Source organism: Pseudomonas sp. AL03, from assembly GCF_029960815.1.
GTDB lineage: Bacteria > Pseudomonadota > Gammaproteobacteria > Pseudomonadales > Pseudomonadaceae > Aquipseudomonas.
In genome coordinates, this window is record NZ_JASBRE010000001.1 from 230687 (window position 1) to 345298 (window position 114612).

At 59.0% G+C, this 114612-nt stretch carries 105 protein-coding genes and 6 pseudogenes (2 of these 111 only partly in view); 52 read left to right on the top strand and 59 right to left on the bottom strand.

Annotated features, from left to right (window positions below):
• The 9 genes from rapZ to QK293_RS01020 all read right to left on the bottom strand — a co-directional run.
• Nucleotides 1–2: a 2-nt sliver of an RNase adapter RapZ gene (gene rapZ, locus QK293_RS00980; protein ID WP_282375087.1), read on the bottom strand. Its footprint begins 856 nt before the window's first position; just 2 of its 858 coding nucleotides fall inside the window; only part of the start codon is in view: it crosses the left edge, with 2 bases visible at nt 1–2; the stop codon falls past the left edge of the window.
• A 2-nt stretch (nt 3–4) separates the two neighbouring features.
• On the bottom strand, nt 5–469 hold the full coding sequence (gene ptsN / locus QK293_RS00985; RefSeq protein ID WP_282375088.1) for a PTS IIA-like nitrogen regulatory protein PtsN: 465 nt from the start codon (nt 467–469) through the stop codon (nt 5–7).
• A gap of 12 nt (nt 470–481) precedes the next feature.
• Nucleotides 482–790: a ribosome-associated translation inhibitor RaiA gene (gene raiA, locus QK293_RS00990; RefSeq protein WP_007941242.1), complete on the bottom strand. Its 309-nt coding sequence runs from the start codon at nt 788–790 to the stop codon at nt 482–484.
• Between the two features lie 73 nt (nt 791–863).
• Nucleotides 864–2357 (bottom strand): RNA polymerase factor sigma-54, encoded by a 1494-nt coding sequence (locus QK293_RS00995; protein ID WP_282375089.1) that lies wholly within the window; start codon nt 2355–2357, stop codon nt 864–866.
• 183 nt (nt 2358–2540) lie between these two features.
• Entirely contained in the window at nt 2541–3266 is a 726-nt protein-coding gene (gene lptB / locus QK293_RS01000) for an LPS export ABC transporter ATP-binding protein (protein ID WP_282375090.1), read from the bottom strand.
• Nucleotides 3266–3814, bottom strand: a complete 549-nt coding sequence (gene lptA, locus QK293_RS01005) for a lipopolysaccharide transport periplasmic protein LptA (RefSeq protein ID WP_282375092.1) — start codon at nt 3812–3814, stop codon at nt 3266–3268. The genes lptB and lptA overlap by 1 nt, the downstream gene beginning before the upstream one ends.
• Nucleotides 3801–4373 (bottom strand): LPS export ABC transporter periplasmic protein LptC, encoded by a 573-nt coding sequence (gene lptC / locus QK293_RS01010; protein ID WP_282375093.1) that lies wholly within the window; start codon nt 4371–4373, stop codon nt 3801–3803. The genes lptA and lptC overlap by 14 nt, the downstream gene beginning before the upstream one ends.
• Before the next feature lie 7 nt (nt 4374–4380).
• Complete coding sequence (locus tag QK293_RS01015) at nt 4381–4905, bottom strand: HAD family hydrolase (protein ID WP_282375095.1); 525 nt, start codon at nt 4903–4905, stop codon at nt 4381–4383.
• Nucleotides 4905–5879: a KpsF/GutQ family sugar-phosphate isomerase gene (locus QK293_RS01020; RefSeq protein WP_282375097.1), complete on the bottom strand. Its 975-nt coding sequence runs from the start codon at nt 5877–5879 to the stop codon at nt 4905–4907. The genes QK293_RS01015 and QK293_RS01020 overlap by 1 nt, the downstream gene beginning before the upstream one ends.
• A 276-nt stretch (nt 5880–6155) precedes the next feature.
• On the opposite strand from QK293_RS01020, the gene QK293_RS01025 reads away from it, so the two are divergent.
• The 10 genes from QK293_RS01025 (at nt 6156) to hisC (ending at nt 14135) form a co-directional block, all read left to right on the top strand.
• Nucleotides 6156–6965, top strand: coding sequence for an ATP-binding cassette domain-containing protein (locus QK293_RS01025; RefSeq protein WP_059403257.1), 810 nt, complete (start codon nt 6156–6158; stop codon nt 6963–6965).
• Nucleotides 6965–7762 (top strand): lipid asymmetry maintenance ABC transporter permease subunit MlaE, encoded by a 798-nt coding sequence (mlaE, locus tag QK293_RS01030; RefSeq protein WP_008150745.1) that lies wholly within the window; start codon nt 6965–6967, stop codon nt 7760–7762. The genes QK293_RS01025 and mlaE overlap by 1 nt, the downstream gene beginning before the upstream one ends.
• Nucleotides 7762–8229 carry an outer membrane lipid asymmetry maintenance protein MlaD gene (gene mlaD, locus QK293_RS01035; RefSeq protein ID WP_282375100.1) on the top strand — a complete coding sequence of 156 codons (468 nt, stop codon included), beginning with the start codon at nt 7762–7764 and terminating at the stop codon, nt 8227–8229. Before mlaE ends, mlaD begins: the two co-directional genes overlap by 1 nt.
• Before the next feature lie 11 nt (nt 8230–8240).
• Nucleotides 8241–8897: an ABC transporter substrate-binding protein gene (locus QK293_RS01040; protein WP_282375102.1), complete on the top strand. Its 657-nt coding sequence runs from the start codon at nt 8241–8243 to the stop codon at nt 8895–8897.
• Nucleotides 8894–9199: an STAS domain-containing protein gene (locus QK293_RS01045; protein WP_282375104.1), complete on the top strand. Its 306-nt coding sequence runs from the start codon at nt 8894–8896 to the stop codon at nt 9197–9199. The genes QK293_RS01040 and QK293_RS01045 overlap by 4 nt, the downstream gene beginning before the upstream one ends.
• A gap of 113 nt (nt 9200–9312) precedes the next feature.
• Nucleotides 9313–9564 (top strand): BolA family protein, encoded by a 252-nt coding sequence (locus tag QK293_RS01050; RefSeq protein WP_038978976.1) that lies wholly within the window; start codon nt 9313–9315, stop codon nt 9562–9564.
• Between the two features lie 22 nt (nt 9565–9586).
• Nucleotides 9587–10852, top strand: a complete 1266-nt coding sequence (murA, locus tag QK293_RS01055; RefSeq protein WP_046045865.1) for a UDP-N-acetylglucosamine 1-carboxyvinyltransferase — start codon at nt 9587–9589, stop codon at nt 10850–10852.
• Between the two features lie 128 nt (nt 10853–10980).
• Nucleotides 10981–11616: an ATP phosphoribosyltransferase gene (gene hisG / locus QK293_RS01060; RefSeq protein WP_282375110.1), complete on the top strand. Its 636-nt coding sequence runs from the start codon at nt 10981–10983 to the stop codon at nt 11614–11616.
• Between the two features lie 126 nt (nt 11617–11742).
• Nucleotides 11743–13080, top strand: a complete 1338-nt coding sequence (gene hisD, locus QK293_RS01065) for a histidinol dehydrogenase (protein WP_282375112.1) — start codon at nt 11743–11745, stop codon at nt 13078–13080.
• A gap of 2 nt (nt 13081–13082) precedes the next feature.
• Entirely contained in the window at nt 13083–14135 is a 1053-nt protein-coding gene (hisC, locus tag QK293_RS01070; protein ID WP_282375114.1) for a histidinol-phosphate transaminase, read from the top strand.
• Between the two features lie 117 nt (nt 14136–14252).
• On the opposite strand, the gene QK293_RS01075 is transcribed toward hisC, so the two are convergent.
• The 3 genes from QK293_RS01075 to algW all read right to left on the bottom strand — a co-directional run bounded on the left by QK293_RS01075 (nt 14253) and on the right by algW (nt 18337).
• The gene (locus tag QK293_RS01075) at nt 14253–14972 is read right to left on the bottom strand and encodes a DUF4198 domain-containing protein (RefSeq protein WP_282375327.1); all 720 of its coding nucleotides are present in this window, start codon (nt 14970–14972) and stop codon (nt 14253–14255) included.
• 12 nt (nt 14973–14984) lie between these two features.
• Nucleotides 14985–17090: a TonB-dependent siderophore receptor gene (locus QK293_RS01080; protein WP_282375116.1), complete on the bottom strand. Its 2106-nt coding sequence runs from the start codon at nt 17088–17090 to the stop codon at nt 14985–14987.
• A gap of 86 nt (nt 17091–17176) precedes the next feature.
• The gene (gene algW, locus QK293_RS01085; protein ID WP_282375119.1) at nt 17177–18337 is read right to left on the bottom strand and encodes a Do family serine endopeptidase AlgW; all 1161 of its coding nucleotides are present in this window, start codon (nt 18335–18337) and stop codon (nt 17177–17179) included.
• Between the two features lie 101 nt (nt 18338–18438).
• Between algW and QK293_RS01090 the strand changes: the two genes are divergently transcribed.
• The 3 genes from QK293_RS01090 to cysN all read left to right on the top strand — a co-directional run bounded on the left by QK293_RS01090 (nt 18439) and on the right by cysN (nt 22170).
• Nucleotides 18439–19197, top strand: coding sequence for a Nif3-like dinuclear metal center hexameric protein (locus tag QK293_RS01090; RefSeq protein WP_282375121.1), 759 nt, complete (start codon nt 18439–18441; stop codon nt 19195–19197).
• Between the two features lie 147 nt (nt 19198–19344).
• Nucleotides 19345–20262, top strand: coding sequence for a sulfate adenylyltransferase subunit CysD (cysD, locus tag QK293_RS01095; protein ID WP_131061189.1), 918 nt, complete (start codon nt 19345–19347; stop codon nt 20260–20262).
• Nucleotides 20263–20271: 9 nt separating this feature from the next.
• The gene (gene cysN / locus QK293_RS01100; RefSeq protein WP_282375125.1) at nt 20272–22170 is read left to right on the top strand and encodes a sulfate adenylyltransferase subunit CysN; all 1899 of its coding nucleotides are present in this window, start codon (nt 20272–20274) and stop codon (nt 22168–22170) included.
• Nucleotides 22171–22330: 160 nt separating this feature from the next.
• Here the strand turns inward: cysN and QK293_RS01105 are convergent, their stop codons facing one another.
• The 3 genes and pseudogenes from QK293_RS01105 to QK293_RS01115 all read right to left on the bottom strand — a co-directional run bounded on the left by QK293_RS01105 (nt 22331) and on the right by QK293_RS01115 (nt 25738).
• The gene (locus QK293_RS01105) at nt 22331–23239 is read right to left on the bottom strand and encodes an acyltransferase (RefSeq protein WP_282375126.1); all 909 of its coding nucleotides are present in this window, start codon (nt 23237–23239) and stop codon (nt 22331–22333) included.
• Nucleotides 23240–25339 carry a phosphate acetyltransferase gene (gene pta, locus QK293_RS01110; protein WP_282375127.1) on the bottom strand — a complete coding sequence of 700 codons (2100 nt, stop codon included), beginning with the start codon at nt 25337–25339 and terminating at the stop codon, nt 23240–23242.
• A gap of 60 nt (nt 25340–25399) precedes the next feature.
• Nucleotides 25400–25738 (bottom strand): annotated as a pseudogene (locus QK293_RS01115) (DUF3565 domain-containing protein).
• On the opposite strand from QK293_RS01115, the gene QK293_RS01120 reads away from it, so the two are divergent.
• The 3 genes from QK293_RS01120 to QK293_RS01130 all read left to right on the top strand — a co-directional run bounded on the left by QK293_RS01120 (nt 25707) and on the right by QK293_RS01130 (nt 28057).
• Nucleotides 25707–26192, top strand: a complete 486-nt coding sequence (locus QK293_RS01120; RefSeq protein WP_045061434.1) for a peptidylprolyl isomerase — start codon at nt 25707–25709, stop codon at nt 26190–26192. The pseudogene QK293_RS01115 and the gene QK293_RS01120 overlap by 32 nt on opposite strands.
• A gap of 122 nt (nt 26193–26314) precedes the next feature.
• Entirely contained in the window at nt 26315–26797 is a 483-nt protein-coding gene (locus tag QK293_RS01125; protein ID WP_282375128.1) for a glutathione peroxidase, read from the top strand.
• Nucleotides 26798–26953: 156 nt separating this feature from the next.
• Nucleotides 26954–28057 (top strand): NADH:flavin oxidoreductase, encoded by a 1104-nt coding sequence (locus QK293_RS01130; protein WP_282375129.1) that lies wholly within the window; start codon nt 26954–26956, stop codon nt 28055–28057.
• Here the strand turns inward: QK293_RS01130 and QK293_RS01135 are convergent.
• Together QK293_RS01135 and cysZ are read right to left on the bottom strand one after the other, a co-directional pair.
• On the bottom strand, nt 28026–29249 hold the full coding sequence (locus QK293_RS01135) for a glycosyltransferase family 1 protein (RefSeq protein WP_282375130.1): 1224 nt from the start codon (nt 29247–29249) through the stop codon (nt 28026–28028). The two genes, QK293_RS01130 and QK293_RS01135, sit on opposite strands and share 32 nt — an antisense overlap.
• 40 nt (nt 29250–29289) lie before the next feature.
• Nucleotides 29290–30042 (bottom strand): sulfate transporter CysZ, encoded by a 753-nt coding sequence (gene cysZ / locus QK293_RS01140; RefSeq protein ID WP_282375131.1) that lies wholly within the window; start codon nt 30040–30042, stop codon nt 29290–29292.
• A gap of 315 nt (nt 30043–30357) precedes the next feature.
• Between cysZ and trxB the strand changes: the two genes are divergently transcribed.
• Together trxB and QK293_RS01150 are read left to right on the top strand one after the other, a co-directional pair.
• Complete coding sequence (gene trxB, locus QK293_RS01145; protein WP_131061180.1) at nt 30358–31320, top strand: thioredoxin-disulfide reductase; 963 nt, start codon at nt 30358–30360, stop codon at nt 31318–31320.
• Between the two features lie 561 nt (nt 31321–31881).
• The gene (locus QK293_RS01150; RefSeq protein ID WP_282375328.1) at nt 31882–32454 is read left to right on the top strand and encodes a hypothetical protein; all 573 of its coding nucleotides are present in this window, start codon (nt 31882–31884) and stop codon (nt 32452–32454) included.
• A 191-nt stretch (nt 32455–32645) separates the two neighbouring features.
• Here the strand turns inward: QK293_RS01150 and QK293_RS01155 are convergent, their stop codons facing one another.
• The 11 genes from QK293_RS01155 to QK293_RS01205 all read right to left on the bottom strand — a co-directional run bounded on the left by QK293_RS01155 (nt 32646) and on the right by QK293_RS01205 (nt 41184).
• The gene (locus tag QK293_RS01155; protein ID WP_282375133.1) at nt 32646–33932 is read right to left on the bottom strand and encodes an FAD-binding oxidoreductase; all 1287 of its coding nucleotides are present in this window, start codon (nt 33930–33932) and stop codon (nt 32646–32648) included.
• 79 nt (nt 33933–34011) lie between these two features.
• Entirely contained in the window at nt 34012–34839 is an 828-nt protein-coding gene (locus QK293_RS01160) for a transporter substrate-binding domain-containing protein (protein ID WP_282375134.1), read from the bottom strand.
• A 46-nt stretch (nt 34840–34885) separates the two neighbouring features.
• Nucleotides 34886–35677 carry an amino acid ABC transporter ATP-binding protein gene (locus tag QK293_RS01165; RefSeq protein WP_282375135.1) on the bottom strand — a complete coding sequence of 264 codons (792 nt, stop codon included), beginning with the start codon at nt 35675–35677 and terminating at the stop codon, nt 34886–34888.
• 6 nt (nt 35678–35683) lie between these two features.
• Entirely contained in the window at nt 35684–36658 is a 975-nt protein-coding gene (locus tag QK293_RS01170) for an amino acid ABC transporter permease (RefSeq protein ID WP_282375136.1), read from the bottom strand.
• A 131-nt stretch (nt 36659–36789) separates the two neighbouring features.
• A complete protein-coding gene (locus QK293_RS01175) occupies nt 36790–38040 on the bottom strand; it encodes an aspartate aminotransferase family protein (protein ID WP_282375138.1) in 1251 nt (416 codons plus the stop codon).
• Nucleotides 38041–38163: 123 nt separating this feature from the next.
• The gene (locus QK293_RS01180; protein WP_282375139.1) at nt 38164–38502 is read right to left on the bottom strand and encodes a HopJ type III effector protein; all 339 of its coding nucleotides are present in this window, start codon (nt 38500–38502) and stop codon (nt 38164–38166) included.
• The gene (locus tag QK293_RS01185) at nt 38495–38791 is read right to left on the bottom strand and encodes a DUF1244 domain-containing protein (RefSeq protein WP_282375140.1); all 297 of its coding nucleotides are present in this window, start codon (nt 38789–38791) and stop codon (nt 38495–38497) included. The genes QK293_RS01180 and QK293_RS01185 overlap by 8 nt, the downstream gene beginning before the upstream one ends.
• Nucleotides 38792–38860: 69 nt before the next feature.
• The gene (gene folX / locus QK293_RS01190) at nt 38861–39232 is read right to left on the bottom strand and encodes a dihydroneopterin triphosphate 2'-epimerase (protein ID WP_008026970.1); all 372 of its coding nucleotides are present in this window, start codon (nt 39230–39232) and stop codon (nt 38861–38863) included.
• 2 nt (nt 39233–39234) lie between these two features.
• Nucleotides 39235–39810 (bottom strand): GTP cyclohydrolase I FolE, encoded by a 576-nt coding sequence (gene folE / locus QK293_RS01195; RefSeq protein ID WP_282375142.1) that lies wholly within the window; start codon nt 39808–39810, stop codon nt 39235–39237.
• A gap of 21 nt (nt 39811–39831) precedes the next feature.
• Nucleotides 39832–40542, bottom strand: a complete 711-nt coding sequence (folM, locus tag QK293_RS01200) for a dihydromonapterin reductase (RefSeq protein ID WP_282375144.1) — start codon at nt 40540–40542, stop codon at nt 39832–39834.
• A gap of 72 nt (nt 40543–40614) precedes the next feature.
• The gene (locus QK293_RS01205; RefSeq protein ID WP_282375146.1) at nt 40615–41184 is read right to left on the bottom strand and encodes an antibiotic biosynthesis monooxygenase; all 570 of its coding nucleotides are present in this window, start codon (nt 41182–41184) and stop codon (nt 40615–40617) included.
• 211 nt (nt 41185–41395) lie between these two features.
• Between QK293_RS01205 and QK293_RS01210 the strand changes: the two genes are divergently transcribed.
• Complete coding sequence (locus QK293_RS01210) at nt 41396–42355, top strand: MerR family transcriptional regulator (protein ID WP_282375147.1); 960 nt, start codon at nt 41396–41398, stop codon at nt 42353–42355.
• Here QK293_RS01210 and QK293_RS01215 read toward each other — a convergent pair whose 3' ends face one another.
• Together QK293_RS01215 and QK293_RS01220 are read right to left on the bottom strand one after the other, a co-directional pair.
• Nucleotides 42356–42961: a hypothetical protein gene (locus QK293_RS01215; protein WP_282375149.1), complete on the bottom strand. Its 606-nt coding sequence runs from the start codon at nt 42959–42961 to the stop codon at nt 42356–42358.
• Between the two features lie 54 nt (nt 42962–43015).
• On the bottom strand, nt 43016–43492 hold the full coding sequence (locus QK293_RS01220; RefSeq protein ID WP_282375150.1) for a PAS domain-containing protein: 477 nt from the start codon (nt 43490–43492) through the stop codon (nt 43016–43018).
• 152 nt (nt 43493–43644) lie between these two features.
• Here QK293_RS01220 and QK293_RS01225 point away from each other — a divergent pair, with 152 nt between their 5' ends.
• On the top strand, nt 43645–44100 hold the full coding sequence (locus QK293_RS01225; RefSeq protein WP_282375151.1) for a flavodoxin: 456 nt from the start codon (nt 43645–43647) through the stop codon (nt 44098–44100).
• A gap of 5 nt (nt 44101–44105) precedes the next feature.
• Here the strand turns inward: QK293_RS01225 and QK293_RS01230 are convergent.
• Nucleotides 44106–44492: pseudogene (locus QK293_RS01230) on the bottom strand (LysR substrate-binding domain-containing protein); the annotation flags it as partial.
• On the opposite strand from QK293_RS01230, the pseudogene QK293_RS01235 reads away from it, so the two are divergent.
• The 4 genes and pseudogenes from QK293_RS01235 to QK293_RS01250 all read left to right on the top strand — a co-directional run.
• A pseudogene (locus QK293_RS01235) lies at nt 44490–44618 on the top strand (LrgB family protein); the annotation flags it as partial. The pseudogenes QK293_RS01230 and QK293_RS01235 sit on opposite strands and share 3 nt — an antisense overlap.
• Before the next feature lie 147 nt (nt 44619–44765).
• Complete coding sequence (locus tag QK293_RS01240) at nt 44766–45548, top strand: class II aldolase/adducin family protein (protein ID WP_282375152.1); 783 nt, start codon at nt 44766–44768, stop codon at nt 45546–45548.
• Nucleotides 45548–46450 (top strand): alpha/beta hydrolase, encoded by a 903-nt coding sequence (locus tag QK293_RS01245; RefSeq protein WP_282375154.1) that lies wholly within the window; start codon nt 45548–45550, stop codon nt 46448–46450. Before QK293_RS01240 ends, QK293_RS01245 begins: the two co-directional genes overlap by 1 nt.
• 111 nt (nt 46451–46561) lie before the next feature.
• Nucleotides 46562–47473 (top strand): SDR family oxidoreductase, encoded by a 912-nt coding sequence (locus QK293_RS01250; protein ID WP_282375155.1) that lies wholly within the window; start codon nt 46562–46564, stop codon nt 47471–47473.
• 77 nt (nt 47474–47550) lie between these two features.
• Here the strand turns inward: QK293_RS01250 and QK293_RS01255 are convergent, their stop codons facing one another.
• From QK293_RS01255 to QK293_RS01270, 4 genes are all read right to left on the bottom strand, one after another.
• Nucleotides 47551–48318 carry an N-acetylmuramoyl-L-alanine amidase gene (locus QK293_RS01255; protein ID WP_282375157.1) on the bottom strand — a complete coding sequence of 256 codons (768 nt, stop codon included), beginning with the start codon at nt 48316–48318 and terminating at the stop codon, nt 47551–47553.
• 228 nt (nt 48319–48546) lie between these two features.
• Complete coding sequence (locus tag QK293_RS01260) at nt 48547–48813, bottom strand: bacteriocin immunity protein (protein WP_282375159.1); 267 nt, start codon at nt 48811–48813, stop codon at nt 48547–48549.
• A 166-nt stretch (nt 48814–48979) separates the two neighbouring features.
• Entirely contained in the window at nt 48980–49240 is a 261-nt protein-coding gene (locus tag QK293_RS01265; RefSeq protein ID WP_282375160.1) for a bacteriocin immunity protein, read from the bottom strand.
• Nucleotide 49241: 1 nt separating this feature from the next.
• A complete protein-coding gene (locus QK293_RS01270) occupies nt 49242–51428 on the bottom strand; it encodes an S-type pyocin domain-containing protein (RefSeq protein ID WP_282375161.1) in 2187 nt (728 codons plus the stop codon).
• Between the two features lie 678 nt (nt 51429–52106).
• On the opposite strand from QK293_RS01270, the gene QK293_RS01275 reads away from it, so the two are divergent.
• From QK293_RS01275 to QK293_RS01285, 3 genes and pseudogenes are all read left to right on the top strand, one after another.
• On the top strand, nt 52107–53900 hold the full coding sequence (locus QK293_RS01275; protein ID WP_282375162.1) for a DUF1302 domain-containing protein: 1794 nt from the start codon (nt 52107–52109) through the stop codon (nt 53898–53900).
• Nucleotides 53901–53923: 23 nt separating this feature from the next.
• A complete protein-coding gene (locus tag QK293_RS01280; protein WP_282375163.1) occupies nt 53924–55291 on the top strand; it encodes a DUF1329 domain-containing protein in 1368 nt (455 codons plus the stop codon).
• Nucleotides 55292–55431: 140 nt separating this feature from the next.
• Nucleotides 55432–57987, top strand: a pseudogene (locus QK293_RS01285) (LuxR C-terminal-related transcriptional regulator).
• A 23-nt stretch (nt 57988–58010) separates the two neighbouring features.
• On the opposite strand, the gene QK293_RS01290 reads toward QK293_RS01285, so the two are convergent.
• Entirely contained in the window at nt 58011–58796 is a 786-nt protein-coding gene (locus QK293_RS01290; RefSeq protein ID WP_282375164.1) for an IclR family transcriptional regulator, read from the bottom strand.
• Nucleotides 58797–58961: 165 nt separating this feature from the next.
• Here QK293_RS01290 and hmgA point away from each other — a divergent pair, with 165 nt between their 5' ends.
• Genes hmgA through maiA form a run of 3 tightly spaced genes read left to right on the top strand, consistent with a single transcriptional unit; the run spans nt 58962 to nt 62222 of the window.
• Nucleotides 58962–60266 (top strand): homogentisate 1,2-dioxygenase, encoded by a 1305-nt coding sequence (gene hmgA, locus QK293_RS01295; protein WP_282375165.1) that lies wholly within the window; start codon nt 58962–58964, stop codon nt 60264–60266.
• Nucleotides 60267–60269: 3 nt separating this feature from the next.
• Nucleotides 60270–61574, top strand: a complete 1305-nt coding sequence (gene fahA / locus QK293_RS01300; RefSeq protein ID WP_282375166.1) for a fumarylacetoacetase — start codon at nt 60270–60272, stop codon at nt 61572–61574.
• Nucleotides 61575–61586: 12 nt separating this feature from the next.
• On the top strand, nt 61587–62222 hold the full coding sequence (gene maiA, locus QK293_RS01305) for a maleylacetoacetate isomerase (protein ID WP_282375167.1): 636 nt from the start codon (nt 61587–61589) through the stop codon (nt 62220–62222).
• A 22-nt stretch (nt 62223–62244) separates the two neighbouring features.
• On the opposite strand, the gene QK293_RS01310 is transcribed toward maiA, so the two are convergent.
• A complete protein-coding gene (locus QK293_RS01310) occupies nt 62245–63048 on the bottom strand; it encodes a transglutaminase family protein (RefSeq protein ID WP_282375168.1) in 804 nt (267 codons plus the stop codon).
• A gap of 183 nt (nt 63049–63231) precedes the next feature.
• Between QK293_RS01310 and QK293_RS01315 the strand changes: the two genes are divergently transcribed.
• The 6 genes from QK293_RS01315 (at nt 63232) to QK293_RS01340 (ending at nt 68863) form a co-directional block, all read left to right on the top strand.
• Nucleotides 63232–64251 (top strand): Glu/Leu/Phe/Val dehydrogenase dimerization domain-containing protein, encoded by a 1020-nt coding sequence (locus tag QK293_RS01315; protein ID WP_282375169.1) that lies wholly within the window; start codon nt 63232–63234, stop codon nt 64249–64251.
• Between the two features lie 112 nt (nt 64252–64363).
• The gene (gene pdhA / locus QK293_RS01320; protein ID WP_282375171.1) at nt 64364–65458 is read left to right on the top strand and encodes a pyruvate dehydrogenase (acetyl-transferring) E1 component subunit alpha; all 1095 of its coding nucleotides are present in this window, start codon (nt 64364–64366) and stop codon (nt 65456–65458) included.
• Entirely contained in the window at nt 65451–66440 is a 990-nt protein-coding gene (locus QK293_RS01325; RefSeq protein WP_282375173.1) for an alpha-ketoacid dehydrogenase subunit beta, read from the top strand. The genes pdhA and QK293_RS01325 overlap by 8 nt, the downstream gene beginning before the upstream one ends.
• Nucleotides 66441–66468: 28 nt before the next feature.
• Entirely contained in the window at nt 66469–67569 is a 1101-nt protein-coding gene (locus QK293_RS01330) for a dihydrolipoamide acetyltransferase family protein (RefSeq protein WP_282375174.1), read from the top strand.
• A 94-nt stretch (nt 67570–67663) separates the two neighbouring features.
• Nucleotides 67664–67951, top strand: coding sequence for a transposase (locus QK293_RS01335; protein ID WP_282375175.1), 288 nt, complete (start codon nt 67664–67666; stop codon nt 67949–67951).
• A 306-nt stretch (nt 67952–68257) separates the two neighbouring features.
• A complete protein-coding gene (locus tag QK293_RS01340) occupies nt 68258–68863 on the top strand; it encodes a hypothetical protein (protein WP_282375177.1) in 606 nt (201 codons plus the stop codon).
• A gap of 298 nt (nt 68864–69161) precedes the next feature.
• On the opposite strand, the pseudogene QK293_RS01345 reads toward QK293_RS01340, so the two are convergent.
• Nucleotides 69162–69401 (bottom strand): annotated as a pseudogene (locus QK293_RS01345) (YebG family protein); the annotation flags it as partial.
• A gap of 290 nt (nt 69402–69691) precedes the next feature.
• Between QK293_RS01345 and QK293_RS01350 the strand changes: the two are divergent.
• A complete protein-coding gene (locus QK293_RS01350; protein WP_282375178.1) occupies nt 69692–70192 on the top strand; it encodes a phosphate-starvation-inducible PsiE family protein in 501 nt (166 codons plus the stop codon).
• Here QK293_RS01350 and QK293_RS01355 read toward each other — a convergent pair.
• The 3 genes from QK293_RS01355 to QK293_RS01365 form a co-directional block, all read right to left on the bottom strand.
• Complete coding sequence (locus tag QK293_RS01355; protein ID WP_282375179.1) at nt 70189–70506, bottom strand: DUF3509 domain-containing protein; 318 nt, start codon at nt 70504–70506, stop codon at nt 70189–70191. The two genes, QK293_RS01350 and QK293_RS01355, sit on opposite strands and share 4 nt — an antisense overlap.
• 404 nt (nt 70507–70910) lie before the next feature.
• Nucleotides 70911–72212: an HAAAP family serine/threonine permease gene (locus QK293_RS01360; RefSeq protein WP_282375180.1), complete on the bottom strand. Its 1302-nt coding sequence runs from the start codon at nt 72210–72212 to the stop codon at nt 70911–70913.
• 59 nt (nt 72213–72271) lie between these two features.
• Nucleotides 72272–73648 (bottom strand): L-serine ammonia-lyase, encoded by a 1377-nt coding sequence (locus QK293_RS01365; RefSeq protein WP_282375181.1) that lies wholly within the window; start codon nt 73646–73648, stop codon nt 72272–72274.
• A 135-nt stretch (nt 73649–73783) separates the two neighbouring features.
• Between QK293_RS01365 and QK293_RS01370 the strand changes: the two genes are divergently transcribed.
• The 8 genes from QK293_RS01370 (at nt 73784) to QK293_RS01405 (ending at nt 81872) form a co-directional block, all read left to right on the top strand.
• Entirely contained in the window at nt 73784–74776 is a 993-nt protein-coding gene (locus QK293_RS01370) for a LysR substrate-binding domain-containing protein (protein WP_282375182.1), read from the top strand.
• A 169-nt stretch (nt 74777–74945) separates the two neighbouring features.
• The gene (locus QK293_RS01375; RefSeq protein ID WP_054049780.1) at nt 74946–75353 is read left to right on the top strand and encodes an HPF/RaiA family ribosome-associated protein; all 408 of its coding nucleotides are present in this window, start codon (nt 74946–74948) and stop codon (nt 75351–75353) included.
• A gap of 211 nt (nt 75354–75564) precedes the next feature.
• Entirely contained in the window at nt 75565–75870 is a 306-nt protein-coding gene (locus QK293_RS01380) for a DUF3649 domain-containing protein (RefSeq protein WP_282375184.1), read from the top strand.
• Nucleotides 75867–77447, top strand: coding sequence for a PepSY-associated TM helix domain-containing protein (locus QK293_RS01385; RefSeq protein ID WP_282375185.1), 1581 nt, complete (start codon nt 75867–75869; stop codon nt 77445–77447). Before QK293_RS01380 ends, QK293_RS01385 begins: the two co-directional genes overlap by 4 nt.
• On the top strand, nt 77448–77774 hold the full coding sequence (locus tag QK293_RS01390; RefSeq protein WP_282375186.1) for a DUF3325 domain-containing protein: 327 nt from the start codon (nt 77448–77450) through the stop codon (nt 77772–77774).
• Between the two features lie 4 nt (nt 77775–77778).
• Nucleotides 77779–78342: an RNA polymerase sigma factor gene (locus QK293_RS01395; RefSeq protein ID WP_008150603.1), complete on the top strand. Its 564-nt coding sequence runs from the start codon at nt 77779–77781 to the stop codon at nt 78340–78342.
• A complete protein-coding gene (locus QK293_RS01400) occupies nt 78339–79328 on the top strand; it encodes a FecR family protein (protein ID WP_282375187.1) in 990 nt (329 codons plus the stop codon). The genes QK293_RS01395 and QK293_RS01400 overlap by 4 nt, the downstream gene beginning before the upstream one ends.
• Before the next feature lie 114 nt (nt 79329–79442).
• The gene (locus tag QK293_RS01405) at nt 79443–81872 is read left to right on the top strand and encodes a TonB-dependent receptor (RefSeq protein WP_282375188.1); all 2430 of its coding nucleotides are present in this window, start codon (nt 79443–79445) and stop codon (nt 81870–81872) included.
• Between the two features lie 72 nt (nt 81873–81944).
• Here QK293_RS01405 and QK293_RS01410 read toward each other — a convergent pair whose 3' ends face one another.
• The gene (locus tag QK293_RS01410; RefSeq protein ID WP_282375189.1) at nt 81945–82820 is read right to left on the bottom strand and encodes an AraC family transcriptional regulator; all 876 of its coding nucleotides are present in this window, start codon (nt 82818–82820) and stop codon (nt 81945–81947) included.
• A gap of 138 nt (nt 82821–82958) precedes the next feature.
• Between QK293_RS01410 and QK293_RS01415 the strand changes: the two genes are divergently transcribed.
• A complete protein-coding gene (locus QK293_RS01415) occupies nt 82959–83876 on the top strand; it encodes a DMT family transporter (protein ID WP_282375190.1) in 918 nt (305 codons plus the stop codon).
• Here QK293_RS01415 and QK293_RS01420 read toward each other — a convergent pair whose 3' ends face one another.
• From QK293_RS01420 to QK293_RS01430, 3 genes are all read right to left on the bottom strand, one after another.
• Entirely contained in the window at nt 83877–84386 is a 510-nt protein-coding gene (locus QK293_RS01420; protein ID WP_282375329.1) for a DUF2165 domain-containing protein, read from the bottom strand.
• A 193-nt stretch (nt 84387–84579) separates the two neighbouring features.
• Nucleotides 84580–85554: a D-glycerate dehydrogenase gene (locus tag QK293_RS01425; RefSeq protein WP_282375191.1), complete on the bottom strand. Its 975-nt coding sequence runs from the start codon at nt 85552–85554 to the stop codon at nt 84580–84582.
• 76 nt (nt 85555–85630) lie between these two features.
• Nucleotides 85631–86599: a LysR family transcriptional regulator gene (locus QK293_RS01430; RefSeq protein ID WP_282375192.1), complete on the bottom strand. Its 969-nt coding sequence runs from the start codon at nt 86597–86599 to the stop codon at nt 85631–85633.
• Between the two features lie 191 nt (nt 86600–86790).
• Here QK293_RS01430 and QK293_RS01435 point away from each other — a divergent pair, with 191 nt between their 5' ends.
• From QK293_RS01435 to QK293_RS01450, 4 genes are read left to right on the top strand one after another with little or no spacing between them, the layout of a single operon-like run.
• Nucleotides 86791–88317, top strand: coding sequence for an efflux transporter outer membrane subunit (locus QK293_RS01435; protein ID WP_282375193.1), 1527 nt, complete (start codon nt 86791–86793; stop codon nt 88315–88317).
• 10 nt (nt 88318–88327) lie between these two features.
• On the top strand, nt 88328–90532 hold the full coding sequence (locus QK293_RS01440) for an FUSC family protein (protein WP_282375195.1): 2205 nt from the start codon (nt 88328–88330) through the stop codon (nt 90530–90532).
• Nucleotides 90522–90722: a DUF1656 domain-containing protein gene (locus QK293_RS01445; RefSeq protein ID WP_282375196.1), complete on the top strand. Its 201-nt coding sequence runs from the start codon at nt 90522–90524 to the stop codon at nt 90720–90722. Before QK293_RS01440 ends, QK293_RS01445 begins: the two co-directional genes overlap by 11 nt.
• A gap of 39 nt (nt 90723–90761) precedes the next feature.
• Entirely contained in the window at nt 90762–91631 is an 870-nt protein-coding gene (locus QK293_RS01450) for an HlyD family secretion protein (RefSeq protein WP_282375197.1), read from the top strand.
• A 23-nt stretch (nt 91632–91654) separates the two neighbouring features.
• Here the strand turns inward: QK293_RS01450 and QK293_RS01455 are convergent, their stop codons facing one another.
• The 3 genes from QK293_RS01455 to QK293_RS01465 all read right to left on the bottom strand — a co-directional run bounded on the left by QK293_RS01455 (nt 91655) and on the right by QK293_RS01465 (nt 94624).
• Entirely contained in the window at nt 91655–93019 is a 1365-nt protein-coding gene (locus QK293_RS01455; RefSeq protein ID WP_282375198.1) for a hypothetical protein, read from the bottom strand.
• Between the two features lie 286 nt (nt 93020–93305).
• Nucleotides 93306–94130, bottom strand: coding sequence for an SDR family oxidoreductase (locus tag QK293_RS01460; RefSeq protein ID WP_282375199.1), 825 nt, complete (start codon nt 94128–94130; stop codon nt 93306–93308).
• Nucleotides 94131–94159: 29 nt separating this feature from the next.
• Nucleotides 94160–94624 (bottom strand): multidrug transporter, encoded by a 465-nt coding sequence (locus QK293_RS01465; RefSeq protein ID WP_282375200.1) that lies wholly within the window; start codon nt 94622–94624, stop codon nt 94160–94162.
• 182 nt (nt 94625–94806) lie between these two features.
• Here QK293_RS01465 and QK293_RS01470 point away from each other — a divergent pair, with 182 nt between their 5' ends.
• Together QK293_RS01470 and QK293_RS01475 are read left to right on the top strand one after the other, a co-directional pair.
• Entirely contained in the window at nt 94807–97479 is a 2673-nt protein-coding gene (locus QK293_RS01470) for an RHS repeat-associated core domain-containing protein (RefSeq protein WP_282375330.1), read from the top strand.
• Nucleotides 97480–97696: 217 nt separating this feature from the next.
• Nucleotides 97697–100557: pseudogene (locus QK293_RS01475) on the top strand (RHS repeat-associated core domain-containing protein).
• An 83-nt stretch (nt 100558–100640) separates the two neighbouring features.
• Here the strand turns inward: QK293_RS01475 and QK293_RS01480 are convergent.
• From QK293_RS01480 to alg8, 11 genes are all read right to left on the bottom strand, one after another.
• The gene (locus tag QK293_RS01480) at nt 100641–102092 is read right to left on the bottom strand and encodes a mannose-1-phosphate guanylyltransferase/mannose-6-phosphate isomerase (protein ID WP_282375201.1); all 1452 of its coding nucleotides are present in this window, start codon (nt 102090–102092) and stop codon (nt 100641–100643) included.
• A gap of 259 nt (nt 102093–102351) precedes the next feature.
• Complete coding sequence (locus QK293_RS01485; protein ID WP_282375203.1) at nt 102352–103017, bottom strand: alginate O-acetyltransferase AlgF; 666 nt, start codon at nt 103015–103017, stop codon at nt 102352–102354.
• A 17-nt stretch (nt 103018–103034) separates the two neighbouring features.
• On the bottom strand, nt 103035–104210 hold the full coding sequence (locus QK293_RS01490) for an alginate O-acetyltransferase (protein WP_282375204.1): 1176 nt from the start codon (nt 104208–104210) through the stop codon (nt 103035–103037).
• A gap of 11 nt (nt 104211–104221) precedes the next feature.
• On the bottom strand, nt 104222–105787 hold the full coding sequence (locus QK293_RS01495; protein ID WP_282375205.1) for an MBOAT family protein: 1566 nt from the start codon (nt 105785–105787) through the stop codon (nt 104222–104224).
• A gap of 226 nt (nt 105788–106013) precedes the next feature.
• Nucleotides 106014–107138, bottom strand: a complete 1125-nt coding sequence (locus tag QK293_RS01500) for a mannuronate-specific alginate lyase (RefSeq protein ID WP_282375206.1) — start codon at nt 107136–107138, stop codon at nt 106014–106016.
• 7 nt (nt 107139–107145) lie between these two features.
• Nucleotides 107146–108606 carry an alginate O-acetyltransferase gene (locus QK293_RS01505; RefSeq protein WP_282375207.1) on the bottom strand — a complete coding sequence of 487 codons (1461 nt, stop codon included), beginning with the start codon at nt 108604–108606 and terminating at the stop codon, nt 107146–107148.
• Nucleotides 108607–108616: 10 nt separating this feature from the next.
• A complete protein-coding gene (gene algG / locus QK293_RS01510) occupies nt 108617–110206 on the bottom strand; it encodes a mannuronan 5-epimerase AlgG (protein WP_282375208.1) in 1590 nt (529 codons plus the stop codon).
• 26 nt (nt 110207–110232) lie between these two features.
• Nucleotides 110233–111720 carry an alginate export family protein gene (locus QK293_RS01515; protein ID WP_282375209.1) on the bottom strand — a complete coding sequence of 496 codons (1488 nt, stop codon included), beginning with the start codon at nt 111718–111720 and terminating at the stop codon, nt 110233–110235.
• Entirely contained in the window at nt 111717–113123 is a 1407-nt protein-coding gene (gene algK, locus QK293_RS01520) for an alginate biosynthesis TPR repeat lipoprotein AlgK (RefSeq protein WP_282375210.1), read from the bottom strand. Before algK ends, QK293_RS01515 begins: the two co-directional genes overlap by 4 nt.
• An 11-nt stretch (nt 113124–113134) precedes the next feature.
• Entirely contained in the window at nt 113135–114304 is a 1170-nt protein-coding gene (locus QK293_RS01525; RefSeq protein WP_282375211.1) for an alginate biosynthesis protein Alg44, read from the bottom strand.
• 35 nt (nt 114305–114339) lie between these two features.
• Nucleotides 114340–114612, bottom strand: the final stretch of a protein-coding gene (gene alg8, locus QK293_RS01530) for a mannuronan synthase (RefSeq protein WP_282375331.1). 1212 nt of this gene lie beyond the right edge of the window; only the last 273 of its 1485 coding nucleotides appear in the window; its start codon lies off the right edge, out of view — the gene reads right to left on this strand; it ends in the stop codon at nt 114340–114342.

A 114612-nucleotide genomic window follows, 5' to 3' on the forward strand; every position in this document is an offset into this window, starting at 1 on the left:
ATGATTACTGACCGTTTTGCTCGTCCAGGACAACCTGATACAAGGCTTCATTGCTCGGGGCGCTGCGCAGTTTTTCGCGCACTTCCTTGCGATCGAGCATGCTGGCGATCTGGCGCAGTAGCTCCAGGTGCGCATCGGTGGCAGCTTGCGGGACCAGCAGAACGAACAGCAGGTCAACCGGGGCACCGTCGATGGCGTCGAAATCGATGGGGGCGTCGAGGTGCATCAAGGCACTGATGGGCGAGTTGCAGCCCTTCAGGCGACAGTGAGGGATGGCGATGCCGTTGCCAAAACCGGTGGAACCGAGTTTTTCACGGGCGACCAGACTCTCGAAGACATCCTGCATCGCCAGATCCGGCACTTCGCGGTGGATAAGGTTGGCAATTTGCTCGAGGGCTTTCTTTTTACTGCCGCCCGGCACGTTCACGAGGGAACGGCCGGGGGTCAGGATGCTTTCAAGTCGGATCATGGGTTGGGAGTGTTAACGACCGGTCGCGCCCTGGAGGAGGCTTTGGGTCTTTTCCTTATGCTTTTTGAGTTGTTTATCCAGCTTGTCGGTCAGTGCGTCGATCGCCGCGTACATGTCGGTATGCTCCGCATTTGCGACCACTTCATTGCCGGGAATATGCAGCGTGGCTTCGATTTTCTGCTTGAGCTTTTCGACCGTCATCGTGACTTGCACGTTGGTGATCTTGTCGAAATGCCTCTCTAATCGTTCGAGTTTTTCGCCGATGTAGGTGCGAAGAGGTTCGGTCACTTCCAGTTGGTGTCCACTGATGTTGACTTGCATACAGCTCTCCTTCGTTGCCAGTGCATAAAGCGGCAGGCAGAAATGCCTGCCACTGGAACGCTGTGGCGTGGCTCTACATCAACCGCTTGCGTTCGCTCGAAGGCGCGATCCCGAGGGATTCGCGGTACTTGGCGACGGTGCGGCGAGCCACCTGAATGCCTTGTGCCTCCAGTAAACCAGCGATCTTGCTGTCACTCAACGGCTTTTTCTGATTTTCCGCGGCAACCAGTTTTTTGATGATCGCGCGGATCGCCGTAGACGAGCATTCACCGCCCTCAGAGGTGCTGACGTGACTGGAGAAAAAGTATTTCAGTTCATATATGCCCCGTGGGGTATGCATGAATTTCTGCGTGGTCACCCGAGAAATCGTCGATTCGTGCATGCCCACCGCTTCGGCGATGTCATGCAGGACCAGCGGTTTCATGGCTTCGTCACCGTATTCAAGAAAGCCGCGCTGATGCTCGACGATCTGAGTGGCTACTTTCATCAGGGTTTCGTTGCGGCTTTGCAGGCTCTTGATGAACCAGCGGGCCTCTTGCAACTGATTGCGCATGAAGGTGTTGTCGGCGCTGGTGTCGGCGCGGCGCACGAAACCGGCGTATTGAGCATTGACCCGCAGTCGTGGCACGGATTCCTGGTTCAGTTCCACCAGCCAGCGCTCGTTGTCCTTGCGTACGATCACGTCGGGAACGACGTATTCGGCTTCGCTGGACTCGATCTGCGAGCCTGGGCGCGGGTTGAGGCTCTGGACCAGTTCAATCACTTGGCGCAGTTCATCTTCCTTGAGCTTCATGCGACGCATCAGCTGGCTGTAATCGCGGCTGCCGAGCAGGTCGATGTAATCGGTGACCAGGCGTTTGGCCTCCACCAGCCAAGGGGTCTTGGCGGACAACTGACGCAATTGCAGCAGCAGGCATTCGCCCAGGTTGCGGGCGCCGATGCCAGCGGGTTCGAATTGCTGGATGCGGTGCAGGACGGCTTCGATTTCGTCCAGTTCGATGTCCAGTTCCGGATCGAAGGCTTCGAGAATCTCCTCGAGGGTTTCGTCCAGGTAGCCCTGATTGTTGATGCAGTCGATCAGGGTCACGGCAATCAGGCGATCAGTGTCGGACATCGGTGCCAGGTTCAGTTGCCACAGCAGGTGGCTTTGCAGGCTTTCGCCGGCCGATGTACGGGTGGTGAAATCCCACTCGTCGTCATCGTTACTCGGCAGGCTGCTGGCGCTGGTCTGGTAGACGTCTTCCCACGCGGTGTCGACAGGCAGCTCGTTGGGAATGCGCTCGTTCCAGTCACCTTCCTCGAGGTTGTCCACCGTCGGGGCGGTTTCCTGGTAGGAGGGTTCCGAAACATCGGCGTTGGGTGGCTGTTCCGCTTTGTCGGCCAAGGGGTCGGCGTTATCGAAGTCGTCGCCTTCTTCCTGGCGTTCGAGCATCGGATTGGACTCCAGGGCCTCCTGGATTTCCTGTTGCAGGTCCAGGGTCGACAATTGGAGCAGGCGGATGGCCTGTTGCAGCTGCGGTGTCATCGTCAGCTGCTGGCCCATTCTCAAGACTAGCGATGGTTTCATGGCAGGGGCTTAACACCTTATTCGCCGGCGCACATGCGCCATCCACTACAGGGCGCCGGAGCGCCAAACATAAGCAAATTATATGCCTGAAACTGCAACGTTTGCCTAGAGCGCTGTAACAATAAAAAAGTATTCATTTTTATCGAGACAAGCGTTCGGTCGACTAGCCAGGCACCTTAGTGCTTACAGGCGGAATTCATGGCCCAGGTACACTTCCTTGACCAGATCGTTGGCCAGGATGGTGGCAGAGTCACCTTCAGCTATCAGCTGGCCATCGTTGACGATGTAGGCGGTTTCGCAGATATCCAGGGTTTCACGAACGTTGTGGTCAGTGATCAGCACACCAATGCCCTTGGCCTTGAGGTGATAGATGATCTGCTTGATGTCGCCCACCGAAATCGGGTCCACGCCGGCGAATGGTTCGTCGAGGAGGATGAATTTCGGGTTGGTGGCCAGTGCCCTGGCGATTTCCACACGGCGGCGTTCACCCCCGGACAGACTCATGCCGAGGTTGTCGCGGATGTGGCTGATGTGGAATTCCTGCAGCAGGCTTTCCAGCTCTTTGCGACGACCGGTCTTGTCGAGCTCCTTGCGGGTCTCGAGGATTGCCATGATGTTGTCAGCTACCGAGAGTTTGCGGAAGATCGATGCTTCTTGCGGAAGATAGCCGATACCGGCCTTTGCACGACCGTGCATAGGCTGGTGGCTGACATCCAGATCGTCAATCAGTACGCGGCCCTGATCGGCTTGTACCAGACCGACAATCATGTAGAAGCAGGTGGTCTTGCCGGCGCCATTGGGGCCTAGCAGGCCGACGATCTGACCGCTGTCGATGGACAGGCTGACGTCGCGCACGACCTGACGGCTCTTGTAGCTCTTGGCCAGATGCTGAGCTTTCAGAGTTGCCATTACGGGGCCTTTTGCTCTTCGGTTTTCTTTTTCGGCTGGATCACCATGTCGATCCGCGGACGCGACTCGGTGACCTTGCTGCCCGTAGCGCGACCGGCGCTGGCGAGCTTTTTGTTGGTGTCATAGACGATTTTCTCGCCTTGGGTCACGTTGCCGTCCTTGTCGATGACCTTGGCGCGGTCGACCAGCACGACACGGTCTTGCGAGGCGTGGTACTGGATAGTGACGCCATAGCCTTGAACCGGCTTTGTATCGCCTGCTGTTTGCAGTTGCTCGAAGTAGGCGAGGTTGCCCACCGAAGTCACTACGTCGATATCGCCGGCTGGGGTGCGGGTCATGGTCACAGTATTGCCGGTGACCTTCATCGAGCCCTGGGTGATGATCACGTCACCTTTATAGGTGGCAATGCCGTTCTTGTCGTCCAGTTGGGCGTCGTCCGCCTGGATGCGGATAGGCTGCTGTTGATCGTCCGGCAGAGCCCAGGCGCTCACGCTTCCCAGTGCTGCGCTCAGGCCGAGCAAAATAGGGAGGGTTTTAACGAGCCTCATACTGTCCTCTTACGTTCGATAGCAGGTGTATCCTGCTTTCTTTCAAATACGCCTTCATTCCCTTGCCAGTCGAGACACCACCAGCGCCGTCGATTCTAACGGGTTGATCGGTCTGCGCATATTGCTGTTGCGGGAACACTGTCATGCGGGTGGTGGTAATCAGCGTCTTGCGGTTTTTCTCGTCGAAACGCGTGATGCGCACCGAGTCGATCAGTTCGACCTGAGTGCCATCCGGATTGACTTCGCCACGTTCGCTCTGGACGTGCCAGGGGAATTGGGTGCCGCGGAATAGGTTCAGATCCGGATTGGTCAACAGCGTCACTTCGGTCGCCTTCAGGTGTTCAACCTTGTCGGACGTCATTTCGTATTGCAGTTTACCGTCCGGCAGGTACTGCACGCTGTGGGCGTTGACCGCGTAATAGTCGATCGCGGTTTCATCGACCTTTGCCACGGGCTGGTCGAGGAAGCGTTCCGGGCTGATGTTCCAGTAGCCGACCGCCGCGAATATCGCTGCGATGCAACCGAATACCAGGATTTTGCGAATCTTTTTACTCAGCATAGTTGGCTCACAGGTACGCGGCGTTGGCCGCATCGAGGCGGCCTTGGGCGCGCAGGATCAATTCGCAGAATTCGCGAGCGGCACCCTCGCCACCACGAGCCTGGGTGATGCCGTGGGCGTGTTCACGGACGAAACTGGCGGCGTTGGCCACCGCCATGCCCAGGCCGACGCGGCGAATCACCGGCAGGTCCGGCAGGTCGTCGCCGAGATAGGCGACTTGCTCATAGCTTAGGTTGAGTTGGGCAAGAAGCTCGTCGAGCACCACCAGTTTGTCTTCGCGCCCCTGGTACAGGTGTGGAATGCCGAGGTTCTTCGCTCGTCGCTCGACCACCGGGGTCTTGCGGCCGCTGATGATAGCGGTCTGCACGCCGGCTGCCATCAACATCTTGATGCCTTGGCCGTCGAGGGTGTTGAAGGTCTTGAATTCGCTGCCGTCTTCAAGGAAGTACAGGCGTCCGTCGGTCAGTACGCCATCGACGTCGAAAATCGCCAGCTTGATGTTCTTGCCGCGTTGCAACAGGTCGGTGCTCATCACATTACTCCTGCGCGCAGCAGATCGGACAGGTTGAAGGCGCCGATCGGACGGTCCTCCTTGTCCACCACCACCAGCGCGTTGATTCGATGGTCTTCCATGATTTTCAGAGCCTCGGCCGCGAGCATCTCGGGACGGGCAGTCTTGCCGTGAACGGTCATGACCTCGTCGATGGTCGCGTGATGGATATCGATGGCACGGTCCAGGGTGCGGCGCAGGTCGCCGTCGGTGAAGATCCCGGCGAGTTTGCCATCGGCTTCGAGGATCGCCGTCATGCCCAGGCCCTTTCGGGTCATTTCCATCAATGCGTCCTTGAGCAGAGTGCCGCGTTGAACGTGTGGCAGCTCTTGCCCAGCGTGCATGACGTTTTCCACTTTCAGCAGCAGGCGTCGGCCAAGCGCGCCACCGGGGTGGGAAAAGGCGAAATCTTCAGCGGTAAAGCCGCGGGCTTCCAGCAGCGCAACGGCCAGGGCGTCGCCCATGACCAGCGCGGCAGTGGTCGACGAGGTCGGTGCCAGGTTAAGCGGGCAGGCTTCGTGCTCGACGCGCACGTTGAGGTTGACCTCGGCAGCCTTCGCCAGTGGTGATTCAGGGTTGCCGGTCATGCTGATCAATTGAATGCCCAGACGCTTGATCAGTGGCAGCAGGGTAACGATTTCATGGGTGGAGCCGGAGTTCGACAGCGCCAGGATGATGTCGTCGCGGGTGATCATGCCCATGTCGCCGTGGCTGGCTTCGGCCGGGTGCACGAAAAAGGCCGTGGTGCCGGTGCTGGCCAGGGTGGCGGCGATCTTGTTGCCGATGTGCCCGGATTTGCCCATGCCGACCACGACCACGCGGCCTTTGCTGGCCAGAATCATCTCGCAAGCGCGTACGAAATCTGCGTCGATACGGGGCAGCAAGCCTTGTACGGCTTCCAGTTCGAGGCGGATGGTGCGTTGAGCAGATTGAATCAGGTCGCTGGATTGGCTCATGTCAGAAATCGTATAGCCTGATGAAAAGGCGGCGATTATAACGGTAATGATCGAAACCCTCACGCAAGTTCGTCGCGCTTTGTCATTCCCTGTTACCGAATACCCCTCAATAGAAGCTTTTGCCCTGTCATGTTGCTGAACATGGCCCGGCTTGGGCCTTGGGCGCTTGGCCTTTGCAGTGATATAGTTCGCCGCCAGTTCGGCCTGCCCGGGAGGTATGTGCTTTCGTCAGAAAGTCAGGCGTCCGAGTGAGAGGCTGCATCGCAAGGAGTTTAGATGAGTGCCGATAAAGCCTACGCGGTCGAGCTGAAGGGACTGACCTTCAAGCGCGGTGCGCGCAGCATTTTCAATAACGTCGATATACGTATCCCGCGCGGCAAGGTCACCGGCATCATGGGGCCTTCCGGGTGTGGCAAGACTACGCTGTTGCGGCTGATGGGCGCACAGTTGCGGCCCACCAAAGGCGAAGTCTGGGTCAACGGGCAGAACCTGCCGAAGCTGTCGCGCAGTGATCTATTCGATGCGCGCAAGCACATGGGCGTGCTTTTTCAGAGTGGTGCACTGTTCACCGATCTCGACGTGTTCGAGAACGTCGCCTTTCCGCTACGCGTTCATACCGAACTGCCGGAAGAAATGATCCGGGACATTGTCCTGCTCAAATTGCAGGCCGTGGGCTTGCGTGGCGCCATCGACCTGATGCCTGACGAGTTGTCCGGCGGCATGAAGCGTCGTGTCGCTCTGGCCCGGGCGATTGCCCTCGATCCGCAAATCCTCATGTATGACGAGCCCTTTGTCGGCCAGGACCCCATCGCCATGGGTGTGCTGGTGCGCCTGATCCGCCTGCTCAACGATGCGTTGGGCATCACCAGTATCGTGGTCTCCCACGACCTGGCCGAGACTGCGAGCATCGCCGATTACATCTATGTCGTCGGTGAAGGCCAGGTGTTGGGGCAGGGCACTCCCGAGGAACTGATGAACTCGCAGGAACCACGCATCCGTCAATTCATGACAGGCGAGCCGGACGGTCCGGTCGCCTATCACTTTCCAGCGACGGATTACCGCGCAGATCTTCTGGGGAAGCGTTGATGCGCAAGATTTCACTAATAGAGCGGGTTCGCCGGTTCGGCCACTCTGGCATTGACGTGCTGGGGGTGTTCGGTCGTTCGGCGATATTCCTGTTTCATGCCTTGCTCGGCCGTGGTGGCATTGGTGGCGGTTTTGGCCTGCTGATCAAGCAACTGCATTCAGTGGGCGTGATGTCCCTGGTGATCATCGTGGTCTCCGGGGTATTCATCGGCATGGTGCTGGCGCTGCAAGGCTTCAATATTCTATCCAGCTACGGTTCGGAGCAGGCGGTCGGCCAGATGGTTGCGCTGACGCTGTTGCGCGAACTGGGCCCCGTGGTCACGGCATTGTTGTTCGCCGGGCGCGCCGGTTCGGCATTGACTGCCGAAATCGGCAACATGAAGTCCACCGAGCAGTTGTCCAGTCTGGAAATGATTGGTGTCGACCCGCTCAAGTACATCATTGCCCCGCGCCTGTGGGCCGGCTTCATTTCCCTGCCGGTGCTGGCGATGATCTTCAGCGTGGTGGGCATCTGGGGTGGTTCGTGGGTGGCCGTTGACTGGCTGGGTGTCTATGAAGGTTCCTACTGGTCCAACATGCAGAACAGCGTGACCTTTGCTGACGATGTGCTCAACGGCATCATCAAAAGCATCGTTTTCGCCTTTGTCGTGACCTGGATCGCCGTATTTCAAGGCTATGACTGCGAGCCCACTTCCGAGGGGATCAGTCGTGCCACTACCAAGACCGTGGTGTATGCCTCTTTGGCTGTACTCGGCCTGGACTTTATTCTGACCGCCTTGATGTTTGGAGATTTCTGATGCAAAACCGCACCCTGGAAATCGGTGTCGGCCTTTTCTTGCTGGCTGGCATCCTGGCTTTGCTGTTGCTGGCGTTGCGGGTGAGTGGTCTGTCCCCGAGCGCAACCACCGATACTTATAAAACGTATGCGTACTTCGACAATATCGCCGGTTTGACTGTCAGAGCTAAAGTGACCATGGCCGGTGTGACCATCGGCAAGGTTACGGCGATCGATCTGGACCGCGACAGTTTCACCGGTCGAGTGACCATGCAGCTGGAAAAGCGCGTAGATAACCTGCCGACTGACTCCACTGCATCTATCCTGACCGCTGGCCTGTTGGGCGAGAAGTACATCGGTCTCAGCGTGGGCGGGGAAGAAACCTTGCTCAAGGATGGTTCAACCATCCACGACACGCAGTCGTCGTTGGTACTTGAGGATCTGATCGGTAAATTTCTGCTCAATACCGTTAGTAAAGACGCCAAATGAGGAGCTTTTTAATGATCTCTACCTTGCGACGTGGCCTGTTGGTATTACTCGCGGCCCTGCCGTTGATGGCTAACGCTGTGGCAGCGCCCTCGGCGCACGATATCGTGCAGGACACCACCAGTCGGTTACTTGCCGATCTGTCGGCCAATAAAGAGAAGTACAAGCAAGACCCGCAAGACTTCTATACGGCGCTGAACACCATCGTCGGACCTGTGGTGGATGCCGAGGGCATCTCCAAAAGCATCATGACGGTCAAGTATTCACGCAAAGCCACGCCTGCGCAGATGAAGACTTTTGAAGAAAACTTCAAAAAGGGTCTGTTCCAGTTCTATGGCAACGCGTTGCTCGAGTACAACAATCAGGGGATCGTCGTCGACCCTGCCAAGGATGAGTCGGGAGACCGTACAAGCGTTGCCATGACGGTCAAAGGTACCAACGGCGCGATCTATCCTGTGTCTTACACACTCGAAAAGATCAATGGCGAGTGGAAACTGCGCAACGTGATCATCAACGGCATTAACATCGGCAAGCTGTTCCGTGATCAGTTCGCTGATGCGATGCAGCGCAATGGCAACGACCTGGACAAGACCATCAATGGTTGGGCCGGGGAAGTCGCCAAAGCCAAGGACGCCAGCCAGAAGCAAACCACTGAGACGCAAGCTCAATGAGTGTGTCGGCCATTCGCATGAGCGATTCCGGCGAGCTGACGCTTAGCGGCATGCTGGATTACCGCACCGGCCCGGGCTTGCGCAAGCAGGGGCAGGCGCTGATCAAGTCCAGCAAGGCCGCCGCACTGGTGATCGATTGCTCGGCGGTGTTGAAGTCCAGCAGTGTCGGCTTGTCGCTGCTGCTGTGTTTCATGCGTGATGCAGAGGAGGCCGGCAAGGCGCTGAGCATCCGTGGAATGCCAGAAGATATGCGCGAAATCGCTCAGGTCAGCGAATTGACCGAGCTCTTGGCGCATCCCTAACCGCATCTATGAGGAAGCCCCCCGTCAGAGTCCTGCTTCGCGGGGTTCGCAGGCGCGGGGCTTTTTTGTATGATGTCCGACCCGCGCGCACAGGGCGCCGATTGAGGTTGAGCATGCAGGCCAACGAAGTAAAGAGCTTCCTTGAAGGAAAGCTGTCTGATTCTCTTTCACAAGTGCAGGTAGAAGTTGAGGGTGAAGGCTGCAACTTTCAGCTAAACGTGATTAGCGATGAACTGGCGGCGTTGAGCCCGGTGAAGCGTCAGCAGCAGATCTATGCCCATTTGAACCCATGGATCACCGATGGCAGCATCCATGCGGTCACTATGAAATTTTTCAGCAGCGCGGCCTGGGCCGAGCGCACCTGAGCCCAAGGGCGTCGAGATTCTTATGGATAAATTGATTATTACCGGTGGCGTTCGTCTTGATGGCGAAATCCGCATCTCCGGGGCAAAGAACTCTGCCCTGCCGATCCTGGCTGCCACCTTGCTGTGCGATGGTCCGGTGACGGTCGCCAACCTGCCGCACCTGCACGACATCACCACCATGATCGAGCTGTTCGGTCGCATGGGCATCGAGCCGGTGATCGACGAGAAACTCAGCGTCGAAATCGACCCGCGCACCATCAAGACCCTGATCGCCCCGTACGAACTGGTTAAAACCATGCGTGCGTCGATTCTGGTGCTGGGCCCGATGGTTGCCCGTTTCGGTGAGGCCGAAGTCGCACTGCCTGGCGGTTGCGCCATCGGTTCGCGTCCGGTTGACCTGCACATCCGTGGCCTCGAAGCCATGGGCGCGGTCATCGACGTCGAGGGCGGCTACATCAAGGCCAAGGCGCCTGAAGGCGGCCTGCGCGGTGCGCACTTCTTCTTCGACACCGTCAGCGTGACCGGTACCGAGAACATCATGATGGCGGCCGCTCTGGCCAAGGGTCGCAGCGTTCTGGCAAACGCCGCTCGCGAACCTGAAGTCATCGACCTGGCGAACTTCCTGATCGCCATGGGCGCCAAGATCACTGGCGCGGGCACCGACACCATCACCATCGATGGCGTCGAGCGTCTGCACCCGACCACTTACAAAGTGATGCCTGACCGTATCGAAACCGGCACCTACCTGGTCGCTGCTGCCGTGACCGGCGGTCGTGTGAAGGTCAAGGACACTGATCCGACCATCCTCGAAGCCGTTCTTGAGAAACTCAAGGAATCGGGCGCGGAAATCACCTGCGGCGAAGACTGGATCGAGCTGAACATGCACGGCAAGCGGCCTAAAGCCGTCAACGTGCGGACCGCTCCTTACCCGGCGTTCCCGACTGACATGCAAGCGCAGTTCATCTCCCTCAACGCCATTGCCGAAGGCACCGGTGCCGTGATCGAGACGATCTTCGAGAACCGCTTCATGCACGTTTACGAACTGCACCGCATGGGCGCCAAGATCCAGGTCGAAGGCAACACTGCCATCGTCACCGGTACCGAGAAGCTGAAAGGCGCGCCAGTCATGGCCACCGATCTGCGTGCTTCGGCCAGCCTGGTGATCTCGGCGCTGATCGCTGAAGGTGACACCCTGATCGACCGCATCTACCACATCGACCGTGGTTACGAGTGCATCGAAGAGAAACTGCAGATGCTCGGCGCCAAGATCCGCCGCGTACCGGGCTAGTTTCTGCTTCATGGGCACAAGGACGTGCCCGTTGATTTCGCTTCAAGTCGAGGGTGCTTCACCCTAGATGTGTGTTCGGCGCCATTTGCGACCGGGCACGAGTACCTTGATAAGGACTGACGTTTCCCATGTTGACCATCGCACTGTCCAAGGGCCGCATCCTTGACGACACCCTGCCGCTTCTGGCTGAAGCGGGCATCGTGCCGACCGAGAATCCGGACAAGAGCCGCAAGCTGATTATCCCCACGACTCAGGCCGATGTGCGGCTGCTGATCGTGCGCGCCACCGATGTGCCGACGTACGTCGAGCATGGTGCCGCTGACCTGGGCGTCGCTGGTAAAGATGTGCTGATGGAATATGGCGGCCAAGGTTTGTACGAGCCTTTAGACCTGCGAATTGCCCTCTGCAAGCTGATGACCGCTGGCCGTATCGGCGATGTCGAGCCCAAGGGCCGTTTGCGGGTGGCGACCAAGTTCGTCAACGTTGCCAAGCGCTACTACGCCGAACAGGGCCGCCAGGTCGATATCATCAAGCTTTACGGCTCGATGGAACTGGCGCCGCTGATCGGTCTTGCGGACAAGATCATCGACGTGGTCGACACCGGCAACACCCTGCGCGCCAATGGCCTGGAACCCCAGGATTTCATTGCCGACATCAGCTCCCGGCTGATCGTCAACAAAGCTTCGATGAAAATGCAGCACACCCGTATCCAGGCGTTGATCGACACCCTGCGCAAGGCAGTGGAGTCTCGACACCGCGGCTGATTCACCTGCGCGACGTTAAGTCGCGCCCGTCTATCCGCCTCATAGCCAGAATTCTCAGGTGCCCAAGCGGAAACGACTGCTAAGTTAGGGCGCCTGAGTTTTTGCCAATTCTATGAGGCTCTCGCTATGACCGCACCGACTGCAATTCGCCGACTCAACGCTGCTGACCCGGATTTCGCACATCATCTGGATCATCTGCTGAGCTGGGAAAGTGTGTCTGACGACTCGGTCAATCAGCGGGTGTTGGACATCATCAAGGCTGTGCGCGAGCGTGGCGATGCCGCGTTGGTGGAGTTCACCCTAAAGTTCGACGGCCTGCAAGTCGCGTCCATGGCGGACTTGATCTTGCCTCGCGAACGTCTGGAACTGGCCCTGACCCGAATCACCGTGCCTCAGCGTGAAGCGCTGGAAAAAGCCGCGACTCGAGTACGCAGCTACCACGAGAAACAGAAACAGGATTCCTGGAGCTACACCGAAGCCGACGGCACCGTGCTGGGCCAGAAGGTCACGCCACTGGATCGCGCCGGCCTGTATGTACCGGGAGGCAAGGCGTCTTATCCTTCTTCGGTACTGATGAACGCGATTCCGGCGAAGGTGGCCGGCGTGACCGAAGTGGTCATGGTGGTGCCGACGCCTCGCGGTGAAATCAACGAGCTGGTGCTGGCTGCAGCCTGCATCGCCGGCGTCGACCGCGTGTTCACCATCGGCGGCGCTCAAGCGGTCGCCGCGCTGGCTTACGGCACCGAAAGCGTGCCGAAGGTCGACAAGGTGGTCGGTCCGGGCAACATCTATGTCGCCACGGCCAAGCGCCATGTGTTTGGCCAGGTCGGCATCGACATGATCGCCGGCCCCTCCGAAATCCTCGTGGTGTGCGACGGCAAGACCGATCCGGACTGGATTGCCATGGACCTGTTCTCCCAGGCCGAGCACGACGAAGACGCCCAGGCGATTCTGGTCAGCCCGGACGCCGAGTTCCTCGACATGGTTGCCGCCAGCATTGCCAAACTGCTGCCGACCATGGAGCGTGCCGAGATCATTGAAACCTCGATCAATGGCCGTGGCGCGCTGATCAAGGTTCGTGACATGGACCAAGCCATCGAAGTGGCCAACCGCATCGCGCCGGAACACCTTGAGTTGTCCGTTGCTGATCCGCAGGCCTGGTTGCCGAAGATTCGCCACGCTGGCGCGATCTTCATGGGGCGTCACACTTCCGAAGCCTTGGGCGATTACTGCGCCGGCCCGAACCACGTATTGCCGACGTCCGGCACCGCGCGGTTCTCTTCGCCGCTGGGCGTGTACGACTTCCAGAAACGTTCGTCGATCATTTTCTGCTCTGAGCAGGGTGCGTCCGAACTGGGCAAAACTGCTTCTGTGCTGGCCCGTGGCGAGTCGCTGACCGCGCACGCCCGTAGCGCCGAATACCGCATCGTTGACGAAGATTTTCCGCAAGGGCAGGGGAACTGAACATGAGTAAATTCTGGAGCCCGTTCGTCAAGAATCTGGTGCCTTACGTGCCGGGCGAGCAGCCCAAACTGGCGAAACTGGTGAAGCTCAACACCAACGAAAACCCGTACGGCCCATCGCCAAAAGCCTTGGCGGCGATGCAGACCGAACTGAATGACAACCTGCGTCTGTACCCGGACCCGAACAGCGACCTGCTCAAGCAAGCGGTCGCCAAGTACTACGGCGTACAGAGCAATCAGGTATTCCTCGGCAACGGTTCCGATGAAGTCCTGGCGCACATCTTTCACGGTTTGCTGCAACACGATCAGCCGCTGCTGTTTCCGGACATCAGCTACAGCTTCTATCCGGTTTATTGCGGCTTGTATGGCATCACCTTCGACGCCGTGCCGCTGGACGAGCAGTTCCAGATCAACCCGGCGGACTACGCCAAGCCGAACGGCGGGATCATCTTCCCGAATCCGAATGCACCGACGGGTTGCCTGTTGGCGCTGGATGCCGTGGAGCAAATCCTCAAGGCCAGCCCGGATTCGGTGGTCGTGGTCGATGAGGCTTACATCGACTTCGGGGGTGAGACGGCGATCAGCCTGGTGGACCGTTACCCGAACCTGCTGGTGACCCAGACCCTGTCCAAGTCCCGTTCACTGGCGGGCCTGCGGGTGGGGCTGGCGGTGGGGCATCCGGAACTCATTGAGGCGCTGGAGCGGATCAAGAACAGCTTCAACTCGTATCCGCTGGATCGTCTCGCGAATGTCGGTGCAGCCGCAGCGTTTGAAGATCGTGAGTACTTCGACAAGACCTGCCGGTTGGTCATCGAGCATCGTGAACAGGTCGTTGCGCAATTGGAAGCGAAGGGCTTTGAAGTCTTGCCGTCGGCGGCGAACTTCATTTTTGCGCGTCATCCGAAACACGATGCGGCGGGGCTGGCGGCGAAGTTGCGCGAGCAAGGCGTGATCGTTCGGCACTTCAAGCAGGAGCGGATTGCCCAGTTCCTGCGGATTTCGATTGGCACACCGGAGCAGAACCAGGCGTTGATTGACGGCCTCGGCGACCTCTAGATCGCCGCTAATCCTGTAGGAGCGAGGCTTGCCCGCGAAGAACGATAGCTCGGTCTAATAGGTAAACCGTGTCATCGTTCTTCGCGGGCAAGCCTCGCTCCTACAGGGTTTGGTGGGTTACTCGTGATGCGGTTCGCCGAGGAACGTCAACGAACTAAACACCCCGCGGGTCGCCACATCCGGATTGTCCTTCAGCGCAATCTCCATCTGCGCCGAAATGACATTCAGCCCTTCATTTCGCACCACCACCTGCGCCCGGCCGTCCGCATCCGTCTCGGTACTCAACGTATTCGGCGCACTGCGATAGTCGCCAGTCAACTTCACCCCCGCCGCCGGTTTCCCATCCAGTAGCACCCGCACTGGCAGCAACTTGCCCGGTCCGACGGTCAGCGGATCAACCTCCGGCAGAATCAGCAATTTCATCTGATCAAGCTTCGGCAACATCGCCCCCGGCTGATAAATCGCCAGGCTGTATTTGAAGGTCTGCGTCGACTCGATGGCCCCCGGCACTTTGCTGCGTCCTTCGTTGATCCATTTTTTATCCGCCGTCTGCGACCACATGCCGTTGTCCAACGCCACCGCCATCACGGCGGGCGGCTTCAGCGGTTGCAGACGTGCGTGATCAGCCAAGCGCTGCACGGTCACCGGGATCATTTTGCCGCTGACGTCATACGCCCAGGCGCCGCTGATTTTCTGCGCCTTGAAGGCGTTGTCTTCGGCACCGTGGCCGTAAATTACTTCGATATTGCCGCGACGTTGTTCAGTCCAGAGGCCATGGGCTGAGACCTGGGTGGCGAAAAGCAGGCCGAGCAGTGCCAGAGGTTTGAGGTGTTGTATGGGAACTTCCTTTTATAGATTGAGTGTGAGGCTGACGTTGAAATTGCGCGGCTCGCCGGGGTTGACCCAGTAATTGCTGTACGAACGCTCGAAGTATTTCTCGTCGAAAAGGTTGTTCAGGTTCAGGCCTACAGTGACGTTTTCGCTGGCCTCGTAATGGGCTAGCAGGTCGACGGTGTGGTAGGCCGGCAGCTCGAAATCGCTGCCGGATTCGCCCGAGCGATCGCCGACGTAAGTGAACGCCGCGCCGACGTCAGAGCCGCGCAAATGGCCATTCTGAAATTCATAGACGCCCAGCAGACTGCCGCTGCGTTTGGCGACGCCTAGGATTCGGCTGCCTGTGGGAATCACCTTGTCGCCCTCGGTGACCTCGGCGTCGATGTAGGCGAAGGCACCGATCACCCGCACGGCGTCAGTTACTTGCCCGGTGACTTGCAGGTCGAATCCCTGGCTGCGGGCCTTGCCCATGGCGCGGCTGGTGTCCGTGCCCGGGTCGAGTGCGAGGACGTTATCCTTTTCGATATGAAAGGCGGCGAGGGTGGTGCTCAAGCGGTCGTCGAACAGCTCGCTTTTGAGCCCGACTTCGTAACCGACGCCTTCTTCGGGGTCGAAGGATTTGCCGCCAGCGTCCAGGCCGTTGTTTGGTTTGAGCGAGGTGGAGGCGTTGGCGAACAGCCCGACTTGCGGTGTCAGCTGATAGAGCAGGCCGGCCCGCTGGGTCAACGCGTCGTGGTTCTGGCGGCTGGTGGCGCCGCGGCTGTGATCATCGATGCTTTGCTCAAAGTGTTCGAAACGTGCACCGAGCATGCCGCGCAGTTTGTCGGTGAAGACGATCTGATCCTGCAGGTTCAGCGCCTGGCTTTCGACGTGTTCAAAAAAATTCGTGCCGGAGCGCGTGCCGTTGGGTTTCGGCTGGCCGTAGACCGGCTGATAAATGTCGATGGCGTAGGGGCCGCCGGCAATGCTCGTCACCCGTTCGTTTTTGCGGAAGTTCTCGTACTCGCTGCCAATCAGCAGTTCGTGCTGCCAGCTACCGAGGTCGAACAGACCGCGCAATTCGAGTTGGGTGATGCTGTCGTGCCAATTGGTATCGCGCTCGCGATAACGTCGATTGACGGTGTGGCCGTCGGCATTCAGCGGGCGATTTTCCGAGGCGTAACCCCAGAGTTGGCCTTCCTTGTAATGGCTGGCCAGACGCAACTTCCAGCTGTCGTTGAGATGATGTTCGAGCGCAGCTTGCAGCCTGTTGTTGTGGTTATCAATGTCGCCATCGTTGGGTTCGCCTAGGAAAGTCGAGCGAGAAACGCCACTCCATTTATTGTTAGGCGCGACGATGCCGCGATCGAACGTGGAACTGTGACGCACGAATTCGCTCTCCACCAAGAGGTTGGTGTCCGGGTTCAGTTGCCAACTGAAGGAGGGCGCGACGAACACTCGCTGGCTGTTCACATGATCACGAAAGCTGTGGTTGTCCTCGACGGCCAGGTTGATTCGAGACAACACGTTGGCGTCGTCATCCAGCGGCGTGTTGACGTCCAGCGCGGTGCGATAGCGATCCCAACTGCCGGCGCTGGTTTGCAACGTGGTGAACGCTTCGGGCTGTGGTTTCTTGGTGACGATGTTAACCGTGCCGCCCGGATCGCCTCGGCCATAGAGGCTGGCCGCCGGGCCTTTGAGCACTTCGATGCGCTCGATGTTGGCCACGTCCGGCGTACTCGGGTAACCACGGTTGGCGCTGAAGCCATCCTTGTAGAACTCCGACGTGGTGAAGCCGCGCACGCTGTATTCATAAAGCGTCAGGCCGCCGAAGTTGTTCTGCTTCGACACGCCGCCAGCAAAATCGAGGGCACGCTCGACGCTGGTGCTGCCCAGATCGTTAAGCACACTGACGGGAATGACGCTGATGGATTGCGGTATATCGCGGATCGCGGTGTCGGTTTTGGTCGCGCTGGAAGAACGCGTAGCGCGGTAACCCTTGACCGGGCCGGTGGGCGATTCGTAGTCGGAGGTGACGCTGATGGCGTCCAGTTCGAGGGTGCCGGACTCTTCGGCGAAGACCGGATACCCCAGCAGGCCGAGGGCAAGACTTGCCACGGAAGCCATTGTTCGAGACGACATGTTATGTTGTTCCAATATAGGTATTGAAACAATATAACATGCCTAATGAGAATATCTGCTGTTAGCCCGAGAGTCTCGGGCCAGCGTTAGTCTTCTTCTTTCTCTTTAACCGGCGCAGGTGGTGGACGCAACCCGATCTCGGCGGTCAGCTTGAGCTCTTTGCCGTTGCGCATCACCTGGACCGTGACCTTGTCGGTCGGTTTGATCCGCGCGACCTGGTTCATCGAGCGGCGACCATCGCCAGCCGGCTCGCCGTCGATGGCGAGAATCACATCGCCCAATTGCAGACCGGCTTTCTGCGCTGGACCGTCGCGGAAAATTCCCGCGACCACAATGCCCGGACGCCCCGACAGACCAAACGATTCCGCCAGTTCCTGGGACAATGGCTGCACTTCGATGCCGAGCCAGCCGCGAATGACCTGGCCGTGTTCGATGATCGACTTCATCACTTCCATGGCCAGTTTCACCGGAATCGCGAAACCGATGCCCTGGGAGCCGCCGGATTTGGAGAAGATCGCCGTGTTGATGCCGGTCAGATTGCCGTTGGCATCCACCAGCGCACCGCCGGAGTTGCCTGGGTTGATCGCGGCGTCGGTCTGGATGAAATCTTCGTAGTTGTTCAGGCCCAGCTGATTACGCCCGGTGGCGCTGATGATGCCCATGGTCACGGTCTGGCCGACGCCGAATGGGTTGCCGATGGCCAGCGCTACGTCGCCGATGCGGATATTGTCGGAACGCCCGACCGTGATCGATGGCAAGTTCTTCAGATCAATTTTCAGTACCGCAAGGTCGGTTTCCGGGTCGCTGCCGATTACCCGGGCCAGGGTTTCACGACCGTCCTTGAGCGCCACCACGATTTGGTCGGCGCCGCTGGTCACATGGTTGTTGGTCAGCAGGTAACCTTCCGGGCTCATGATCACGCCGGAGCCGAGGCTCGATTCCATACGCTTCTGCTTGGGCGAGTTGTCGCCGAAGAAGCGGCGGAACTGCGGGTCCTCGAACAGTGGATGGTTCGGTTTGTTGATGACTTTGGTAGTGTACAGGTTGACCACCGACGGCGCGGCGGTGGTCACGGCGTCGGCATAGGACACGGGGCCCTGTTGCATGGTGGTGGTTTGCGGGGCTTGCTGCATGTTGACGTCGAGGCTCGGGAGCCCGACCCACTGCGGGTAACGCTGAATTATCAATAGAGCGATAAGCACGCCGGCCAACAGCGGCCAGCCGGAAAAACGCAGCGCTTTAAGCATTAAGCACGTCCTGAGAGTTGCAGGCGGTATGAGACTGCCCATAATGTCGCGCATTATACGAGGCGAAGCGTGCCTCTGAACGGGATATTTAGGAGTCTTTTATGGCCGTCGCCCTGAGCACTTTGGTCGAAGAAGCCGACCGTTACCTTAACAGTGCCAAGATTGCCGATTACTGCCCCAACGGGTTGCAGGTCGAAGGCAGGCCGCAAGTGATGCGCATCGTCAGTGGCGTCACCGCCAGCCAGGCTTTGCTCGACGCCGCGGTGGAAGCCAACGCCGACCTGGTGCTGGTGCACCACGGATACTTCTGGAAGGGCGAGAATCCGTGCATCACCGGCATGAAGCAGCGTCGGTTGAAAACCCTGCTCAAGCACGATATCAGCCTGTTGTCCTACCATCTGCCGCTGGATCTGCACCCGGAAGTCGGCAATAACGTCCAACTGGCCCGTCAGCTGGACATCACCGTTGAAGGCCCGCTGGACCCGGACAACCTCAAAGTGGTCGGCCTGGTCGGTTCATTGAACGAGCCAGTGACGCCCCGCGATTTTGCCCGTCGCGTGCAAGAAGTCATGGGACGCGAGCCGTTACTGATTGAAGGCAGCGAGATGATCCGCCGCGTTGGCTGGTGCACCGGTGGCGGTCAGGGTTACATCGATCAGGCCGTGCTGGCGGGCGTCGACTTGTACCTCAGCGGTGAGGCGTCCGAGCAGACCTTCCACAGCGCCCGGGAAAACAACATCAGCTTCATCGCCGCCGGCCACCACGCCACCGAGCGCTATGGCGTTCAGGCGCTGGGGGATTATCTGGCGCGGCGTTTTGCTCTTGAGCACATCTTCATCGATTGCCCGAACCCCATCTGACCTACGGGATCGCAGCCCAAACGCGGGGGTATATTCATATACCCTTTCGATCTAGTCGGTGTCCTGATTAGAAGAGGTTGCTGTGCTAGCATTCCCCGCTCGAACACGGCCCGCTGGCCGTCCATAAGATCGTTTTCGTGAGTAGCCATGGTCGACAAACTGACGCATCTGAAACAGCTGGAGGCCGAAAGCATCCACATCATCCGCGAGGTCGCCGCCGAGTTCGATAACCCGGTGATGCTGTACTCCGTCGGTAAAGACTCCGCCGTGATGCTGCACCTTGCGCGCAAGGCATTCTTCCCCGGCAAACTGCCGTTCCCGGTGATGCACGTCGACACCCGGTGGAAGTTCAAGGAAATGTACGCGTTCCGCGATCGTATGGTCGAAGAACTGGGCCTGGACTTGATCGTGCACGTGAACCCCGATGGCGTCGCGCAGGGCATCAACCCGCTGACCCACGGCAGCGCCAAACACACCGACATCATGAAAACCGAAGGCCTCAAGCAGGCCCTCGACAAGTACGGTTTTGATGCCGCTTTCGGTGGTGCCCGTCGCGACGAAGAGAAATCCCGTGCCAAAGAGCGCGTGTATTCCTTCCGCGACACCAAGCACCGCTGGGACCCGAAAAACCAGCGTCCCGAGTTGTGGAACGTCTACAACGGCAAGGTCAACAAGGGCGAGTCTATCCGCGTGTTCCCTTTGTCGAACTGGACCGAGCTGGACATCTGGCAGTACATCTACCTCGAAGGCATCCCGATTGTGCCGCTGTATTTCGCCGCCGAGCGCGACGTCATCGAGATGAATGGCACCTGGATCATGATCGACGACGAACGCCTGCTCAATCACCTGAGCGATGAAGACAAGGCGCGTATCGTCAAGAAGAAGGTCCGTTTCCGTACTCTCGGCGACTACCCGTTGACCGGTGCGGTCGAGTCCGAGGCCACCAGCCTGACCGACATCATTCAGGAAATGCTCCTGACGCGAACTTCCGAACGCCAGGGCCGGGTCATCGATCACGATGGCGCTGGCTCGATGGAAGAAAAGAAACGTCAGGGTTATTTCTAAGGGGTTGTCATGTCGCATCAATCTGAGTTGATCAGCGAGGATATCCTCGCCTATCTGGGCCAGCACGAACGCAAGGAAATGCTGCGCTTTCTTACCTGTGGCAACGTCGACGACGGCAAGAGCACTCTGATCGGGCGCCTGCTGCACGACTCCAAAATGATCTACGAAGATCACCTGGAAGCCATTACCCGCGACTCGAAAAAAGTCGGCACCACCGGCGATGACATCGACCTGGCATTGCTGGTCGACGGCCTGCAGGCCGAGCGTGAGCAGGGCATCACCATCGATGTCGCTTACCGTTATTTCTCCACTGCCAAACGCAAATTCATCATCGCCGACACCCCCGGCCATGAGCAGTACACCCGCAACATGGCCACCGGTGCGTCCACCTGTGACCTGGCGATCATCCTGGTCGATGCCCGTTACGGCGTGCAGACCCAGACCCGTCGCCACAGCTTCATTGCCTCGTTGCTCGGCATCAAACACATCGTTGTCGCCATTAACAAGATGGACCTCAACGGCTTCGACGAAACAGTCTTCGAGTCGATCAAGGCCGATTACCTGAAGTTCGCCGAAGGCATCGCGTTCAAGCCGACCACCATGGCTTTCGTGCCGATGTCGGCGTTGAAGGGCGACAACGTGGTGAACAAGTCCGAGCGCTCGCCGTGGTACACCGGCCAGTCGCTGATGGAAATTCTCGAGACCGTCGAGATCGCCAACGACCGCAACTACACCGACCTGCGTTTCCCGGTGCAGTACGTCAACCGTCCGAACCTGAACTTCCGTGGTTTCGCCGGTACGCTGGCCAGCGGCGTCGTGCACAAGGGCGACGAAGTCGTTGTGCTGCCGTCGGGCAAGAGCAGTCGCGTGAAATCCATCGTCACCTTCGAAGGTGAGTTGGAGCACGCCGGTCCAGGTCAGGCTGTCACGCTGACCATGGAAGACGAGATTGACATCTCCCGCGGTGACTTGCTGGTGCACGCCGATAACCAGCCGCAAGTGACTGATGCCTTCGACGCCATGCTGGTGTGGATGGCTGAAGAGCCGATGCTGCCGGGCAAGAAATACGACATCAAGCGCGCCACCACTTACGTGCCGGGTTCGATCACCAGCATCGTCAACCGCGTTGACGTGAACACCCTGGAAGAAGGTCCGGCCAGCTCGTTGCATCTGAACGAGATCGGTCGGGTCAAGATCAGCCTCGACGCAGCCATCGCTTTGGACGGCTACGCGAGCAACCGCACCACCGGTTCGTTCATCGTCATCGATCGTTTGACTAATGGCACCGTTGCGGCCGGCATGATCATCGCTCAGCCATTGAGCTACGGCACCAGCACGCATCACGGCAAACTGGCTCACGTCGCCACCGAAGAACGCGCCCAGCGTTTCGGCCAGCAACCGGCCACCGTGTTGTTCAGCGGTTTGTCGGGCGCGGGTAAAAGCACCCTGGCTTACGCGGTTGAACGCAAGCTGTTCGACATGGGCCGTGCGGTGTTTGTACTCGATGGTCAGAACCTGCGTCACGACCTGAACAAAGGTCTGCCACAGGACCGCGCCGGGCGTACCGAGAACTGGCGTCGTGCGGCTCACGTTGCGCGTCAGTTCAACGAAGCCGGTTTGTTGACCTTGGCAGCCTTCGTTGCGCCGAGTGCCGAAGGTCGTGAGCAGGCCAGGGACCTGATCGGCAAGGAGCGGCTGCTGACGGTCTATGTCCAGGCCTCTCCGGCGGTCTGTGCCGAGCGTGACCCACAAGGCCTGTACGCGGCGGCCGGGGATAACATCCCGGGCGATTCCTTCCCTTACGACGTGCCGCTGGACGCCGACCTTGTGGTCGACACCCAGTCGCTGTCGCTGGAAGAAAGCGTCAAGCAAGTGCTGGATTTGCTGCGTCAGCGTGGCGCGATATAAGCGTTAGCCATTAATAAAAAACCCGCCGATGAGTGATCATCGGCGGGTTTTTTTGTGTCCCTGAAATCGCCTTCGCGGGCAAGCCTCGCCCCTACAGGTTAACTGCTATCACCACCGACCTGGAGCGAGGCTTGCTCGCGAAGAGGCCGGTACAGCCACCTCAAGACTTGCCTGGATACTCCCGATGCATCTGCTCCAGCAGCGCATCCTTGTCTTCCCACAACTGATTGATCCACCCCTGAAACTGCAATCGATATTCCCCATCCTGGTCGTAGTTCTTGCCGATGAACTGCGGAGGAATCTTCAGTTCCTGAAAGTGCACCACCACATCCTTCACATTCCCACAGAGCAGATCCCAGTAACCGGGACGTCCGGCCGGATAGTGAATGGTCACGTTGACGATGGCTTCCAGCTGCTCACCCATGGCATCCAGCACAAACGCAATGCCGCCGGCCTTGGGCTTAAGCAGATACTTGAACGGTGATTTCTGTTGCGCATGCTTGCCTTCGGCGAAGCGTGTGCCTTCGACGAAGTTAAAAATTCCCACCGGGTTATTGCGGAACTTGTCGCACGTCTTGCGGGTGGTTTCCAGGTCTTTGCCTTTCTTCTCCGGGTGCTTCTCCAGATAGGCCTTTGAGTAGCGTTTCATGAACGGAAAGCCAAGCGCCCACCACGCCAGGCCAATCACCGGCACCCAGATCAGTTCCTGTTTGAGGAAGAACTTCAGCGGGCGGATGCGGCGGTTGAGCACGTACTGCAGCACCATGATGTCGACCCAGCTCTGGTGGTTGCTGGTGATCAAATATGAGTGCTGATAGTCCAGGCTTTCGAGGCCGCTGAGCTTCCAGCGCGTGTGCCCGAGCAAGTCCATCCACGCTTTGTTGTTGCTGATCCAGGCTTCATGGATGTGGCCCATTAGCCAATCGGTAAAGCGCTGGGCGGCGGGGAAGGGCAGCAGCAATTTAAAGATCGCCACGATGAACAGCGGGGTGCAACAGGCAATCGTGTTCAGAGCCAACAACATCGAGGCAATGACGCCTCGCAGCGGTGCAGGTAGGGAATCCAGCATTTAAAGATCCAAAGGTCGGTTGGCAGCTTGAATCGCGGTCAACGCGATGGTGTAGACGATGTCGTCGACTTGCGCGCCGCGCGGCAGGTCGTTCACCGGTTTGCGCAGGCCTTGCAGCATTGGGCCGAGGCTGACGCAATCGGCGCTGCGCTGCACGGCTTTGTGGGTGGTGTTGCCGGTGTTCAGGTCGGGGAATACGAACACTGTGGCGCGACCGGCGACCTGGCTGTTCGGCGCCAGTTGCCGGGCGACGGTTTCGTTGGCGGCGGCGTCGTATTGCAATGGGCCGTCGATCAACAGCGAGTTCTGTTGTTCGTGGGCGAGCAATGTCGCTTCGCGAACCTTCTCGACTTCTTCGCCGCTGGCCGATTCACCGCTGGAGTAGCTGATCATCGCCACGCGTGGGGTGATGCCGAATGCGGCGGCCGAGTCGGCGCTTTGCAGCGCGATCTCCGCCAGTTCGCTGGCGCTCGGGTGCGGGTTCATCACGCAGTCGCCGTAGACCAGCACTTCCTCGGGGAAGAGCATGAAGAACACCGACGACACCAACGTGCAGCCCGGCGCCGTTTTAATAAGCTGCAGGGCTGGGCGGATGGTGTTGGCGGTGGAGTGAATGACCCCGGACACGAGGCCGTCGACTTCATCCAGCGCCAGCATCATGGTGCCGATCACCACGGTGTCTTCCAGTTGCTGCTCGGCCATCGGCGCGTTGAGGCTTTTGCTTTTGCGCAGGGCGACCATTGGCTCGACGTAGCGCTCGCGGATCAGGTCCGGGTCGAGAATTTCCAGCCCCGGCGGCAACTCGATGCCTTGGGCACGGGCGACGGCTTCGACGTCCGCAGGTTTCGCCAGCAACACGCAGCGGGCGATACCGCGTGCCTGACAGATCGCTGCGGCTTGCACCGTCAGCGGCTCGCTGCCTTCGGGCAGAACGATGCGCTTGTTGGCGGCCTGGGCACGCTGAATCAATTGATAGCGGAACACCGCTGGCGACAGACGCATTTCCCGTGGTGTGCCGCAACGCTGGTGCAGCCAGTTGGCATCGAGGTGGCTGGCGACGAAGTCGGTGATGATCTCTGCGCGCTCACGGTCGTCGATCGGGATTTCCTTGTTCAAACCGTTCAACTGGTTGGCGGTGTCGTAGGAGCCAGTGCTCACCGACAACACCGGCAGGCCAGCCTGCAACGCGCCACGGCACAGGTCCATGATGCGCGGGTCGGGCAGGGTGTCGCTGGTCAGCAACAGGCCGGCCAGGGGCACGCCGTTCATGGCGGCGAGGCTGACGGCGAGGATGATGTCGTCGCGATCGCCGGGCGTCACCACCAGCACGCCGGGCTTGAGCAGCTCCACGGTGTTGCGCATGGTGCGGGCGCAAATGATGATTTTGGTCATGCGCCGGGTTTCGTAATCGCCGGCATTGAGAATCTGCGCGCCCATCAGATCGGCGACGTCACGGGTGCGCGGGGCGTTTAATTCCGGCTGGAACGGGATGCAGCCGAGCAGGCGGAAGTCGCCGCTGCGCAGCAACGGCGAATGCTCTTTCAAGCGCGAAGCGAAGGCCTCCATGCTCTCGTCGGTTTTGACTTTGTTGAGAATTACTCCGAGGACTTTCGGGTCTTTCGGGCCGCCGAACAATTGCGCCTGCAATTCCACGCGGCCAGACAGTTCGGTCAACACTTCGTTTTCCGGCGCCGAGACCAGGATCACTTCGGCGTCGAGGCTCTTGGCCAAATGCAGATTGACCCGCGCGGCATAACTGGCGCTGCGGGTCGGGACCATGCCTTCGACGATCAGCACATCTTTGCCGACGGCCGCCTGCTGATAGAGGGTGATGATTTCTTCGAGCAGCTCGTCCAGCTGGCCGTCTCCGAGCATGCGCTCGACGTGTGCCAGACCGAGCGGCTGAGGCGGTTTCAAACCGTGGGTGCGGGCCACCAGTTCGGTCGACCGTTCAGGCCCGGTGTCACCCGGATGGGGCTGGGCAATTGGTTTGAAAAAACCGACTTTGAGGCCGGCCCGCTCAAGGGTACGTACCAGCCCAAGGCTGATGGAGGTCAGACCCACACCAAAATCGGTGGGCGCGATAAAAAAAGTTTGCATGCGGATTCTCTGGAGGTGCATGGCAATGGTGACAACCTATGACTGGCCGTCTACCGAAATTCAGTCGCCAAGGTTATCGCTAACCGAGCCTTGTGCGCACCAACCGCAATCAAAGGGCTGGCCTATTTTTTCAATACGTTGCGCGGGGTCCAACACCCAGGCGCGCGATTGTCAGGGCGGCTGGTGGCGCAGGTGCTGGGTGTGACCGCAGGAAAGCTCGGCCACCCAGTGCCCGTCCTCATCCTGATGGAAACCTGTGACCGTCGAGTCTTGCGCCGCGGCCCGTCTGTCCGGGTTGTGTTCGCTTTCGGGCGACTGCTTCGCTAAACTTGGCCATTCTTCATTCTTATGCAAAAGGTCTCGCCCCATGCTGATCGCCGCCAATAAGGCTGTCTCCATCGACTATACCCTGACCAACGACGCCGGTGAGGTCATCGACAGCTCCGCCGGCGGCGCGCCGCTGGTCTACCTGCAAGGCGCAGGTAACATCATTCCGGGCCTGGAAAAGGCTCTGGAAGGCAAAGCAGTCGGTGACGAACTGACGGTTGCCGTAGAGCCTGAAGATGCCTACGGCGAATACGCTGCCGAACTGGTCAGCACCTTGAGCCGCAGCATGTTCGAAGGCGTCGACGAACTGGAAGTGGGCATGCAGTTCCACGCTTCCGCTCCGGACGGCCAGATGCAAATTGTCACCATCCGCGACCTGGACGGCGACGATGTCACCGTCGACGGCAACCACCCATTGGCCGGCCAGCGCCTGAATTTCCAGGTCAAGATCATCGACATCCGTGATGCCAGCCAGGAAGAAGTCGCTCATGGTCACGTCCATGGCGAAGGTGGCCATCACCACTGATTTTCTGCGCTAAGCTCAGAGAACTGGAGAGGCGCCTGAGGGCGCCTTTTTAGTCCGCGGCTGTCCCTGGTGACACCGCCAAGTGGCTGTTTCGAGAAGAACACGGGAATTTGGAGTTCGTCATGAGTGCTTTTCACGACCTTAAATTGACAGGCCTGGATGGTCAGGAGCTACCTCTGGCGCCCTTCAAGGGGCACGTCGTGCTGGTGGTCAACGTCGCCTCCAAATGTGGCTTGACCCCACAATATGCGGCGCTGGAAAACCTCTACCAGCAATACAAAGCCAAGGGTTTCAGCGTGCTGGGCTTGCCGTGCAACCAGTTTGCCGGGCAGGAACCGGGCACCGAGCAAGAGATCCAGGAGTTTTGCAGCCTTAACTATGGCGTGACCTTTCCGTTGTCCAGCAAGCTGGAAGTCAACGGTCACGAACGTCATCAGTTGTACCGCCTGCTGGCAGGCGAGGGTGCGGAGTTCCCGGGGGACATTACCTGGAACTTCGAGAAATTCCTGCTGGGCAAGGATGGTCGCGTGCTGGCGCGGTTCTCGCCACGCACGCCGCCGGATGATCCGACGATCGTTCATGCGATTGAAAGAGCGCTGAGCTGAACCCAAAAAATCGCAGCCACCGAGCTGCGATTTTTTATGCCTGCCTTTTGAACCTTAATCACCGCAATCAATAGTGCTGTGCAGCGCTTGTTGCTCCGCATATTATCGCCGTCATAAAATTTCCATCCCGTCGATATCGTTTTCGTGGAGTGCCCCATGCCAGTCAAAGCCCTGTTCAAACCGTTCCACCTCGGCACCCTCGAACTGCCGACTCGCGTCGTCATGGCGCCGATGACCCGCTCGTTTTCGCCGGGTGGCGTTCCCAATTCCAAAGTGATCGAGTACTACCGTCGTCGCGCCGCCGCAGGTGTCGGCCTGATCATCACCGAAGGCACCACCGTCGCCCACAAGGCTTCCAACGGCTACCCGAACGTGCCGCATTTTTACGGTGACGCAGCGCTGGCCGGCTGGAAGAAAGTGGTCGACGCGGTTCATGCTGAAGGCGGCAAGATCGTTCCGCAGCTGTGGCATGTCGGCAGCGTGCGCCGCATCGGCACCGAGCCGGATGCCAGCGTGCCGGGTTACGGTCCGTCGGAGAAATTGAAGGACGGTCAGGTCGTGGTTCACGGTATGACCCAGCAAGATATCCAGGACGTGATCGCCGCGTTCGCCCAGGCCGCCAAAGATGCCCAGAGCATTGGCATGGACGGCGTGGAAATTCACGGTGCCCACGGTTACCTCGTGGACCAGTTCTTCTGGGAAGGCAGCAACCAGCGCACCGACGAATACGGCGGCAGCCTGGCCAACCGTTCGCGCTTCGCCATTGAACTGATTCAGGCGGTGCGTGCGGCGGTCGGTGAAGGCTTTCCGATTATTTTCCGTTTCTCCCAATGGAAGCAGCAGGATTACACCGCGCGTCTGGTGCAAACACCCGAAGCGTTGGGCGAATTTCTCAAACCGTTGTCCGATGCCGGCGTGGATATTTTCCACTGCTCGACACGTCGTTTCTGGGAACCGGAATTCGACGGTTCCGAGCTGAACCTGGCAGGCTGGACCCGCAAGCTCACTGGCAAGCCGACCATCACGGTGGGGAGTGTCGGCCTGGACGGCGAGTTCCTGCAGTTCATGGTCAACACCGACAAGATCGCGCAGCCGGCCAGTCTGGAAAAACTGCTGGAGCGTTTGAACAATGATGAATTCGACCTGGTGGCGGTAGGTCGTGCGCTGCTGGTGGACCCGGACTGGGCGCAGAAAGTGCGTGATGGCCGTGAAGAAGACATCCTGCCGTTCAGCCGTGAGGCGTTGATGACCCTGGTTTAAGCCGAGGCTCAAGGCTTGAGGCAAGCGGGGTCTGACAAGCCCCGCGCAATTGCCCCTCAAACTGCTCGATAATCGCCGGCCAACCCTGCCGACTCGCATGCTGACGCGCATTAAGCCGCACACAGCGTAAGGTTTCGCGCTTCTCCAGCAGCCAACACGCTGCATCGCAGAACGCCTCTTCGTCCCCCGGCATCGCCAGTACACCGTTGTAGCCATGGCGGATGTGCTGAGCCGCCGCCGCTTGATCGTAAGCCACCACACCCAAACCCGAAGCCAGTGCCTCAAGTACCACGTTGCCAAAAGTCTCGGTCAGGCTCGGAAACAGAAACACATCCCCCGACGCGTAGTGACTGGCCAGGGCTTCGCCGCGTTGTGAGCCACAAAAAATCGCCTCGGGCAGTTCCTTCTCAAGTGCCGCTCGTTGCGGACCATCGCCGACTACGATCAACTTTATCGTTTGCTGTGGATAAGTCGCTTTCAGCGCGTCGAAACTGTGCTTGAGCAGGCCCAGATTTTTCTCCGGTGCCAGGCGTCCTACGTGGATGACAGCAATGTCGTCGTTACCCAGCCCCCAACTATCACGCAGGGCATTAATCCGTTTGGTCGGGTGAAACAACTGGCTGTCGACCCCTCGGGACAGCAACGCCAGGCGCTCGAAATGCCAGCGCTCCAGTTCCAACCGCTGGCTCACGCTGGGCACCAGGGTCAGGGTCGAGCGATTGTGAAACCAGCGCAGATAGTGAGTCAGCAAACGTGTCAGCAATCCGAGCCCATATTGGCTGGAGTACTGCTGGAAATTGGTGTGGAAGCCACTGACGACCGAAATCCCCAAGCGCCGTGCCGCGCGCAAGGCCGACAATCCCAGCGGTCCTTCCGTGGCGATGTACAGCACGTCCGGCCGATGACGCTTCCAGCGCCGCAGCAATTTGTGCATCGACGACTGGCCCCATTGCAAGCCGGGATAGCCCGGCAGCGGCCAGCCCCGACACAGCAACAGCGCATCGTCGCTGCCCAGTTGCTGGTCGCAAACCTGACGAGGTCGCACCAATTCCACCTGATGCCCGCGCGCGCGCAAGCCGTCGCACAAGCGGCCAAGGGTATTGGCTACGCCGTTGATTTCCGGTGGGAAGGTTTCGGTGATCAGGGTGATATGCAGAGCTGTCGTCATGACCTCAGTGTCGGCTGAGGCCATGTCGTCAGTGTGACGGTGGGATGATGGATTTGTGACGGGCTCAGCGTTGGGTCACCAGGTTTTCAGCCCCGCGCTCGCGCACCCAGAACAAGGTCGCACCCGCCACCGCCGCCGGCATCATCAGGATGTTGACCACCGGAATCAGCAGCACCAGATAAACACTCCCGCCGAAACTCATGCTCTGCCAGCGCTTCTCGCGCAACCAGGCAAGCATCTCGTTCCAGCCCAGTTTGTGGTTGTCCGCCGGGTAGTCGATGTATTGGATCGCCATCATCCACACCCCGAACAGCAACCACAGTGGCGCAGCGATGATGTTCACCACCGGAATGAACGAAAGGATGAACAACCCGATGGCGCGCGGCAGGAAGTAGCCGAGTTTGCGCATTTCCCGGGCCAGGGTGCGAGGGATCATGGCGATCAGTTCGCCCCAGCTGAAGGCCGGGAAGTCGTCGGTGCCGCGCACCACCACTTCGACTTTCTCCGCCAGGAAACCGTTGAATGGCGCGGCGATGACGTTGGCCAGCATGGTGAAGGTAAAGAACACCATCAACACCACCAGCACCACGAACAACGGCCAGAGGACATAATTGAGAAAACTCAACCAATCGGGCAGGGACGGCATCAATGTATCGACCCACAGGCTGAATTGATGGCTGGCCAGGTAGATCAATCCGACGAACAGCACCAGGTTGATCACCAGGGGCAACAATACGAACAAGCGCAGGCTTGGGCTCAGGACCAGCTTGAGGCCTTCGCGCAGGTATTGCGGGCCGGACAGAACGGGGGCGGGCATAACGTGCTCCGAGCAAAGGGGAAACGCGCCGACCTTACCGGCTTTGTCTGACGGGCGAAAGCGCGGTAGCAGCATCGACATTAACTGTAACAAAGGCGCCTATCTCTCCCTCGTGATGGGATAGAGACCGCCTATGAGCTGGATTGTTAAACCGTATTTCCTTAATCTTCGCCCCCTCGATACGCTGCACCCAATCTTTTTACAGGACTGTCGAGCTCAAGCCTTCCCCAAGTGCTTTCAACGGTCCTTTTTTATTCCCGCCGGCAACCCGGCGTTCCGGGCCAGAAGTTTCGGGCCGGTCAACAGGAGCAGGTCATGTCTGAAGTCCGTCATTCGCGAGTGATTATTCTCGGTTCCGGCCCTGCCGGTTACAGTGCTGCGGTGTATGCCGCCCGTGCCAACCTCAAGCCACTGCTGATCACCGGCATGCAGGCCGGTGGTCAACTGACCACCACCACCGAAGTCGACAACTGGCCGGGCGACGTCCACGGCCTGACCGGCCCGGCGCTGATGGAGCGCATGAAAGAGCACGCCGAGCGTTTTGAAACCGAAATCGTCTTCGATCACATCAATGCCGTCGACTTCGCTGCCAAGCCATACACCCTGACCGGCGACAGCGCGACCTACACCTGCGACGCCCTGATCATCGCCACCGGCGCCAGCGCTCGTTACCTGGGCCTGCCGTCGGAAGAAGCGTTCATGGGCAAAGGCGTTTCGGCCTGCGCAACCTGCGACGGTTTCTTCTATCGCAACAAGCCAGTGGCTGTGGTCGGTGGCGGTAACACCGCTGTTGAAGAAGCGCTGTACCTGGCCAACATCGCCAGCACCGTGACCCTGATCCACCGTCGCGAAACCTTCCGCGCCGAGAAGATCCTGATCGACAAGCTGAATGCCCGGGTTGCCGAAGGCAAGATCGTCTTGAAGCTGAACTCGACTCTGGACGAAGTCCTGGGCGACAACATGGGCGTAACCGGTGCCCGCCTGAAGAACAACGACGGCAGCTTCGACGAGCTGACAGTCGACGGCGTGTTCATCGCCATCGGCCACACCCCGAACACGTCGTTGTTCGAGGGTCAGTTGACCTTGAAAGACGGTTACCTGGTGGTGCAGGGCGGCCGTGACGGCAACGCCACTGCCACCAGTCTCGAAGGCATCTTTGCTGCCGGTGACGTGGCTGACCACGTTTACCGTCAGGCCATCACCTCGGCCGGCGCCGGCTGCATGGCCGCACTGGACGCCGAGCGTTACCTTGACGACCTGCAGAACGCTTCGTTCTGATTGCGTTGTAATGAAAAAACAGGCCTCGGTTATTCCCCCACCTAGGAATACATAGTTAGGGTCTTTCTAGACTGTAACTACCCAAATACCCCTCTATGAGGGGTATTTTTTTGACATCGCTAATCTGAAAGCCATACCGTGATTTAGCAGGGTATGTAGGTGAATTGAGTCCCATGTGCGAAATCGCATCGTACTTGGCCATTCATTTGCGCTCGATCAGGCAATCGAAAACAACTCTGAGAATCATCTGGCCGGCCTTCCCACCTCACGAGGTGGCGCAAAATTCAAAGTGCGAACTTAGTCTTTTACTGTGAGGAGGCCGTGATGAAATTTTGTGGCATAGACCTGCATTCGAACAACGGTGTTGTGGTGGTTGCCGACCGGCTACATTCATCCGCCAAGGAATGACCGCCTCTATGTGTGACGACAGTTGTATCGCGGTTGGTGCCAGCACCTATGAATGAAGGATCATCTTGAAAATGCAATTGCAAATTTGTATCATTCGCTTTCAATTCAGCGAAGCAGGGAATGCAGCGCCAAAACAATAATAAGGTCAAGGCAATGCTCAAAATGCTTCTCGTATACGGTCATCTGCTCGCTACGTGTATTGCCCTGGGGAGGGTGTTGCAGGCGGATCACAAGCTGTGGAGTTGGCGCAAGGAAATACTGGACCAGGCGAGGCTTGAGTACCTTGATGAAACTCAGAGGATCGTCACCCTCGCACTACTGGCTCTTTGGGCAAGCGGACTGTTGCTGGTGCTTCAGGGTTATCTCAATGAAGGCGACGCGTATCTGCTCAATCAGAAACTCTGGGCCAAGGTAACTGTCGTCGCGCTGCTTAGCCTCAACGGTGCATTATTGCATCGAGTCGGCTTCCCGTTGCTGCAAAAGGCTCCATTCGTCGCACTGCGCAGTGCAGGCCGCACGCGGCTCGCCTTGTTGGGTGCGCTTTCCATGAGCGGTTGGCTGTTCGCCGCTTTCCTGGGGGTGGCTCGAGCCTGGAATCACGTGTTGCCTTATCTACATGTGATGGGCGCATTCGCCGCATTCTCGTTACTGGCTTGTTGCGTGGCACTTGCAGTCGCCGGTAGGGCGGGCAGTGTCGGTGCGCAAAAATCCTCGGTACCGGGGTAGCTATCAATAACGTGCAGCCGGTAGCCTGGAGTTTGTCGAGCCATGGTGGTCATTGTCCGCTGCGGCCACCGCCAGCGCTTGAACCTGCACCTGTCCCGGCGCCGCTGCCACTCGAACCGCCCTTCAAGTCTAAACATACAAGCGAGCAAGCTCGCTCCCACAAGTTTTTTCGTCGCCGAAGTCGATTGCGATCAGCCGCGCAATCTCTCCTGGACAAAATCCATGAGCTTCAGCGATTGATAGATCGCATTGGCGGCAACGCGTCCGAACGGTCCACCATTCCAGTCCAGCAGGTACGATTTGAACAACTGATACCGTGCACTTTCTCCACACACCGCTTCAGCGATCACCCGGCCGCCAATCGAGCCGGTATTCAAACCATGGCCACCAAACGAGGTGCAGGCCCAGACGCCCGGTTCCAGCAATCCCAGGTTGGGCATCTTGTTGGTGGAGTAACCCATCAGGCCGGACCAGGCGAGTTCGATGTTAACCGGGGCCAGTTGCGGATAGACCGAGACCATATCCGCCTTGAGCATCGTCGCCAGGGCTTTCTCGTTCTGTTCGTTGCGGGTGGTGATGCGTCCGCCCCAGAGCAGGCGGTCACCTTCGACCACGCGGTAGTAGTCCGAGGCGCGGCGGTCGTCGGAGAACGCGGCGTCCGAGTCAAGGACGTTTTTGATCGAGTCGCCCAAGTGTTCGGTCAGCACCACATAGGTGGCGATGGGCAGGTAGGCGCGGCTGAGTTTTTGCAGTTCTGGCCCTCCGTAACCGCCGGCGCAGAACACCAGGTCCTGGCAGCGTACGGAGCCGTGAGCCGTCTGGACAATGTTGTCGGCGCCGTCGCGCCGCCAGGCCAGCATTTTTGATTGTTCGAAAATTCGGCCTCCCGCTGCTTCGATGGCGAGGGCCAGTCCCAGACAATAATTCAGTGGATGAAAGTGCAGGGCGTTCGGATCTTCGATGCCCTGGAAATAGCGCAGGGTGTGGGCCCGCTCACGGACCTGATGGGTGTCGAGGTAGTTGAGTTCATAACCGAAGTCACGGCGCATCGTGTCGATGTGGTTTTTCACGCCAGCACTGTCGTCGTAGCGCTTGACCTGAATCGTACCGGCGGATGGATCGCAGCCAGTCAGTGCCAGTTCGGCGATGTTGCGGCGGACAATCTCCACCCCCTCGACCGACATTTGAAAGAGTGCCTTGGCCTGTTCCAATCCAAGTTTCTTGCGTATCGCTCCCGACCCTTCAGCCCAGCCCGGCGAGACCACGCCGCCATTTCGACCGGAGGCGCCCCAGGCGACGTGCTGGGCTTCGAGGATGATCACGCGTTTGCCGCGTCGGGTCAGTTCCAGGGCGGCGGTAAGGCCGGCGATCCCGGCGCCGATGATGCAGGCGTCGCAGGTTTCGTTGGTGTGCAGTTCGGGCCTGGCTGCGCGGGGCAGCGAGGTTTGGGAATACCAGGTGGTGGGGATGTTGTGCATGGTGAATCCTTAAAAGATCGCAGCCTCGAGCAGCGCCTGCCAAAGTGCGCGTGCCAGGCATGCGATCTGGGGGATTGGCTTACTTGACGGTCGAATAGTCCACGCCGTACCACTTGGTCGACAGCTTGGTCAGCGTGCCATCCTTGTGCATCTCGCCGATGATTTCACCGAGCTTGGCCTTCAACTCCGCGTCCCCCTTGTCGGTGGCAATGGCCAGGGGTTCGTAGAACACCACGCCGTTGTCGACGGCACGCAGCGGGTAGTTTTTCTTGATGGCCGCTTCCAGCGTGCTGCGCTGAGTGAGGATGCCGTCTAGACGAACGCCGTCGCCCAGTCGCAAGTCATCCAACGGTCCAAGGGAGCCAGCGTAGGTTTTCATCTTTTTGGTCTGTACGTCGTAGGTGACTGGGGGCAGGTCCGTCGCTTCGATGGCCAGCGCCTGGTTCAGGTAATCCTCGGACGTGGTGCCGCCTTCGACACCGATCGTTTTGCCATTGAGCGCTTTGTGGTCGGTGAGTGTGGATTTGTTGTGTACCGCAAACACGTAGGGCACGTAGTAATAGGTCGCGGGGAAATCGAGGATTCGCGCGCGACTTTTGGTGGCGGTCATCGAACCCACCGACATATCCCAGCGCCCGTTCCATTTGCCGGCGGTAATCACGTCCCAATCGGGGGTGATGAACTTGACCTCGACGCCGAGACGCTTGGCGATCTCCTTGGAAACGTCGATATCAAACCCGTCGATTTCATTCTTGTCGTTGATAAACCCCTGGGGTGGCCAGGTCGCCGACGTGGCGACGGTCATTGTTTTGCTGCTCTGGATTTTGTCCAGAACGGCACCGGCGTTGGCGGCGCCGACGAACACCAGCGACATTGCGGCTGCGATTACGTGTTTTTTGCTGACCATGTCCATCTCCACTTATCGTTATTGTTATGAAGGGGCAAAGCGGTGCTCAGTGACCAATGATCTGTGACAGGAATTTCTGTGCGCGTTCGGTTTGCGGGTTGTTGAAAAACTCGGCCGGGGTGGCTTGTTCGATCACCTGGCCTTGGTCCATGAACAGCACGCGGTCGGCGACCTTGCTGGCAAAACCCATCTCGTGGGTCACGCAAATCATGGTCATGCCGTCGGTGGCCAACTCGCCCATCACGTCCAGCACCTCGTGGACCATTTCCGGGTCCAGCGCCGAGGTCGGCTCATCGAACAGCATCACTTTGGGGTTCATGCACAGCGCCCGGGCAATCGCGACGCGCTGTTGCTGGCCACCCGACAGTTGCGACGGGTACTTGTGCGCATGCTCGGCAATTCTCACCCGCTCCAGGTAGACCTGAGCGCGCTTTTTCGCTTCGCCGCTCGACACGCCTTGCACAAGTTGCGGGGCCAGGGTCAGGTTGTCCATCACGCTCAAATGCGGGAACAGGTTGAAGCTCTGGAACACCATGCCGATTTCCCGGCGCACGGCGCTGACACTTTCTGCCTCGCTGGTGAGGGTGATGCCGTTGACCTGGATGTGGCCTTTCTGGAAGTTTTCCAGGTGATTGATGCAGCGAATCATCGTCGATTTTCCCGAGCCTGACGGCCCGCACACCACCAGGATTTCGCCCGTAGCGACGTTCAGGTCGACATCGCGCAAGGCGTGAAAATTGCCGTACCACTTGTTCAGGCCAGTAATGGAAATCATCGAGGGACTGGTCTGCGCAGCAGGTGCCATGTCAATGAGTTCAGCGGTATTGGTTCGAGTCATCACGCATCAACCCCTTGCAATGGATCGGTTGACCCTTTTTTCGATCCGCGCCTGCACCCGTTCGAGGATGAACGACAGGGCCCAGTAAATCATCGCGGCGGTGATTAGCATTTCCAGGTGGCGGAAGTCTGCGCGGCCCTGGGTCTTGGCCAGGTACATCAGTTCCCAGACGCCGATCACCGACACCAGCGAACTGTCTTTGAGCATGGCGATGAACTGATTACCGGTGGGCGGGATGATCACCCGCAAGGCTTGCGGCATGATCACCCGGCTCAAGGTCTTGAACGGACTAATGCCCAGGGCTCGCGAGGCTTCCCACTGACCCACCGGAATGCTCTGGATGCCCGCGCGAAAAATCTCGGTCATGTAGGCGCCGTAACACAGCGACAACGCGAGGATGCCGGCCGGCACTGCGTCCACCACATAACCCAGTTGCGGCAGTCCCAGGTAAATCAGGTAGATCTGGATCAGCAGCGGAACACCGCGAAAGAACGAGGTGTAGAACGAGGCGATGGCATTGGCGAGGCCGTTGTTCGACAGCTTGGCCACTGCCCCGATCAACGCCAGCACGAAGGCAATCACAATCGCCACGGCGGAGATGTACAGCGTGGTTGCAGCGCCCTGGATGATCAGGAAGCCGATCTTGTCGAGGATGAAACTGTAGGAGAGGTCGAAGGTGTCGAAGAACGCCAGGAACAGAATCAGCAGTTCGATCCAGACCACGGTGGTCTGCACCTTGAATTTCAAGCGTCCGAGGACGTGAAAGTTCAGCGTCCCCAGTGCGGCAATGGCCAGGCCGATGGCGATATTACGAGCGGTCAGGCTGTCCGAGGTATTGCCCAACAGCGGATGCAGGAAATGACTGAGGGCGCTGTTACCCAGGTTCATCAGGTAGGAGCCGAGAAACAGCACGACGGCTACGCCAAGCAGGAATTGAGGATCATTGGACTTTTTTTTATAAATTATATTGTCGTGATACATGACTGCCTCAGGCTTGTAGGTGGTAGTGATCTCGCTTGGCAAAGGGGGTATCTGGCCAGTATTGCGACGCAAAAACGGGGACTACAAGCGAACATAATTCGCTATGTCAGTCCCTGATCGTAGTTTGCTTCTCAGGAAAGGTTCGCCAGGCATGCCTCAAGGATATCCAACCCTTCCTCCAGCACTGCCGCCTCGGTGGTCAACGGTGCCAGAAGCCGAATGATGTGCCGTGATTTGCCGCTGGGCATCAGCAGCAAACCGGCGTCTCGTGCCAACGCCAGCAGCTGCGTCAACTGCGCCGATGCCGGTGTGCCGTCGGCATTGATCAACTCGATGCCACGCATCGCGCCAACGCCGGTCAAGCGGCCCAGATATGGCGACAGCTTGCTGGTGCGCCAGGATTCGTAGCGGCTGACAATCGCTTCTTCCTGTTGTGCGCCCCAGGCTTGCAGGTGCGCGTCAGTCATTTCGTCCAGGGTCGCCAGCGCCGCGGCGCAGGCGATGGGATTGCCTGAATAGGTGCCGCCCAGCCCACCCTTTGGCAAGGTGTCGAGCAGCGGCTTGCGCCCGACAACCGCACCCAGCGGCACGCCGCCGGCAATGCTTTTGCCCAGCAGGATCAGGTCCGGCTCAATGCCCAGTCGCGAGAACGCAAAACGCTGGCCGGTGCGACCAAAGCCGGACTGGATTTCATCGGCAATCAGCAGAATGTTTTTTTCATCACAGAACCGCCGTAGCGCTTGAGCAAACTCCACGTCCATCGCCAGGAAGCCGGCCTCACCCTGCACTGGTTCGACGATAAAACAGGCGACGTCGTCGACGTCGATCTCGACGCTGAATAGACGGTCCATGGCTTTCAGGGCCTCGGCACAGGTCACGTCGTTGTCGTTGCTCGGGAAGGGCAGGTGAAACACCGGCCCCGGCAGCACACCGACTTTCTGTTTGTAAGGCGCGACTTTACCGTTGAGGTTGAGGGTGGCGAGCGTGCGGCCGTGGAAGGCCCCGTCGAAGGCGATGACGGCTGTGCGGCCGGTCGCGCCACGGACGATTTTCAGGGCGTTTTCCGCCGCTTCCGCACCGCTGTTGGTGAGCATGCCGCTGACTGGGTAATCCACCGGAATAAACGCGATCAGACGATCCATCAGCTCGAGGTAGGGCGCATGCGGGGCGGCGTTGAATGCGTAGTGGGTCAGGCGAGTCGCTTGTTCGCGAATGGCCTCGACGATGCGCGGATGGCAATGGCCGAGGTTCAGCACCCCGATACCACCGACGAAGTCGATGTAGCGTTTGCCATCGGTGTCCCAGACCTCGGCATTTTTGCCGTGGCTGAGCGTGACGGGATGAACGATGTTGATCGACCGGCTGATGGTTTCGCTGCTCATGGATACCTGACTCAGAAGAAGGGATGCTTCTTTTTATCTAAGCCGTGAGCAGCGGTGCCCGGCAAACGAAATAAAGTTGCCGGGTCAATCTTAAAAGTCGGGATGTGTTGGGTGGGCGTGGAATCAGCGGCGAGTCAGCGGCTGCCGAGTGAACTTCACTCCGGCCAAACCATGAGCAATCAACGCGCGGATATTGCCGTGGTCGCTGCCTTCAGGCGTGGCCAGCACCGAGCGGTAATGCTCGCCGAACGCCAACAGCGCTTCTTCATCACTCAAGCCTTCCAGCAGCGCCAGACCCAGGGTCTTGCACGAGCCTTCGTTCTGCCCGGCAGCGTTTTCCACGCCGCCGTTGTTGAAGGCCTGTGGCTGGTAGTCGTAACCAGTGGCGATGAACGCCAGGGTGTCGGCAAAAACGTGTTCGCCGCTCTTGAGGCCGGTGCGCAGGGTGTTCAAATCACTCATTGGGCTTTCCTTTGGCGAACGCCGCCTGTTGTTCGGCGTTGGCTTCTTGCTGGTAGTGGGCTTTCCACTCGGCGTACGGCATGCCGTAAACCACTTCGCGGGCGTCATCGAGGCTGACCTCGATCTGGCGTTCGTCGGCAGCGGCCTTGTACCACTTGGACAAGCAGTTGCGGCAGAAACCGGAGAGGTTCATCAGGTCGATGTTCTGCACATCCTTGCGGCTGTCCAGGTGGGCGACCAACCGGCGAAAGGCGGCGGCTTCGAGTTCCAGGCGTTGTTGATCGTTCATGGCGGGGCTCTGTGCATTCAAATCGTGGCGCGGATGATAAAAGTCTGACGAACAATGCGCCAGACGCGCTTAGCGGCTCGCCGCGAGGGTAATCGACACCGACTCGGCAAAACGCAGGGCGTGAGGCTTATCGACTTCGACCTCGGCGTACAGCACCGATTCGTTGGCCATGACCAGATCGAGAATTTCCTGAGTCAGGCGCTCAAGCAGAGCGAACCGATTGCCTTCCACGTGGGCGATGATCGCCTTGGTGATGGTGCGGTAATTCAGCGCGTGATCGATGTCGTTGTCACGCACCGCTTCCTGAGCGGCATACAGGATGGTCAGGTTGATCAGCACATCCTGCTTGTTGAGGATTTCATCCTCGTTGATGCCGATGAAGGTGCGCAGGCACAGGTCCTTGACCCGGATGCGCGCCATTCCTGGTTGAAGTTGTGGCATTGCTACTTGCTCCGTCCAATCAATTGCAGGAACTCCTGGCGGGTGTTGCTCGATTCGCGGAAGGCGCCGAGCATCACCGAGGTGTTCATGGTCGAATTCTGTTTCTCGACGCCGCGCATCATCATGCACATGTGCTTGGCTTCGATGACCACCGCGACGCCCGCCGCGCCGGTCACTTGCTGCACCGCGTCGGCGATTTGCCGAGTGAGGTTTTCCTGGATCTGCAGGCGACGGGCGAACATGTCCACCAGTCGCGCAATCTTCGACAGGCCCAGCACCTTGCCCGTTGGAATATAAGCCACATGCGCCTTGCCGATGAAGGGCAGTATGTGATGTTCGCAGAGCGAGTACAGCTCGATGTTGTCGACGATGATCATTTCATCGTTGTCGGAAGCGAACAGCGCGCCGTTGACGATCTCTTCGACGCTTTGCTCGTAACCATGGCAGAGGTACTGCATGGCTTTCGCCGCGCGAGCCGGGGTGTCGAGCAGGCCCTCGCGGTCGGGGTTTTCACCGAGGCCGATGAGGATCTCGCGATAGCTCTGGGACAGGGAGTTCTGGGGCAGGGATAACGTCATGGAACATCCTCGCGGGGCCGCTTATTTGATGTGCCGCCCGCCGTTGACGGTCAGGGTCGTGCCGGTGACATAAGGGTTGTCGAGCAAATAGCGCAAGCTCTGGTAGATCACTTCGCTGCCGGGTTCGATACCCAGCGCGGACTTGGCCAGTGCCTTGGCGCGGTACGCCGCATCGTCGTCAGGATTGAACAGTAGCAGGGCTGGCGCGATGCCGTTGACCTTGATCGTTGGCGCATATTTCGCGGCGAAGGACAGGGTCAGGCTGTCGAGCCCGGCTTTGCTGGCACAGTAGCCAATGTGCTTGCTGCTGCCCTTGCGGGTCACGTCGTCGCCGATGTGCACGATGTCGGCGGGGCTTGAGCGTTGCAGCAAGTCGGCACAGTGCAGGTTGATCAGGTAAGGCGCCAGCATGTGCACGCTGAACATGCGGGTGAAGGCCGCGGCGTCGGAGTCCGGGGTTTCGGCCAGCCATTCGGAGGCGTTATGGACGATCGCCCGCAGGCTGTCGGTGTGGTTTTTCAGTTCGCTGATGAACGCGAAGATCCCGGCTTCAGTGGAGAAGTCTGCAAACACCGCGGTCGCCCCCAAGTCGCGCAGGGTTTGCACGCCGGGCCGTTCACTGCGGTAGCTGAAGATCACCGGCTGGCCATCCTCGAGCAAACGCTGCGCGCAGTGCAGGCCAACACGTTGGCCGGCACCGGTGATAAGGATTGGGGCTGCGGAAGAGGTCATGAACGGCTCGCATCGCGGTAAGAGCAAAACTATACCAGCGACGGGAGGCGTACACCTATTGTGGTGGCAGGCTTAGCGATTCTGCGTTGAAGGCTCGGCGGGCGGTGGCCGTTGCGGCGTGGTGTTCAGCCAGCTGGCCAGCAGGCGGGTCGACAGCGGAATGAAGAAGTAGACCATCAGCGGAGTCAGGCACAAGGTGCTGATGAGCACCCGGCTCAGCAGTCCCATTTCGTTCAGCAACGGCCCCAGGACGAAGTTGAACAGCAGGGAAACCGGAAAGAACGCCAACCAGATCGCCACGGCCTGTTTCCAGCGTGGTGGGCGCTGGCCGGCCGCACCGAACCAGCCTTCGATGCCGCTGACCCGATGTTCCGTTGGATGGGCGAACAAGTCGCTGCCGCGTCCGAGCCAGGCGGTGCGCGACACAGAATGCTCCCAGGCGTGCAGAGTCTGCTCATCGGCGAAGCGGAAAATAATCTGGAATTCGTCATCGTCGGGCGGCGGAGCGAGCACGCCAGAGCCGAGATAGCCGTGGAAGTCGGTGGCCAGTTGTTCGCCTTCGCGCAACCAGGCGATCAGGTCCTGATAACGCCCATTGGCGACGCGGCGCGCAACCATCAGTGTGACGGGTGAGGTAGACATTGTGCATCTCCGTATAACGAACGCGTCGCTCCGGGTAGGAGTTTCGCCAGGCGCAGCGCCGGGGTGGTGGGCTGCGTCTTAGAACAAGCAAGGATTATTCCTGATTCTGCCGAGTACGTCAGTGATATTCATTGCCATTAACGTCTTGAATGGTGCGGGGGAAGGTGAGATAGAATGGGATCCAATTTATACATGGACGTTGAATTATAAAATGCCTGTCCTGACTGACGTTGTCCCGGGATCGCAGCCCGGTCTTCCTCTTGAGCAGGAAGAGCTGTTTCCGATTCGCGAAGTGGCGCGCCTGACCGGGGTCAACCCGGTCACGCTACGTGCATGGGAACGCCGCTATGGGCTGATACAGCCCGCGCGCACCGATAGTGGGCACAGACTGTATTCGATGACCGATATCGATCGTGTCCGCAGCATCCTTGGCTGGATCGAACGCGGCGTTGCTGTCAGTAAAGTCGGCAAGATCCTGGCCAGGATTGCACCGCTTCAGGCGCTGTCGCACATCATCCCGAATGAACTCGTGCAAGCTGACTACACGCAATGGCAGCAACAAGTTCAGGTGGTGGTGAATGTCTTTGACGAGGTTCAACTGGAGCAGGTCTATGGACAGATCTTTTCCAGTTACTCTCTGACTGTCGTGTTTCAGGACATTCTGCTTCCACTCTGGAAGCAATTGCTGCAGCGCCATGACGCGTTCGGTCAGACCAGTGAGTGGCTTTTCCTGGATGGTTTTCTGCGCTCTCGAGTGTTGCAGCGCCTACTGCTGGTGCGTGTCATGCAGCCGCGACGGGTGATTGTCTGCGCCCTGAACGATCAGTGTCGTGAACTCGAACTGCTGGTAACGGCGCTGTTGCTGAGCAGTGTCGATTCGGCCATTCAAGTGCTGGCTGTCGGTCAGCCATTGGCCGAACTGACCCTGGTCTGCGAGAAGGTCAAGCCCCAGGCGCTGGTGCTGGTTTCCAATCACGCGCCTGCGCTCGAGTTGCCACGGCGTTTGAATCGCCTGGCCTTGAGCCTGGATTGTCAGTTGATGCTGGCGGGGGATGCGTCCGATCTGGTGCAGGAGAACCTGGCTGGATCGTCGATTGGTTGTCTGGGTAACGAAGGAATGGTGATGCGTCAGCGTCTGAAACAGTTCCTGGCAGGCAACCTGGATACTTGATCAGAGATGCATGGCCGGATGCGTCAGCCGATGCTGCTGAAGAATGTATTGGCGTAGACGCTCGGTTTCGTCCTTATCATCCTGATTCAACTGATAGGCATAAAAGCCGTTCCCGGTTTCTTTTTCGAAGGAGCCGCGCAAAGCAATACGCTCATAGCCTGACGGGCTGAACCACAAGGCGAAATGTTTTGGCGGTTTGGTCTTGTTGCGAACTTCCACCAAAACCCCTTTGAACGACACTTCGTGCACCCACATCGTACCGGGTTGGCCACTGGCATTCTCCAGTGCGACCGGTTCTTCGAGTACCAGGCGCCATGGCCGGACCATCGGTCCGTCTTCATAAATGCTGGGGACGCCGAGGCGTAAATGCATCGCGTGAAACTCGTCTTCCACCAAGTGCAGCGGGAAGGTCATTTGCTGATTTTCGAAGTTGGCCTGGAGGGTGACTTGCTCATGAGCGGCAAGGCGCGTGAGCAAATCACGGATCTGTGAACCACCGTTGACGAGCAGGCTCGACGTCGCATCCCGCACATTGAGTTGCGGGTTGTGTTGCATGGTCTGGATAAAATCCAGCTCATCCTGGGTCAGGAGTGTGTCGCGTTGCATGATCTGCTCGACAGAATTAGTTACAAAGTCACCGGTGATTGTAGTTAATGACAATCAATTCTTTGTTTTGTTTTCGCCGTTCGTCGCTTTTAGTGCAGCAAGCTCGGCCTGGACCTCGGTCAATTGAGTTTCCAGCTGCGCGACTCTCTGCTGCGCCTTGACCTGAACGGTAACGTCTTTCTGCACACCGACAAAATAAGTCTGCCCGTCGCTCGGGTTCTTCACCGTCGAAAGGGACAGCTCGTTCCAGAACGGCGTACCGTCCTTACGGTAATTCCTGAGGATTTCCCGGCAGGAACCGCCACTGCTCAACGCCTTGCGAATCAACGGGAGAGCGTCCTGGTCACGGTCTCCGGACTGAAGAAAACGGCAATCCTGGTAGAGGATTTCTTCGCTGGCGTAACCCGTCAGGCGTTCGAATGCCGGGTTGACGTAAATCAGGATGTTGTCCTGCTCGCCTTCCTTTTCGGCGATCACGATGCCGTCGTTGGAAGCGTTGATCACCATTTGCAGCAGTTGGGCGTTAATCATCGGAGAATCCTTTCCAATTTGATTGTGGATGCATTTTAAAAGAACACTGAGCACCGTCTACTGGCCATCAGCGTTAGTTGAGAATCAATCGCAGCTTTTTTGCCACGGCTGTTAATATCCCCGTCTTTTTACTCAGCTTCAGGATCAGATTGATGAAAGTCGCCATCCTTTCCGGCTCGGTGTACGGCACGGCTGAAGAAGTCGCCCGCCATGCCGCTAACATTTTGAAAGCCGCGGGTTTCGACGCCTGGCACAACCCGCGTGCGAGCCTCGCCGATGTTCAGGCCTTTGGCCCAGAAGCCTTCCTGGCAGTGACCTCGACCACTGGCATGGGCGAGTTGCCGGACAACCTGCAGCCGTTGTATTCCGCCATTCGTGACCAGTTACCGGCTACCTGGCGTGGCTTGCCGGGCGCTGTGATTGGTCTGGGCGATGCGAGTTACGGCGACACGTTTTGCGGCGGCGGCGAGTTGATGCGCGAATTATTCGGCGAACTGGGCCTACGTGAAGTCCTGCCCATGCTGCGCTTGGACGCCAGTGAAAGCGTGACGCCGGAAACCGACGCCGAGCCTTGGCTAGCGGAGCTGGTCAGCGCTCTGCGGAGCTGACCGGACGGACGCTCGCGCAGCCAGGTGAGCCAGGCTTGGGCGGCTTTTGACAGGTACGCGCCCTGGCGCCAGATGAAGGCGATGTCCCAACGCAGATAGCTCGGCGCGTTCAAGGTCAGGCGCACCACGCCTGGCCGCACCAAGCCCGCGAGCCACCACGCGGGGCAACAACACCACACCTTGGCCGGCGGCCACCAGCGCCGCGAGAAACTCGGCCTGGCCGCTGCGGCCGCCTTCCTTGGGCGTAAACCCCAGCTGCTGGCAGGCTTGCAGCAAACGGAGCTCAAATCATCCAGCTCACTGAGCAGTTCGTTGCGCAGCCGCAACATGCCTTCGGCCCGTTGCAGAACCACGCTGCCAGCAGCGGTCAGGCGGAGCTGCGAACCCAGTCGCATGGCGCCGGGGTCAGTCGAGCGCATGAAGTGGGAGGTGAGGAGGGCTCGGTGGCGGGGTTAGTCATGGTTCTGACGGGGCTGCTGAACCTGTTCGCCGCACCGTTATTGGCGGCAGTACTTTGACGTGGATCCAGCGTCGTTGGCGTACTGACTCGCTAGGCCATCAAGCTGGCTGCCAATGCAACTACACGATTCCGGGGGCGTGACTAGACTGCTGTAACGTCGGTAAACAATAGAAACCCCAAGAATAAAAATTAGAGGTTCCTTGCCGTGAACGTAACCCCCGCCCAATCACCTCACAGTGTCAAAGACCAGGTCAGCGCCGCCGAATGGCTGACCCGCGTCGACCTCGCTGCCTGCTATCGTCTGGTCGCCTTGCATGGCTGGGATGATCTGATTTTCACCCACATATCGGCCAAGGTGCCCGGTACCGAAGACTTTCTGATCAACCCGTTCGGGTTAATGTTCCACGAGATCACCGCGTCGAGCCTGGTCAAGGTCGATCAGGCCGGCCACAAGCTGATGGACAGCCCGTTCGAGATCAACCCGGCGGGCTACACCATCCACAGCGCGGTGCACGAGGTTCGTCACGATGTCGTCTGCGTGCTGCACACTCATACCGCGGCGGGTGTCGCAGTTTCGGCGCAGAAACAAGGCATTTTGCCGATCAGTCAACAGTCGTTGTTTGTCCTGTCCAGCCTGGCTTATCACGCCTACGAAGGTGTTGCGCTAAACCATGAAGAGAAGGCGCGACTGCAAGCAGACCTCGGCGAAAACAATTTCCTGATGCTGCACAACCATGGTCTGTTGACCTGTGGCGCGACCATCGCCGACACGTTCCTGATGATGTTTACCTTCCAGCGTGCCTGCGATATCCAGGTGCTGGCGCAGAACGGTGGCGCCGAACTGATCGCCGTCGAACCGCAGATTCTGGCGGGCGCCAAGGCGATGATCGCCGGCGTCACCAAAAGCGCTCAAGGGATGGGCGGCGCCCTGGCCTGGCCAGCGCTGCTGCGCAAACTCGATAAACAAGACCCGGGTTATAAACGCTAATGCCTCTCGCCGAGATCCCCCTGAGTGTCTGGCGCAAACGCGGTCAGACCTTCGTATTCCGTGGCCAGACCATCCGTTACTGGACGGCGGGGCAGGGTGAGCCACTGTTGCTCATTCATGGCTTCCCCACCGCCAGTTGGGACTGGCATTTCCTGTGGCAGCCGCTGACCCAGCGCTATCGAGTGATTGCCTGCGACATGCTCGGCTTCGGTGATTCCGCCAAACCGGTGGACCACGAATACAGCCTGCTGGAGCAAGCCGATCTGCAACAGGCCTTGCTGGCACACGTGAACGTCGAGCAGCCGGTGCACCTGTTGGCCCACGATTATGGCGACAGCGTGGCCCAGGAACTGTTGGCTCGGCATTACGAAGCGCGCATTGATATAGCCAGTTGTGTGTTCCTCAATGGCGGCCTCTTTCCCGAAACCCATCGCCCGATACTGATGCAAAAACTCCTGCTCAGCCCCTTGGGCTGGATGATCGGGCGAGCCTTTTCCCGTGACGGTCTGGTGAGGAGTTTCCGACAGATCTTCGGTCCGCAGAGCCGTCCCACCGAGAGCGAAATGGATGATTTCTGGAGCCTGATCGAGAGCAATCACGGGCCACGGATCATGCACAAATTGATTGCCTACATCCCTGAGCGGCGTGCCCAGCGTGAGCGTTGGGTCGCAGCCATGCAGCGTGGTGAAGTGCAGTTGCGGGTGATCGATGGTGAAGTCGATCCGATCTCCGGCGCGCACATGGTCGAGCGCTACCGGGAACTGATCCCGAATCCGGACACGGTCTTGTTGCCCGGTATTGGCCACTACCCTCAGACCGAGGCGCCGGGACAGGTGCTCAAGCACTATCTGGTGTTTCGCGATCAGCTGGTTTCGCCGCCGCGCAGGGCCGCCTGCTCCTGATTATCCCCCTGCCTTATTGCGCACCATTCAGCCTCACCCCAGTTCATTGTGACCCGCATCGCCGTGCCTGACACTCGGACTCATTGTCCCCTGGCCTGCTGGAGTCCCCCAATGAATGAGTCTGTGCGCTTCGAAGATAAAGTGGTGATCATCACGGGTGCAGGCGGCGGCCTGGGCCGGGCGCACGCGCTGCTGTTCGCCAAACAGGGCGCCAAGGTGCTGGTCAACGATCTCGGCGGCTCGGCTCAAGGCGAAGGTGCAAACGCATCGTCGGCAGACCGAGTGGTGGCCGAAATTCGCGAGGCAGGCGGCATCGCCGAGGCCAACCATGACTCCGTCACCGACGGCGACAAAATCGTTCAGCACGCCCTCGACGCTTTTGGCCGTGTCGATGTGGTGGTCAACAACGCCGGGATTCTGCGGGACAAGACCTTCCACAAAATGGACGACGGCGACTGGGACCTGGTTTACCGCGTCCACGTCGAAGGCGCCTACAAAGTCACCCGCGCCGCCTGGCCGCACCTGCGCGAGCAAAACTACGGCCGCATCATCTTCACCGCTTCGACCTCGGGCATTTACGGCAACTTCGGCCAGTCCAACTACGGCATGGCCAAACTCGGCCTCTACGGCCTGACCCGCACTCTGGCCATCGAAGGCCGCAAGCACAACATCCTGGTCAACGCCATCGCCCCCACCGGCGGCACCCGCATGACCGAAGGCCTGATCCCGCCGCAAGTCTTTGAACAACTCAAACCTGAACTGGTCAGCCCGCTCGTGGTGTACCTCGCCAGCGAGAACTGCCAGGAAACCTCCGGGTTGTTTGAAGTCGGCGGCGGCTGGATGGGCAAGGTCCGCTGGGAACGAAGCCTGGGTGCCGGGTTCGATCCGCGGGTTGGTTTCTCTCCGGAAGAGGTGGCGGCGCATTGGCAGCAGATCTGCGATTTCGAAGGCGCAGTGCATCCAAAGGACAACATTGAAGCGCTGAAGGAAATGATGGCTAATTTGCAGAAGTATTCGATTTGATGGATGCCAGCAAGGTCATCGTTCTTGACCTTGCTGGTTCTTAATATTCGGTGCCGAAATCTGGTTTGCAGCGGCGATCAAGGAAAATACTTGTGAACCAATGCCGCCAGATTCGCGGCCGTTTGCGCATCCATGATCCCGTCGTACGTTTCCGGGCGAAAGTGCAGCTGAAAGGCCCGAACAAGGTGTGTGAAGCCTTGTTCGGTTGACGCGCCGGAAACGTCGTACCCGTAAGTCTTGAACAGTTTGAGTAAGTCGCTTCGGGCTGGAATGCCGGTCTCGCAATATTGCTGCAGATAGATATCTCGGGTGGCATCGTCGAACCAGGCACCGACGCCTTTCAAGTAAAGGGCATGCCAGGGAAATTTCGGCCCTGGGTCACTCTTTCGTCCGACCGCAATATCCGAGTGGCCCAGAACCTGGGTCGGGGTGATATCCGGGTAGCGTTCAAGGATGTTTTGTGCAAGTTCTTCAATGGCGGCGATTTGTTCCGGCTGATACGGCGGGAAGTCGAAAACCCCTTGGCTAAACGTCGCAAGGTTGACGATTTCAACGCCGATAGACGTGTCGTTCAGACTACTTCGGTTGCCCCAGTGGCTGACGCCCGCATGCCACGCGCGCTTGGTTTCGTCCACGAGATTAAAGACTTCCTGCCCGGTATAACCTGCTTTCAAGTAGCTCGGATCGGTTATGTCGGGTACCAGATAATGGGCGCTGACATTTGGGCCGGTCAGTGCATTGACCGAACTGGAGAAGTTACCGGCTGTGTAGTGGAAAATCAGAAAGCGTACGCGAGTGTTAAAACTTTTAGTGGCGCGGTACTTGTTGTAGTCAATGGGTTTCATGAAGAGAATGCTCGCAATGAATTAGGTTAGTGTCAGCGCGCAATTACAAATGAATGGCTGACTTGTCATTAACCTTAATCGTTGAGGTGGTTCGTGTTGTTACAGAACGATGTAGTCGATTTCCGAGAGGTGTGTAGGTGGTAGATAGTCTCTCACTGGTTCGCATGAATACTGGCTGCGAATGGGCAGTATAAGAAGCAAGCACGAATGCTTGCTTCTTTGTTTGGATTACTGTGCTTCAGGTTTGAAGCCAGGTTTGCCGTTGTCTGCTCGCCAGGTTTTAATGGCTTTTAATACCCCTTCTGGGCCGTCTTCAATACCTTCTTCTGGATAATACAAAACGCCTGTGCCGTTTGGGTGTTCTGAAGTGCTTACGATGTTGTCAACAAATGCATCGTGTTCTTTCTCTGATGAGAATCTCCCCAGGAACAAACGATTTATAACATTCAGGTATTCAGACTCTGTGTAATCTTCATATCTATCTTTAAGTGTCATTTTCACATTTCTCCTTTTTTGGAGTGGGCTTCGATGTGCTGCTTTGGTGTCGGTGCACGAAGTTTGTCTATGTCGTAGGTCGAGCCGCTTTCACTGATCTGCTTAACGTACCGTTTAACTTTCTATGCATCAGGGCAAGAACATGTTCTTGCCCTAACTCGTTTGATTATTCAGGCTTGAAGCCTGGCTTGCCGTTAGCGGCTCGCCACTGCTTGATGGTGCTCAGCACCCCGTCTGGACTGTCCTCAACCCCTTCCTCGGGAAAGTACAATATGTTTGATCCGTTGGGATGTTCAGATGTGTTTACGATGTTCTCAACGATCTCCTCTAGCTCTTCTTCTGATGAATAATCACCCTTGAATAAGCGAAGTATAAGAACCTTGAATTCAGATTCCGTGTAGTTTTCGAGCTTGTTTTTTAAGTTCATTTTAAAGCTCCTGTTTTCTGGAGTGAGTTTTAATATGCTGCTTCGGTGTCAGTACCCGAAGGTTATCGATGTCGTAGACTGCTCCTCCCTCACTAATCGGTATTACATGGTGAAGGTCGTATTTTCTCTTTTTTCCGACGTGATCCGCGATATCTGCTCTTGCAGCAAGCCCTTTTTTAGTTTCAATTTTGCTGAGCTGGAATAGTTGTGAGCTTAGTTCAGGGTCGGCAGATACCGCCTTCCAAAATGCCCTGCGAAACGCTTTAAAACTCGAAAACTCCCGTCCTCGAAATTTATCCGCAATCTGCATCGGAATAGGCGCTCCTTCTCCCGTCGAGGCTGCACCCAACCAGTTTCCGGAAACTGGTTGTCCGGCGCCACTGGCAACACCGGGATCCTGTCGCCGATCCCTGAACATCGTGAATGTCGGAGGGATGCCGGACTCGATTGGAAAGACGGTGATGAAGCCACCAAATCCGTAGAGATCCAGCTCTGGAAACGGATCGATTCGCCCCGTGTCGGGGGTGACGGTAGCGCCTTCATAGATCGGCAGGTCAGTGTCGATCAGCGGAAAGTCCGTTGACGGATCCTGCGGTTCTACCAGCGGCGTCCAGGTGATGACGGGACCGTTGGAGACGGTGCTGCCGGAAACGTAGACATTCTTGCGCGCGTCAAAGTAAGCAAGCCTTACCGGCACACTGGCGGGTACTGTCACTCCGTCAGTGGCAACAACGACGATCTCTACCCTGTTGCCTATCGTCCTCGAGCCGAGTCTCACTGGCAGGTCGATTTCCCCTCCGACGGCTGCCAGTTCATACAGGTCAGCAGTTGAATCAGGCGCGAGTTCTGACAGCGGAACACTGACAGAAAAAAGATCACCATTCCCCAGCCTGGAGGGAGCCAATAGGGCGGCGAACCCGACCAGGACCGGCGCTGCTGCAGTCGCTAGAGCTGCGATAGCCGCGGATATCGCTGCGCGTAGCGCGTTCCTGAGCGCCAAGGAGGTCGTTGGACTAACGCCGAACGTTCCGGTTGTGCCGGTAAACGCCGGGCCGAATGCCGCCATCGAACCGACATTGGCAAACGTGGGGCTTTGCCACCGAGCCTCTGTTTCCTCTCGCCATTGCGCCAGGAGGCGTGCCTGCTCGAGTTGTCGTTGGGCCTCAGCCTCTACTGCCAGACGAGCCTGTTGCCGCTCGCGCTCTTGCGCCTGCCTTTCCTTCCGTTGCTGTATCTTCAGATTCGCCAGTTGAGCTTGGCGTTGAGCCACAGCGGTAGCTGTATCAATGACTTTCCTGCGAGTCTCCAGACTCTGTCTTTCTGTTTGTAGTTGCTTTTGTATCTGCTCGATTCGCTGTTCCATTTCAGCTTGGAGGCGAGCCTGCTCGGCTGCGAAATGCTGCGCGGCTGCTTCTGCCTTGGCTTCAGCCTCGGCCAGAGCTGTATTCAATGCTGCAATTCGTGCCCTTTCTTGAGCCTCAAGCTGAACCAGCTTCTGAAGCTGAGCCTCAGCGTTAGCTTCCGCCTTTATGCGGGCCTGTTCAGCAGCGACACGTTGAGCTTCCTGTTCCGCTGCTAATCGCGCCTGTTCAGCTGCCTGCATGACGCTGAGGGCATGCTGCAGATTGGCGGTTCGCTGGTTGAGCGACTGGATAGTTTGAGACAGCAATCTGACTTCGATTGCGGCTCTGAGTGATTGATTCAAGGTCTGCATGGCAATGCCGGTCGGGCCCGGCCATTTTTCTATCGCCGAGCCTTTTTTCATGAACTCATTAATATGTCTATTAAATGGATCCCCTCCATAAAACGCATTGGCCGTTACGGTTTTACTGTGAAACTCTGTGGCCTTTCTTTGTGTAAGTTTGTTCAGGGCGTCCAGCTCCCGAACCATTGATTGTATTGGTGGAAGTGGATGAGTTTGACCTTCAAGTCTGGTCGCGGCCAGTTCGGCTTCGATGGATTGCGGTAGTTGACTGGACCTGGTCTGATATTCCTGTTCCAGCGCTTGGGTTGTGGCTTTTACTACGTTTTGATTTTGATAATAGGTCGGTATGCCGTGGCCGAACGGGCCCGGTATCGATGTGTTTGATGTTCGAGGTGCGGGCGTCATGTGATCGGGTGCTTCGCCGATCGTGTGGATAGGTGTTTCAATAATCAGGGGCCCCGGTCGAACGGGTGGCTTTTGCATATTCATATCCTTTTGAATGTGCATATCGTTTGAGAAATAACGTGTTGCCAGTCAGCCATTAAAAGTTACAACAGAAGTCGAAAGTCTGGGTCCGAGAGATGCGTCAGTCATTACATATAAGTCGGAGAGAAGTTTCGATGAGACAGGAATAAAGGCAGGATTTTCTTTCGCGTAAAGAGATATTTCTTATGCTGTTATAGGAAACATCTTGTAGGAATGTCACCCATAAAAAAGGCCGCTGCAAAAGCAGCGGCCAAAGTAAGACGATTGATCAAGGAGCAATAAATCAACGTCAGTGAACACGGGGCGATGAGTCGAAAATCTTCAATTCATCTGAAATCTGTCGCCAATGGTGTGGACGGGTCACTTGCCATTGCTTGTGCTTTCAGGCCGTTTGCCGTGAAAGCCCGGCAAGAATAAGCGCTTGAGCGCAAAGGAAAAATAGCCATTCATGACATGAACTGTTGCAGCTTGAGTAACAGTGGCGGCAGGCCCCGCCAACACGCCATGCGTTGCGTTGATAGCCCCCCATCCAGCCCGTCCATAAACCGCGCAAAACGCCGTCCCATGCGGGCATTCATCCTTAGGAGGTACATCGCGAATACCTCCTTGGTGCGCTTATCGCTCCCAGCGTGCGGCAGTAGGGTGTGGCCTTCTGTCACTCACCGGGGAAGACGCATGACAAAAACAACAATGCGCGCCATCTTCAAACCGCAGGCGCTGGCCGCCGCGGTGGCCTTGGGTTGCTGTGCCCAGGCGCAGGCTGTTTCATTCAACATTGGCGAAATCGAGGGGACATTCGACTCTTCGCTGTCCATCGGCGCGAGCTGGGGCATGCGCGATGCCGACAAATCCCTGGTGGGCACGGTCAATGGCGGGACCGGCCAGTCTTCGACCGGGGATGACGGGCGGCAGAACTTCAAGAAGGGCGAAACCTTCTCCAAGATCTTCAAGGGTATTCACGACCTCGAACTGAAGTACGGCGACACCGGGGTGTTCGTACGTGGCAAGTACTGGTACGACTTCGAACTCAAGGACGAGGACCGCGAGTTCAAACCGATCAGTGACGGCGGTCGTAAAGAAGGCGCCAAGTCCTCCGGTGCGCAGCTTCTCGACGCCTTCGTCTATCACAACTATTCCATCGCCGGTCTGCCAGGCACTGTGCGCGCCGGCAAGCAGGTGGTCAGCTGGGGTGAAAGTACCTTCATCGGCAACTCGATCAACAGCATCAACCCGATCGACGTGTCAGCGTTCCGCCGACCTGGTGCCGAAATCAAGGAAGGCCTGATTCCGGTGAACATGCTGTTCGCCTCTCAAAGCCTGACCGGCCAACTCTCGGTGGAAGGTTTCTATCAACTGGAGTGGGATCAGACCGTTCTCGATAACTGCGGCACCTTCTTCGGCGTCGATGTGGCGGCCGACGGCTGCAACAAGAATTACACCGTTGCCAGCCCGGCGATCGCACCGTTGCAACCGATCGCTGCAGCGTTTGGCCAAGGCTTCGAGGTCAGCAGGGAAGGCGTGATCGTCCCGCGCGGTGGTGACCGCGATGCCCGCGACTCCGGGCAGTGGGGGACGGCACTGCGCTGGCTCGGGGACGACACAGAGTACGGTCTGTACTTCATGAACTATCACAGCCGTACCCCGACGGTCGGCACCACCACTGCCGGCCTGACAACGCTGGCACGGATCCCGGCCATCGTCGGCACCGCCAACAGGATCGCGCCGGGCACCGGTTCGGCACTGGCCCAGAGCGTGATGCTCGGTCGCGGCCAGTATTACCTTGAGTACCCGGAAGACATTCGTCTCTACGGCGCGAGCTTTTCCACCACCTTGCCCACCGGCACGGCGTGGACCGGCGAGATCAGCTATCGCCCCAACGCTCCAGTGCAAGTCAGCACCAACGACCTGACCCTGGCGTTGCTCAACCCGATCGCAGGCGGCGCGGTATCGCCTATCGCTACCACGCCAGGTGCTGACAACAAAGGCTACCGCCGCAAGGAAGTGACCCAGATCCAGAGCACCCTGACGCACTTCGTCGACCAAGTGCTGGGTGCCCAACGGCTGACACTGGTCGGCGAGGCGGCGGTGGTGCGAGTCGGTGGTCTGGAGTCGCGAACCAAACTGCGTTACGGCCGAGACTCGGTCTATGGCCAATACGGTTTTGGCGGTGATACCGACGGTTTTGTCACCTCGACCTCCTGGGGCTACCGCGCCCGCGCGATCCTCGACTACAACAACGTCATCGCCGGGATCAACCTCAAGCCCAACCTGTCCTGGTCCCACGACGTCGCCGGCTACGGCCCCAACGGGCTGTTCAACGAAGGCGCCAAGGCGGTCAGCGTCGGCGTCGATGCCGACTACCGCAACACCTATACCGCGAGCCTCAGTTACACCGATTTCTTCGGCGGTGACTACAACACCCTGGAAGACCGCGACTTCCTGGCACTGAGCTTCGGTGCGAACTTCTGATCTGGCTGAGAAGGATGAATTTGATGCGCAAGATGATTCTGCAATGCGGTGCCCTGGCCCTGAGCCTGTTGGCTGCCAACGTGATGGCGACGGTGTCGCCGGAAGAAGCGAACAAACTCGGCACCAGCCTTACGCCGTTAGGCGGCGAGAAGGCCGGCAATGCCGATGGCTCGATCCCGGCCTGGACCGGAGGCATCCCGAAAAACGCCGGTGCCGTGGACAGTAAAGGTTTCCTGGCTGACCCGTTTGCCAATGAAAAGCCGCTGTTTACCATCACCGCGGCGACGGTCGACAAATATAAGGACAAGCTCTCCGATGGCCAGATAGCGATGTTCAAGCGCTACCCCGAGACCTACAAGATCCCCGTTTATCCAACCCACCGTACCGTGGCCGTACCACCGGAGATTTACGAATCGGCCAAGCGATCTGCGCTGAACGTGAACAGTATCAACGACGGTAACGGCCTGGCCAATTTCACCGGTAATCGCTACTACGCTTTTCCGATTCCGAAGAACGGCGTCGAAGTGATCTGGAACCACGTCACCCGTTATCACGGCGGCAATTTGCGTCGCACCATCACCCAGGCGACCCCGCAGTCCAATGGCGATTTTACCGTGATCCGCTTCAAGGATGAGGTCGCGGTGCCTTCGCTGCTGGGGGATTTGAAACCGGGCAGCGACGAAAACGTCCTCAGCTATTTCAAGCAGGAAGTGACGGCGCCTGCGCGCCTGGCGGGTAACGTGTTGCTGGTTCACGAGACCCTCGATCAGGTCAACGAACCGCGCAAGGCCTGGATTTACAACGCGGGCCAGCGACGTGTGCGCCGTGCGCCTCAAGTGGCCTATGACGGCGTGGGGACCTCGTCCGACGGGCTGCGCACCACCGACAACTTCGACATGTTTTCCGGCGCACCGGATCGCTACGACTGGAAGCTGGTCGGCAAGAAAGAAATGTACATCCCTTACAACAGCTACAAACTCGACTCGCCCAACCTCAAATACACCGATGTGATCAAGGCCGGGCATATCAATCAAGACCTGACGCGCTACGAGTTGCACCGGGTATGGGAGGTCGTCGCCACGGTCAAGCCCAACGAGCGGCACGTGTACGCCAAGCGTCACATGTACATCGACGAAGACAGTTGGCAGGTGGCACTGGCCGATCATTACGACGGTCGCGGTCAGCTATGGCGTGTGGCCGAAGGTCACGCTCAGTTCTATTACGACCACCAGGTGCCGGCCTATACGGTCGAGGCGCTGTATGACGTGATCGCCGGTCGTTACATCGCACTGGGGATGAAGAACGAGGAGAAACGCAGCTTCGAATTCAACATTGACGCGAAAGCGGGGGACTACACGCCGGCAGCCCTGCGGAGTACGGGAGTGAGGTAATCGTCCTACAGGCTCCTGCACACAAAGGTGACCCTGCGGTCACCTTTTTTATAGGCGCAAATCAGTGCGCTGAATACTTCTTCAACAAGCTGTGTGGAGAGGACTAGGGTGGCGCCACAACAATAAAAAGGCGCACCACTATGACCGCCATGGCCCCGTGTCTGGACCGTCCTGGACTCTTGCCCCGTTTGTCTTGCCACCACCTGTCTCGCAAACGGTTGATCGAGCCGCTACTGACCTCGACCGCGCGGGTGAAATTGCTTTGTGCTCCGGCCGGCAGTGGCAAGAGTGGGCTGCTCATCGAATGTCTGTTGCAGGCGCCCGATCAGTGTCAGGTCTGTTGGCTGCCGTTGGCAGGAACGTCGATGAATGCTGCCGAATTCCGGCAGCGGCTGGCACACGCGTTGGGATTGGCCTCGGCGGACGAATCCGCATTGCTGGCCTCTCTGGCTCAATTGCAAACGCCGACCTGGTTGTGCCTCGATGATTATTGCCGAACGCCCAACCCGGAGCTCGACCTTTTGCTCGACCGGTTGCTGGCCGTCAGTAGTCCGATGGTCACGTGGTGGCTGAGCGGTCGGCGCCGTCCGCAATGCAATTGGCCGCGCCTGTTACTTGCCGATGAACTTTACGACTGCGAGCGCGCCACGCTGGCCTTCACTGAAGCTGAAATCGCACAGCTGTTGCATCACCTGGCGTCGGAGCAGGCGGCGAAACGTGCCCGCAGGATCATCGAACTTACCGGTGGCTGGTGCGCGGGCGTGAGGATTGCGCTGCTGCAAAAATGCGACTGGTCGCGCAACGAGCAACTGTACGGCCGTCCTGACACGTTGCACGCTTACCTCGAACACGAACTGTTTGGCATTCTGACCCCGGAGCTGACGGAAGCCTGGCGGGTGCTGGCACATCTGCCGCGGTTCAATGCCCGGCTGTGCGATCACCTGTTCGGTGCCGGTGAGGGCGCCCAGTACCTGAGCACGTTGCAGGCGTTGGGCTGCTTCATAGAGCCCTGGCAGGACTCGACCGACTGGGTGCAGATTTTTGCACCCCTCACGCAGTTGATGCGCGAGGAACAATGGCCGGCAAGGCGATCCTGGCATCGTCGCGCCTGTCAGTGGTTCGCCGCCGAACAGGACTGGAAAGCCGCGTTTGAACAAGCCTTGCTGGCCGAAGAGTTTGAGGTCGCGATCAGCCTGCTTCAGCATTTCAGTTTCGAGCACCTGTTCGAGGAGCAGACGGTGGTGCTCTTGTTGCGCCTGCATGAACAGCAGGGCGAGGCGCTGATGTTGGGCTCGCCGCAACTGGTGGGGCTGATCACCGCGGCGTTGTTGTTTGCCGGACGCTTCGAGCAAGCAGGCGAATGCATTTAGCATTTATCGCGTTTCATCCCCCAGCCGTCGACGTTGCATCAACGGCAACTGATCGCGCGTTGGCAGGCACTGCAGGGCTGGCTGCTGCATTTGCAGGGGCGCATGGAACCGTCGCGAGCGCATTTTCTGGAGGCGCTCGACGAACTAGGTCCGGGACTCTGGACCGCCCGATTGATGTGTCTGTCCGGCCTGACTCAGCAATCTCTGCTGCGGGGCGAGCTTGACGTTGCGCAGGCCATCAACCGTGAGGCGTTGTGCCTGGCGCGCGCACAAGGCTCGCTGGTGTTTGAAGGGCTACTGGAGCTTGATCATGCGCAATTGCTCGAGCAACGGGGGGCGCCCGGCAGGGCTGAACTCGTGCTGGCCAACATGCACGGCTTGCTCGTCCAGCAGCAACCGCTGGCCCAACCCTTGTTGGGACGGATTGCTTTGCGTCGGGGGCGGTTGTGCCTGTGTCAGGGGCGGGATGCCCAGGCGGCTGAACATTTCGAGAGTGGCCTGCAAATCTGCCTGCGCAGCCAGGACAAACGGGTGCTTTACGGATTCCTCGGTCTGGCGCAGTTGGCCGCCAATCGTCTCGACTACGCTCAGGCATTCGTCCTGCTGCGTGACGCCGAACGGTTGATGCAACAGCGACGGATTCCAGACACGGTCTACCGCGGACTCCTGCTGCACATCAGCAGCCATTTCTGGCTGCAGCAGGGCCGCCCGCAATTGGCTCATGAAGCCCTGACCCGGGTGCTGCGCCACTATCACGGCCCTCATGCACGTCAGGCGCCGCCGGCCACGCTGGAATTGATACCCGGCCTTGAATACCTGCTGGTACTGACCGAGGTTTACCTGAAACAGGCGCAAACTCCTGTGCAACAGCTTGAGTCCCGACTGCAGTGGGCCAGGCAGCGAGGGATGTCGGGGCTGGAAGCGCAATTGCACCTGGCGTTGGCCGAAGTTGCCTGGCTGAGGGGGGATACGCCCATGGCTCGCCAGGCGTTGCAGCAAGGATTGGCCCTGATCGAGCGCTGCAACCTTCAACAAACCTTGCGCGATCTTCAGTTGCGCCAGCCTCGACTGCCGGACGCTATCGGGCGTGCCGAGTCTGGTCACTCTCTCCAGCCGATGGCATCACTGCAGAACAGGTTGAGTCAGCGTGAAATAGAAGTCCTTGAGTTAGTGGCTCTGGGCAATTCCAATCAACAAATAGCTGATCAGTTGTTCATATCGTTACATACCGTAAAAACCCATGCGCGGCGAATTAATGGGAAGTTGGGCGTGGAACGTCGAACTCAAGCGGTGGCCAAGGCGAAAGTGTTGGGATTAGTTGTTTAAGGTGGAGGCGATCGTTTCGACGATTACGGCGTCGGCTCATGGCCCATCCGCCAACTCACGGCCCGCGTCGCCGCCAGCAACCGCTGCGCCGCCGGGCCGTTTTCGTCTGCGTGAAACAATGAGGCCGGGCCCACAATGGTCATGACCGCCGCGACATTCCCGACCGCATTGAAAACGGGAGCCGATAACGCATCGACCCCCGGCATCAGCAAACCATGCACGTGATGCAGACCGCGTTCGCGGATCTGTTCGCACAACGCTGCATAGGCTTGATCGTCCGACAGCGCATGGGTCGAGCTGCTTTGCAATTCCTGCTCGCGCAAGTCCACGGTTTCGCGTTTGGGCAAGTACGCGCCGAACACCAGCCCTGTTGATGAACTGAGCAATGGCAACACCGAGCCCAATTGCGTCACCACCGTCACCGCGCGGACTGCCGGTTCGATATGCACCACGGTTGCACCCTGATTGCCCCACACCGCCAAAAAGCAGGTTTCGTTCAGTTCATCGCGCAGCTCGGCCAGGGGCAGTGCGCCGACTTTCAGCACGTCCATACTGTTGAGTGCGGCGAGACCGACGCGCAAGGCCTCGCGGCCCAGACCGTAATGGTTGGTGGCAGCATTCTGTTCAGCGAAACCACTGGCAATCAGTGCCTGCAAATAACGATGAACCTTACTGGCCGGCATCTGCACGTGTTCAGCCAGGCGCGACAGTGAAGTCGATGGCGACAACTCCGCCAAGGCCTTGAGGATGTCGGTGCCGACCTCGGCCGAGCGGACTTTCTGTTTATCGTTGCTGCGCGGCGTTTCCATGGAGGCGGTCTGATCCCGGGACGAATGGGCGTCTTTATAGCTTGACGGTCAATACCAATCAAATTACGTTATGCGTAATCGAATTACGATAAAAATAACCCAGGCGTGCCGAGACCTCTCAAGCGGAGCGACAGGCCATTGCCTACTCCCTGTTCAGGAGGCTCCATGAACCTCGATTCAACGGCGCCCGCGCTGGCTTATCAGTCCGGCTTCGGCAACGAATTCAGCAGCGAAGCGTTGCTCGGCGCACTGCCCGTCGGCCAGAACTCCCCACAAAAGTCCCCGTACGGTCTCTACACCGAGCTGTTCTCCGGCACGGCGTTCACTGTGCCTCGCAGCGAAGCGCGGCGCACCTGGATGTACCGCATTCAGCCATCGGCCAATCACCCTGCATTCGTCAAACTGGATCGGCAACTGGCTGGCGGCCCGTTGGGTGAAGTGACCCCCAATCGCCTGCGCTGGAACCCGCTGGATATTCCGAGCGAACCCACCGATTTCATCGACGGGCTGGTGAGCATGGCCGCCAACTCGGGGGCGGAAAAACCGGCCGGGATCAGCATCTATAGCTACCGCGCCAACCGCTCCATGGAGCGCGTGTTTTTCAACGCTGACGGCGAACTGTTGCTGGTGCCGGAACTGGGGCGTCTGCGCATCGCCACCGAATTGGGCGTGCTTGAATTGGAGCCGCTGGAAATCGCCGTGCTGCCACGCGGTCTGAAATTTCGCGTTGAACTGCTCGACCCGCAAGCCCGCGGCTACCTCGCCGAAAACCACGGTGCGCCATTGCGCCTGCCGGACCTGGGGCCGATCGGCAGCAACGGCCTGGCCAACGCACGGGACTTCCTGACGCCGGTCGCCCATTACGAAAACCTCAAACAACCGACCACGCTGGTGCAGAAATTCCTCGGTCAGTTGTGGGGCTGCGAACTCGATCATTCGCCGCTGAACGTGGTCGCCTGGCATGGCAATAACGTGCCGTACAAATATGACCTGCGTCGTTTCAATACCATCGGCACGGTCAGCTTCGATCACCCGGATCCGTCGATCTTCACCGTCCTGACCTCGCCAACCAGCGTCCACGGCCTGGCCAATCTGGACTTCGTGATCTTCCCGCCACGCTGGATGGTGGCCGAGAAAACCTTCCGACCACCGTGGTTCCACCGCAACCTGATGAACGAATTCATGGGCCTGATCAAGGGCGAATACGACGCCAAGGCCGAAGGCTTCGTGCCCGGCGGCGCGTCGTTGCACAGCTGCATGAGCGCCCACGGCCCGGACGGCGAAACCTGCACCAAAGCGATCAACGCCGAGCTTTCGCCAGCGAAAATCGACAACACCATGGCCTTTATGTTCGAGACCAGCCAGGTGCTGCGCCCGAGCCGTTTCGCGCTGGATTGCCCGCAACTGCAAAACAACTACGATGCCTGTTGGGCCACGCTGCCCGCCACTTTCGACCCGACCCGGAGATAACCCATGACTCAGACTTCCATCACTCGTAGCTGGGTTGCCTCCGCCAACGGCCATACCGATTTCCCGCTGCAAAACCTGCCGCTGGGTGTGTTCAGCGTGAAGGGCTCCGCACCCCGTAGCGGCGTGGCCCTCGGCGAACACATCTTTGACCTCGAAGCAGCACTGGACGCCGGTTTGTTCGACGGCGTCGCGAAAACTGCCGTCGAAGCCACCCGTGGCGGTCAGCTGAACGCGTTTTTCGAACTCGGCCGCGAGGCTCGCGTTGCCCTGCGCGAACGCTTGATCGAACTGTTCAAAGAAGGCAGCACCCTGCACGGCAAGATCGAAGCCCAAGGCGCAAAACTGCTGCCACTGGCGGCGAATTGCGAGATGCACTTGCCGGCGAAAATCAACGACTACACCGACTTCTACGTTGGCATCGAGCACGCGCAGAACGTCGGCAAACTGTTCCGTCCGGACAACCCGTTGCTGCCGAACTACAAATACGTGCCAATCGGTTATCACGGTCGTGCCTCGACCATTCGCCCGTCCGGCACTGACGTTCGTCGTCCGAAAGGCCAGACCCTGCCAGCCGGCCAAACCGAGCCAACCTTTGGCCCGTGCGCACGCCTGGATTACGAGCTGGAACTGGGGATCTGGATCGGTCAGGGCAACGACATGGGCGACTCAATCGCCATCGGTGATGCCGCCGATCACATCGCCGGTTTCTGCCTGCTCAACGACTGGTCCGCGCGCGACATCCAGGCCTGGGAATACCAGCCGCTGGGGCCGTTCCTGTCGAAAAGCTTTATCACCAGCATCTCGCCGTGGGTGGTGACTGCCGAAGCGCTGGAGCCGTTCCGTCGTGCTCAACCGGCACGTCCGGAAGGCGATCCGCAGCCGCTGCCGTACCTGCTCGACAAGCGCGATCAGGCCGCTGGCGCCTTCGACATCGAACTGGAAGTGCTGCTGCTCACCGAAACCATGCGCGAGCAGAACCTGCCGGCCCATCGCCTGACCCTGAGCAACACCCAACACATGTACTGGACCGTGGCGCAGATGGTCGCGCACCACAGCGTCAACGGCTGCCAGTTGCAGGCCGGCGACCTGTTCGGTTCGGGCACTTTGTCGGGCCCGCAAAACGGTCAGTTCGGCAGCCTGCTGGAAATCACCGAGGGCGGTAAAAAGCCGATCGAACTGGCGTCGGGCGAGGTGCGTAAGTTCCTTGAGGACGGCGACGAAATCATCCTGCGCGCTCGTTGCATTCGCGACGGTTTTGCCTCCATCGGTTTTGGTGAATGCCGCGGTAAAGTGCTGCCGGCGCGCTAAGAGGATCGGGTCATGGAACTCTATACTTACTACCGTTCGACGTCGTCCTATCGGGTGCGTATCGCGCTGGCGCTCAAGGGGCTGGATTACCAGGCGCTGCCGATCAACCTGATCGCGCCGCCAGGTGGCGAGCATCGACAGCCGCCGTATCTCGCCGTTAACCCGCAAGGTCGAGTGCCGGCCTTGCGCACTGACGACGGTGAGCTGTTGATCCAGTCACCGGCGATCATCGAGTACCTGGAGGAACGTTATCCACAGGTGCCGCTGCTGTCCAAAGACCTCGCCGCTCGCGCCCACGAGCGTGGCGTGGCGGCGGTGATTGGTTGCGATGTGCATCCGCTGCACAACGTCAGCGTGCTCAATAAGCTGCGGCAATTGGGGCACGATGAGTCGCACGTGGTGGAGTGGATCGGGCACTGGATCAGCCAAGGGTTGGCGACGGTGGAGCAGTTGATCGGCGATGACGGGTATTGCTTTGGTCCGACGCCAGGGCTGGCGGATACCTACCTCATCCCGCAGTTGTATGCGGCGGAGCGCTTCAGCCTTTCACTTGAGGCGTATCCGCGGATTCGTCGAGTGGCGGCGTTGGCGGCCACACATCCGGCGTTCATCAAGGCGCATCCGGCGAACCAGCCAGACACTCCTTAACACCTCCCACAAGGATGTGTGGTTAGTGGACGATGGAGTTTGGCGGCAGGTGCCCCAGCCGCTCAGTCAGGCGAATCCGCTGAATAGGGTCGTCACTGAGCAGCAACGCATGCTCCAGGTCAAAGCGCTCGGCGTTCGGGCAGTCCAGCCGTTGATAGAGACTGGCCCGGGCCAGGTAGTCGGCGGCGTTGGCGTTGCCCAGCTCCAGCACCCGTTCGGCGTCGATCAGGGCGTCGATGTAGTCATCGTGAGAAAGGTGTAACTGACGCAGATTGCGCGACAGCCGCTGCAGCATTTGCACCGGCTCGGCAGTGAGCAAATGCTCGGCGCTGAGCTTCATGTTCGGGCCGTACTGGCGTTGCAGCAGTTCCCGGCAATCGTTGGGGTACAAACGACGTCCACCGCAGGGATCAAGCAAGTGATCGGCGCCCGGAACTCGCAGCAGGAAATGCCCGGGGAAGTTGACTCCGACCAAGGGGATCTCCAGACCTCTGGCCAGTTCCAGGGCAATCAACCCCAGACTCAGCGGCTGCCCACGCCGGCGTTCCAGCACGTGATTGATCAGCGCGACGTGCGCACGCGATGGCGTGAAGTCGTCCTGGGCAAATCCCAGGTCATTCATACGACGTAACAACGGCTGGGCCAGTTCGCTCACCGGCAGCATCGGCAAGCCATAGCTGACGCGCTGTTGCAGGTCCTTGAAGTCTTTCAGCGCCGCCTCGGGATCTACCTCACTGTCGTGTTCGGCGGCAACCCACAGCGCCGCCTCGAATAGCGCGGGCGGTGTTCGTTGCAAGCAGTCGAAGAAGCGTTGGCGCGGCGTCATCAAAATCTCCGGGGAATGCCTCGTTTTAGCCCCGTCTTGGGCATTCGTCCAGTGCCGCACACAGGTGCATTCAGGTTATGTCCGAAAGTCTGCATGGCGACGACGCTTATTCCCGTGCGCTTCTGCAATTTTTGGGCGCAAGCCTATACTGGCGACTACAAGTCGTCATTCGGGAGCCCTGCGATGTTCGCTCTCATGCAAAGCACTCGCCTTGAATCGCTGCATCTGAGCGTCGACCCGGTCACCGGGTTGAAGGCGGTGATTGCCATTCATAACAGCCGTCTGGGGCCTGCCCTGGGTGGGTGTCGTTACCTTGCCTATCCCAGCGACGAGTCCGCCGTCGAAGATGCAGTGCGTCTCGCCCAAGGCATGAGTTACAAGGCCGCGCTGGCCGGCCTGGCTCAGGGTGGCGGCGTTGCGGTGATTGTCCGCCCGATCCATGTGGAAAACCGCGCCGCACTGTTCGAAGCGTTCGGGCGCTGCATCAATCAGCTCGACGGCCGCTACATCACCGCCATCGACAGTGGCACCTCCGTGGCGGACATGGATTGCATCGCCCAACAGACCCAATACGTCACCAGCACCACCTCGGCGGGCGACCCTGCGCCGCACGCGGCGATGGGGGTATTCACCGGCATTCGTGCCACCGCCATGGCCCGTTTGGGCAGCGATAATCTCGAAGGCCTGCGCGTGGCGATTCAAGGGCTCGGCAACGTTGGCTTTGCCCTCGCCGAACAGCTGCACGCCGCCGGAGCCGAACTGCTGGTCAGTGACATCGATCACGGCAAAGTGCAACTGGCGATGGAGCAACTCGGTGCTCACCCGATCGCCAACGACGCGCTGCTCAGCACGCCCTGCGACATCCTCGCGCCCTGCGGTTTGGGCGGCGTGCTCAACAGCCACAGCGTGACGCAACTGCGCTGTGCAGCGGTGGCCGGTTCGGCGAACAACCAATTGACCCATCTGGAAGTCGCCGATCAGTTGGAGCGGCGGGGCATTCTGTATGCGCCGGATTACGTGATCAATTCCGGCGGCCTGATCTACGTCTCGCTCAAGCATCGCGGCGAAGAGCTCACGACCATCACCGCACACCTGTCGAAAATCAGCTCACGGCTGACCGAAGTCTTCGCCCATGCTCAGGCGGAAAAACGCTCGCCGGCCCGAGTGGCAGACGAATTGGCGGAGAAAGTGTTGTATCAATGAAGTGAACCGATGAAGGAGTGAGGGCCTATCCGGCAGACTTGCTCCCAAGGCCTGGTGCCACAAGCGTCAGGCTTGACTGACGCACGCTGACGAGGTGTGCCGGGAGCCTGGGATGCTTCACAAGGTTGAGCTGCCTTACACCCGATTTTTATCCCCTGACGGCCAATTGCTCGGCGAACTTCCTGCCTGGGCCGACGATTTCAATGTGCTGACGCGCCTTTATCGGCAGATGGTCCTGACCCGTCTTTTTGATCAGAAAGCCGTCGCCCTGCAACGCACCGGGCGCATCGGCACTTATGCGCCGACGTTGGGCCAGGAAGCCATTGGTGTCGCCGTCGGCAGCGTGATGCACGCCGAAGACGTATTGGTGCCGTATTACCGTGACACCGCCGTGCAGTTGATGCGTGGGGTGCGCATGGAAGAAATCCTCCTGTACTGGGGCGGCGACGAACGCGGCAGCGACTTTGCCGACCCGGCGGCGGCCCAGGACTTCCCGATCTGTGTACCGATTGCCACCCAGGCCTTGCATGCCTGCGGTGTCGCCAGCGCCTTTAAAATCCGCGGTGAACATCGGGTCGCCGTCACCACCTGTGGCGACGGCGCCACCAGCAAAGGCGATTTCCTCGAAGCCCTCAACGTTGCCGGTGCCTGGCAGTTGCCGGTGGTGTTCGTGGTCAATAACAACCAATGGGCGATCTCGGTACCGCGACGGATTCAGTGCGGCGCCCCGACCCTGGCACAGAAAGCCATCGGCGCAGGGTTCCACGGCGAACAGGTCGACGGCAATGACATGCTCGCGGTTTACGACCGAGTACACGCAGCCCTCGAACGGGCACGCCACGGTAAAGGCCCGGTGTTGCTGGAATGCCTGAGCTATCGCCTCGGCGACCACACCACCGCCGACGATGCCACGCGCTACCGGCCGGCGGACGAGGTCAAGCAGGCCTGGCTGGAAGAACCGGTCAAACGCCTGCAACGTTTCATGGTCGGGCAGGGCGTCTGGGACGAAGGCCGCGAGCAGGCCCTGATCAGCGAATGCCAGGGCCTGGTGCAGCGTGCTGTGGATAACTTCGAAGCAGCGGGGACTCAGGCACCCGAATCGGTCATGGATCACGTCTACGCCCGATGGCCGGAGCCCCTCGCCGGGCAGCGTGAAGAGTTGCTCGACAGGGCGGCGCGTCGCGCGGGAGATTCGGGCCATGAGTAACGGCAAAGTCACGTTGCTGGAAGCGGTGAACCTGGCGCTGCATCGGGCCATGAGCGAAGACGAAAACGTCATCGTCCTCGGTGAAGACGTCGGGGTGAACGGCGGCGTGTTTCGCGCAACTCAAGGGCTGCGCGACCGCTTCGGCTTCAAGCGGGTTATTGACTCGCCGCTGGCCGAAACCATGCTCGGCGGACTGGTGATCGGCATGGCCGCGCAGGGCCTGAAACCGGTGGTGGAAATCCAGTTCATGGGCTTCATCTACGCGGCCATGGAGCACCTGGTGTCCCACGCCAGTCGCATGCGTAATCGCACTCGAGGGCGGATCACTTGCCCGATGGTCATGCGCACACCGATGGGTGCAGGGATTCGCGCACCGGAACACCACAGCGAAAGCACTGAAGCCCTGTTCGCGCACATTCCAGGTCTGCGGGTGGTAATTCCGTCATCGCCGGCCCGGGCCTATGGCTTGTTGCTGGCGGCCATCGATGACCCTGATCCGGTGGTGTTTCTCGAACCGACCCGGCTCTATCGCATGAACCCGCAACCGCTGTTGGATGATGGCAAGCGCCTGCCGCTGGACAGCTGTTTCACCCTGCGCGAAGGCAGTGACATCACGCTGATCAGCTGGGGCGCCTGTGTAATGGAAACCCTGCAAGCCGCCACCGAATTGGCCGAACGGGGCGTCTCGGCGGAAGTGATCGATGTCGCGACTATCAAGCCGCTGGACCTCGACACCCTGGAAGCCTCGGTGCGCAAGACCGGTCGCTGCGTGATCGTCCACGAGGCACCGCGCTCCTGTGGCGTCGGTGCAGAAATTGCCGCGAGTCTCTACGAACGGGTGTTGCTGGACTTGCAGGGACCGATTCAGCGAGTTACCGCGCCGGACATTCCGCCGCCGCTGTATCGACTGGAATCGCTCTATACGCCCAATGTCGAGGACATTTTGCTGGCCTGCGACAACGTACTGCTGCACTACCTCTAAAAAGACGCCTGAACCCAAGGAGGCCGCGATGAAATATTTCAAACTGCCGGATCTGGGCGAGGGTTTGCAGGAGGCGGAAATCGTTCGCTGGCACGTCAACGTTGGCGATACGGTCAAGGCCGATCAACTGCTGGTGTCGGTAGAAACCGCCAAGGCGCTGGTGGATATCCCCGCACCGTATGACGGTGTGGTGGCAAAACTTTATGGCGGCGAAGGCGACATTATTCACGTCGGTGAACCGCTGCTCGGTTACGAAGGCGAAGCAGACGCCGGCACCGTCGTGGGGCGACTCGAAGGTGGCGGCAGTAATCAGGAGGATTCGTTTTTCATCGGGGCTGCCCCCTCGACCCGAGAGCACCTGGCGACTTGCGCCACACCGGCCGTGCGGCAACTGGCTCGGCAACTCGGTGTGGAGTTGAGCGGTTTGACGGGCTCCGGTCACAAGGGGCTGATCACCCGCACGGATGTGGAAACCGCGGCTCAAACAGAACGCGAGCGCTTCGGCGGAGAACGGTTGCGCGGCGTGCGGCGCAGCATGGCGCTGAACATGGCCCGGTCCCATGCCGAAGTCGTGCCGGTGACGATTTTCGGTGACGCCGATCTGCATCGCTGGGGTCAGGCACGTGAACCGCTGATTCGTCTCGCCAAGGCGATGGCCGCAGCGTGCGCCGTGGAACCGGTACTCAACAGCGCCTTCGACGGCAAAAGCCTGTCGCTCAAACAGCACGAACGGCTCGATTTGGGCATCGCCGTGGACACCCCGGACGGCCTGTTTGTGCCAGTGCTGCGCGATGTCGGTCGTCGCAGCGCGGCTGACTTGAAGGAAGGCGTCATGCGATTAAGAGCCGATGTGCAGGCGCGATCGATTCCGCCCAAGGAAATGATGGGGGCAACCCTGACGTTGTCGAATTTCGGCACCTTGTTCGGCCGCTACGCCAACCCGGTGGTGGTGCCACCGCAAGTGGCGATCCTGGCCGCAGGCGCGATTCGTGACGAACCGGTGGCGGTCGACGGCGCGGTGGTGGTGCATCCGGTTCTGCCGCTGTCCCTGACTTTCGATCATCGCGTGGTGACGGGCGGCGAGGCGGCGCGTTTCTTCAAGGCCTTGGTCGAGGCGTTGGAACGTTAGCATCCGACCAAATCACCTTCCTAACTCCAGCTTTAAGGGCGAAGGTGTCCGCGTATTTTAAGCGGACGCGATCACCCTTATCGCCAGGATTTTCATGCGCCTACGAAGCTCTTATCCCAAACCGTTCATGGCCCAAGTTGTTCAGGATTGCCTGCAACCCGGAGCAACCATCTCCAGCGTTGCCATCAGCCACGGCATCAATGCCAACGTCATTCGCAAGTGGATGCCGCTCTACCGGGGGGCAGCCAGCAGCATCGCTGCCGGCTTTTGCGGCATTCGGCATGGCCCGGAAGTCGAAGTGGATAGCGAACAGCTTCAGGCCTTGGTGCTGGGGCTGCCCTGGCAGCGAGTCGATGCGGGCGGCTCGATCACAGTGCTTTGACACTTTCCGATAGCCCATCGGTTTATCGCCGCTGATCGCCTGCTCTGGCACAATCAGCGGCAGGACGTCCTCACCCAACCTCGACCAGATGACTCCGGAACAGCTTCGCGCCTTGGCCGAACAGGCCATGCTGCTGTCCCAGGTCGATGTCATGGGCAAGAAAATCCATCGTCTTGAAACCTGCACTCGATTGGCGGGTTGTACGAAGTTGAACGGCAAGCGCGGGACATTAGCGATGGGGGTCGCTGGCGAATATGGTGCTTTTGGACTTACAAGGATGGCGCAATTAACGGAGTAGTCATAACGATGATTTTGGTTGTTGAGGGTATCAGCGCCAGCGGGAAAACCACTTGGTGCGCTAAGCATGGAGGGCAGCATGTCATTCCTGAAAACGGCCGGTTTGAAAACGAGCCGGATCGGATAAAGGATCCAGTCGGAGCAGCAACTTTTTGGGCGGAGCGAAACGTGGATCGCTGGCAAAAAGCGTTGGCCATGGAAGACATTTCTTCGTGGGCTTTGTGTGACAGTGACCCTCTCAAGCTCCACTACATTTGGGGCCTTTGGCAGATCGGCGAGGCGAGCGAACACGACTGGCGAATAGAGTTGGACGCCACAAGAGAAACGATCGCACAAGGACGTATTGGCTTTGCTGACTGTTACGTTGTTGGCAGCATAGATCCTCAGCTCGCGCGCGAACGAGCCAAAGCAGACATCACCCGCCGACGGAGTAGATTCGAGCTACACCTGCGCCTCCAACAAGCTCTGCTGACCTGGTACTCAGCTATGGATGAAGTGCTTTCCGGCAGAGTGCGATTCGGGTTTCCTTTAAAAATGCCCACCGTGGAAAACCTTGATGGAAGATATTCGGTAACGGCCTTTGATCAAATGATCGCATCGCTCCCCAGAAAATAATCAGCCCTCTTGCCGACAGGGATTTGAGAGGCTGATGCAGAGAACGTGAATTGACGTGAAAGCAATGTATAGGCGTATTAGCCAGCCGCTTACGCTGGAACAACCCGAAGCCTGACTTTTTCGCAGGCATGAAAAAGGCCCTGAGTCATTTGACTCAGGGCCTATTCAATTCGGGTGTTGCTTACTTGGCAGCCTTGGGGGCTTTAGCTGGCTTGGTCGGCTCATCGCTCGCCACTTCAACAGGTGCAGGCGCCTCAACAGGGGCAGCATTTTCAACGACTTCAGCAGGCGCATTGAGCAATTCGGACAACGCGTCCGGCTGGCTCTTGAACGCCTTGGCGAACACATCGCGATTCTTCGCCATGTAGATCCCGGCTTCTTCCACTTGCTGCTCGGTCAGGGACGGAACGGCTTTTTGCAACACTTCAGCCAACAACTCGGCCAGTTCGAGCATTTTGTCATGACGGTCAGCTTCGGCTTTATCCATGAACAAGCGCTCCAGATCTCGGCTGCTGCGGTATACCACTTCGACGGCCATTCACCACCTCACATGCCTTCACATTAAGTTGTCTTATTCGACCACTGTATTTATATACAGCGAAAAGGATAAGCGAATCCCTGCGCTTTGGGTAGTGGCTTTTTAATGTAGACCGAATTCAGGGTTTGTCAGGCCGATCAGCCCCACCGGGTGCGACCAAACGCCACGGAGCGTGTTTTAGAGCATCTCGCCATCATGTGGCAGGCGCCCCTGGCCTTTTTTCTGCATGCAGAACAACCGTCACGTCAAACTCGCATCATCCGCTCGAACCGAGCTAAGGAAGAATCATCGTGAAAATCAACTGGGCCGAGAACCTGCGGCAGAACGTGCACCAACTGGCCGAGTCCCTGGGTAACCTGTTCGTCGAGACCTTCCACTACCTGGCGCTGTTCGCCATCGGTGCAGTCACCGCGTGGGCGGCGGTGATGGAGTTTTTGGGGATGATCGAAGCGGGGCACATCAAGATCGATGACATCTTGCTGCTGTTCATCTACCTGGAACTGGGGGCGATGGTCGGGATTTACTTCAAGACCAACCACATGCCGGTGCGTTTCCTGATCTACGTGGCGATCACGGCGCTGACGCGCTTACTGATCTCCAACGTCTCGCACCACAATCCGCCGGATATCGGCATCATCTACCTGTGCGGCGGGATTCTGCTGCTGGCGTTTGCGATTCTGGTGGTGCGTTACGCCTCGTCGCAATTTCCCTCAGTGAAGATCGAACACCCGCAACGCAAGATCGGAGCGGGGTCCGGTGAGCATTCCGACGTCGAGAAGGGCGAGATTTAAAGCCCCATGACTGGCCGACTGTGGCCCTTGACGTGCGGCGGTGGCGGGGTGTGATTGTCACCGTCAGTCATGGCTTCGAGGATGGCCACGGCGCTGTGGCCCTGTTCGATGGCGATGCCGAACTGAATGCTTTGCACCAGGCGTTTGAGGCGCTGGGGGTCGTTGCGTTGTTCGGCGCTGATCATCCGTTTGGCGACCACGCGGCCGCTGTTGGAGAGGGTCAGCATGATGCGGCCATCCAGACCCTGAATGCTCAGGTTGATCTGATAATCCGGTGCAAAGGCATCGGTAATGAGCTGAAAAGGGTTGTCCATGATGCGTCACCGCCTGATTGAACGTGCAGTTGTTGACCGGCCGTTATCGGGTTGGTTCGCAGTACCAGACCATCGGCAGGCCGTTCGCTGAGATTTGAAAAAGTCCTTTTAGCCTCAGCAGTGACGTAGCAAGAGGCATGCCGGAAAAAATGTCGGACAATAGACACGGCAAATGAAGGCGGCTATGCAGTCAAGAAAATCTCAGGGGGAAACCGTCCTTGTAGCAGCTGGCGCAGCCTGCGTTCGGCTGCGAAGCAGTCGTAAAACCTTTGCGCGCGGTCTGCCTGACGCACCGCGTTGGCTGATCTCACGACTGCTTCGCAGCCGAACGCAGGCTGCGCCAGCTGCTACATATTCGTGCTATGGCTTACCTATTCGGTATCAAGCCTTTTTTCCTGCCCGTTTCAGGGCATGAATGAGTAGATGATCGCAGACAGTGCAATCAAACCGATCAGCACCACGAACACGTTCGAGGCCTGACCCGAGTACTGGCGCAAAGCCGGCACGCGGCGGATGGCGTACATCGGCATCAGGAACAACAGGCACGCAATGATCGGCCCGCCGAGGGTTTCGATCATGCCGAGGATGCTCGGGTTGAACGTTGCCACGGCCCAGCAGCTGAGGATCATGAACAGCGCGGTCACGCGGTTCAGCCAGCTCGCCGACATCACCCGGCCACGGCCGCGCAGGCTTTTCACGATCAGGCCCTGAAAGCCTTCGCTGGCACCGATGTAATGGCCGAGGAAGGATTTGGTGATCGCCACCAGCGCAATCAACGGCGCAGCGTATGCGATGACCGGGGTCTGGAAGTGGTTGGCCAGGTACGACAGGATCGAGATGTTCTGCGCCTTCGCTGCCGCCAAATCAGCCGGGGACAGGGCCATCACGCAGCTGAAGCAGAAGAACATCACCGTCACCACCATCATCGCGTGGGCGATGGCGAGGATGCCGCTGCTCTTGGGTTCGGCCTGTTCGCCGTAACGCTCCTTCTGATCGACGGCGAACGCAGAGATGATCGGCGAATGGTTGAACGAGAACACCATCACCGGGATCGCCAGCCACAGCGTTTTGAAGAACAACGGCAGCGGCATGCCTTCACTGGCGGTGGCGAAGAACGCGCCGTTCCAGTTCGGGATCAGGCTGAAACCGAGCAGCAGCAACGCCGCGACGAAAGGATAAACCAGCACGCTCATGCATTTGACGATGACGCCCTGGCCGCAACGCACGATCGCCATCAGGCCGAGGATCAAGCCCAGCGACAAAACCGCCCGCGGAGGCGGTGCGATGTGCAATTGATGCTCCATGAAGCTGCTCAGGGTGTTGGTCAGCGCCACGCTGTACACCAGCAGAATCGGGAAGATCGCGAAGAAATACAGCAGCGTGATCAGCTTGCCGGCGCCGATGCCGAAGTGTTCTTCCACCACTTCGGTGATGTCCCCGGAACGCCCGGACAACACGAAGCGGGTCAGGCCGCGGTGGGCGAAGAACGTCATCGGAAACGCCAGCACCGCCAGAATCAGCAATGGCCAGAAACCACCGACCCCGGCGTTGATTGGCAGGAACAGCGTGCCGGCGCCAATCGCCGTGCCATAGAGGCCAAGCATCCAGGTGGTGTCGTGTTTGCTCCAGCCCTTGGTGGCTGTTGCGGTGTCGCGTTTGAGGTCTACAGCAGGATTATCGGCAGCAGGTGTACGTACATCGGTCATCGTTTTGGCCTCGTTATTGTTCTTGCTCGGGCTCACGCGAAACGGTCAGGGAATGCTCCTCAGCACTCCACCCAGCTCACCGCCAGGCCGCCCCGTGAAGTCTCTTTGTATTTGTCGTGCATGTCGGCGCCGGTATCGCGCATGGTGCGGATCACCCGGTCCAGGGAAATGAAGTGTTTGCCGTCGCCGCGCAGGGCCATTTGCGTGGCATTGATCGCCTTCACGGCGGCGATCGCGTTGCGTTCGATACACGGCACTTGCACCAGCCCGCCGACCGGGTCGCAGGTCAGGCCGAGGTTGTGTTCCAGGCCGATTTCGGCGGCGTTTTCCAGTTGTTCCGGTGTGGCGCCGAGGATGTCGGCCAGCCCGGCGGCGGCCATCGCGCAGGCCGAGCCGACTTCGCCCTGGCAACCGACTTCGGCACCGGAGATTGATGCGTTTTTCTTGCAGAGAATGCCTACCGCCGCAGCGCCCAAGAAGAACGCTACGACGTCATCGTCCGACGCGTCCGGGTTGAATTTCATGTAGTAATGCAGCACCGCCGGAATGATCCCCGCCGCGCCGTTGGTCGGCGCCGTGACCATTCGTCCGCCCGCCGCGTTTTCTTCGTTCACGGCGAGGGCGAACAGGTTCACCCACTCCATGGCCGACAGCGTGGAGGTGATGACATTCGGCTTGCCGATTTCCAACAGGCTGCGGTGCAATTTCGCGGCGCGGCGCGGAACATTCAGACCGCCGGGCAGGATGCCTTCGTGGCGCAACCCTTGTTCGACGCACTCGCGCATCACCGACCAGATGTGCAGCAGGCCCTGGCGGATTTCGGCTTCGCTGCGCCAGGCCAATTCATTCGCCATCATCAACTCGGAAACGCGCAGGCCGTGCTGGTTGCAGAGCTTGAGTAGTTCGGCGGCGCTGGAGAAATCGTACGGCAGCACCACATCGCTGGTTGGCGCGATGCCGGACTCGGCTTCTGCCGCTTCGATGATGAAACCGCCGCCGATCGAGTAGTACGTTTGCTCTGACAACTCACCGGTATCGCCAAAGGCTGTCAGGGACATCGCATTGGGGTGGTAGGGCAAGCTCTCGTCGATTAGCAGAAGATCGCTCTGCCAGTTGAAGGCAATGGTGGTTTTGCCTGCCAGAGACAGTTCGCCGGTTTCACGCAGGGTCTGGATTCGACTGTCGATGGACGTGGGATCGATGCTGTCCGGCCACTCGCCCATCAGGCCCATGACGCAGGCGCGGTCGGTGGCGTGGCCGACGCCGGTGGCGGAAAGGGAACCGTACAGGCGGATTTCCACCCGACGTACGGCGTCCAGCAATTCCTGGTCAATCAGTGCCTGGGCAAAGGTCGCCGCGGCGCGCATCGGGCCGACGGTGTGGGAACTGGACGGACCGATGCCGACTTTGAAGAGATCGAAAACACTGATAGCCATGCTAAAGCCTATACAAGCAATGGAAGAGGAATCGCTGCCATTTTTGTAGGACAAGCGCAATGTCGGCGATACTGCCTACCTCGGTCCTACGTGACCAACGAAACTTCCTAAGAAAGCCTTTAGCAGGACTAAACGATGAGTCGTCAATTGCATGCCCAGACTTATGTTTGGCTGCACGTGTTTTCCTGTGCCGCTCGGCACTTGTCGTTCACTCGATGTGCCGAAGAGCTGCACATCACGCCGGGTGCGGTCAGTCAGCAAATCCGCCAACTGGAAGAACGTCTGGGGTTTCGACTTTTCCACCGTCGCGCTCGGGGTGTGGAATTGAGTGCTGAAGGCCAGCGACTGGCCATCACGGTCAACGAGGCTTACGGCAGCATCGACGCGGAATTGCGACGACTGGATGCGGGGATGATCAGCGGAATTTTACGGCTACGCTCGATTCCGTCGTTCCTGAGCAAGTGGCTGACGCCGCGTCTACCGCGTTTGCAGCAGCGCTTTCCGGACATTCAATTGCGCCTGGTGGCCGAGGACAGCAGCGTGCCATTGCACGAAGGCGACTTCGATTTGGCCATCGATCTGAATGACGGCAGTTATCCCGGACTTTTATCCACCACCTTGCTCGACGAACAGATTTTCCCGGTGTGTGCCCCGAGCCTGTTGCGCGGCCGACCGCCGCTGCATGGCCCGGCGGATCTGATGCATTTCCCGTTGCTGCACGACATCACCGCCTGGCGCGGCAGTTACGAGTACGCGGAATGGGAGTTCTACCTCAATGCCATTGGCTTCGAAGGCGCCGACGTGCGGCGCGGGCATACCTTCAATCGCAATCATCTGACCATCGAAGCGGCGATTGCCGGGATGGGCGTGGCGATTGCGCGGCGAACGTTGTTGAACGATGAGCTGGAGCGGGGGACGTTGATCGTGCCGTTTGGCCTGGCGGTGCCCAATCACAAGCGTTACGTGCTGCTCTATGCGCCAGGTGCGCTGAGTCATCCGGGCGTGCGTGCGGTACATGACTGGCTGGTAGAGGAGGCGGGGGTTTTTCGTAGCCTGCACCCGCTGGGGGAGCGGCAGATGCAAGCTGCTTGGGACATCAGACAGGGGCGACCCAACTCCCGACATTAACAGCGCTTTTGCTCCTTGTCCGGCTTTTTTTGCGAATCGAAATTTATCTTTTTTTAGGGGTTGAATTGTTCTGCGAGCAGACCGATTGTGTAAGTAAGAGGTCACGGTGATGACGCCCAAGGGCCAGCCGAAGTACCTCTCGCTAGCTAGCTGAAATAAGGGATGAACTATGCAAATCCAAGTCAACAGCGATAACCATATTCAAAGCAGCATCCGACTGGAGGAGTGGGTACGTACTACCATTGAGAGCACGCTAGAACGTTATGAAGAAGACCTGACACGCGTCGAGGTTCATCTGCGGGACGAGAACGGCGACAAGCCCGGTCCCCATGACATGCGCTGTCAGCTGGAAGCGCGGCCAAAAGGCCACCAACCGATTTCTGTCACCCATAAAGCCGATACCCTGGAGCAAGCGATCGACGGTGCGGCCGAAAAACTTGAACATGCGCTTGAGCACCTGTTTGGCAAACTGCGGGGCAAACCACGTGCCGCGGTGGTGCCATTCGAGAGAGTCGCTGCCGATGCGTTGCTGGAAGACGAGTTTCTCGAGAACGAACAGGCTGCGCAAAACGGTTGAAGCCTGATAATTTTTTACCTTTCCACTGACAAACGGGTCTGCTTATGCAGGCCCGTTCTCGTTTGGGCTGATCGTTACTGATCGTTCCCACGCGGAGTGGTCGGCATCCCCCCATCTCAACTATTTTGCATATGAGAATATTTATCATTAGTATTGCGGCCTTGTTGGTCCCGTGACGTTCACGAGGCCTCACCCGTTTCAAGGTCGAAACATGAAAGGCAAAATCACCACGCTCCCCGTTTCCTACCGGCTTGCCGTCACTTCCCGAGTGCTGGCCGCCGTACTGGGCGGTTACCTCGTCGCGGCATTGGCGAGTGTCAGCCTGACGATGTGGCTGCCCATGGCCCGCGCCGAAGCGGTGGTCACTGGGATGATGAGCTCATTTCTGGTCTATCTGGTCGCCGTACTCTGGTGCTTTGCCTGTCGCAGTGCGTGGCAAGCCTGGTTCGGATTGATCGTGCCAAGCGTGGTGTTGGCGGCCGTGTCGGGGTTGGCGTACTGGATGGGTCACTCATGAAAGAGGGCTTTCGTCAGGCCATGGCCTGGCTGCACACCTGGGCCGGGTTGATCTTCGGCTGGCTGCTGTTCGCGATTTTCCTGACCGGCACACTCGCCTATTTCAAGGATGAGATCAGCCACTGGATGCAGCCGGAAATTCCCGCACGTGCAGTGTCCTCCGAAACGAGTCTGACCCTGGCCCAGCATTATCTTCAGCAGCACGCCGCCGGTGCCTCGCGATGGCTCATCGATTTGCCTGACGCTCGCGAACCCGCGCTGTCGGTGCGGTGGCAGCAAGCACCGGCCAAGCCCGGCACGCGGGGTCAATTCACCGAAAAACTCCTCGACCCGCAAACCGGCGCGCAAGTGCAGGGCCGGGACACACGCGGTGGCGAGTTCTTTTACCGCTTCCACTTTCAGTTGCAGATGCCCTATCCGTGGGGTCGCTGGCTGTCTACCCTCGCAGCGATGGTGATGTTCGTCGCGCTGATCAGCGGGATCATCACCCACAAGAAAATCTTCAAGGACTTCTTCACCTTCCGCCCGCGCAAGGGCCAACGCTCCTGGCTAGACGGGCACAACGCGGTGGGTGTGCTGGTGTTGCCGTTTCACCTGATGATCACTTACAGCAGCCTGGTGATTTTCATGTCGATGGTGATGCCCGCGAGCATCGTTGCCTCGTATGGCGGTGACAGCGATACCTTTTACGATGAAGTGTTTCCTGTTTCCAAAACCCCCGAACTTGCCGGTGAACCGGGCCAGTTGGCGCCGTTGGCACCGCTGCTGGAACGGGCCCGAGAGCAGTGGTCGGGCGGGCGAGCCGGGCGGCTGACGGTCAACAATCCGGGCGATGCGAATGCCTCGGTCGTCCTTGCGCGTGACGGCGCCGACCACGTAGTCCACGACTTTGGCAGCGCGGTGACGTTCAACGGGGTGACCGGGCAATTGCTTGGCGCCACGGCGGGACAATCCTTGCCGATGGCCATTGCCGGCAGTTTCTACGGCTTGCACATGGGCCATTTCGCCGGTCCTGTGTTGCGCTGGCTGTACTTCATTTGTGGTTTGGCGGGCACGGCGATGATCGGTACCGGGCTGGTGGTCTGGCTCGGCAAGCGTCAGCTCAAACATGCAAAGAGCGGTGTGATGCCGTTCGAGTTGCGGCTGGTGGAAGTGCTGAACATCGCCGGCATGTCGGGGTTGATGGTCGCGGTGGTGGCGTTCTTCTGGGCTAATCGATTGTTGCCGGTCGAGATGGCCGGGCGGGCAGATTGGGAAGTGCACAGCTTCTTCATCGTCTGGGGCTTGAGTGTGTTGCATGCCATGGTCCGCCGTGGTCGCGCCGCGTGGGTCGAACAGTTGGCGCTGGCGGCGTTGCTGTTCTGTGCGGTGCCGTTGCTGAACGCGCTGACCACGCCTTATCACTTGGGCGTCACACTGGCGCAGGGCGATTGGGCCATGGCCGGTTTCGATCTGGCATGCCTGGGCAGTGGTCTGTTTTTCGCTTGGGCGGCGTGGAAAATGCAGCGCTTGGGGCAGGCTGGAATCGTCATCCGACCGCGGGCGAAATCGATATCGCTTGAGCGAGAGGCGCACTGAATGTTCCTGGCCTTGTTGCTGTGCTACGGCGGTTTCGCCGCGCTCTGTTTATCCATGGATCGGCATCACGCCGAACTGCTGGGGCGCAAGCCCTCGGCCCGTCGCCGCCAAGGGATGAAACTCAGTGGCGGGCTGTTGCTGGCGTTGTCGTTGTGGGCTGCGGTGTCGTCGACGGGGTGGGGACTTGGATTGGTAGAGTGGTTTGCGGTGTTGATGTTCAGCGCTCTGGTGCTGGTGCTGTTGATACCGTATCGCCCGCGCCTGGCCCTGGTGTTGGCGGGTTTGAGCCTGCTTGCCAGCCCCGTTGCCGTGTTTGCAAAGGGCTGAGCTGATGATCACCAGCCCCCCTGAATCCCATGACGATGAACATCGCGGTGCGCGTGCGCATTTCCTGCAGGTGTTCCTTTCCCAGCGTTCGCAAATGGAAGCGCTGGTGAGTCGTCGTGTCGGGTGTCGGGCGACGGCGGCGGACCTGGTGCAGGACTTGTTTCTGCGCTTCTGGCGTCGGCCGCTGGTGCAGGTCGAAGAGCTCAGCACTTACCTGTTGCGCTGCGCCGGCAACATCGCCATCGACCATTTGCGCAGCGAAGGCACGCGGGTGCGGGTCAACGAGGGCTGGATGCCGGATCAACCGGACAGCCACGGCAGCGAACCGCAAGCGGCGTTGGAGGCGGGCAACGATTTGCGTCACGTCGAAGCGGCGTTGCGCGCGTTGCCTGAGCGCACGCGGCAGATCTTTTTGCTCAACCGTATCCATGGCCGCAAATACGCCGAGATCGCCAAGGCCATGGGTTTGTCCCAAAGCGCCGTGGAAAAACATATGATGCGCGCCCTCGAGGCTTGCAAGGCCAGCCTGCGGGAACCCGAACCGCGCACGCCAGGGAAAGCACTGTGAACAACACCGAACGCGTCACCCCGACGCCCGCGCAGGAGCAGGCGGCCTTCGCCTGGCTGAGCCTGTTGCATGACCAGCCCAGCAGCGGCGATCAAATCTCGTTCAGTCGCTGGTTGCAGGCCGACCCCGCCCATGCAGAGGCTTACGCCCAGGCGCAAGTGGTGTGGGAGTTGACCGAAGCCCCGGCCCGAACGCTGGCCGATGAAGAAGTGTTTGCCTTGCAGGGTTACCTCAACGCCATGAATCGCTCGCGCCGTACCAGCGTCCGGCGTTGGTCCGGTGCGCTGGCGATGGCCGCGTGTCTGGTGCTGATGATCGGTGTCGGTGCTGGCTGGCAACCGTCGCGCTGGGTCAATGATCTGGGGGCTGACTATGTGTCGGCGCCGGGGGAAATTCGCACGGTCACGCTGGTCGATCAGTCGCAAGTCACCCTGGATGCCGACAGCGCGATTGCGGTGGATTTCAGTCGTGGCAAACGGCACGTTGAGCTGCGTCGCGGTGCCGGATTTTTCAGCGTGACCCACAGCGGCGAGCCGTTTGTGGTGGACGCTGAAAAGGGCCAGGCGAAGGTGCTGGGGACTCAGTTCGAAGTACGCCTGCAACCTCACGGTGCGCAGGTCACGGTGTTGTCCGGGCGCGTCGGTGTGACGGCGGACAAGAACGCCGCGCAGCAAATTCTGACGGCTGGCCAGCAAGTGGCTTATGGCGATGGTTTGGCGGAAAAACTCCACAGCGTCGACAGTGAAGCGCAATTGGCGTGGCGTCAGGGTTGGCTCAATTACTACAAGGCGACACTCGCCGAGGTGGTGCAAGACCTGGGACGTTATTACCCGGGACGGATTGTACTGCTCAACGATGAACTGGCGGCGCGGCGAGTCAGTGGCAGTTTCCCGAGCAAGGATCCGCAGGCGGTGTTGAGTTCATTGCAAGGGGTGTTGGGGTTTGAGCAGCACCAGGTTCTGGGGCATCTGATTATTTTGCGGTGAGGCTTTTTTCAAGTATTTTCAAAATTTCTGGTGAGGTAAACCCCGGCGCCATCCGTGTAGTGACTGAAACTGCGAGTCATTCGCATCCCGTAGGTTCTACACAGGTCATGAGCAATGAAGTCCAGTGCAAAATCGGGTTCGGTCAAACAATGGTTGGGTACGTGTGCATTGAGCTTTTCGGCGTTGGCGTTGCTGCCGTTGAGTGTGGCGGTGGCAGCAGAGGCCGGCAGTGCTCGACAGAGTGCGCAGTTCAGCTTCGCGATGGCCGCCAAACCGCTGCCCCTGGCCTTGAGTGACTTCAGCCGGATCACTGGCATCAGTGTGGTCTACACCGATGAGGCACCGTACGGTCTAACCGCCCCGGCGATCAATGGTCAGTTCAACGCCGATCAAGCGATGCAGCGTTTGCTCAGCGGTTCGGGATTCACCTTCCGTCGTACCGACGGCCACACGTTGGTCCTGGCGCCGTTACCCACCGAAGGCACCTTGAACCTCGGCGCGACCACCATCACTTCCGTGGCCGATCAATCCATGAGCTATCAACCGCCGCCCACCAGTTCGGTGATGCGCTCCTCGGCCTTGCTCCAGGAAATCCCCCAGACCGTCAACGTCATCCCGGCTCAGGTCATTCGCGATCAGGCACCGCGCAATCTGGACGATGCACTGGCCAACGTCAGCGGCATTACCCAGGGCAACACGCTGGCGAGCACCCAGGATTCGGTGATGACGCGTGGTTTCGGCGACAACCGTAACGGCTCGATCATGCGCGATGGCATGCCGATCGTGCAGGGCCGTGGCCTCAATGCAACCGTGGATCGGGTCGAAGTCCTCAAGGGCCCGGCATCCTTGCTTTACGGCATCCAGGACCCGGGTGGCGTGGTCAACATGGTCAGCAAGAAGCCGGAGCTTGAGCAGTACAACGCCTTGACCTTGCGCGGCTCGACCTACGGCGACGGCAAAAACGGCAGCGGTGGCGGCCTCGACAGCACCGGCGCACTCGGTACTTCCGGCCTCGCTTACCGCATGGTCCTGGACCACGAAGACGAAGATTACTGGCGCAACTTCGGCACTCACCGCGAGACGCTGGTGGCGCCGTCACTGGCCTGGTTCGGCGAAAGCACCCAGTTGTTGTTCGCCTATGAACACCGGGAGTTCCTGACCCCGTTCGACCGTGGCACGGTGATCGACCCGCGTGACAATCACCCGCTGGACATCTCCCGTGAGCGCCGTCTCGACGAACCCTTCAATAACATGGAAGGGCGCTCGGATCTGTATCACTTCGAGGCCGATCACGAACTCAACGACAACTGGAACGCCCACTTCGGCTACAGCTGGAACCGTGAAACCTACGATGCCAGCCAAGTGCGCATCACGGCCATCGACACCAAGAAAGGCACGCTGACCCGCAGCATGGATGGGACGCAGAGCGCCATCAGCACCGACCGTTTCACCACTGCCAGCCTCGAAGGCAAAGTCAACGTTCTGGGCCTGCAACATGACCTGGTGTTCGGCATCGATGACGAGTACCGCAAGATCTACCGCGAAGACCTGATCCGCCAGAAAAGCCTGAGCACCTTCAGTTACCTCAACCCGGTCTACGGCCGCGAAGTCGCCGGCACCACCGTCAGCCCTGCGGACAGCGCGCAAACCGATGAACTGCGCAGCGGTTCGGTATTCCTCCAGGACTCGATCCACCTGACCGATCAATGGATTTTCGTCGCTGGCGGGCGTTTCCAGGAATACGACCAGTACGCCGGCAAAGGCGTGCCGTTCCAGGCCAACACCGACAGCAACGGCCAGAAATGGGTGCCTCGCGCCGGTCTGGTGTATCGCTACACCGATGAACTGTCGTTCTACGGCAGCTACACCGAGTCGTTCAAACCCAACTCGACCATCGCGCCGTTGAGCGGCAGCAGCACCGTGCTTGACGGCAGCATCGCGCCGGAAGAAGCCAAGTCTTGGGAAATCGGCGCCAAGCTCGACATGCCGGGCCGCGTCACGGGTAACGTCGCGCTGTTCGACATCAAAAAACGCAATGTGCTGGTGGCCAACTCCGAAGGCCCGGTGACGATCTACAACGCCGCCGGCGAAGTGCGTTCCCGTGGGCTGGAAGTGGACTTGACCGGTCAGCTGAGTGATCGCTGGAGCATGATCGGCAGCTATGCCTACACCGACGCCGAAGTCACTGAAGACCCGACCTACAAAGGCAAAAAACTGCAAAACGTAGCGAAGAACAGCGGCTCGCTGTCGGCGGTCTATGACTTCGGCACCCTCGTCGGTGGCGATCAGCTGCGGGTCGGTGCGGGGGCGCGGTATGTCGGTGAGCGATCGGGTAACGCCGTGAATGATTTCGACCTGCCGAGCTACACCGTGGCCGATGCATTCGCCACCTACGACACCAAAGTTGAAGGGCAGAGGGTCAAGTTCCAGCTCAACGTGAAGAACCTGTTTGATCGCACCTACTACACCTCGGCGGCGAGCCGGCTCTTTGTGTCGATGGGCGATTCGCGGCAGATTTCGTTGTCGAGCACGTTGGAGTTCTAACCGCAAACCGCGTCATCGTTCATCGCGAGTTTGCTCTCGATGGCGGCATCCCTAGCACCAACTACTTTCGGGTTACCGCAAAAACGCCTGGCGATACTCGCCGGGCGTTCCACCCAACGCCTGACGAAACCGATTAGTGAAATGACTCGCACTGGCAAACCCGCATGCCAAAGCGATCTCCCCCAACGGCTGCGACGTCGAGCGCAGTAACGCCCGTGCCCGGCTCAGTCGTCGCGACAGCACATACTGATGCGGCGGCAATCCAAAGCTCTCTCTGAACATGCGCGCAAAGTGGTACTCCGATAACGCACAAAGCCCAGCCAACTGCCCCAGGCTGATGGCCTCGGCCAACTGATTGTCGATGAACTCCACCAACTGCCGTCGTTGATGCGCAGCCAATCCACCCTTGAGCCGCAGCCCCTCGCGCATACCGACCTGGCCGAGCAAGACGTGGCTGAGCATTTCGTGGGCCAGGCTGCTGGTGAGCAGGCGTTCGCCGGGCTCGTCCCAGTTCAGCGTGATCAACTGTCGAAAGCGCTTGGTTTGCAGCGGGTCGTCGAGAAAGGTGGCTTCGCGCAATTGCAGTTCGCGAGGTTCGCGGTCCAGCAGCGTGACGCAGCCGAGGGCGAACTGTTCGGGGCTGAAATAAACATGTGCCAGGCGAATGTCGCCGTTGATCACCCAGCCCGATTGATGCTCGGCCGGCAGGATGCACAGCTTGTCGGGGCCGCCCTTGGTGCCGGGCTGGTCGCGGCGAAAGGTCCCGGTGCCGCCGGCGATGTAGCAGGACAGGGTGTGATGGCTCGGCGCTTCGTAGTCCTGAGCATCGTGATGATTGCTCCACAAGGCTGCAGCCATGCCGTCACCGAGCTCGGCGCTGTGCTCCAGACGAGCATTGGGCGAGCGGTTGAGGGCTTGAAAGACTTGCAGGTTTTCCAGTGTGGGCATAATCGCTTCTCTTCAACGCTTTGCATCCTACTCCGTAGACGTTGGCCTGCCAGCCCATCGGCTGACAAAAGCGCAAGTTTATGCAAGTGCGGCGAGGCTTGGCGCGGGACACTGAGCCCCTATTGAGGAGCCTTTGCCATGAACCTTTCGTTGTACTTGCTGACCGTGCTGATCTGGGGCACCACCTGGATTGCCTTGAAATGGCAACTGGGTGTGGTGGCGATTCCGGTGTCGATTGTCTATCGCTTCGGCCTTGCGGCGTTGGTGCTGTTCGTCATGTTGCTGCTGAGTCGCCGCCTGCAAGTGATGAACCTCCGGGGGCATCTGATCTGCCTGGCGCAGGGACTGTGCCTGTTCTGCATCAACTTCATGTGCTTCCTGACCGCCAGCCAGTGGATCCCCAGCGGTCTGGTTGCTGTGGTGTTTTCCACCGCCACCCTGTGGAACGCCCTCAATGCGCGGGTGTTCTTCGGCCAGAAAATTGCTCGTAATGTGCTGATGGGCGGCGCGTTGGGCTTGTTCGGACTAGGCCTGTTGTTCTGGCCTGAATTGGCGGGTCATACCGTCAGCCCGGAAACCTTGCTCGGGTTAGGTCTGGCATTGCTCGGAACCTTGTGCTTCTCGGCAGGCAACATGCTCTCGAGCCTGCAACAGAAGGCCGGTCTCAAACCCCTGACCACCAACGCCTGGGGCATGGCTTACGGCGCGGCGATGTTGTCGGTGTGGTGCCTGGTCAAAGGCATCCCGTTCGACATGGAATGGAGTGCACGCTACATCGGCTCGTTGTTGTATCTGGTCATTCCCGGCTCGGTGATTGGCTTCACCGCTTACCTGACGCTGGTCGGGCGCATGGGGCCGGAGCGGGCGGCATATTGCACAGTATTGTTCCCGGTGGTGGCGCTGAACGTTTCGGCGTTTGCCGAAGGCTATCAATGGACGGCGCCAGCACTGGTGGGATTGGTGCTGGTGATGTTGGGTAATGTGTTGGTGTTCCGTAAACCTGGGGTACTTCGATTACGCAGCAGCGTGAACGGGGCTGATAAGTACGGGATTTAATCATTCCTCGGTTCTGAGGCTTATATAAATGAGTGTGGGTGATGTAAAGCTTAGAATTTTTTGGGCCCATTCGTCATAGTTCCAGACATCCGATTGGTCCATGTTGAACCATTCGACACCCACAACCTGTATGCAGATGTAGTAGACGAATATGGCTACTAATAAACCCATCAATGCATATTTTTTAGCCTCGTGGAAATCGTCGGCGCTGGCACTGAGGTTTCTATAGAGCTGATAGGTGCCCATCAGGCAAAGCAGGGTGTAGATAACTTCAAGTGTAATGATGATCCAGTAAATCCGATGTTGAAGCATGGGCGATGTAATGGCCCGAAGGCCATATTTCGACTGGTCGCTGGTGGTGTCCATACTCAATATATGAGCGACATACTCATAATTGGTCGGGTAGTCGGCTAAGTTGCTGTACATCATCAGCAAGCCGAAAAAACTAATAAAAGACATCAGTGCGATTTTGCTGATTCTGATGGTTTGGTTTGTTGTCAGGTTGTTCACGGTTTTGGTTCTCCAGAATGTGTGTCTGTGATGGCAAGTGACTGAAGAAAGTTTATCGCGTAGGTCGTTACTTAAGTTGTTTACTGAATTGCAAGTTGTGTAAGAGGTTGGGGTTGGCTTTTGAGTTTGCTCGCCAAGTGTTTTATTCGTTGAACTGGGTGCGGGCAGGCGTTGAAACGTCTGCCTGGCTTTTTCAGTCATTCCACACTTGTGGATTCACCAGATCTTGCGGTCGCTCACCCAACAAGGCGCTGCGCAAGTTAGCCAACGCGCGGTTGGCCATGGCCTCGCGGGTTTCATGGGTAGCGGAGCCGATGTGCGGCAACGTCACCGCGTTTTTCAGTTGGAACAGGGGAGACTCGGCCAGCGGTTCTTTCTCGTAAACGTCCAGACCCGCGCCGCGAATCCGGTTGGTCTGCAGCGCTTCGATCAACGCCGGTTCATCCACCACCGGGCCACGGGCAATGTTCACCAGAATGGCGCTCGGTTTCATCAGCGCCAGTTCGCGGTGGCTGATCAGGTGTTTGGTTTTCTCGCTGAGCGGTACCACCAGGCAGACGAAATCGGCTTCAGCCAGCAGTTGATCCAGGCTGCGGAACTGCGCGCCGAGTTCTTGCTCCAGCTCGGTCTTGCGGCTGTTACCGCTGTAGATGACCGGCATGTTGAAGCCCAGCCGCCCGCGGCGGGCGATGGCCGCACCGATGTTGCCCATGCCGACGATGCCCAGGGTCTTGCCGTGCACATCGCAACCGAACAATGGCGCACCGACGGTGGCTTGCCACTGGCCGGCCTTGGTCCAGGCGTCCAGTTCGGCGACGCGCCGGGCGCTGCTCATCAGCAAGGCGAAGGCCAGGTCGGCGGTGCTTTCGGTGAGGACGTCGGGGGTGTTGGTGAGCATGATGCCGCGTTCGTTGAAGTAGGCGACGTCGTAGTTGTCGTAGCCGACGGAGACGCTGGAGACGACTTCAAGTTTGGCGGCGTTTTCAAGTTGAGCGCGACCGAGTTTGCGACCGACGCCGATGAGGCCGTGGGCGTGGGGGAGGGCTTCGTTGAATTGGGCGTTGATGTCGCCGTTTTTCGGGTTGGGCACGATGACGTCGAAGTCTTGCTTGAGGCGTTCGACCATTTCGGGGGTGACGCGGCTGAAGGCGAGGACGGTCTTTTTCATGGGAGGAGGGCTCGTCGGGGCTCGGAGAATGCCAAGCACGCTAACATTTCTCTCCGTCGTTATGCGAGTGTCTGGATCAGTTCGCCACCCGAACCCCACCCATACTCCCGCTCAATTCATACGCCACCAATTCCGCCTGATGCGCCGCCAATATCTCCGGCAACGACCCGCGCAAATACTCGACCCACGTTTTAATCTTTGCGTCCAAATACTGCCGCGACGGATAGATCGCATACAGATTCAGTTCCTGCGACCGGTAATTCGGCATCACCCGCACCAGCGTCCCGTTGCGCAACCCTTCAATCGCCGCATACACCGGCAACACGCCAACCCCCATGCCGCTGGTGATCGCCGTCTTCATCGCATCAGCAGAGTTCACCAGAAACGGCGAGCTATTAATCGTCACCATTTCCTGGCCTTCCGGGCCGTCGAAGGTCCATTTCTCCAGCGGAATCACCGGGCTTACCAAACGCAGGCACGCGTGGTTCAGCAAGTCGCTGGGCTTGTGCGCGCAGCCGTTGGCTTTTACATAGGCGGGCGAGGCACAAACGATGCTGTAGGTGATGCCCAAACGCTGGGAGACGAACCCCGAGTCCGGCAGTTCGCTGGCGAGCACGATGGACACGTCGTAGCCTTCGTCGAGCAAGTCCGGCACGCGGTTGGCCATGGTCAGGTCGAAGGTGACGTCGGGGTGAGTCTTGCGGTAGCGGGCGATGGCGTCGATCACGAAGTGCTGACCGATGCCGGTCATGGTGTGCACCTTGAGCTGCCCGGCCGGGCGCGCGTGAGCGTCGCTGGCTTCGGCTTCGGCTTCTTCGACGTAGGCCAGGATCTGCTCGCAGCGCAATAGATAACGCTTGCCGGCTTCGGTCAGGGCGATGCGTCGAGTGGTGCGGTTGAGCAGGCGGGTTTGCAGGTGGGCTTCCAGGTTGGAGACCGCGCGCGAGACGTTGGCCGTGGTGGTGTCGAGTTGCACGGCGGCGGCGGTGAAGCTGCCGGCCTCGGCCACGTAACTGAAGGCGCGCATGTTTTGCAAAGTGTCCATGGGGTGCTCTCTGGGCGAATGGCAAATTGTGACACGAAGTTGCTGATTTTCTACAGGCGACTAAAGATGGACTAACGGATTATCGCGTTAACCGTAACAAAGATTCACAGGATTCCCAGCTTATCGCCAACAAAGCCGACCCCTAGAATTGCGCACCTCAGGAACAACACCCACCTCAGGAAATCGCAGCAGTGCCGCGTTGCATCAGCAGAGCGCTTCAGACGCTCAGTGTTTTGGCTTTAACCCTGGCAATCAGCGGCTGCATCGGTACCGCAGGTTTGACCCCGCAGGGCAAGGCACTCGAGGCCAATTCATTGGCCACCGACGAAGCTATTCAGAGCGCAGCTAAGGACGCTCACTGGCCTACCGCCCAATGGTGGCAGGCGTATGGCGACCCGCAACTGAACCGCTGGATCGGCCTCGCCCTGCAAGGTAGCCCGACCATGGCCATGGCTGCAGCGCGAGTACGCCAGGCCAAGTCCATGGCCGGCATCGCCGAGTCCGCCGAGTCGTTGCAGATAAACGGTGAATCCACGCTCAAACGCCACAACTGGCCCACCGATCAGTTCTACGGGCCGGGCGAGCTGGCCAACACCAGCACCTGGGACAACAACGCCGCGCTGGGTTTCAGCTATGCCCTCGACCTCTGGGGCCGCGAAAGCAACGCCACCGAGCGCGCCGTTGACTTGGCCCACATGACGGCAGCCGAAGCACGGCTGGCGCAGCTCGAATTGCAGAGCAACATCGTGCGCGCCTACATCGAGCTTTCGTTGCATTACGCGCAACGGGACATCGTCGCCGCGACGCTGAAACAGCAACAGCAAATTCTCGACCTGGCGCAAAAGCGTCTCAACGGCGGCATCGGCACCCATTTTGAAGTCAGCCAGGCCGAAACGCCGTTGCCGGAAACCCATCGTCAGATCGATGCGCTGGACGAAGAAATCGCCCTGAGCCGCAATCAACTCGCAGCACTGGCAGGTTTTGGCCCAGGGGAGGGCGCGCAGTTGCAGCGGCCGACGCTGTCGTTGGGCGCGCCGCTGAAGTTGCCGTCGTCCTTGCCAGCGCAATTGCTCGGTCAACGCCCTGACGTGGTCGCCAGTCGCTGGCAAGTGGCGGCCCAGGCGCGGGGCATTGATGTGGCTCACGCCGGGTTTTATCCCAACGTCGATCTGGTCGGCAGCCTCGGCTACATGGCCACGGGCGGCGGCGCGTTGGAGTTCCTGACCGGCAAGAAGCTCAACTATAGCGTCGGCCCGGCCATTTCGTTGCCGATCTTCGATGGCGGCCGTTTGCGCTCGGAGCTGGGCGAAGCCTCGGCCGGTTACGACATCGCCGTGGCCAAGTACAACCAGACGCTGGTCAACGCGCTGAAAAATATTTCCGACCAGCTGATCCGCCGCGAATCCATGGACAAGCAGCAAACCTTCGCCGCTGAGTCGGTGTCCACCGCGCAGAAGACTTATGACATCGCGATGATCGCCTATCAGCGCGGCCTCACCGATTACCTCAACGTGCTTAACACCCAGACTTTGTTGTTCAAACAGCAGCAGGTTCAGCAGCAGGTTCAGGCCGCGCGTCTCAGCGCCCATGCTGAACTGGTGACCGCTTTGGGCGGTGGACTGGGCGCGGGCAATGATGCGCCAAAAGACAGCCAGACCGATGCTCCGAAAAAAATAGCACCGAACCTCCCCGCCATTCTCCAAGCCCTCAATCATTGAGCAGGACTTCATGACTCCCTTGCCCGCACCTCTGCGCTGGCTGTATTCCCTTGAGTGGCGCCGGGGTTTCTTCGACTGGGCGCGCAGCGATGGCGTGACCTGGGTCTACATGTTCAAGGTGTTGTTCGCCGCGTTCCTGACCCTGTGGCTGGCCATGCGTCTGGAGTTGCCGCAACCGGGCACGGCGATGATCACCGTGTTCATTGTCATGCAACCGCAAAGCGGGCACGTGTTGGCCAAGAGTTTCTATCGCTTCCTCGGCACGTTGGCCGGCTCGGCGGTGATGGTCGCGCTGATTGCCTTGTTCGCCCAAAACACCGAGCTGTTCCTCGGTTCGCTGGCGATTTGGGTGGGCATCTGCTCGGCCGGCGCGGCGCGGTATCGCAACTTCCGCGCCTACGGTTTCGTGCTCGCCGGATACACCGCGGCGATGGTCGGTTTGCCCGCATTGGCCCACCCGGACGGTGCGTTCATGGCCGCTGTGTGGCGGGTGCTGGAAATCTCCTTGGGGATTATTTGCTCCACGCTGGTCAGCGCCGCGATCCTGCCGCAAACCGCCAGTGCCGCGATGCGCAACGCCTTGTATCAGCGCTTCGGCGTGTTCGCATTGTTTGTCACCGATGGTTTGCGCGGTCGCAGCAAACGGGAGGCTTTTGAGGCGAGCAACGTGCGCTTCATCGCCGAGGCCGTGGGGCTGGAAGGGTTGCGCAGCGTCACTGTGTTCGAAGACCCGCACATGCGCCGGCGCAACGGTCGGCTCAGTCGACTGAACAGCGAGTTTATGGGCATCACTACGCGCTTCAACGCCCTGCACCAATTGCTTGAACGCTTGCGCAGCAGCGGCACCGATCACGTGGTCGCGGCGATCAAACCGGGTTTACAGGACCTCGCCGAACTGCTCGACGGCTTCAGCGGCCGTGCCCTGACCAACGCCGATGCGGGGCGTCTGGTCATCGCGCTGACCGCCTATAAAGAAGGTTTGCCGGCGCGCGTTCGTAGCTTGCGAGCGATCTTTCAGGAGAGCCATCCGAGCGACGCCGAGCAGCTGGATTTTCACACTGCCTACGAATTGCTCTATCGCTTCGTCGATGACTTGCACAGTTATGCACAGACCCACGCGTCGCTGGCTGATCACCGCCATGCGCGCGAGCGTTGGGATGAACCGTTCACCCCGCAAACCAACTGGATGGCGTCGGCCGCCTCGGGTATTCGCGCGGCATTCATTCTGGTTGTTCTGGGCAGCTATTGGGTCGCCACCGCGTGGCAGAGCGGCGCGACCATGACGCTGATCGCCGCTGCGACCGTGGGCCTTTCAGCGGCGACACCGAATCCAAAACGCATGGCATTTCAGATGGCTTGCGGGACGTTGCTCGGGGCACTGATCGGCTTCGTCGAGATGTTTTTCATCTTCCCCTGGATCGATGGTTTTCCGTTGCTCTGCGTGATGCTCGCGCCGGTGATTGTGCTCGGTTCGTTCCTGACTTCGCGGCCGCATTACGCCGGCGTGGGCCTCGGTTTGCTGATCTTCTTCAGCACCGGTTCGGTGCCGGACAACCTCACTGTTTACAACCCGTACGCCTTTATCAACGACTACATCGCCATGGTGCTCGGCATGCTGGTCTGTGCAGCCGCCGGGGCGATTATTCTGCCGCCCAACAGTCGCTGGTTGTGGCGTCGGCTGGAGCAGGATTTGCGCGGCCAAGTGGTGTACGCCATCAGCGGCAAACTCAAGGGTTTGGCGTCGAGTTTCGAAAGCAGCACCCGCGACCTGCTGCATCAGGCCTATGGTCTCGCGGCAGGGCAGCCGCAGGTACAACGGGACTTGCTGCGCTGGATGTTTGTGGTGCTGGAAGTCGGTCACGCGATCATTGAGTTACGCAAGGAACAGGCGATCCTGCCGGTGCATCCGGCCTATGCCGAATCTCAACCCTGGCGTCAGTCCATCAGGGTGATGGGCCGCTCGCTGGTGCGGCTGTTTCTGCAACCGAGCCAGAGCAATCTGGAGCGTGGATTGATCGCCGTCGATCACGCGCTCAGCCGTGTGCAAGCCACCGACGAACCTTTCGCGCCGCACTTCGACACCTCGGCCCTGCGTCGGGTGAAGAGCTACCTGCACTTCATCCGCACCTCGTTGCTGGACCCGCAATCACCGCTTGCCGGCTACATAAATGCCAACGCCACCGCCAAGCCCCAAGGACTTGAACATGCCTCGTGAAATCGCCTTCCACGGCGTGTACATGCCGACCATGACTTTGATGTTTTTCATCGCAGCGGCACTGGGCTGGGCGCTGGACCGGTTCCTGTCCAGGTTCGATCTGTACCGCTTCTTCTGGCACCCGGCGCTGCTGCGCCTGAGTTTGTTTACCTGTCTGTTCGGCGCCTTGGCGCTGACTGTTTACCGTTGACTCTCTACCACTGACTCTCTATCACTGAAGAAGGCCCTGATGAAAAAGCTTTTCAGCCTGCTCGCCACCCTGTTGGTGCTGGCCCTTGCGATATGGATCGGCCGGACCCTCTGGGTGCATTACATGGACACGCCGTGGACCCGCGACGGCCGGGTGCGCGCCGACATCATCAACGTGGCGGCGGACGTTACCGGCGAAGTGGTGGACGTGCCGGTGCGTGATAACCAACAGGTGAAGAAGGGCGATTTGCTGATGCGGATCGACCCCGAGCACTACCGCATCGCGGTCAAACAGGCGCAGTCGCTGGTGGCGTCTCGCAAATCGACGTGGGAGATGCGCAAGGTCAATGCCCACCGCCGCGCCGACATGGACAACCTGGTGATCTCCAGGGAAAACCGCGACGACGCCAGCAACATCGCCGACTCGGCGTTAGCCGATTACCAGCACGCTCAGGCGCAACTGGAAGCCGCCGAACTGAACCTCAAACGCACCGAGGTCCGCGCAGCGGTGGACGGGTACGTGACCAACCTCAATGTGCATCGCGGCGATTACGCGCGCATCGGTGACGCGAAAATGGCCGTGGTCGACATGAACTCGTTCTGGGTCTACGGCTTCTTCGAAGAAACCAAATTGCCCCACGTGCGGGTCGGCGATAAAGCCGACATGCAGTTGATGAGCGGCGAAGTGCTGAAGGGGCATGTGGAGAGTATTTCTCGCGGTATCTACGACCGCGATAACCCGGAAAGTCGTGAGCTGATTGCGGACGTGAACCCGACCTTTAACTGGGTGCGGTTGGCGCAACGGGTGCCGGTGCGGATTCACATTGATGAAGTGCCGGAGGGTGTGATATTGGCGGCGGGGATTACTTGTACGGTTGTGGTGAATGCGCAGCAAGAGCAAAGGCAGTAAGCATCTGCTCCACAGCCATAGCTTTAACCGTAAAAACACCGAGCGAGACCGACGCCTTCGGGGCTCAAACCAATAGTGTTGGCGCTGACGATGATCCGACCTTCCATACCTGATGTCAGCACCACAGGTTCGCTTCGAGATTCAGAGTCGAGGTTGGTAAAGCCCTTGCCGTTAAAACCGGTATCCGGTTGGCCATCCGGCTGGAAGCGTGCGACGTACACCCAGCTTCCCGTTGAGGCAACCACGAACCTGTTGTCGGTTTGTGCGAGGGCAGAAGCCCAGCCGTTGTCGTGTTGTTCATCAAACTGCGTGATCAGGGGTTTGCGGTTATTGAACAGTTGATGCGGTGTGCCATTGGGTGTCACCGCGACGAGTAACCCGGCGGTCTCCTTCTTGCCAGCAGTGCTGGCTGCGCCGGCGCCGAGCAAGCTGCCATCGGATCTTTCAATGAGCGTGTTGAACTGTGTGGTTCGGTCGGCAACCTCGACGACATGAAACCCCGGCCTCGCCTTATCGCCGAAACTGACGTCGATTTGTCCGCTGGCATCCAATCGAGCAAGCACAGCAGTATTTTGTTGTTCCTTGAACTGTGCATATCCGGCAATCACGATCTTCTCCCCTTGAGACACGCAGGCGGTGATTGCCGTCGAAGCATTTGGCAGGCCTGGCAGTTTGAATTCCCAGCGCCCGTTATTACTAAACTCGCTGTCTGGGGATCCATCCGGCAGCAGGCGTAGCAGAACGCCGGTTGCAGGTCTCGAAACGCTAAGCGATAAATAGCTAGGACTGATGAGCAATTTGTTGTCAGGCTGCACATGCACTGAAGACATGTCTGTCTGTAGTTCCAGATCTGGCGGGGTTTCGATGATAAGGCGACCGCTTTCGCCAAATGTCAGGTCAGGCTTGCCCTTTTTATCAAAGCACGCCACCACCAGATCGGCCCAGCCGTCGGTGCGCTCGGTCCAGCCCAGCATGTAGATTTTGCCGCTTTCGCTTTCTTGAACCGCGAGCTTTCCGCCTGCGGAACTTTGCGTGGCAACAAAATTGCCTGCAATAAAACCTCTGTCGGCGAATGTTGTGTCCAGTCGGCCATTGCCATCCAGACGTCCCAGTACATAGACGTAAAGATCGTTGCGATACATTTGGGCGCTGAAAATCGTTTTGCCTTGCGAGACACTCGACAGGCCCTTGAGCAGGCGCGGTAGGGCGAATTCTGGATCTTTGATCAGGTCGTGAAGTGTCAGCGTGCCCTGATCGCCAAAGGCCGGATCCGGTGTGCCGGGTTGCACGGATGGATTGCGATGGACTGTAGTCATGATGTACCTGCCGATATAGTTGGATAAAGGGATCGCCACGATGGATTTATCGTTGGCGAAGAGGCTATCCACGACATCTTCCGGTTCTCATACAAGACACACGGTCTGTGAGTTCTTCCTCTCTCCCGAGTCTGTGACTGACGGCAGTGAGCCGTCTACTGACAGAAATAACAGGTGGCAATGCGCAATCGCTTTATCCCTGACACAGTGTCTCGTGCAAAAAAGTATTCGGTGTAGTCGGTCATGCTGTTTCCTGAAAGTCTGCAAAGTCTGTTCTGACGCCTTCGCGGGCAAGACCGCTCTCATAAAAAGCACCACCGAACATGTGGGCTTGCTCGCGGTTCGTGTCGACGCGGTCTCAGAGCTGCCCGCGCAACCCGAACCGCTTCATCAACCCCGACTGCAGTAACCCTTTAGGCAGCAACCCCGCCAACAACGGCAACGCCCGGCTGCCATTGCCCAGACGAACCAGCCGCGGCGGTTTGCTCTGCAGCACAGCCTTGAGCAAACCGGCAGCAAACTCACTGGCTGGGGTCGGATTGTCCTGGGACGCTTTGGCCCGCGCGCGAATACCTTCACGCAGCGGAAACCACGGCGATTGCTCGGTGATCAACTGCTCAGCCTCATGGCCGGCATTCTTGGCAAAACTGGAGGCGATGGCGCCCGGCTGGACTTCCATGACCCGCACGCCAAATGGCGCCAGTTCCATACGCAGCGCATCGGTCAAGGCATGCACTGCCGCTTTCGAGGCGCAGTAGGCGCCGGCGAATGGCGTGACCAAAACCCCGGACACGCTGCCGATGTTCACCACCAGACCCTTGGCGCGGCGCAGCACCGGGAACAGGGCGCGGGTGACGCCGACGATCGCGAACACGTTGGTTTCGAATTGCCGCTGCATGGCCGGCACACCGCCGTCGAGCAACGGCCCCATGGCGCCGTAACCGGCGTTGTTGATCAGCACGTCGAGGCCGCCATGTTGCTGGTTGATCCGCTCGCTCAAGTGCTCGAGTGCCGCACCGTCGTTGACGTCCAGTTGCACGGCGGTGAAACCGGCAGCGGCCAGAGCCACCACGTCTTCAGCCTTGCGGGCGCTGGCCCAGACTTCGTAACCGGCACTTTTGAACACCTCGGCGAGGGCGCGGCCAATGCCGCTGGAACAACCGGTAATCAACGCAACGGGCATGGCGCGGTCCTTGTGCAAAAAAAAGGGAATTAGTCGGAGAAACTACCTTGCAAACGCTCGGCGCGAAACTCCAGCGTTTGCGGACGATAACCAGGACGCAGCGGCGGCAGCGGCAAACAGTCTTCCCAGTTCGCGCCGGCCTGCAGTTCACCGGGGCCGCGATAGCGCGGTGCGGCGTATTGATTGTCGGCCAGATTGACCGTGTCGCCCGGCGCATAGGCGGCGATGCGCCAGCGCAGTTCGGTCAGCGGCACGTCGTTGCCGTTGTTCATTTTCAGTTGCAGCGGGCGATCGGCCGGGCACTGTTCGGGCGCGTAAGTGATGCGCAGCTCCAGGCGCGCCAGTTGCTTGACCTCGCGGTTGTCCATCCAGATCACCCACGTTGCCACCACCGCCAATCCGATGGCCGCTGCCACGGAGACCGGCAACGCCTTGGCCGGGTAACGCAGCAACAAAATCAGCCAGGTGATGACCAGCAGGACGCCGATGAACATGTTTGAACGCTCCTTGAACTCATGACCACCATCCTACCGAAGGGCCGAAGGAATGGACATTCGTCGATCAAGGTCCTTTGCCGTTGGTCGGCACTGTAATTTCTGACAGTAGCCACGCTTGTCCACGAACGGTTAGATGACCGCTGGTAAACAGGGACGCCACCGGCATGCAGGCCTTGACGATGGGAATGCACCACAAAACACCCAGACTGTCCGTTGTCGACCCACGTGGTCTGCCAATCCGTTCGGTTGATTATTGGCGCGAGGTCGAAGGCGTTCCTACTCAGGCACGCATCAATCGCACTTTCCATGATGTCGCAGGACGTGCGGTTGAACAGTGGGATCCGCGGCTTTGGGCGCTGAAACAAGAAGAGCCGCTGGCGCCCGCCAACCTCATGACGGTGTTTTCGCTGTCGGGTAACGCGCTGTGCATTGACAGCGTCGATGCCGGCTGGCAGCTCAACCTGCCGGGTCTTGGCAGTGAGGTTTTGCTGAGCTGGGACAGTCGAGGTACGCACCGTGAGATTGAGTACGACGACTTGCTTCGTCCTGGGGCCGTTTTCGAACAAGGCGCCAACGAGCCTCGACGTTGTGTCGAACGCATGGAGTATGGCAGTCCTCATCAGGGCAGTCAGGAGCAGAACCAGTACGGACAGTTGATTCGTCACGACGACCCCGCAGGTAAATTGAACTTCACGGCGTTCAGCATCACTGGCAATTGTATTGAGCAAACCCGACTGTTCGAGGGCGATGAATCAAACGCTCACTTCACCACACGCTGGCGCTTCAGCCCGCAGGACGAGGTACTGGAGCAAGTCGATGCCAAGCAAAACCGCCAGGCCTTTGAGTTCACCCTCGACGGTCGGTTGCGCGAAAGCCGGTCGCAGTTAAAAGGCCAGAACGGTTGGCAAACGTTAGTGAGCGATATCCGCTACAACGCCGGGGGGCAAGTCGAACATGAAGTCGCGGGTAACGAGGTGCAAACGATCCTCATGTATTGCCCTGAAGACGGTCGCCTGATGGAGCGACGGGCGTACAGCGATCGTGCCGGATTGCTACAGCATCTGGTCCACAAGTATGACCGGATCGGCAATGTGCTGAACATCGAAGACAAGGCGCTACCGGTGCGTTACTTCAATAATCAGCGTATCGATCCGATCAGTTGTTTTGTCTACGACAGTCTGTCCCAACTGATCGAGGCGTTTGGCTGGGAGGCGGGAAGTGCGAATCAGGGCCCTGCATCTGTGGGGCGGGTCGATGCGGTAGCAGTCAGCAACTACCACCAGATCTACAGCTATGACGAGGGCGGCAATCTGCTGAAACTGACGCACGTCGGCGCACAAAGCCCGGGGCGTGAACTGAAAATCGCTCGGTACAGCAATCGCTGTCTGCCCTATCGCAACGGCGTACCGCCCACCGAGGTAGAAATCGCAGCCGCGTTCGATGATAGGGGTAATTTGCTGGAGCTGGATAAAGGGCGGTCTTTGATATGGGATCTGCGTAACCAATTGCAGTCGGTCAGCCCGGTGAAGCGCGCCTCAGGACTTAATGATCGAGAATCCTATGTCTACGATGGCGGTGGTCAGCGCGTGCGCAAGATTCGCTCGTTACAGACCAATGCCCGCACCGTGGTGGCTGAAGTGCGTTACTTGCCAGGACTGGAACTGCGTACCGACAGTGGCACCGGGAAGGTGCTACAGGTCATCACCGCGCAGGCCGGGCTCAATAGTGTCCGGGTGCTGCATTGGGAAATCGATCCGCCGTCCGGCGTGACCAACGATCAGTACCGCTACAGCCTGGTTGATCATCTGAACTCCTGCACGCTGGAACTCGCCGACGATGCGCGAATCATCAGTCGGGAAACGTATTATCCCTTTGGTGAAACCGCCTGGTTTGCCGGCCCGAACGACACCGATGGGGATTACAAAACCGTTCGGTATTCGGGGAAGGAGCGAGATGCGACGGGGCTTTATTACTATGGGTTTCGATACTACATACCGTGGTTGCAGCGGTGGCTGAATCCCGATCCTGCCGGGAATGTGGATGGTCTGAATTTTTATGCAATGGTTATTAATAATCCGGTGACTTTTTGGGATGCAAATGGGTTAGCTAAGACTGGAAACTATGAAGTGGACGTTGGGCTAAGTCAGAAGTTGATGCTGAAAGCGGCGATGTTGACGAGCAAGATCAGCGTTTTTGATAAAGCATCGGGAAAGTACAAAGCGTCAAATGACTTTAAAGTGGTAGAGGTTGGAATGGAGAGCAAGTATCTGGTGAGTGGCGATGAAGTAAAGAAAAATTTAAGGGACTATAAGGATATTTATAGTCGCCGCGTGAAAGCTTTGCCACAAAGAAAGGTGGGAGGGGAAGAGTCTAATAGTAGTCTGGGGGAAAGTGTCTCGGGTTACATGTTGCGAAGCGCAAATGACACGTTTGTGGAGGAGTCGAACACTCTGGATGCCCCGAATTATCACCCTGATGCTTTTGTCGAACGACGATTCTTTGCTGTCCTGAAAAGTGCGGATAAAAATAAGCTGCCCGAACAGCGAAAAATTTTTGGGCTAACCGAGTTGAGCACTTTTACAGAAAAGGGTAAGACAGAAGTAACTGTTGTTCAAACCGTCGTCCACCCTGACACTCAGGGTGCCGAGGAGCGACCGGGGGAGGAAGTGAGCAACGATGCTTCGATGGGACGATTACCCCAAATGCGAGGAGTAGGAACTTACTTGACGGTGCAGTCATTAGATTTAGTGTCGAAAGGTACGAAAGTTACAAAAGTTATAACCGAGGCGATAAATCCGCGCTCCGCCAAGATCGCCAGCAAGTTCGGAGCCAAATGGGTCAAAAAAAGATAAAACCCCCGCCCAACCCGCTGCGGGTAGGGAAACGGAGCGGCTTGGACGGGGGCTTCTTGTCTTACCGGTCAATCAATCGATAGTTTCACCGACGCGACATACTCCACCGTATTAACCGTTTGTCGACACTGTAATTTCTGACAGTAGCCACGCTTGTCCACGAACGGTTAGATGACCGCTCGTAAACAGGGACGCCACCGGCATGCAGGCCTTGACGATGGGAATGCACCACAAAACACCCGGATTGTCCGTTGTCGACCCGCGTGGACTGCCGATCCGTTCGGTTGATTATTGGCGCGAGGTCGAAGGCGTTGCTACTCAGGCACGCATCAACCGCACCTTTTACGATGCTGCAGGACGTGCGGTTGAACAGTGGGATCCACGGCTTTGGGCGCTGAAACAAGAAGAACCGCTGACGCCCGCCAACCTCACGACGGGGTTTTCGCTGTCAGGTAACGCGCTGTTCACTGACAGTGTTGATGCCGGCTGGCAACTCAACCTGCCAGGTCTGGGGAATGAGGTTTTGCTGGGATGGGACAGCCGAGGTGCGCACCGTAAAGTCGAGTACGACGATCTGCTTCGTCCCGTTTCGGTGTTCGAGCAGGGCGGGGCGGAGCCAAGCCGTTGTGTTGAACGCATGGCCTATGGAGGTCCCGATCATGGCGAGCGGAATCAATGTGGCCAGTTGATCCGCCATGACGACCCCGCAGGGACGGTGCTGTTCGAGGCCTTTTCAATCACCGGCCAATGCGTGAAGCAAGTCCGTCACTTCACCCTGGACCCTGTTACACCTGACTGGCCGGCGTTGGAAGCCGATCGTCAGCGCCTGCTTGAGCCGGGGGAGGGCGCCGCTTCGACGTGGCATTTCGGTCCGTTGAATGACGTACTGGAACAGATCGATGCCAAGGACAACCGCCAGGCCTTCAGCCTGACCCTTGACGGTCGCTTGCGTGAGACGCGTCTGCAACTTCAGGGACTGACCACGTGGCAAACGCTGGTCAGCGATATCCAGTACAACACCGAGGGGAAAGTGACGCACGAAACTGCCGGCAACGCTGTAGACACAACCCTGCTTTACCGCGCTGAAGACGGCGTGTTGATGGAGCGTCAGGCGCAGGCCGCGGGTGCTCGGATGTTGCAGCATCTGATCTACGACTATGACCGGACGGGCAATGTCCTGAGCATCGAGGACAAGGCGCTGCCGGTGCGTTACTTCGCCAATCAGCGTATCGATCCGTCAGTCGCTTTATCTACGACAGCCTTTACCAATTGATCGAGGCTTTTGGTTGGGAGGCGGGGACTGCGAATCAGGGACCTGCATCGGTGGGACGGGTCGACCCGGCAGCGGTCAGCAACTACCACCAGGTCTACAGCTATGACGAGGGCGGCAATCTGCTGAAACTGACGCACGTCGGCGCACAAAGCCCGGGGCGTGAACTGAAAGCCGCCCGATACAGCAATCGCTGTCTGCCCTGGCGCAACGGTGTGCCACCCACCGAAGAAGAAATCGCCACTGCGTTCGACGCCAAGGGCAATTTGCTGGAGCTGGATCAGGGACGACCTTTGACGTGGAATCTGCGTAACCAGTTGCAATCGGTCAGCCCGGTGGAGCGCGCCTCCGGTCTCAATGACCGGGAGTTCTATGTCTACGATGGCGGTGGTCAGCGCGTGCGCAAGATTCGCTCGTTACAGACCAATGCCCGAACCGTGGTGGCTGAAGCGCGTTACCTGCCGGGACTGGAAATTCGCACCGACAGTAGCACCGGGAAGGTGCTACAGGTCATCACCGCGCAGGCCGGGCTCAATAGTGTTCGGGTGCTGCATTGGGAAACCGATCCGCCGTCCGGCGTGACCAACGATCAGTACCGCTACAGCCTGGTTGATCATCTGAACTCCTGCACGCTGGAGCTTGCGGATGCCGCGCGAATCATCAGTCGGGAAATCTATTACCCGTTTGGCGCAACGGCCTGGTTTGCCGGGGATGATGTGATTGAGGTCAGTTATAAAGTCATTCGTTACTCGGGCAAGGAACGAGATGCCACAGGGCTTTATTACTACGGCCTGCGTTATTACGCGCCTTGGTTGCAGCGCTGGCTTAATCCCGATCCCAAGGGGTTCATCGATGGGCCGAATCTGTATCAGATGGTCGTTAACTCACCCATGACGTATGTCGATAGCGACGGTGGGGGGAGGACCGTGGCTTCGGAGCTGAGCGAGAGCCTGGACAAGCAACAAGCCTTGGTCTCATCGGTTGGAGGAGCCGTTTCTGATCTCAAAAATTCAATGCTTAACCACACCTATGCGCAGCATCGGTTCAAAGCGTTGGGCAGGCGAGTCGCTACCCAGCTTGTTAGCAGTGCTTTCAGTACTGCCAGTGAGGCAGCGGGAGCGGCGGGGGGCGGTGCCTTGGGTGGGTTGATAGGTCCGGGGGGCGCAACGCTAGGGGCAAAGGTCGGGGCGAAAGTCGGCTCCAAGGCAGCAGATGCTTTGATTTCCAAGGTGGTGGACACCTATCAACTGGATCGTCCGATCAACTTCAAGGGTAACGAAATGAACCCTAAAACATTCATTGAGCGTGTTGAACCCAAAAAGAAACTCAGTCTTGCGACGGCAAAACTTGAACTGTCAGCGATTGACCCACGGACACGTGAAGGGCGAAAGCAATTGGGGAAAAAAGTCATCACTGCGGTGGTAGATAAGGCTGTCAAAAAGGTCGCCAGCAAGCTGGGGCCGGAAGCGCCGGGTCTGATCAAGACAGGTCGGGAGTTTTACCAGGCATCGCAAGGACTGAACGCGACATCACTTAGCGAGGCTTACGACGAGACGCCAGCAGTGATCGATATGCTGGAGTTCAGGATGCAGGCAATCAAAACTGAATTCGCCGTTTCCGGTAGTGCAGATTCAGAAACCTTCGAGCGTATCGCCGAGCTCTCGACGCAGACGCAGCAGGTGGTTCAGACGTTGAATCGAAACCAGAATTTCATTGAACTTGTCGCACCCAAGCCTTACGCCGGACGACGACAATCACTGAATGGAATGTCCAGGTCAGCCCCTGCTCGGCAAATGTCGCACGGCTGACACGAAAAAAAGCCCCCACCCACCCCGCTGCGGATAGGGAAAACGCAGCGAGTTGGACGGGGGCTTCTTGTGTTACAGGTCAATCACTGCGCGATGGTTTTCACCGATACGCCGCGGTCGATTGGGGTAGAGCGACCGTAGATATCTTCAAACCGCTCGATATCGTCTTCGCCCAGGTAGCTGCCCGATTGCACTTCGATGATTTCGAGTGGAATCTTGCCCGGGTTGCGCAGACGGTGGACCGAGGCGATCGGGATGTAGGTCGACTGGTTTTCCGTCAGCAGGAACACGTTTTCGTCGCAGGTCACTTCAGCCGTGCCGCTGACCACGATCCAGTGTTCGGCGCGGTGGTGGTGCATCTGCAGTGACAGGCACGCGCCCGGTTTGACCGAGATGCGCTTGACCTGGAAGCGGCCGCCCATGTCCACCGAGTCGTAGGAGCCCCACGGACGGTAGACTTCGCAGTGGGTCTGGGTTTCGCTGCGGCCTTGTCCGTTGAGGGTGTTGACCATCTGTTTCACGCCTTGGACCTTGTCCTTGTGGGCGATCATCATGGCGTCCTTGGTTTCGACGACCACGATGTTTTCCAGGCCGATCACCGCCACCAGTTTGCCGTTGCCATGGATCATGCAGTTTTTGCTGTCCTGGATGACCACGTCGCCTTTGGTGACGTTGCCGTTGGCGTCTTTTTCATTCACTTCCCACAACGACGACCAGCAGCCGACATCGCTCCAGCCCGCAGTCAGCGGTACGACGCAGGCGCGCTGGGTTTTTTCCATCACCGAGTAGTCGATGGAATTGTCCGGGCAGCAAGCGAAGGTGGCGGCGTCGAAGTCGACGGTGTCGGCATCCTGTTTGCTGCGCTCAAGGGTCAGGAGGCAGGTGTCGTAGATGTCCGGATCATGCTTTTTCAACTCTTCGAGGAAACGGCTGGCGCGGAACAGGAACATTCCGCTGTTCCAGAAGTAACCGCCGGACTCGACGAATTCGGTGGCGCGCTTCACGTCCGGTTTTTCGACGAAATGCGAGACGCGGCTGACGCCTTCCGGCAGCAGCGAATCATTGGTCGACTTGATGTAGCCATAGCCGGTTTCCGGTTTGGTGGCCGGTACGCCAAACAGCACCATTTCGCCGTTTTCTGCGGCGACGGTGGCCAGGGCCAGCGCGCGTTGCAAGGCTTTCTGGTCATCCAACACGTGGTCGGCCGGCAGCACCAGCATCAACTCGTCGCGACCTTCGTTGACCAGCATCATCGCTGTCAGCGCCACTGCCGGTGCGGTGTTACGGCCGAAGGGTTCCATCAGGATGCGCTGGGTGTCCAGTTTACGGGCGGCCAGTTGTTCGTTGACGATGAAGCGGTGGTCCTTGTTGCAGACCACGATCGGGGTGTCCATGCCTTCGAACACCAGGCGTTCCAGGGTTTGCTGGAACAGCGTGTGTTCGCCGGTCAGGGCGAGAAATTGCTTGGGGAATTGCTTACGCGAAAGCGGCCAAAGACGTGAGCCACTACCACCTGACAAGATCACCGGAATCATGTTGTTACTCCTTGAAAATCGTATGGGTCAGAGCTACTGCGTTCTGTCGTTTCACTCTTGTTCTTATTCCGTTGCCAGGTCGTTTCACCGATCTCTGTAGCAGCTGCCGAGCCTGCGAGGCTGCGTTCGAGCGCGAAGCGGTCGTAAATCAGGCAACCGGGTCTTTCTGAAAGACCATATTTGCCGGTTTTACGACTGCTGCGCAGCCGGACGCAGGCTTCGCCAGCTGCTACAGGGGATCACCGTCCTGACGAATTCATTAGCGCGTCGAAACCGGGCGTTTTACCCAGACTGGTGCCAGGCTGCTGCCGGTGCCGGTGACGTACAGCACGGCGGCTTCACCGCGTTCCAGGGCAACCGGTTTCACGTCGCCGACTTTCTTGTCGCCATCGTAAAGCGCCAGGCTGACTTTCACCGGGTTGATTTCACGCTCGCCACGGCCCTTGGCGGCCACGGTCGGGACCACTTCGGTCTTGCCGTCAGCGGTTTTCAGGGTCAGGGCCTTGTCGCTGAGGTTTTGCACGCGAACCAGGGATTTCTGTTTGTTTTTGAACGGCGGCTCTTCGATTAGTTGAGGCGCGCCGCTGGCGTTGTTGACCAGGGTGTAATAGTGATCACCGGCCAGTTTCACCGGCAGGGTCTGGCTGCCGACCTTGGCGCTGTAATCGCCGCCCGGCATGAAGCTGAAGTCACTGCTGGACAGCGGCGCGACTTCGCTCAGGTTGGTAGTACCGACGGTGGCGCTGACTTCAGCGTTACCGGCGTTGTAGATACGCACGAAGCTTGAGCCTTTCGGTGCGGTCGGGCCGTAGAGTGCGGCGTCGCCAGCGAAGGCGGACATCGACAGAACGCTCATGCCAGCGACGAGTGCGACTGCTTTCAAGGAGCGAGCGGCGAGACGGCGAGGAGTAGTAGTGAAAGTCATGGAAGTACCTCTCTCTTTCAGTTTTGCGCCCGGTCGGGCGTCTCGGATTTAGTGTTTGCGGCTACGTTTTGTTGGCGAACGCCGGCTTCTTTGAGCGCTGCGACCCACTGCGGGTCGGCGTCACCGATTTCGTTGTTCACAGGCAGATAACGTTCAGGAAACTCCCAGATCAGCACCTGTGGCGGGCTGTTCTTGAAAGCATCACTTTTCAGGTAGGTGAGCATCGGCAGAATTGGGCCGTGGCCGTCTTCGGCGTAATTGACCACGTCGCTGTTCAGCGCTTGTTTCAGCGCACCGACGAAGTTCCAGTTGGGGTTGGCGCTGTAGCTGGTGCCGATCAGGGCCACCGGCACTTCAGTGTTGGCGAACAGGGCGTCATCACCGGCGGGCTGGTCTTGCGCCGCAACGGTATTGCGCTTCTGCAACGGCTCTGGCTTCGGCATCAGGTTTTCGAAAAGCGGGTCCAGCGGCAGGAACAAGCGCAGGTCGCCCTTGTGAGTCACCTTCTCCGCAGGTTCAGTGACGAAGTGTTGCGGCTCGCCGCTCAGCGGGTATTTGTCGGTAATGGATTTCGCCAGGGTCTCGGCGGCGATTTGCGCGCCTTCCGGGGTCCAGTGGGTGTCGGTGCGGAGGAACACTTGCTGACCGTCCAGTTTGCCCTTTAGCAGCGGACCGAACAGGTCGGGAGCGAGTACCTTGTTGGCCGCCACATGAGCGTGGAAGTCCTCATAAAGGTTGGCGTGGATGCTCGAAGGCTTCACTTCACCCAGGTGTTCCGGGTACAGACGAGTCTTGGCCGGCACAATCGCCATGACCAGTTTCACGCCTTTCGCTTTCAGTTCCTGGCGCACGCCTTCGACCAGCGCGTAGTTGCCTTGCAGGTTCAGCTCTTCGTTGACGATCGGGTGGAATTCCTCATCGCTGTACAACCACTGATCGCGACCGAGCACGACGCCCGGACGACCTTCGTTGAACAGTTTGAAATCCAGCGCAGCCCAAAGGTTGGTGCCCAGACGCTTGATCGGGAACTCCTCGTCGTAATGCGTCTCCACAGCTTTGCTCCAGCGGCCGTTGAGCACCGTCGTTTCGGCGCTGGTGTTAAAGCCGAAGAAACTGCGCGTGGACCACGCGCCCAGCACCAGCAGGGTCAGCAGGAACAATGCGATGTAGAGGATGCGTAATGAGCGGGTCATGGTCAGATCCCTCAGAACTGGAAGTAAAGGAACGGCGAGAAGCTTTGCGCCGAGAGTTTGAAAATCGAGGCGATGAACAACACCAGTACCAGCGTGCGCATCACGTAACGAGACCAGTCAGCGGTCCAGTAGGCCGGTTGCACGGTCGCTTCAACGCCAACGGTGTAGCCAGGTTCGTGGATGCTGGCCGGGTTGTCGCCCGGTACGGCTTTGATCATTCCAGGTGTCGCGGTGGCCGGGCCATCGGCCTCGACGTTCACCACAGGCTTGGTCTTTTCAGGCGGCAGATTGGTGTAGAAGTCACGGATGCCGAAGAACGCCAGGGTCATGTAAGCCACCACCAGGGTCGCCACTTGCAGACCGGTGAGGCTGGCCGCGTTGAGTTCCGACAGTGACCATTCGCCGAAGCTGAACATCGCACCGTACATACGACCGGCGACGTGCAGGTTTTCCGAGCGGAAGATCACCCAGCCCATGACCACGAGCAGGAAGGTCAGCGCCCAGCGGATCGGGTTGATGCTGCGCGGCGACGTGTTCAGGCCGAGGGCTTTTTCGATTGCCAGCCACATGCCGTGCCAGGCGCCCCAGATGATGTACGTGATGTTCGCGCCGTGCCACAGACCACCCAGCAACATGGTCAGGAACAGGTTGCGATAGGTCATCAGCGTACCTTTGCGGTTACCGCCCAGCGTGATGTACAGGTAGTCACGCAACCAGGTGGAAAGGCTGATGTGCCAGCGACGCCAGAACTCGGTGATCGACTGGCTGATGTACGGCTGTTTGAAGTTTTCCATGAAGCGGAAACCCATCATCAAGCCCAGACCGATCGCCATGTCGCTGTAACCGGAGAAGTCGAAATACAACTGCGCGGTGTAGGCCAGGGCGCCGAGCCAGGCGTCGCCCGTGGTCGGGTCCTGCAAGGCGAAACAATGGTCGGCCACCACCGCGAGGGTGTCGGCGATGAAGACCTTCTTGATGAAACCCTGCATGAACCGCGTGGCACCCTCGGAGAACTTGTCGAGGGTGTGAGTGCGGTTGTTGAACTGGTCGGCGAGGTCGCGGAAACGCAACACGGGACCCGCGATCAGGTGCGGGAAGATCGCCACAAACGCTGCGAAGTCGATCAGGTTGCGGGTCGCCGGCGTATCACCACGGTAGACGTCGATGATGTAGCTGATGGACTCGAAGATGTAGAACGAGATCCCGATCGGCAACAGCACGTGGGTCAGGATGAACGGCGACAAACCGACCGAGGTCATCATCGCGTTGATGCTGTCGACGCCGAAGTTGGCGTACTTGAAGTAGCCGAGAATGCACAGGTCGACGCCCACGCCCAGGAGCAACCAGCGCTGTGCCGGTTTGGTCCGAACGCCTGCGGCACCGACTTTGAGGCCGATCCAGTAGTTCCACAACGTGACGGCTGCGAACAGCGCAAGGAAGTCCACACGCCACCAGGCATAGAACACGTAGCTGGCGAGCAGCAGCAGCAGGTTGCGATAGCGTATTCCGCTTAAGTAGTACATGCCGAGAAAGATCGGCAAGAACAAAAACAGGAACACGTTGGATGAAAATACCATCCCGGTCTCTCCATGTTTAACCAACAGTCAAGGGCCAACGGCCCCCCCAAACCCCCCACCGAAATCGGGGGGCATACAACTCAACTCACGTCTTGCACCGACCCTGTGGGAGCGAGCTTGCTCGCGATGACTGAGTGTCAGTCGACATCGATGTTGGATGTCAGGCCACCATCGTCGGAGCGCCGCCCGGAGCAAGCTCGCTCCCACAGGGGTATTGCGTTTGGCTCTAGGAGCCTTTTTTGCCTTTTTCACTCGCCGGGTCGTAGACCTTGGTCAAATCCCCACCGAGGCGGAAGGTCTTGAACGGCTGCATTTCGCGCTTTTTCTCAAGCACATCCGGCGAGCAGGTGTAGAGCGTGCAGAACGGTTCGAGCCAGGCAAATTTCGAGTCGACCTTGAGGTCGGTCATGTCCTGCTCTTTACCGTTCTTCTTCTCGAATTCTTCCGGGTCTTCGACACCCGCGAGCACTCGATCACCCAGGCGCTTCAATGCGCCGTTGTTTTCCTGACGCAAGTCCACACCGTTCACCTGAGCGAAACTGGCGATCATCGCCAGGGGCGGCAGGGCGTAATTGTGATAGGAGAGGGCGCGTTGCTGGCGCTTGAGTTCGTTGGGCAGGAAACCCTCGGCGTCGATTTGATTGACGCCGACTTTGTATTCCTTCACCGACCAGTCGAACAGGTCGCGGCGGTTGGTGGCGATGGACGTTGCCATCACCGACCAGGCGGACCAGTACGAGTGGTTGTTGGTTTTTTCCAGCGGCAGGTTGTCCCAGTCGCTGACGACTTGATCAGCCATTTTGCTGAACCAGGCCTCAATCAGTTGCGCCTCTTGCTGATGGTTCGCCAACGGATGCGAGTCGGAGAATTTCAGGCGGATATAGGACGAGGCCATGCTGCCCAACGCCCATTTGCGCATGGACTTGCCGGTGTGGTTGAAGTCCTTGGACATCAACGCATCGGCCTTGGCCCAGGCGGTCAACCAATTCAGGGTGCATTCCAGCTGTTCCGGGCGACCATCACGCATGTACTGCATTACGCGCTTGCTGGTGCCGCGCTCAATCTTGGTGATGTCGGCAGTGGTATCGCGGAAGGCTTTTTCCGATGCCTCGTTCAGGGTCGAACGGGCCTTGTCGGAACCTTCGTACTTGCTGCGAAATTGCAGCGAGCCGGTGTACGGCGTCGGCATCGCATCACAGCCTTCGCGCTTGTCGCCGGTTTTGACTTTTTCAATCGGCGCGAAGTATCCCTGTGGCGGACGCAGTGGCGCGGCGGCCTGGGTGGCCCCGGCGAACATGGCCAGGCTCAACAGGGACGGTGCGATCAATCTTTTCAAAGTTCGGGTTTGCATAATTGCCTCATTGCCCGGCCTGAGCCGTACGCTGCTCAGCGCCTGGGAACACGTTGCGTTTGCAGATTTTCGCTTCGACTTTCTGTGGCGCGGCACCTGCTTCAGGGCCCTGGATTTCGACGGCCAGCAGATTCTGCGAGGCCCAGTCTTCGTCCGTGCGCAACTCAAAGGCGAAACGCCCGTCGGTATCGGAGGTTTCCGGTTTTTCGATCTTGATGTCCTCGTGGCGACCGTTCATGTACCAGAGGGTGGCTTGCAGATTTTTCACCGACGGATCGGCGAAGCGAATGTCAACCTGGTGGCTGCTGTTTTGCAGATTCAGGTTCTTGCTGTTGACCATCAATTCGTTCTTGCCCGGTTTCAACGTGGTGCTGCCGGTCAACTGTGCATCCTTTCCTTCGCAACCGTTGTCCAGCAGCGCCATCATCTGGCGGTAGGTGGTTTCCTGGTCGAGGCGATAGAGCGGCGAGAATTCCCAGATCAGAATCTTCGGTGGCTTGGTCTGGAACTCTTCGCTGCCCAGGTACTGCAGCATCGAACCTTCCAGGCCACCACCGGGGAACGCCACGTTGAGGATGTCGGCGCCGATGGCCTCTTCTAGGAAACCGGCGAAGTTGTAGTTCTTGCCACTGTGGCTGGTGCCGACCAAGGTGACTTCCGGATTACCGGAATCACTGAACAGATCGCCATCAGCGGCTTCGCCTTTGGGCTCGGTGGTGAACTGATCCATGTACTGGATCGCGTAACTGGTGCCACAGAGTTGACCGGCCATATTGTGTAACGTTCCGGTTTTGCCCATGCGACCCGACTTATGGCTCTCGAATTCGCGTTTCGGCACGTCGGCAAAGGCCGGCATTTTCTTGATTTGCTCACCGACGATTTTCGCCGTGCGCTGGGCGCCATACGGTGTCCAGTGTTGGTCGCCGCGGAAGTAGAAGTCGTGGGCCTGCAGGGTCTCAGGCAGCGATTCGTTGGTGAGCGGCGACAGGTCCGGCACGGTGTAGCCCATGGCGGCGAAACGCCCGAGCATGGTCTTGTAGTTCTTCAAGGCCTTGTCGAAATCGAACTTGGCTTTGTCTTCCGGGTTGAGCTTGTTACGGTTCACAAGACCACGGGTCGGCTGGTAAACAACGACCAGCTCCACGCCTTTGCTCTTGAACGCGTCGTGCAGTTCTTTCATGCGCTTGTAGCCGGCGGGCGTGGTGTCGAACTCGGTGCGCAAGTCTTCTTGCGTACGGAATAGCCAATCGCCCTGAGCCTGCACCAGCGTGGTGAAGTTCTGCTGGTAACGCGTGGTGTAGTTTTTCGCGTCGTGCGCTGCCGGGCACAGGTTGCAGCACGGTTCGGCGTCGAAGCTGGGTGGCTTTATGTTGCCGGCAGCTTCATCGGCACGAGCGCCAGCGCTGGCCGCGAGAATGCCGGCGGTCAGGGCCGACAGGCTGAGTAATTTGATCAAGTGTGAGTGCATAAAATTATCCTCAGTCCTGCATTTCGGTCTGGCGTTCGACAGGGTCGATCAGCACGGCTTTCTGCTGGCGTACCAGCAGGTCGAGAATTTCATCCTGGCGCTCGCCAAGAATTCCGTTGAAGCTGATGCCGCTGGATTTGGTCGGCGCGAGCATGGACACGCGATACAACTCGACGCTCAGCGGCGAGTCGATGGACAGTGGTCCGCTGCCGTTGCCGGCCAGTTCGCCACCGACGATGATCAGCGACACCTGGGCGTCGAACGGGTCGAGCTTGATGTCACGGTCGGTGTCGCTCAGGTCCTTGATGTGCCCGTAGACACCGGTCAGGCCGTTGGCCATGGACAGGTTTTCGTAGAGGCGGATGTTCACGCTGTTGCGAATCCGGATGCCGTGACGACGGTTGCTGATCACCTTGTTGCCCCACAGCAGGTTGTCGCCACTCTCGTAGAGGGTGATGCCGTCGGTGTGGTTCTTGTAAATCTCGTTGTAGGCGATCAGGTTGCTCACGCTGTTACGGTCGATCACCAGGCCCGACAACTTGTTGTCGTAGCTGCGGTTGTTGAAGATGAAGCTTTTGTTGACCTCACGGGAAATGATGATCCCGTGCTTCTTCTTGGTCCCGAACACCGTGTTGTCGGCGATGATCAGACCGTGGGAACGGTCATGCGGGTCAATGCCGTAGACGATGTTGTCTTTGTAGGTGTTGCCCTTGACCACAAAGTCGCGGGTTTCGTAGCAGTAGAAGCCGTACCACATGTCCGAGAACTCGGAGCCGACAATCCAACCGGTTGGTTCAGGGCGCTTGAGCACCTTGGCCATGTTCGGCGTGTACTGGGAAATACTCACGCCGTAAGACTTACTGTTGGCGTAGCCGAAACTGGCGATCTTGCTGTTGGCGATGTAGGTCTCGGTGCCACCCCAGGACAACATGAACGGACGGAATTCCTTGGGCGACTTGTAGGCCGCCGGGCCGTTTGCCTTCTCACTCCAACCGGTGATTTTGGTATCACGCACGAACAGCTGACCGTCGTTGACCAGGAACGAACCGGCCTCTTGAGACAGGCGCAGTTCCTGGGTCTGCTTGTCGATTTCCAGAATGCCCTTGTTACCCACCACGATCGGTAACTTCGCCAGGAACACGCCCGGTGAGGTTTCGCTGAAGTACTGCTCGGGCACCTTCTTGGCCAGATCCTTGAGGTTCATGTAGCCGTCGTCGACGAAGATGGCCTGCGGGATGCCGTGCTGACGCACCACCCATTCAGCCATCTTGTTGTCGCCGCCGATAAAGTCCTTCAGGGCGTTTTCCTGCATCATCCGGCGCACGCTGATTTTGCCGGGCTTGGTGCGCACGATTTTCGCGGCGATGGCTTCGGCGGTGTAGCCGGAGGTGTCCGGCAGTGTCGGTTTGGCCAGCTCCAGCGGCGCGGTCGGCGCGCTGCTGACGGTGTAGGTCTTGGCCTGTTGCAACCCTTTTGCAAGGGTCGCCGGTTGCCCTTTTTGAACGGGCGCGGTTGGCTCCACCGTGGCGAAGGCTGCCGTGCTGACCAGCAACATCGCGCCGGCCAGCAAGGTCATCGAGCCTCTCTTCGGACTGTTCATGTCAGGAACTCCCTTAGCGGTTCGCATCAGAAGCGCCAGATCACGTCGACAAACGCGCGGTGCATGTACGAGTCGACGCCTTTGCCATACGCATCGCCGGGCTTGAACACACCGCCACGCACACGCACCAGGGCCGAAGGCTCATCGATCGATTGGCTCAAGGCTGCGGGCAGCAGGCCTTGCTTGAAGTACTTGGTGACGACCACGTCCATTTCCTGGCCGAGGTCTTTGTTGCCATCTTCCAGCGGCAGGGACGTGCTGGAGAGCACCGCGCCGGTCACGTCGTCGGTGTCATTCTGGACGGCATTGATGCCGTTGCTGCCGACCGGCTTGTTGCCGTCGACGCGCCAGAATTTGTGGTAGATCACACTGGCGTCGTATTCGTCGTTGAGCATCCACGAACCGAATAAGGTGGCGGACTGCATGTTGTTCGTTTCACCACGGAACGCTTCGCCGAAACGGTGAACCCGCGAGCGAGTACCGGTGTAGTTCGAACGGTTGCTTTGCAGGCCGTTCTGTTCGTAATCAGCGCTGGCACGGGCATAAGCTGCACCGACTTGCCATTGTGGATCGAGGCGCAGGCGTACACCGAGGTCGGTGGCCCAGCCATCGACGTTGCCGCTGGATTTGGCTTGTGCCGGCGCGTTGCCCTCGGCAGTCAGCGGGTTGACCGTGTCGCGGTCGCCGCTCATACCGGTGATGCTGCCCCAGTAATTGACAGTGTTGGTGTTGCGCCAGTTGTAGGCATCGCTGTCGGCGGTGAGGCCGAGCCAGCTGATATCGCCATTCTCTTTCTTGTCCAGAGAATCGGCGGGAACACCCGGCTGCGCGGTATCGAGCTTGCCGTCATCGTGGGTGTGATGACCGCGAATGCCGACCCAGTTGCCCGGGTTCCACTGGTACGCCGCGTCGGCGTAAGCGTGCAGGCGATCCTTGTCCTTGGGCGCAAGTTCGGTGAGGTCGGTACGGTACTCGCTGAAGCGTTCGGCAACACCGGCGTTGGCGCGCAACAGGGTGGTGTCGAAGGTCCAGTTCAGGGCTTCGATGTTGGTGTCGCGCCATTGGCCGTCGTCATTGCGCAGGCGCTGGCGACCGAGTTTGAGTATCTCGCCGGGGTAGGGCGTAAGGCCGCTGTAACCGACCCAGAACTCGCGCATCGCCAGGTAGTTTTTCTTGGTCTTGCGATCACCGTTATCGGTGGCCTGGGTGCCGTCGCTGTCGGACTGCTGCAGGGTGTCAGTCTCGATGATGTCGGTGGACGTCACCGCCTGGCCCATGGCATAGGCGCTCCATGCGCCGCTCTCGCCATAGACCCACGGACGCAAGTCGAGGCCGACGCCATTGACGTCACCGCCCTCGGCAGTGCCAAGGTCGGCGTCGTCTTCGGACTGGGCGGTGACTTTCACATCAAGGCCGTAGTTCTTGCTTTCAGTCAGGGCCGCCAGGGTCGGGCACGACCACAAGAGGGCGAATGACAGGCCAATACCGGCCTTAACGAATGGATTCAACTTCATAGGGATTCCTCGCCGTCTTCTTCTTCCAGGGCATGCAGTTCCAGCGTGTTCTGGCTCAAGGCACCACGAACGGCCTGTTCTTGTTTCAACAGGCGTTGGGCCTCGGCGAGCTGGGCAGGCGGCAGTTGGGCTTCGAGTGTTTGCGCAAGCTCAGTGGCTTGCGGGGTGTTCTGAGCCTTGGCCAATTGGCTGAAGACGTAAGCGTTGAGCGGGTCGGGCTTGGTGCCCTTGCCTTGGGAGAACAGTTGGGCAATGGCGAAGTCGGCGCTGTTCTGGCCGTTACGCGCAGCCTTCAACAGGTGATCCAGCGCCTTCTGCGAATAGACCTTGCCCAGGTAACCACGGCGGTAGATCTGGCCGAGGTAGTAATCGGCGGCCACTTCCTTGTCGACAGCTTTCTGGAAATGCTCTTCAGCGACTTTGGCGTCGGCCGGCACCCATTTACCTTCGTAATAAAGCTTGCCCAGCAACAGTTCGGCACGCGGCTGGTCAGCGGCGCGGCCGTTGTCCAGGTACTTCATCATCGTGTCGACGTCGCCGAGTTCAGGGAAGTCGTAGAGCAATTGCGCCAGGCTGACCCAGGAAGCGGGGTAGGCGGGAGCGATGCCTTCGAGCAGCGACTGAGCCGTTTTCTCGTCGGTCTTGCCCAAGGAAGCATCGCCCAATACGCGGGCCACGCTGTCCACGCGCTGTGCGGAAACCGTGCCACGAGCCTGAGCGGCTTGCATCTGCTTGATCAGCTCGGCCTGTTGTTCCGGCTGGGCTTTTTTCTGGTAGACCGTGGCCAGTTCGACATAGCAGATGTCGGTGGTGTTCAACGCGGCTTTGCAGATCGTTTCCACTTCGTCCAGGTGCTGGTCGTAAGTGCCCTGGGTGCGATAGAGCAGCACTTGGGCGAGGCCCGCTTCCGGTTTGCCTTCGGCGCGCCATTGGCTGATCTGCTGCTGCGCGTTGACGTTCGGGAAACTGTGTGGGTATTGCAGGTACAGCATCGCCAGCGGGATCAGGGTGTTGCCTTCGCCATTGGCCGAGGCTTTTTTCAACAGGCCTTCGGCTTCGTGCTGTTCGGCTTCGGTGGAGCCGGGTTTGGCCACCAACAGACGACCCAGGCGAGCCTGAGCCCGTGGCGAGACGCCGGCCGCGGCGCGGTAAGTCGCTTCGGCACGCTTGATCTGCGCCGGGTCACGGCTGTCGACCTGGATATCGGCAAGGCCAACCTGTGCTTCGCTGTAGCCCAGGTCTGCCAGTTGCTGGTAATTCTGCGCCGCCAGCGTGGTATCACCGCGCTTGAGGGCTTCGTTGGCCAGACGCTGGTCGGGCAGGCCGGCGCATCCGGCCAGGGCGATAGCCATGGCCAGAGTCAACGGAACTGGCAGGATTCTGAGTGGGCTAGTCACGGGCATGTCCTCTGTTATTAACGACCGGCGGCCATGGCTTTATCGATCAGCCAGTTCAGGTTCGGACCACGAGTGGCGTTCACTTCTACCGGGCGACCGGCGAAAGCGCTGTCCAGTGGCTCGTCAGGCTTGATCTGCACGCGGATGTCGGACGACAGGTCGGCGCTTTTCAGGCTGGTGCTGCTGACGATCGTGCCGCTGCGGGTTTTGTCTTCGCCGGCGATCTGGAAGCTGACGGCGCTGCCTGGAAGCACATCGCCGAACTGGCGATAGGAGAAGCGCGCTTCAACGTTGGCTTCGCTGTTACGCGGCACCAGTTGGAAGATCACGTCGCCCTTGCTGGCGTACTGACCGTTGGCGACCATTTGCTGCGCCACGGTGCAATCGCACGGCGACGTCAGGGTGCCGGTCATTTGCTTGCCGAACAGATCTTCAACCTTGGCCGGTTGCAGTTGGTTATCGTCCAGATGGCCCTTGAGTACGTCGAGCATGCTGGTGCTGAACGTCGCCAGCGGGGCGCCTTTGGCCGCAACGCCGTCGGTTTTCACCAGGCTCTGCACAGTGCCGTCGCGCGGCATGGTGATGTTCATGCCCGCCACGCTGACCAGACCGGCCTGGGCGTGGCTGACGAAATACATGCCGTACACCGACTTGAAAATGAAGCCGAATGCCGTCAGACCGACGAGGAAAATCGCGAAGCTGAAGGTCACTGCACGCAGACGACCGAACGCGGTCATGCCGTGCCCGCCATCCTTGACCTTGCGCGCCTTGGTGAAGTTGTCGCGCTGCAGGGTTGCCAGCACTTCACCCATGCTGACGATGTCGCCGGCCAGGTGCGAGGTGATCAGGTGGCGCAGGGTAGAAATGTCCTGAGGTTCGAGGTTCTGGAACTCGCAACCGGTACGGCCGGTTTCGCGCTCGTGGGAACGGACCAGTAGCTCGACGTCCATGGCCAGGCCGAGGTTATCGATGACGAACTGCAGGCGGGCCTTGTACTTGTCGCCGATCTTCAGTGGCAGCTGACCGGCGTTGAAGGCCAGGCCGCCAGCGGAGAGGTCGAGGACCCGAGCTTCTACCGGGGTCCGGTCAGGACCGTAGAAGCGCAGCTTGGCCGGGATTTTCACTCGGGCGTGCTGGCGCTGGGCTTCTGATTCATGCACTACGTTGGCGTTGACGGCGGTATTCATATGGACGATTTCCTAGTTAATTCAGGCGAGTTCGGTCAGACCATCATCAGCAGCACAGCAACAAAGATGCTGCCGGCGGAGAAGGTCATGGTCCGAGACGACCAAGTGTTGAACCAACGTTGAAAGCTGGCGAGATCACGGGTCAATTTGGTGTCCTGGCGAGTCCAGGATTGTTGGTCGAGGCGGAAGAACACGTAGATCTTCACCAGCGCGCCGACGATCTGGTTGTAATAGAGAATCGCCGGGTAGGCCGGGCCGATCTTGTGACCGGAGCAGGACAGCAGCAGGGTCAGGATCAGGCGGGTAAT

Coding starts and splice junctions, on each gene's coding strand:
- murA (WP_046045865.1), top strand. CDS start 9,587: ATGGATAAATTGATTATTACCGGTGGCGTTCGTCTTGATGGCGAAATC.
- mlaE (WP_008150745.1), top strand. CDS start 6,965: ATGCGCAAGATTTCACTAATAGAGCGGGTTCGCCGGTTCGGCCACTCT.
- QK293_RS01135 (WP_282375130.1), bottom strand. CDS start 29,249: ATGGCCTCAGCCGACACTGAGGTCATGACGACAGCTCTGCATATCACC.
- hisD (WP_282375112.1), top strand. CDS start 11,743: ATGACCGCACCGACTGCAATTCGCCGACTCAACGCTGCTGACCCGGAT.
- QK293_RS01340 (WP_282375177.1), top strand. CDS start 68,258: ATGATTTTGGTTGTTGAGGGTATCAGCGCCAGCGGGAAAACCACTTGG.
- QK293_RS01045 (WP_282375104.1), top strand. CDS start 8,894: ATGAGTGTGTCGGCCATTCGCATGAGCGATTCCGGCGAGCTGACGCTT.
- QK293_RS01360 (WP_282375180.1), bottom strand. CDS start 72,212: ATGACCGATGTACGTACACCTGCTGCCGATAATCCTGCTGTAGACCTC.
- QK293_RS01335 (WP_282375175.1), top strand. CDS start 67,664: ATGCGCCTACGAAGCTCTTATCCCAAACCGTTCATGGCCCAAGTTGTT.
- QK293_RS01310 (WP_282375168.1), bottom strand. CDS start 63,048: ATGACGCCGCGCCAACGCTTCTTCGACTGCTTGCAACGAACACCGCCC.
- QK293_RS01220 (WP_282375150.1), bottom strand. CDS start 43,492: ATGATTAACGCCCAACTGCTGCAAATGGTGATCAACGCTTCCAACGAC.
- QK293_RS01155 (WP_282375133.1), bottom strand. CDS start 33,932: ATGCACAACATCCCCACCACCTGGTATTCCCAAACCTCGCTGCCCCGC.
- trxB (WP_131061180.1), top strand. CDS start 30,358: ATGTCTGAAGTCCGTCATTCGCGAGTGATTATTCTCGGTTCCGGCCCT.
- QK293_RS01395 (WP_008150603.1), top strand. CDS start 77,779: ATGATCACCAGCCCCCCTGAATCCCATGACGATGAACATCGCGGTGCG.
- QK293_RS01210 (WP_282375147.1), top strand. CDS start 41,396: ATGCCTGTCCTGACTGACGTTGTCCCGGGATCGCAGCCCGGTCTTCCT.
- QK293_RS01500 (WP_282375206.1), bottom strand. CDS start 107,138: ATGCAAACCCGAACTTTGAAAAGATTGATCGCACCGTCCCTGTTGAGC.
- fahA (WP_282375166.1), top strand. CDS start 60,270: ATGACTCAGACTTCCATCACTCGTAGCTGGGTTGCCTCCGCCAACGGC.
- QK293_RS01120 (WP_045061434.1), top strand. CDS start 25,707: ATGCTGATCGCCGCCAATAAGGCTGTCTCCATCGACTATACCCTGACC.
- QK293_RS01125 (WP_282375128.1), top strand. CDS start 26,315: ATGAGTGCTTTTCACGACCTTAAATTGACAGGCCTGGATGGTCAGGAG.
- QK293_RS01370 (WP_282375182.1), top strand. CDS start 73,784: ATGAGTCGTCAATTGCATGCCCAGACTTATGTTTGGCTGCACGTGTTT.
- QK293_RS01355 (WP_282375179.1), bottom strand. CDS start 70,506: ATGGACAACCCTTTTCAGCTCATTACCGATGCCTTTGCACCGGATTAT.
- QK293_RS01445 (WP_282375196.1), top strand. CDS start 90,522: ATGCCTCGTGAAATCGCCTTCCACGGCGTGTACATGCCGACCATGACT.
- QK293_RS01415 (WP_282375190.1), top strand. CDS start 82,959: ATGAACCTTTCGTTGTACTTGCTGACCGTGCTGATCTGGGGCACCACC.
- QK293_RS01490 (WP_282375204.1), bottom strand. CDS start 104,210: ATGACCCGCTCATTACGCATCCTCTACATCGCATTGTTCCTGCTGACC.
- QK293_RS01225 (WP_282375151.1), top strand. CDS start 43,645: ATGAAAGTCGCCATCCTTTCCGGCTCGGTGTACGGCACGGCTGAAGAA.
- folE (WP_282375142.1), bottom strand. CDS start 39,810: ATGACGTTATCCCTGCCCCAGAACTCCCTGTCCCAGAGCTATCGCGAG.
- QK293_RS01270 (WP_282375161.1), bottom strand. CDS start 51,428: ATGCAAAAGCCACCCGTTCGACCGGGGCCCCTGATTATTGAAACACCT.
- QK293_RS01390 (WP_282375186.1), top strand. CDS start 77,448: ATGTTCCTGGCCTTGTTGCTGTGCTACGGCGGTTTCGCCGCGCTCTGT.
- QK293_RS01325 (WP_282375173.1), top strand. CDS start 65,451: ATGAGTAACGGCAAAGTCACGTTGCTGGAAGCGGTGAACCTGGCGCTG.
- QK293_RS01265 (WP_282375160.1), bottom strand. CDS start 49,240: ATGAACTTAAAAAACAAGCTCGAAAACTACACGGAATCTGAATTCAAG.
- QK293_RS01215 (WP_282375149.1), bottom strand. CDS start 42,961: ATGCAACGCGACACACTCCTGACCCAGGATGAGCTGGATTTTATCCAG.
- algW (WP_282375119.1), bottom strand. CDS start 18,337: ATGCTTAAAGCGCTGCGTTTTTCCGGCTGGCCGCTGTTGGCCGGCGTG.
- QK293_RS01480 (WP_282375201.1), bottom strand. CDS start 102,092: ATGATTCCGGTGATCTTGTCAGGTGGTAGTGGCTCACGTCTTTGGCCG.
- QK293_RS01150 (WP_282375328.1), top strand. CDS start 31,882: ATGCTCAAAATGCTTCTCGTATACGGTCATCTGCTCGCTACGTGTATT.
- QK293_RS01375 (WP_054049780.1), top strand. CDS start 74,946: ATGCAAATCCAAGTCAACAGCGATAACCATATTCAAAGCAGCATCCGA.
- QK293_RS01410 (WP_282375189.1), bottom strand. CDS start 82,820: ATGCCCACACTGGAAAACCTGCAAGTCTTTCAAGCCCTCAACCGCTCG.
- QK293_RS01495 (WP_282375205.1), bottom strand. CDS start 105,787: ATGGTATTTTCATCCAACGTGTTCCTGTTTTTGTTCTTGCCGATCTTT.
- QK293_RS00995 (WP_282375089.1), bottom strand. CDS start 2,357: ATGAAACCATCGCTAGTCTTGAGAATGGGCCAGCAGCTGACGATGACA.
- QK293_RS01245 (WP_282375154.1), top strand. CDS start 45,548: ATGCCTCTCGCCGAGATCCCCCTGAGTGTCTGGCGCAAACGCGGTCAG.
- QK293_RS01170 (WP_282375136.1), bottom strand. CDS start 36,658: ATGTATCACGACAATATAATTTATAAAAAAAAGTCCAATGATCCTCAA.
- QK293_RS01525 (WP_282375211.1), bottom strand. CDS start 114,304: ATGAATACCGCCGTCAACGCCAACGTAGTGCATGAATCAGAAGCCCAG.
- QK293_RS01185 (WP_282375140.1), bottom strand. CDS start 38,791: ATGAACGATCAACAACGCCTGGAACTCGAAGCCGCCGCCTTTCGCCGG.
- raiA (WP_007941242.1), bottom strand. CDS start 790: ATGCAAGTCAACATCAGTGGACACCAACTGGAAGTGACCGAACCTCTT.
- lptA (WP_282375092.1), bottom strand. CDS start 3,814: ATGAGGCTCGTTAAAACCCTCCCTATTTTGCTCGGCCTGAGCGCAGCA.
- QK293_RS01105 (WP_282375126.1), bottom strand. CDS start 23,239: ATGCTGGATTCCCTACCTGCACCGCTGCGAGGCGTCATTGCCTCGATG.
- QK293_RS01315 (WP_282375169.1), top strand. CDS start 63,232: ATGTTCGCTCTCATGCAAAGCACTCGCCTTGAATCGCTGCATCTGAGC.
- maiA (WP_282375167.1), top strand. CDS start 61,587: ATGGAACTCTATACTTACTACCGTTCGACGTCGTCCTATCGGGTGCGT.
- pta (WP_282375127.1), bottom strand. CDS start 25,339: ATGCAAACTTTTTTTATCGCGCCCACCGATTTTGGTGTGGGTCTGACC.
- QK293_RS01180 (WP_282375139.1), bottom strand. CDS start 38,502: ATGAGTGATTTGAACACCCTGCGCACCGGCCTCAAGAGCGGCGAACAC.
- QK293_RS01160 (WP_282375134.1), bottom strand. CDS start 34,839: ATGGTCAGCAAAAAACACGTAATCGCAGCCGCAATGTCGCTGGTGTTC.
- QK293_RS01430 (WP_282375192.1), bottom strand. CDS start 86,599: ATGGACACTTTGCAAAACATGCGCGCCTTCAGTTACGTGGCCGAGGCC.
- folM (WP_282375144.1), bottom strand. CDS start 40,542: ATGACCTCTTCCGCAGCCCCAATCCTTATCACCGGTGCCGGCCAACGT.
- QK293_RS01130 (WP_282375129.1), top strand. CDS start 26,954: ATGCCAGTCAAAGCCCTGTTCAAACCGTTCCACCTCGGCACCCTCGAA.
- QK293_RS01385 (WP_282375185.1), top strand. CDS start 75,867: ATGAAAGAGGGCTTTCGTCAGGCCATGGCCTGGCTGCACACCTGGGCC.
- cysZ (WP_282375131.1), bottom strand. CDS start 30,042: ATGCCCGCCCCCGTTCTGTCCGGCCCGCAATACCTGCGCGAAGGCCTC.
- QK293_RS01505 (WP_282375207.1), bottom strand. CDS start 108,606: ATGCACTCACACTTGATCAAATTACTCAGCCTGTCGGCCCTGACCGCC.
- QK293_RS01290 (WP_282375164.1), bottom strand. CDS start 58,796: ATGGAAACGCCGCGCAGCAACGATAAACAGAAAGTCCGCTCGGCCGAG.
- QK293_RS01485 (WP_282375203.1), bottom strand. CDS start 103,017: ATGACTTTCACTACTACTCCTCGCCGTCTCGCCGCTCGCTCCTTGAAA.
- ptsN (WP_282375088.1), bottom strand. CDS start 469: ATGATCCGACTTGAAAGCATCCTGACCCCCGGCCGTTCCCTCGTGAAC.
- QK293_RS01080 (WP_282375116.1), bottom strand. CDS start 17,090: ATGTCGTCTCGAACAATGGCTTCCGTGGCAAGTCTTGCCCTCGGCCTG.
- QK293_RS01255 (WP_282375157.1), bottom strand. CDS start 48,318: ATGAAACCCATTGACTACAACAAGTACCGCGCCACTAAAAGTTTTAAC.
- QK293_RS01460 (WP_282375199.1), bottom strand. CDS start 94,130: ATGCCCGTTGCGTTGATTACCGGTTGTTCCAGCGGCATTGGCCGCGCC.
- mlaD (WP_282375100.1), top strand. CDS start 7,762: ATGCAAAACCGCACCCTGGAAATCGGTGTCGGCCTTTTCTTGCTGGCT.
- algK (WP_282375210.1), bottom strand. CDS start 113,123: ATGCCCGTGACTAGCCCACTCAGAATCCTGCCAGTTCCGTTGACTCTG.
- folX (WP_008026970.1), bottom strand. CDS start 39,232: ATGCCACAACTTCAACCAGGAATGGCGCGCATCCGGGTCAAGGACCTG.
- QK293_RS01260 (WP_282375159.1), bottom strand. CDS start 48,813: ATGACACTTAAAGATAGATATGAAGATTACACAGAGTCTGAATACCTG.
- QK293_RS01440 (WP_282375195.1), top strand. CDS start 88,328: ATGACTCCCTTGCCCGCACCTCTGCGCTGGCTGTATTCCCTTGAGTGG.
- QK293_RS01025 (WP_059403257.1), top strand. CDS start 6,156: ATGAGTGCCGATAAAGCCTACGCGGTCGAGCTGAAGGGACTGACCTTC.
- QK293_RS01090 (WP_282375121.1), top strand. CDS start 18,439: ATGGCCGTCGCCCTGAGCACTTTGGTCGAAGAAGCCGACCGTTACCTT.
- QK293_RS01020 (WP_282375097.1), bottom strand. CDS start 5,879: ATGAGCCAATCCAGCGACCTGATTCAATCTGCTCAACGCACCATCCGC.
- QK293_RS01205 (WP_282375146.1), bottom strand. CDS start 41,184: ATGTCTACCTCACCCGTCACACTGATGGTTGCGCGCCGCGTCGCCAAT.
- QK293_RS01275 (WP_282375162.1), top strand. CDS start 52,107: ATGACAAAAACAACAATGCGCGCCATCTTCAAACCGCAGGCGCTGGCC.
- lptB (WP_282375090.1), bottom strand. CDS start 3,266: ATGGCAACTCTGAAAGCTCAGCATCTGGCCAAGAGCTACAAGAGCCGT.
- QK293_RS01380 (WP_282375184.1), top strand. CDS start 75,565: ATGAAAGGCAAAATCACCACGCTCCCCGTTTCCTACCGGCTTGCCGTC.
- QK293_RS01450 (WP_282375197.1), top strand. CDS start 90,762: ATGAAAAAGCTTTTCAGCCTGCTCGCCACCCTGTTGGTGCTGGCCCTT.
- hisC (WP_282375114.1), top strand. CDS start 13,083: ATGAGTAAATTCTGGAGCCCGTTCGTCAAGAATCTGGTGCCTTACGTG.
- cysN (WP_282375125.1), top strand. CDS start 20,272: ATGTCGCATCAATCTGAGTTGATCAGCGAGGATATCCTCGCCTATCTG.
- QK293_RS01280 (WP_282375163.1), top strand. CDS start 53,924: ATGCGCAAGATGATTCTGCAATGCGGTGCCCTGGCCCTGAGCCTGTTG.
- QK293_RS01405 (WP_282375188.1), top strand. CDS start 79,443: ATGAAGTCCAGTGCAAAATCGGGTTCGGTCAAACAATGGTTGGGTACG.
- QK293_RS01365 (WP_282375181.1), bottom strand. CDS start 73,648: ATGGCTATCAGTGTTTTCGATCTCTTCAAAGTCGGCATCGGTCCGTCC.
- lptC (WP_282375093.1), bottom strand. CDS start 4,373: ATGCTGAGTAAAAAGATTCGCAAAATCCTGGTATTCGGTTGCATCGCA.
- QK293_RS01040 (WP_282375102.1), top strand. CDS start 8,241: ATGATCTCTACCTTGCGACGTGGCCTGTTGGTATTACTCGCGGCCCTG.
- QK293_RS01425 (WP_282375191.1), bottom strand. CDS start 85,554: ATGAAAAAGACCGTCCTCGCCTTCAGCCGCGTCACCCCCGAAATGGTC.
- hisG (WP_282375110.1), top strand. CDS start 10,981: ATGTTGACCATCGCACTGTCCAAGGGCCGCATCCTTGACGACACCCTG.
- hmgA (WP_282375165.1), top strand. CDS start 58,962: ATGAACCTCGATTCAACGGCGCCCGCGCTGGCTTATCAGTCCGGCTTC.
- QK293_RS01465 (WP_282375200.1), bottom strand. CDS start 94,624: ATGTTCATCGGCGTCCTGCTGGTCATCACCTGGCTGATTTTGTTGCTG.
- cysD (WP_131061189.1), top strand. CDS start 19,345: ATGGTCGACAAACTGACGCATCTGAAACAGCTGGAGGCCGAAAGCATC.
- QK293_RS01330 (WP_282375174.1), top strand. CDS start 66,469: ATGAAATATTTCAAACTGCCGGATCTGGGCGAGGGTTTGCAGGAGGCG.
- QK293_RS01050 (WP_038978976.1), top strand. CDS start 9,313: ATGCAGGCCAACGAAGTAAAGAGCTTCCTTGAAGGAAAGCTGTCTGAT.
- QK293_RS01165 (WP_282375135.1), bottom strand. CDS start 35,677: ATGACTCGAACCAATACCGCTGAACTCATTGACATGGCACCTGCTGCG.
- QK293_RS01015 (WP_282375095.1), bottom strand. CDS start 4,905: ATGAGCACCGACCTGTTGCAACGCGGCAAGAACATCAAGCTGGCGATT.
- QK293_RS01515 (WP_282375209.1), bottom strand. CDS start 111,720: ATGAAGTTGAATCCATTCGTTAAGGCCGGTATTGGCCTGTCATTCGCC.
- QK293_RS01250 (WP_282375155.1), top strand. CDS start 46,562: ATGAATGAGTCTGTGCGCTTCGAAGATAAAGTGGTGATCATCACGGGT.
- algG (WP_282375208.1), bottom strand. CDS start 110,206: ATGAACAGTCCGAAGAGAGGCTCGATGACCTTGCTGGCCGGCGCGATG.
- QK293_RS01470 (WP_282375330.1), top strand. CDS start 94,807: ATGGGAATGCACCACAAAACACCCAGACTGTCCGTTGTCGACCCACGT.
- QK293_RS01175 (WP_282375138.1), bottom strand. CDS start 38,040: ATGAGCAGCGAAACCATCAGCCGGTCGATCAACATCGTTCATCCCGTC.
- pdhA (WP_282375171.1), top strand. CDS start 64,364: ATGCTTCACAAGGTTGAGCTGCCTTACACCCGATTTTTATCCCCTGAC.